General features: G+C 46.1%; 78 protein-coding genes, 1 tRNA gene and 6 pseudogenes (1 of these 85 cut by a window edge). 49 read left to right on the top strand and 36 right to left on the bottom strand.

Annotated elements, in window-relative coordinates; all coding sequences use genetic code 11:
* Positions 1 to 172 precede the first annotated feature (172 nt).
* The 3 genes from GXP69_RS17325 (at position 173) to GXP69_RS17315 (ending at position 3,667) form a co-directional block, all read left to right on the top strand.
* Positions 173 to 1,651: a DUF3987 domain-containing protein gene (locus GXP69_RS17325; protein WP_163916636.1), complete on the top strand. Its 1,479-nt coding sequence runs from the start codon at positions 173 to 175 to the stop codon at positions 1,649 to 1,651.
* A 382-nt stretch (positions 1,652 to 2,033) separates the two neighbouring features.
* On the top strand, positions 2,034 to 2,375 hold the full coding sequence (locus GXP69_RS17320; protein ID WP_163916635.1) for a hypothetical protein: 342 nt from the start codon (positions 2,034 to 2,036) through the stop codon (positions 2,373 to 2,375).
* Positions 2,376 to 2,935: 560 nt separating this feature from the next.
* Positions 2,936 to 3,667, top strand: a complete 732-nt coding sequence (locus GXP69_RS17315) for a hypothetical protein (RefSeq protein WP_163916633.1) — start codon at positions 2,936 to 2,938, stop codon at positions 3,665 to 3,667.
* Between the two features lie 338 nt (positions 3,668 to 4,005).
* Here the strand turns inward: GXP69_RS17315 and GXP69_RS17310 are convergent, their stop codons facing one another.
* Entirely contained in the window at positions 4,006 to 4,233 is a 228-nt protein-coding gene (locus GXP69_RS17310; protein WP_163916631.1) for a helix-turn-helix transcriptional regulator, read from the bottom strand.
* A gap of 101 nt (positions 4,234 to 4,334) precedes the next feature.
* Here GXP69_RS17310 and GXP69_RS17305 point away from each other — a divergent pair, with 101 nt between their 5' ends.
* Complete coding sequence (locus GXP69_RS17305) at positions 4,335 to 5,384, top strand: hypothetical protein (protein ID WP_163916629.1); 1,050 nt, start codon at positions 4,335 to 4,337, stop codon at positions 5,382 to 5,384.
* Positions 5,385 to 5,563: 179 nt separating this feature from the next.
* Here GXP69_RS17305 and GXP69_RS17300 read toward each other — a convergent pair whose 3' ends face one another.
* The 4 genes from GXP69_RS17300 to GXP69_RS17290 are packed head-to-tail and all read right to left on the bottom strand — an operon-like array spanning position 5,564 to position 9,037.
* On the bottom strand, positions 5,564 to 6,025 hold the full coding sequence (locus GXP69_RS17300) for a hypothetical protein (protein ID WP_163916627.1): 462 nt from the start codon (positions 6,023 to 6,025) through the stop codon (positions 5,564 to 5,566).
* Positions 6,026 to 6,055: 30 nt separating this feature from the next.
* On the bottom strand, positions 6,056 to 7,870 hold the full coding sequence (locus GXP69_RS17295; protein ID WP_163916626.1) for a DUF2326 domain-containing protein: 1,815 nt from the start codon (positions 7,868 to 7,870) through the stop codon (positions 6,056 to 6,058).
* Positions 7,842 to 8,099, bottom strand: a complete 258-nt coding sequence (locus GXP69_RS19410; protein ID WP_394367366.1) for an ABC-three component system middle component 8 — start codon at positions 8,097 to 8,099, stop codon at positions 7,842 to 7,844. The genes GXP69_RS17295 and GXP69_RS19410 overlap by 29 nt, the downstream gene beginning before the upstream one ends.
* Positions 8,096 to 9,037 (bottom strand): ABC-three component system protein, encoded by a 942-nt coding sequence (locus GXP69_RS17290; protein WP_163916624.1) that lies wholly within the window; start codon positions 9,035 to 9,037, stop codon positions 8,096 to 8,098. Before GXP69_RS17290 ends, GXP69_RS19410 begins: the two co-directional genes overlap by 4 nt.
* A gap of 543 nt (positions 9,038 to 9,580) precedes the next feature.
* Here GXP69_RS17290 and GXP69_RS17285 point away from each other — a divergent pair.
* From GXP69_RS17285 to GXP69_RS19395, 7 genes and pseudogenes are all read left to right on the top strand, one after another.
* Positions 9,581 to 10,864, top strand: a complete 1,284-nt coding sequence (locus tag GXP69_RS17285) for a site-specific integrase (RefSeq protein WP_235925810.1) — start codon at positions 9,581 to 9,583, stop codon at positions 10,862 to 10,864.
* Positions 10,865 to 11,410: 546 nt separating this feature from the next.
* A complete protein-coding gene (locus tag GXP69_RS17280; RefSeq protein WP_163916620.1) occupies positions 11,411 to 11,914 on the top strand; it encodes a hypothetical protein in 504 nt (167 codons plus the stop codon).
* 18 nt (positions 11,915 to 11,932) lie between these two features.
* Positions 11,933 to 12,091, top strand: a pseudogene (locus tag GXP69_RS19405) (HEPN domain-containing protein); the annotation flags it as partial.
* A 171-nt stretch (positions 12,092 to 12,262) separates the two neighbouring features.
* Complete coding sequence (locus tag GXP69_RS17270) at positions 12,263 to 12,640, top strand: helix-turn-helix transcriptional regulator (protein ID WP_317164608.1); 378 nt, start codon at positions 12,263 to 12,265, stop codon at positions 12,638 to 12,640.
* A 550-nt stretch (positions 12,641 to 13,190) separates the two neighbouring features.
* The gene (locus tag GXP69_RS17265; protein WP_163916617.1) at positions 13,191 to 14,267 is read left to right on the top strand and encodes an AI-2E family transporter; all 1,077 of its coding nucleotides are present in this window, start codon (positions 13,191 to 13,193) and stop codon (positions 14,265 to 14,267) included.
* Between the two features lie 4 nt (positions 14,268 to 14,271).
* Positions 14,272 to 15,278, top strand: a pseudogene (locus GXP69_RS19400) (Na+/H+ antiporter NhaA).
* Positions 15,173 to 15,724, top strand: a pseudogene (locus tag GXP69_RS19395) (Na+/H+ antiporter NhaA). Before GXP69_RS19400 ends, GXP69_RS19395 begins: the two co-directional pseudogenes overlap by 106 nt.
* Before the next feature lie 86 nt (positions 15,725 to 15,810).
* Here GXP69_RS19395 and GXP69_RS17255 read toward each other — a convergent pair.
* Positions 15,811 to 19,683, bottom strand: a complete 3,873-nt coding sequence (locus tag GXP69_RS17255; protein ID WP_163916615.1) for a hypothetical protein — start codon at positions 19,681 to 19,683, stop codon at positions 15,811 to 15,813.
* Between the two features lie 292 nt (positions 19,684 to 19,975).
* On the opposite strand from GXP69_RS17255, the gene GXP69_RS17250 reads away from it, so the two are divergent.
* Positions 19,976 to 20,176: a hypothetical protein gene (locus GXP69_RS17250; RefSeq protein ID WP_163916613.1), complete on the top strand. Its 201-nt coding sequence runs from the start codon at positions 19,976 to 19,978 to the stop codon at positions 20,174 to 20,176.
* Positions 20,177 to 20,186: 10 nt separating this feature from the next.
* Here GXP69_RS17250 and GXP69_RS17245 read toward each other — a convergent pair whose 3' ends face one another.
* Together GXP69_RS17245 and GXP69_RS17240 are read right to left on the bottom strand one after the other, a co-directional pair.
* A complete protein-coding gene (locus GXP69_RS17245; RefSeq protein WP_163916611.1) occupies positions 20,187 to 20,537 on the bottom strand; it encodes a hypothetical protein in 351 nt (116 codons plus the stop codon).
* Positions 20,538 to 20,547: 10 nt separating this feature from the next.
* Positions 20,548 to 20,976, bottom strand: a complete 429-nt coding sequence (locus tag GXP69_RS17240) for a hypothetical protein (protein WP_204282079.1) — start codon at positions 20,974 to 20,976, stop codon at positions 20,548 to 20,550.
* A gap of 328 nt (positions 20,977 to 21,304) precedes the next feature.
* On the opposite strand from GXP69_RS17240, the gene GXP69_RS17235 reads away from it, so the two are divergent.
* From GXP69_RS17235 to GXP69_RS18985, 5 genes are all read left to right on the top strand, one after another.
* The gene (locus GXP69_RS17235) at positions 21,305 to 21,676 is read left to right on the top strand and encodes a hypothetical protein (RefSeq protein ID WP_163916607.1); all 372 of its coding nucleotides are present in this window, start codon (positions 21,305 to 21,307) and stop codon (positions 21,674 to 21,676) included.
* Between the two features lie 18 nt (positions 21,677 to 21,694).
* Positions 21,695 to 21,853 (top strand): hypothetical protein, encoded by a 159-nt coding sequence (locus tag GXP69_RS18995; protein WP_204282078.1) that lies wholly within the window; start codon positions 21,695 to 21,697, stop codon positions 21,851 to 21,853.
* Positions 21,854 to 22,101: 248 nt separating this feature from the next.
* Positions 22,102 to 22,335 carry a hypothetical protein gene (locus GXP69_RS17230; RefSeq protein ID WP_204282077.1) on the top strand — a complete coding sequence of 78 codons (234 nt, stop codon included), beginning with the start codon at positions 22,102 to 22,104 and terminating at the stop codon, positions 22,333 to 22,335.
* 266 nt (positions 22,336 to 22,601) lie between these two features.
* Positions 22,602 to 23,009: a hypothetical protein gene (locus GXP69_RS18990; RefSeq protein WP_204282076.1), complete on the top strand. Its 408-nt coding sequence runs from the start codon at positions 22,602 to 22,604 to the stop codon at positions 23,007 to 23,009.
* 309 nt (positions 23,010 to 23,318) lie between these two features.
* Entirely contained in the window at positions 23,319 to 24,053 is a 735-nt protein-coding gene (locus tag GXP69_RS18985) for a hypothetical protein (protein WP_204282075.1), read from the top strand.
* A gap of 621 nt (positions 24,054 to 24,674) precedes the next feature.
* Here the strand turns inward: GXP69_RS18985 and GXP69_RS17220 are convergent.
* Both GXP69_RS17220 and GXP69_RS19390 read right to left on the bottom strand, forming a co-directional pair.
* Positions 24,675 to 24,899 (bottom strand): hypothetical protein, encoded by a 225-nt coding sequence (locus tag GXP69_RS17220; protein ID WP_163916604.1) that lies wholly within the window; start codon positions 24,897 to 24,899, stop codon positions 24,675 to 24,677.
* 90 nt (positions 24,900 to 24,989) lie between these two features.
* Positions 24,990 to 25,187 (bottom strand): annotated as a pseudogene (locus GXP69_RS19390) (alcohol dehydrogenase catalytic domain-containing protein); the annotation flags it as partial.
* A gap of 434 nt (positions 25,188 to 25,621) precedes the next feature.
* Here GXP69_RS19390 and GXP69_RS17210 point away from each other — a divergent pair.
* Positions 25,622 to 26,383, top strand: a complete 762-nt coding sequence (locus GXP69_RS17210) for an SDR family oxidoreductase (protein WP_163916603.1) — start codon at positions 25,622 to 25,624, stop codon at positions 26,381 to 26,383.
* Positions 26,384 to 26,419: 36 nt separating this feature from the next.
* The gene (locus GXP69_RS17205; RefSeq protein WP_163916601.1) at positions 26,420 to 26,866 is read left to right on the top strand and encodes a lipocalin-like domain-containing protein; all 447 of its coding nucleotides are present in this window, start codon (positions 26,420 to 26,422) and stop codon (positions 26,864 to 26,866) included.
* A gap of 291 nt (positions 26,867 to 27,157) precedes the next feature.
* Here GXP69_RS17205 and GXP69_RS19385 read toward each other — a convergent pair whose 3' ends face one another.
* The 5 genes from GXP69_RS19385 to GXP69_RS17185 form a co-directional block, all read right to left on the bottom strand.
* Complete coding sequence (locus GXP69_RS19385; protein ID WP_394367365.1) at positions 27,158 to 27,430, bottom strand: plasmid mobilization protein; 273 nt, start codon at positions 27,428 to 27,430, stop codon at positions 27,158 to 27,160.
* 106 nt (positions 27,431 to 27,536) lie between these two features.
* Positions 27,537 to 27,872, bottom strand: coding sequence for a toprim domain-containing protein (locus GXP69_RS19380; RefSeq protein WP_163916599.1), 336 nt, complete (start codon positions 27,870 to 27,872; stop codon positions 27,537 to 27,539).
* Positions 27,775 to 28,494 carry a CHC2 zinc finger domain-containing protein gene (locus GXP69_RS17195; RefSeq protein WP_163916598.1) on the bottom strand — a complete coding sequence of 240 codons (720 nt, stop codon included), beginning with the start codon at positions 28,492 to 28,494 and terminating at the stop codon, positions 27,775 to 27,777. Before GXP69_RS17195 ends, GXP69_RS19380 begins: the two co-directional genes overlap by 98 nt.
* Before the next feature lie 87 nt (positions 28,495 to 28,581).
* Positions 28,582 to 28,896 (bottom strand): helix-turn-helix domain-containing protein, encoded by a 315-nt coding sequence (locus GXP69_RS17190; protein ID WP_163916596.1) that lies wholly within the window; start codon positions 28,894 to 28,896, stop codon positions 28,582 to 28,584.
* A 606-nt stretch (positions 28,897 to 29,502) separates the two neighbouring features.
* Positions 29,503 to 29,895, bottom strand: coding sequence for a hypothetical protein (locus GXP69_RS17185; protein WP_163916594.1), 393 nt, complete (start codon positions 29,893 to 29,895; stop codon positions 29,503 to 29,505).
* A gap of 374 nt (positions 29,896 to 30,269) precedes the next feature.
* Here GXP69_RS17185 and GXP69_RS17180 point away from each other — a divergent pair, with 374 nt between their 5' ends.
* Positions 30,270 to 31,835, top strand: a complete 1,566-nt coding sequence (locus GXP69_RS17180; RefSeq protein ID WP_163916588.1) for an RNA-binding domain-containing protein — start codon at positions 30,270 to 30,272, stop codon at positions 31,833 to 31,835.
* A gap of 74 nt (positions 31,836 to 31,909) precedes the next feature.
* On the opposite strand, the pseudogene GXP69_RS17175 reads toward GXP69_RS17180, so the two are convergent.
* The 3 genes and pseudogenes from GXP69_RS17175 to GXP69_RS17165 form a co-directional block, all read right to left on the bottom strand.
* A pseudogene (locus GXP69_RS17175) lies at positions 31,910 to 32,062 on the bottom strand (JAB domain-containing protein); the annotation flags it as partial.
* A 260-nt stretch (positions 32,063 to 32,322) separates the two neighbouring features.
* A tRNA-Arg gene (locus tag GXP69_RS17170) sits at positions 32,323 to 32,396 on the bottom strand.
* A gap of 70 nt (positions 32,397 to 32,466) precedes the next feature.
* Complete coding sequence (locus tag GXP69_RS17165; RefSeq protein WP_163916587.1) at positions 32,467 to 33,186, bottom strand: TVP38/TMEM64 family protein; 720 nt, start codon at positions 33,184 to 33,186, stop codon at positions 32,467 to 32,469.
* A gap of 169 nt (positions 33,187 to 33,355) precedes the next feature.
* Here GXP69_RS17165 and GXP69_RS17160 point away from each other — a divergent pair, with 169 nt between their 5' ends.
* The 3 genes from GXP69_RS17160 to GXP69_RS17150 all read left to right on the top strand — a co-directional run bounded on the left by GXP69_RS17160 (position 33,356) and on the right by GXP69_RS17150 (position 35,959).
* A complete protein-coding gene (locus GXP69_RS17160; RefSeq protein WP_163916585.1) occupies positions 33,356 to 34,495 on the top strand; it encodes a cystathionine gamma-synthase in 1,140 nt (379 codons plus the stop codon).
* Between the two features lie 607 nt (positions 34,496 to 35,102).
* Entirely contained in the window at positions 35,103 to 35,288 is a 186-nt protein-coding gene (locus GXP69_RS17155) for a hypothetical protein (protein ID WP_163916583.1), read from the top strand.
* A gap of 167 nt (positions 35,289 to 35,455) precedes the next feature.
* Positions 35,456 to 35,959 carry a DUF6141 family protein gene (locus tag GXP69_RS17150; RefSeq protein WP_163916582.1) on the top strand — a complete coding sequence of 168 codons (504 nt, stop codon included), beginning with the start codon at positions 35,456 to 35,458 and terminating at the stop codon, positions 35,957 to 35,959.
* A 196-nt stretch (positions 35,960 to 36,155) separates the two neighbouring features.
* On the opposite strand, the gene GXP69_RS17145 is transcribed toward GXP69_RS17150, so the two are convergent.
* Entirely contained in the window at positions 36,156 to 36,878 is a 723-nt protein-coding gene (locus tag GXP69_RS17145) for an OmpA/MotB family protein (RefSeq protein ID WP_163916580.1), read from the bottom strand.
* A gap of 330 nt (positions 36,879 to 37,208) precedes the next feature.
* On the opposite strand from GXP69_RS17145, the gene GXP69_RS17140 reads away from it, so the two are divergent.
* The gene (locus GXP69_RS17140; RefSeq protein ID WP_163916579.1) at positions 37,209 to 38,249 is read left to right on the top strand and encodes an isoaspartyl peptidase/L-asparaginase family protein; all 1,041 of its coding nucleotides are present in this window, start codon (positions 37,209 to 37,211) and stop codon (positions 38,247 to 38,249) included.
* Positions 38,250 to 38,333: 84 nt separating this feature from the next.
* Here the strand turns inward: GXP69_RS17140 and GXP69_RS17135 are convergent, their stop codons facing one another.
* Together GXP69_RS17135 and GXP69_RS17130 are read right to left on the bottom strand one after the other, a co-directional pair.
* On the bottom strand, positions 38,334 to 38,699 hold the full coding sequence (locus tag GXP69_RS17135; RefSeq protein ID WP_163916577.1) for a SpoIIAA family protein: 366 nt from the start codon (positions 38,697 to 38,699) through the stop codon (positions 38,334 to 38,336).
* A gap of 93 nt (positions 38,700 to 38,792) precedes the next feature.
* A complete protein-coding gene (locus tag GXP69_RS17130) occupies positions 38,793 to 39,191 on the bottom strand; it encodes a DUF5329 family protein (protein WP_163916575.1) in 399 nt (132 codons plus the stop codon).
* 165 nt (positions 39,192 to 39,356) lie between these two features.
* Here GXP69_RS17130 and GXP69_RS17125 point away from each other — a divergent pair, with 165 nt between their 5' ends.
* The gene (locus GXP69_RS17125) at positions 39,357 to 41,282 is read left to right on the top strand and encodes a hypothetical protein (RefSeq protein ID WP_163916573.1); all 1,926 of its coding nucleotides are present in this window, start codon (positions 39,357 to 39,359) and stop codon (positions 41,280 to 41,282) included.
* A gap of 37 nt (positions 41,283 to 41,319) precedes the next feature.
* Positions 41,320 to 41,814 (top strand): DUF421 domain-containing protein, encoded by a 495-nt coding sequence (locus GXP69_RS17120; RefSeq protein ID WP_163916571.1) that lies wholly within the window; start codon positions 41,320 to 41,322, stop codon positions 41,812 to 41,814.
* 67 nt (positions 41,815 to 41,881) lie between these two features.
* Here GXP69_RS17120 and trxA read toward each other — a convergent pair whose 3' ends face one another.
* Positions 41,882 to 42,223: a thioredoxin gene (gene trxA / locus GXP69_RS17115; protein WP_394367367.1), complete on the bottom strand. Its 342-nt coding sequence runs from the start codon at positions 42,221 to 42,223 to the stop codon at positions 41,882 to 41,884.
* A 245-nt stretch (positions 42,224 to 42,468) separates the two neighbouring features.
* On the opposite strand from trxA, the gene GXP69_RS17110 reads away from it, so the two are divergent.
* Positions 42,469 to 43,014, top strand: a complete 546-nt coding sequence (locus GXP69_RS17110) for an REP-associated tyrosine transposase (protein WP_163916569.1) — start codon at positions 42,469 to 42,471, stop codon at positions 43,012 to 43,014.
* A 260-nt stretch (positions 43,015 to 43,274) separates the two neighbouring features.
* Here GXP69_RS17110 and dnaE read toward each other — a convergent pair whose 3' ends face one another.
* Complete coding sequence (dnaE, locus tag GXP69_RS17105) at positions 43,275 to 46,898, bottom strand: DNA polymerase III subunit alpha (RefSeq protein WP_163916568.1); 3,624 nt, start codon at positions 46,896 to 46,898, stop codon at positions 43,275 to 43,277.
* Between the two features lie 33 nt (positions 46,899 to 46,931).
* Between dnaE and GXP69_RS17100 the strand changes: the two genes are divergently transcribed.
* The gene (locus GXP69_RS17100) at positions 46,932 to 47,162 is read left to right on the top strand and encodes a hypothetical protein (protein ID WP_163916566.1); all 231 of its coding nucleotides are present in this window, start codon (positions 46,932 to 46,934) and stop codon (positions 47,160 to 47,162) included.
* 98 nt (positions 47,163 to 47,260) lie between these two features.
* Positions 47,261 to 48,589, top strand: a complete 1,329-nt coding sequence (locus GXP69_RS17095; protein ID WP_163916564.1) for an MFS transporter — start codon at positions 47,261 to 47,263, stop codon at positions 48,587 to 48,589.
* Positions 48,590 to 48,999: 410 nt separating this feature from the next.
* Here the strand turns inward: GXP69_RS17095 and GXP69_RS17090 are convergent, their stop codons facing one another.
* From GXP69_RS17090 to GXP69_RS17070, 5 genes are all read right to left on the bottom strand, one after another.
* Entirely contained in the window at positions 49,000 to 51,369 is a 2,370-nt protein-coding gene (locus tag GXP69_RS17090) for a LysM peptidoglycan-binding domain-containing protein (protein ID WP_163916562.1), read from the bottom strand.
* A gap of 274 nt (positions 51,370 to 51,643) precedes the next feature.
* The gene (locus tag GXP69_RS17085; RefSeq protein WP_163916561.1) at positions 51,644 to 52,288 is read right to left on the bottom strand and encodes an O-methyltransferase; all 645 of its coding nucleotides are present in this window, start codon (positions 52,286 to 52,288) and stop codon (positions 51,644 to 51,646) included.
* A gap of 79 nt (positions 52,289 to 52,367) precedes the next feature.
* Positions 52,368 to 53,600 carry a M16 family metallopeptidase gene (locus GXP69_RS17080; RefSeq protein WP_163916559.1) on the bottom strand — a complete coding sequence of 411 codons (1,233 nt, stop codon included), beginning with the start codon at positions 53,598 to 53,600 and terminating at the stop codon, positions 52,368 to 52,370.
* Between the two features lie 968 nt (positions 53,601 to 54,568).
* The gene (locus tag GXP69_RS17075; RefSeq protein ID WP_163916557.1) at positions 54,569 to 56,023 is read right to left on the bottom strand and encodes an OmpA family protein; all 1,455 of its coding nucleotides are present in this window, start codon (positions 56,021 to 56,023) and stop codon (positions 54,569 to 54,571) included.
* A gap of 360 nt (positions 56,024 to 56,383) precedes the next feature.
* The gene (locus GXP69_RS17070; RefSeq protein ID WP_163916555.1) at positions 56,384 to 57,673 is read right to left on the bottom strand and encodes an aminopeptidase P family protein; all 1,290 of its coding nucleotides are present in this window, start codon (positions 57,671 to 57,673) and stop codon (positions 56,384 to 56,386) included.
* Between the two features lie 209 nt (positions 57,674 to 57,882).
* On the opposite strand from GXP69_RS17070, the gene GXP69_RS17065 reads away from it, so the two are divergent.
* From GXP69_RS17065 to rny, 6 genes are all read left to right on the top strand, one after another.
* Positions 57,883 to 59,010, top strand: a complete 1,128-nt coding sequence (locus tag GXP69_RS17065; protein WP_163916553.1) for a glycosyltransferase family 4 protein — start codon at positions 57,883 to 57,885, stop codon at positions 59,008 to 59,010.
* Positions 59,011 to 59,133: 123 nt separating this feature from the next.
* A complete protein-coding gene (locus GXP69_RS17060; RefSeq protein WP_235925808.1) occupies positions 59,134 to 59,928 on the top strand; it encodes a hypothetical protein in 795 nt (264 codons plus the stop codon).
* 629 nt (positions 59,929 to 60,557) lie between these two features.
* Complete coding sequence (gene pheT, locus GXP69_RS17055; protein ID WP_163916551.1) at positions 60,558 to 62,978, top strand: phenylalanine--tRNA ligase subunit beta; 2,421 nt, start codon at positions 60,558 to 60,560, stop codon at positions 62,976 to 62,978.
* 3 nt (positions 62,979 to 62,981) lie between these two features.
* Positions 62,982 to 63,278, top strand: a complete 297-nt coding sequence (locus tag GXP69_RS17050) for a DUF4349 domain-containing protein (RefSeq protein WP_163916549.1) — start codon at positions 62,982 to 62,984, stop codon at positions 63,276 to 63,278.
* Between the two features lie 56 nt (positions 63,279 to 63,334).
* Positions 63,335 to 63,619 carry a cell division protein ZapA gene (locus GXP69_RS17045; protein WP_163916547.1) on the top strand — a complete coding sequence of 95 codons (285 nt, stop codon included), beginning with the start codon at positions 63,335 to 63,337 and terminating at the stop codon, positions 63,617 to 63,619.
* A 99-nt stretch (positions 63,620 to 63,718) separates the two neighbouring features.
* The gene (gene rny / locus GXP69_RS17040; protein ID WP_163916545.1) at positions 63,719 to 65,284 is read left to right on the top strand and encodes a ribonuclease Y; all 1,566 of its coding nucleotides are present in this window, start codon (positions 63,719 to 63,721) and stop codon (positions 65,282 to 65,284) included.
* Between the two features lie 434 nt (positions 65,285 to 65,718).
* Here the strand turns inward: rny and GXP69_RS17035 are convergent, their stop codons facing one another.
* Entirely contained in the window at positions 65,719 to 65,919 is a 201-nt protein-coding gene (locus GXP69_RS17035) for a hypothetical protein (protein ID WP_163916543.1), read from the bottom strand.
* Between the two features lie 230 nt (positions 65,920 to 66,149).
* The gene (locus tag GXP69_RS17030; protein ID WP_163916541.1) at positions 66,150 to 66,623 is read right to left on the bottom strand and encodes a Dps family protein; all 474 of its coding nucleotides are present in this window, start codon (positions 66,621 to 66,623) and stop codon (positions 66,150 to 66,152) included.
* A gap of 146 nt (positions 66,624 to 66,769) precedes the next feature.
* Here GXP69_RS17030 and GXP69_RS17025 point away from each other — a divergent pair, with 146 nt between their 5' ends.
* Positions 66,770 to 67,720: a hydrogen peroxide-inducible genes activator gene (locus GXP69_RS17025; RefSeq protein ID WP_163916539.1), complete on the top strand. Its 951-nt coding sequence runs from the start codon at positions 66,770 to 66,772 to the stop codon at positions 67,718 to 67,720.
* A 489-nt stretch (positions 67,721 to 68,209) separates the two neighbouring features.
* Here GXP69_RS17025 and sucD read toward each other — a convergent pair whose 3' ends face one another.
* Positions 68,210 to 69,100, bottom strand: coding sequence for a succinate--CoA ligase subunit alpha (gene sucD / locus GXP69_RS17020; RefSeq protein WP_163916537.1), 891 nt, complete (start codon positions 69,098 to 69,100; stop codon positions 68,210 to 68,212).
* A gap of 296 nt (positions 69,101 to 69,396) precedes the next feature.
* On the opposite strand from sucD, the pseudogene GXP69_RS17015 reads away from it, so the two are divergent.
* Together GXP69_RS17015 and GXP69_RS17010 are read left to right on the top strand one after the other, a co-directional pair.
* Positions 69,397 to 70,380: pseudogene (locus tag GXP69_RS17015) on the top strand (PLP-dependent cysteine synthase family protein); the annotation flags it as partial.
* Positions 70,381 to 70,701: 321 nt separating this feature from the next.
* The gene (locus GXP69_RS17010) at positions 70,702 to 71,142 is read left to right on the top strand and encodes a response regulator (RefSeq protein ID WP_163916533.1); all 441 of its coding nucleotides are present in this window, start codon (positions 70,702 to 70,704) and stop codon (positions 71,140 to 71,142) included.
* Between the two features lie 55 nt (positions 71,143 to 71,197).
* Here GXP69_RS17010 and GXP69_RS17005 read toward each other — a convergent pair whose 3' ends face one another.
* Together GXP69_RS17005 and ade are read right to left on the bottom strand one after the other, a co-directional pair.
* Positions 71,198 to 72,046: a sulfite exporter TauE/SafE family protein gene (locus GXP69_RS17005; RefSeq protein WP_163916531.1), complete on the bottom strand. Its 849-nt coding sequence runs from the start codon at positions 72,044 to 72,046 to the stop codon at positions 71,198 to 71,200.
* 31 nt (positions 72,047 to 72,077) lie between these two features.
* The gene (ade, locus tag GXP69_RS17000) at positions 72,078 to 73,715 is read right to left on the bottom strand and encodes an adenine deaminase (protein ID WP_163916529.1); all 1,638 of its coding nucleotides are present in this window, start codon (positions 73,713 to 73,715) and stop codon (positions 72,078 to 72,080) included.
* 85 nt (positions 73,716 to 73,800) lie between these two features.
* Here ade and GXP69_RS16995 point away from each other — a divergent pair, with 85 nt between their 5' ends.
* The 11 genes from GXP69_RS16995 to GXP69_RS16945 all read left to right on the top strand — a co-directional run bounded on the left by GXP69_RS16995 (position 73,801) and on the right by GXP69_RS16945 (position 82,028).
* Positions 73,801 to 73,956 carry a hypothetical protein gene (locus GXP69_RS16995; protein WP_163916528.1) on the top strand — a complete coding sequence of 52 codons (156 nt, stop codon included), beginning with the start codon at positions 73,801 to 73,803 and terminating at the stop codon, positions 73,954 to 73,956.
* Positions 73,957 to 73,974: 18 nt separating this feature from the next.
* Positions 73,975 to 74,682, top strand: a complete 708-nt coding sequence (gene cmk, locus GXP69_RS16990) for a (d)CMP kinase (protein WP_163916526.1) — start codon at positions 73,975 to 73,977, stop codon at positions 74,680 to 74,682.
* A gap of 14 nt (positions 74,683 to 74,696) precedes the next feature.
* Positions 74,697 to 75,593 (top strand): 4-hydroxy-3-methylbut-2-enyl diphosphate reductase, encoded by an 897-nt coding sequence (locus GXP69_RS16985; protein ID WP_163916524.1) that lies wholly within the window; start codon positions 74,697 to 74,699, stop codon positions 75,591 to 75,593.
* Between the two features lie 74 nt (positions 75,594 to 75,667).
* The gene (locus GXP69_RS16980) at positions 75,668 to 76,210 is read left to right on the top strand and encodes a DUF502 domain-containing protein (RefSeq protein WP_163916522.1); all 543 of its coding nucleotides are present in this window, start codon (positions 75,668 to 75,670) and stop codon (positions 76,208 to 76,210) included.
* A 212-nt stretch (positions 76,211 to 76,422) separates the two neighbouring features.
* Positions 76,423 to 77,235: an alpha/beta fold hydrolase gene (locus GXP69_RS16975; protein WP_163916521.1), complete on the top strand. Its 813-nt coding sequence runs from the start codon at positions 76,423 to 76,425 to the stop codon at positions 77,233 to 77,235.
* Positions 77,236 to 77,471: 236 nt separating this feature from the next.
* Entirely contained in the window at positions 77,472 to 78,653 is a 1,182-nt protein-coding gene (locus GXP69_RS16970; protein WP_163916519.1) for a PQQ-dependent sugar dehydrogenase, read from the top strand.
* A 109-nt stretch (positions 78,654 to 78,762) separates the two neighbouring features.
* Positions 78,763 to 79,257, top strand: a complete 495-nt coding sequence (locus tag GXP69_RS16965) for an ATP-dependent zinc protease family protein (protein ID WP_163916517.1) — start codon at positions 78,763 to 78,765, stop codon at positions 79,255 to 79,257.
* Positions 79,254 to 80,156, top strand: coding sequence for a 30S ribosomal protein S6--L-glutamate ligase (rimK, locus tag GXP69_RS16960; protein ID WP_163916515.1), 903 nt, complete (start codon positions 79,254 to 79,256; stop codon positions 80,154 to 80,156). Before GXP69_RS16965 ends, rimK begins: the two co-directional genes overlap by 4 nt.
* Position 80,157: 1 nt before the next feature.
* Positions 80,158 to 81,099: a succinylglutamate desuccinylase/aspartoacylase family protein gene (locus GXP69_RS16955; protein ID WP_163916513.1), complete on the top strand. Its 942-nt coding sequence runs from the start codon at positions 80,158 to 80,160 to the stop codon at positions 81,097 to 81,099.
* Positions 81,100 to 81,239: 140 nt separating this feature from the next.
* The gene (locus tag GXP69_RS16950; protein ID WP_163916511.1) at positions 81,240 to 81,449 is read left to right on the top strand and encodes a hypothetical protein; all 210 of its coding nucleotides are present in this window, start codon (positions 81,240 to 81,242) and stop codon (positions 81,447 to 81,449) included.
* 78 nt (positions 81,450 to 81,527) lie between these two features.
* Entirely contained in the window at positions 81,528 to 82,028 is a 501-nt protein-coding gene (locus GXP69_RS16945) for a DUF4112 domain-containing protein (RefSeq protein ID WP_235925806.1), read from the top strand.
* A gap of 1 nt (position 82,029) precedes the next feature.
* On the opposite strand, the gene uvsE is transcribed toward GXP69_RS16945, so the two are convergent.
* The 3 genes from uvsE to GXP69_RS16930 form a co-directional block, all read right to left on the bottom strand.
* Positions 82,030 to 82,923 carry a UV DNA damage repair endonuclease UvsE gene (gene uvsE / locus GXP69_RS16940; protein WP_163916509.1) on the bottom strand — a complete coding sequence of 298 codons (894 nt, stop codon included), beginning with the start codon at positions 82,921 to 82,923 and terminating at the stop codon, positions 82,030 to 82,032.
* Positions 82,924 to 82,974: 51 nt separating this feature from the next.
* A complete protein-coding gene (locus GXP69_RS16935) occupies positions 82,975 to 83,649 on the bottom strand; it encodes a carboxypeptidase-like regulatory domain-containing protein (protein ID WP_235925804.1) in 675 nt (224 codons plus the stop codon).
* A gap of 155 nt (positions 83,650 to 83,804) precedes the next feature.
* A protein-coding gene (locus GXP69_RS16930; protein ID WP_163916505.1) for a hypothetical protein crosses the window boundary here: on the bottom strand, positions 83,805 to 84,225 show its 3' portion. It continues 146 nt past the right edge of the window; the window shows 421 of its 567 coding nt (coding positions 147–567); the start codon falls outside the window, past its right edge; its stop codon occupies positions 83,805 to 83,807.

Genomic DNA, 84,225 nt, shown 5'->3' with positions numbered 1-84,225 from the left:
ATTAACTTTTCGTTATTCTCTTTAAAAGTATAACCACTCAACATCCGGGTTTGAATTCATCACAATCAAGAATGCGTCTAAAGCCCTTAGCTTTGATTTAGATGGAAACATAGGAATTGGCAATAACGATCCTGAGAATGGATTTGAAATAAAGTTTGAGGAGACTAAGTAGATGGAGAGCAATCAGATACAAAAGGAGAGTACAACGAGCTTAGGCTCAGAAATTAGTAAATTAATTAAGAGCAATGTTGTATCACATAATATTGCTAAGCTTGTACAGTCTGCACAGCCTGTTAATCCAAGCTTCTTGTATTTACCAACTCAGGAAGGCAGTAGAAGCTTAGCGGATACACCCACCATTCCGGAAGAAGTATATAATAAACTGCCAGAAATATTAAGGCGTGGCTCTTACATGTTTGATAACTCAAGAGATAAAGATGTATTCCTAACAGGTGCATTAACCATACTGAGTGGTTGCATGAATTCAGTAGATGGATTGTATGATAGCCAGGAAGTGTATGCTAACTTAAACTGCTTTATAATAGCTCCACCTGCTAGCGGGAAAGGCAAACTTGTATATGCAAAAATGCTTGGGGATTCTTATCACGAGAAGCTACTTAATGAAAGTGAAAGGGCACTAAGGCAATACAGCGCATCTTTAAGAGAATCTGAGACTGCTAATCAGGCAACACAGGGGAATGTGCAGGAGAGACCCCCATTTAATATTTTGTTCATACCTGGAAACTCGAGCTCATCTGCAGTAATTAAGCATCTTAAAGAAGGTGATGCAAAGGGCATCTTCTGTGAAACGGAAGCAGACACCTTAAGCAACAGTTTAAAGCAAGACTGGGGCAACTTTTCTGACCTGTTCAGAAAAGCTTTCCACCATGAGAGTGTAAGCTACAGCAGGAAGACAAATAATGAATTTTATGAGATCAGGAAGCCCCGTCTGTCAGTTGCACTATCAGGTACCCCATCTCAGGTAAGGGCGTTTATACCTTCAGCAGAGGATGGGCTTTTCAGCCGTTTTATATTTTATGCGTTCAATGCAGCTCCTGTATGGAGGAGTGTTGCTCCAGTAGAGGGTAGGCAAGACTTAACCAGTCATTTTGCACAATTGTCTGAAAGGGTGCTTGCTATGGTTGAATACTTAGAAGATAGCCCTTCGGCATTTCACTTAACCAATCAACAGTGGAGTACCCTAAATGATACTTTTACGATGTGGTTAAAGGAAGTTCATGGTTACTTCGAAGGTGATGCTTCAAGTATCGTGAAGAGGCTCGGGTTAATTTTGTTCAGAATAGCTATGATAATGACCTGTTTGAGAAAGTATGAGCAGAACAGCAAAGATCTTAACATAACCTGTACGGATGAAGACTTTAATTTAGCATTCGAGTTAGTGAAGGTTTACAAGGAACATGCTTTAACGATGTATGCGAAATTGCCTAAAGCTGTAAACATTCAGGATAAGACGATTGCTGATTTGTACAATGAGCTTCCAGCCAGGTTTAAGCGAGAAGAGGCGATAGAGATAGGTAAAAAAGCCCATTTGAGTGTAAGGGTCATTGATAAGTATTTAAGTATGTTGATGACTACAAACCAGTTAACTAAATCTAAGTATGCACAGTATTTGAAAGTTGAAAAGCAATAAAATACAATAGTGCAAACCTTACAAACTATGCAGAGTAGATGGGCTTCTATCTACTCTGTTTAGTTTGCACACTTTGTATAGCCGTTGTTTAATAAAGGATGCCAATTAACGATGCGAAAGATTTGAGCTAAATAAAATGCGCAGATACTTTCACGTGATTGTGCTAGTGACAATCATTTAAACAAATCAAGATAGTGCTAAAAATAAGGACATCTGAATATATATAGCTTTAATAGTAAGGCATTACTTTTGCTATCCATAAAATTTTTATAAATTTTTTAGAATCACTAAGCTCCAAAGTTTCTCCCTGTAACACTCCCCGCCCTATACCTGAAGGTTGGGATACCCCCACCAGTATTTAACCTAAAACTTTTAAAACAACATGGTAACAGTTACAGACTTTGCAAAAAGAAAATCGGCTGATGGTAAAGAATTTAATGCCTTAGTATTACAGGGAGAAATTGAAATGATTCTTTCTAAACAGTCTGGCAGGTATTATGCTACTGCCAGAACCTGCTCCATCACAAGTACATTAGATGATGTAGTATGTCAGGCCTTAGTAGGTAAACAACTGCCTGGTACTATTGAAAAGATGGAAAGCGAGCCTTATGATTATAAGGTACCTAACAGCGATGAGGTCATTACCTTAAACTACGTCTACTATTACAATCCTAACCCGAGGACAATAGAACAGGAAGTATTTGAGATAAAGGCAGCAGCATAGATAAGGTTAGTAAAGGGTGATTCATACGGTCACCCTTTTATTATAAATTCATTTTTAAACAGATAAATGATAACCAATCTACTTCTAAAACCTGAACCTAATAGTTTCTCTAATAGCTGCCTATTTATTTCCAAGTATCACCTCCAACGAGTTTTCTGTCCCTTTAAAGTAATATGCACCCTAGATATTCGGGGTATTAGGAAAGGAGATGAGTTACAAGTAGACAGGATACTGAGTTGGGATAACGGCACTATACTTTATTCGATTCAGGGTAAACTATACCCCCATCATCATTTTAAATACATTCCACCTTACCAATATGTAATTACCGGCCTTGAATAAAGGCCAAGGAGTTATGCTGAATTTCTTGGCTACGTACTGTGAGACGGTTACTCCTTAAAATCAAACCACTGAAAGAACGTAGCGAATGACTTATAGCTATTAGTCAGAAGGGAGTAAGTTTCTATACTCCCTTTAATACCTGTTAACAGATTAGTCATGAAAGATTTGTTTAATAATCATATTTCACCAAATTAGATCTTATAATAATCAACTCAGGAATGAAAACGGATTTTAATCAAATTTATAAAGAAGTAGCCGACAAGTATTTTAAACTATATGTAGACAGTAGATCTGAAAAAGTTAAAACTGTACTCTTAGATTTACATTCGCAAAGTTTAAGAGGATTAGTAATAATTGGTTCTGCATACATTGAAGAGCTATGTAAAGAATGCTTTCTATTTACTTTATCAAAAGGTGAGAGGAGAAAGAAGTTTGAGAAAGATTTGAGAAGAGAAATGACATTCAGTCTAACAAGTACCTTTTTATGGTCACAAGATTACTTTGCTAATAATGTGTATGAGATCATTTCATGTATTAGGGATGTTAGAAATAAACTTGCCCATAACGCTATAATTGAGCAATCTCATAGTGATTATATAGAAGCAAGGGCTAAGAAAATAATTGATTTAGTTCAAGATAGGTGGATTGCTGCGAACCTCCCTGAAAAAATTAATTTTATACCTTTATTAAAACTTAAATGTTTTGATGATAACAAGCTATATAATGGGAAACTAAAAAATGAAGAAGAGCTAAAGGAAATATTTTTTAAGGCAATATCTGATATAGTTGTCGGTCTGATAATTCTAAGCAAATGGATAATTCCAGAACAAAAATTAATACGATTATCTCTTGAACCAGGGAGTGAACATATAGGGGTTACTTTCTTTGAAGATAGATTTGACCATAATACATTAGGTTATTTTGATGATAAATTTAAACTGAAAGAATAAGCCTCCTTGTAAATTATACATCAAAATATTCAGTATAATGATTAAGCAGTATTAGTTAAGTCATATGGTCTAATACTAGTAAAAGCACTATTGGTATAATTGAAAGTTTACTAGTGCGTTGCAGCCATAACAACGTGGTTTAAGATATAATGCAATCCAAATAGCCTTTAACCAACTTTATAGGTGCTATATCATAACTTTAGCAACAAAAATTATTCTATTAACTTTGTAGATTCGTACAACCACTTTAGCTATTTATTTAGCTTTAAGTAATATAACTTCTTTTTCATTAAAACTTCTTCATTAACAACTCGGTAGTGTGGAAATTTTTAGAGGAGTTAGAAGCCTTCTGAGAAGAACTCTTGCAGCGATACCTGATGTATTTCTAGTACCCTGTATAGGGTCTTTATTGTTGGGTTGGATTTACCAGCTTCTAGTCTCCAGTATTGCATTCTAGCGATACCGTGTTCAAGGGCAAAGTCTTCATAGCTCGAATATCCCTTACTTATTCTGATTTCTTTCAATTTAATACCAATTTGTTCTAGAACTTCTTGCTCTGATTTCATGAGCACAAAGTCTATACAATACCACTTTTATGTTACCACTTATTTGTCTACAACTTATAAGTATATTACTTTTATATTTGTTCTACTCTATAAAATAAAGCATGAAAAATAAAATATTTTATATAACTGTAAGCCTTTTCATTCTATCTTCTTGTGGACTACTAAATAAACCAAAGTTCGAAAATATAGACGATGAACAAACTTTAATGGGGTTTAAGCTAGGAGAATATATCTATCAAGCGAAATATGGGCCATTCAGAGAAGAGAATGATGAGGTTAACAAGTCAGTACCTGGAGAGTTGTGGTATAATGCTGCTTGGCGTGGCGTTTCTTTATCAGTATTGAATGATATACCTTCTGAGCTAAAGGGGTTATCATTAGATAGTAAGGTGTCTGTTTTAGTAGATAGCCAAAAGATTATAGCTATCATGGCAAGTATTCACACAACAGATTTAAACGAGGTTGAGGATGCTTTTAAGGCTTTATATGGAATGCCAACGGATAAGAATGAATACGGATTAGTTTGGAAAGGATTAATAAATACGCTTACAGTTATTAAAAATGATAATGATATTAGTATTAGATTAAAAAATAACTCGAAGGTAGAGGCTGCTAGAGTTTATGATTTAGAACATGATGGCAAGATTGAGGAAATAAGAGGGTTCAGAAACATTATTCTTGGTTCAGATATATCTGAAAATATTAATTTGATCAGGGTTCCGGAAATGGATATTGCTCCCGATTTCACAAATCCTGGTATCTATGAAAGATGTTACATCAAGAGGAATGAAGACCTCCGTATCGGAGATTTACAACTTAAACAAATTTACTATTTCTACTATAAAGACAGATTAAGTAGTATTAAAATAGATTATCACTCAACAGACTTTCACGCCCTCTTAGAACTATTGGAAGCAAAGTATGGTAGAGCTTACTTTGGTCCCAATAAAATGTACACTTGGGAAAATGATCAAGCTTGGCTTAATATAGTAAACCACGCTGAGCTTAACACAAATAATAAAGAAGCAAATATTACATATGTCGGGGAAGATGAAATTCTTTTCCAGTCAAAGGTTGTTGCTCACATTCAGGATAGGGATTCAGACATCTATCTTAAGAAAAGAGATAAAGCTAGATTAAATGATCTATAGAGCTAAACAATGTTTTACTGTCTACCTCGATCACATTTTATATGAATTTCTTTTAGGTTCTTTTTAATGCAACTAGTACCTAGATTTAATTCCGGGGAAAAGATAACAGTTTTGTAAGTTTAAGTCTTATCACTCCAATTTATTAAATAAGTGTTAAGCTAAATTTCAGGGAAATTGGTTTAGACTAGTTCCGGTACAGGAAGTAATTCTAAACTCTGTAAAAGGTCTAGCAGGTGCTTTGCCTTTAATTGATTTGCCAACTTACGATGAGTTGTACTTACCTGATATGTAGAAGTGCGGATGGTATCATAGCCTCTACTCTTAGCTATTCGGTCTACGATTTTAACTGTCTCCCCCCTGGTTCGGGTAGCACAAATTATGATATCGCAATTGTGCTCATCTGCTAGTTCCTTTAGCTTTCTATCTAAGCCTGTACCTGGGTCTCCTTGGCTTACAATTCCCACACGTATACCATCAATCTCAATTACAATCAAGAAGTCAATATCAGAAGGTATATTGATTGTTAATGGTTTCACTGGTATATACCCAGGATAATTAGCAAGTAAGATCCGAGCTAACTCTCGAATAGTTCCTGACTTACCCTTGCCACCGGAATTCCATACAGATAGAATTGTTTTCATCTATTCTTAGTTATCGATATAATCTTCATTTTAGAATTCAAACCCAAATAAGGTTCCTGAAGCATCTTTGTCATTTAGCCTTAGCACAATCTCCTTGTCCGAGAAATGAATCGGCTGTTCTTTATCATCAACTGGAAGATCAGATTTGATAACAGATAAAATATATTGAAGATTGCAACGCTTGGTTAAATCCCGAACCAATTCAAGTAACCTCAGCTTTATACCATTATCCTGTTGTGATAGCACATCATCATGATATACAAACCTAAAATAAGACTCTTGGCTATAAGTGCATAAGATAGCCAGATCAAATGATACACAAAGTATTTTTCTATAAGTATTACCTTCATCCTTAGCTGTATCTTTCCTAATCTTACTAATAGATTGGACCTTTGGCGGTGTAAACTCTATATTATTATTTGAATTAATAGTCCATGATATCCTTACTGCTTCATCCATCACTCTATGATAGAAATTGGTGAAGTTTCTCCTTATATGAGCATATTTTTCATTATTTTCAGTATGTTGAAATACATTCCTGATGTCGTTTATTGTACCTTCTACATCTTTTAAAAGGTTGTCTCTTTCTTTTTCCTTATCTATGATGAGATCAATAGCCTTTAGCTTATTCTTTAAAAGGACAAGATGACTTTCTATTTTAGTTAGCTCCTTCTGATAAGTTTTAAATTTTTTGAATACATCTGTCTCTCTTAGATTTGAAAGCAGATGTTCTTTTTGTTGATTAAAATCTTGAAGGTTAACATTTACAATCTGTAGTTCTTTCTCCTTATTAATTAATGTTTCTAATAATAGTTTATTGCGTTCTATCGTAAGTTGCTCATTAAATCTTTTAAGTGCCTTGTAGTCTTCTGCAAGTTGATTCGGGAAGTATATTTCAGCCTCATTAAATACTTTCTCCACTTTCTTTAGATCAAAAGCGAATTTGTTTGAAATAGATTTTCTTAGTCTATCTATTTCAAAACTTAATGTATAAGCCTGAGTATTTAAATCACTAATATTAGCTTCAACTGTATTTATACCATTCTTAATTAATTCTTTATCTTGTTCGTAAAAATTGAACTGATCAATCTGCTCTTCTACTTCATTATACTTATTCTGGATTAATTGCATCTGAGCTACAATATCATCTCTATTTTCAGGTTCCGCTGAATGTTCTGCTATTAATAAATCAATGTATTTAGTTATTTCTTCTCTTTGCTCATCATTAGCATACTTTCTGTACAACAAATCTCCATCAAAACCGAGAAGATCAAACATAAAGGGTTTCCAATCTATATCTTTCCCAACATATTTTGAGAGCTTATAAACATCTTTATAATCTTCCTGCGACCTAAGACTATAGTTTATCGCTTTCCTGTAGTTATAATTCTTACCATAGAAAAAGTTTAGATCTAATAAATCAGCAAGAATATTTTTTGATTTAGTTAATGCTACATCTTCGTACGTCCAGCTCTGTGGGGGAATATAGCCATCACTACATTTGGAATTCAAAGAGAAAGAAATTTTTGTATGTTTATCTATGCCTCTTCTAATAGTAAGATACTCACCTGAATTCAGTAAAAGTTCTAAATAAAATATATAATCGATGAAGATAGAAATACCTTTTTCATCTTTCTCTTTTAACAAGAAATGCCTTTTTGCATCAATCTGTTTTAGAAGTAAAAAGTCTATAATTTCAGCTAACTTGGTTTTACCGAGGTCATGGGAGTTCTTTCTTTCTTTAGGCTTTGTCTTAACATCAGCATAAATTACATTCAGCCCAGTAAGGTTAAATGTAGTGTTTTTAAATCCTTCTTTATTGCAGTATAGTTTGCTTAATTTCATTGTACTTAAAAGAATCGGTTTCTTGCTGATATGTTATTTTTCCCAATAAGAATAGAAAATTTAAGGCATATGGATAGTTGATTTTTGCTTCATGCCCTAATTTGTTAACAATAGTTTCTAATAAAGCGTCGTATTTAATGATATATTCGGACTTTACTAGTTTAAGAATTAGCGAACTAATGTTAACTACTGAATAATCTAAATTTGTATGTCTATCAGGTCGTATCATTTTTTACCAATTAGGCATTCAAAGTACATGTAGTGCAGAAATGTGGTAACATGCCTCTTTCCCCCTTTAATTTTTGTATCACCATCACAGATAAACTTATAGATGAAAAAGAATACTTCTTCAAAGGCGTCAAAGTTATTTCTTTTTATAGTAATGACTTGACTAAGTTCACTTGCAACATCGAAATACATGTCTTTTATTTCTTCATTATTGGGACTACTCAAGAAGTCTCCAATTGTTTGAAAATCCATTAAAGAACTTGATAGTATTTCATTCTCATAATACTCATTTCCAAGATTATTTTTAATATTTTTTTCCTCTATTTTGATCCTGTCATAGTCGTATTTTACTTGCTTTACCTTCTGTTTAAGTCCTGCACTTAGGCGTGGTAATTGGGTTTTAAAGCTTTCTATTATTTCTTTGATTTCTGTGTCAGAGAAATCAAAAGGTATATAATGTTTATCTAATCCGTACTGTCTAATAATGTCTTTATTGGGGTTAATGAATTGATTATTAATCGTCTCCTTACCTAAAATAGCAGCGTTATTTATTCCTGTCTCACTAATTATCCTTTTGCAAAGTTCTTCACCTTTGATGCCTGTATACTTTCTGTTAGTGAACAGCATATAGTTATCTATATCTCCACTTGCTCTTAATTTCTTTATTTTTTTAATTTCGAGTCCCACTGTGGTCTCAAAATCACTATCAGAACATGAAGCTACAGGACTTAAAGTGTGTTTTGCTTGAACAATAAATTTCCCAGACCAGTTATCTACAGTTGATGGATAATTTTGAGCTTTGCCTGTAAATTTCCCATCTCTCCCGCCATCTTTACCTTCTGCAAATGTTACAACTCCCATTCCGAAAAGCTTTTGGCATATTGTATTTGTAAGTTGCTCAAATGTACCGCTGTCTAGTAACTCTAGCCGATAATCCATGATGATAAATTAGGTTATACTATTGATTGTTTCCTTGATTTAATAGGTAAAGTCCTTTAGTGCCTAAACCACAGTAAAGAGATGCTTAACAGAAACTTTGCTTGCCCTAAAGTCTTTAAGGTTGATAAAGATGAAATTAAATAATCTTTCAAAATGTTCAGTATTAAAGTTAATAAATCTTAATCCTGAAATTTAGTGTAATGATTTTGAGTCCAAAGGAAAGGTGAGTGCAGAAGAAAGAGATAATGTTTTACTTATGTTTTACCTATAAAACAAAAATGCACCTAAGTTATTGATTCCTAGGTGCATTTTAATACTTGTTGTGGTCGCGAAGGGAGTCGAACCCCTAGCCTTCTGATTCGTAGTCATGACAATACCCTTTATTGCTGGTTTTGTATATTAGCAAAAGCTGCGTTTTTAGCAAAATTAGGCAGTTTTTGTATCTCTTTGTTTAGTGATATTACTTGATTTTTTGATGGTTTGTGTGCAAATTGTGTGTACAGAAAATTATTTGCACATATGATACCTGTACTTACTTCCGTCATGCTGGATACCCGAAGGGCTTTGAAAGATGGCTCCTTTCCGGTAAGGTTAAGACTCACGTATCAGAGACAGCGCAAGTACTATAATACCAGCTACTCTCTGAGCGAGGCAGAATTTTCTAAAGTACAAGCAGAAAAACCCAAAGGGAAATACAAAGAGCTTCAAATAGCTTTTCAGGCAATAGAGCAGAAGGCCATCGGTATTATCCGTAATCTGGACGTCTTTACCTTTGAGCTGTTTGAAAAGAAGTATCTAAATGCTGCCGTTAGGAATGACGTCTTTGCAGCCTTTGAGAATCAAGTCAAGAAGCTGGTAGAAGAAGGCAGGGTCGGGACGGCTAGCAGTTATGAGAGCGCCAGTTTCTCCTTATTATCTTTTATTCAAAAGGAGCCATTGACTCGGAACAAAGGCCTGTCTAGAGCTAAAGCAATCGAGAAAAGGGAAATGCTATTGAAAAAGCGGAAGCCCTTGGCCTATGGCGCTATAACTGTTGATTTCCTAATGAGGTACGAGAAATGGATGCTTCAGAACGGAAACTCTATCACCACCATCGGGATCTACCTGCGGGCGCTGCGAGCTATTTACAATAACGCCATAGCGGCTGGGGAAGTGAACACAGAGTTATACCCGTTTGGCAAAAGAAAGTACCAGATACCTTCGGGCCGTAATGTGAAGAAAGCCCTGACACTTGCAGATATTGAGAAGATATTCTCCTATCAGCCTGCTACCGAAAATGAGGGCCGTGCTCGGGACCTGTGGATATTTTCCTACCTATGTAACGGGATAAATGTAAAGGATATAGCCCGCCTGAAGTATAATCAACTGGATCGGGAAAAAATCACCTTTATCAGGGCCAAAACGGAAAGGACAAGCCGCCAGAACATCAAAGCGATCACGGCAATGAGAACCCCAGAAATAGATGAGATAATTAACAAGTGGGGTAATAAGCCAGTCTACAGAGATGCCTACGTGTTTCCTTTGCTTGAGCCAGAGTTGTCAGCAGAAAAGGAACGGGCCAAGATCCAGCATGCTACCAAAACGATAAACAAATACATTAAGCGGGTGGCCGCCGCGGTAGGCATCGAGAAGAACGTGAGCACGTATACGGCTAGGCACTCATTCTCTACGGTGCTCAAGCGCGCAGGAGCGCCGATAGAACTTATATCTGAATCTTTGGGCCACTCTAACCTGAAAACGACCGAAAGCTACCTGGATACCTTTGAGGATAATGTAAAGAAGCAGTACGCAGCTCGGTTAACAGCATTTAATGCGGGTAAAATCTAGCAGACTAGCATCTGAAATTCAAGTACTGTAGAAGGACAAGCTCCAGAACAGCTACTACTCTACTAAAATAGTAATATAAGTATAACTAGGCGTATTACTATCCTTACTGTTTTGGAATAGGTTTCAAAAGAATGGGCAAACCCCTACTATAGCAAATTGAGTGAAATTTCAAACCTTATTACTCTGGATAAGCTGTCCGATGGCGCTACGCAGAGTTTCTGGGCTTCAATGCCGCTTTCGACGCCAAGTTTCAATCCTTATTGTTCTGAGTAAGTTGCTGGAAGCCCAACCTGGCTAGTGCAAGGGCTACCGCTTTAGCTTGTTTCAATCGGAAGAGACTCTTATGAGCTACGCTCACTGATTGACTTTTAGTTTCAATTCTTGTAGTTCTGGATAGTTGTTGGGAGAACTACAACCTGCTGCAGCACTACGAGCAGCTGGAGCGCCTGCTGGAAGTGGCCCATTACTTTACGCTGCTCCTCGATTGCCAGGAGGACATACTGGGAAAGATTACAGAAGAGACGGCTGCAGAGGCTGAGTTAAAAATTGAAGGACATGCAAGCGGCATGGAAGGGGAGTGAGGCACAGGAGGTACCCGGTTCTTCAGCACCGCCAGAGCTTACCGGGGATGTGGCGCAGATCATTTCCTTTCTTGCAGAGACCGTGCAGCCTGAGAAGATCTTCCTGCTCCACCACCCCGCCCTGGACGGTGAAGGAAAGACTGGTTATGTGGACCTGCTGGTGGTGCCATGCAGAAGCCATATCCGCTTCACGAAACACCAGACGATAGTAGAGTTCGCCAACCAGAGGCACCGGCAGGTGACCTGCTCTCTGCACCGCTCGGACGCGGTAAGGGAGGCCCTGGAGCAGGGGCACATCTTTTACTTGCTTGCCTGCAGGTCGGAGAGGCTGGTGTATGACAGCGGCGGCGAGCAGCTCCTGTTTACTCCGAGGGGGCTGTATGAAGAGGTTGTAGCCAAGGCCCGGGAAGTATTCGAGAGCAATCTTCAAAAATCACGGGCCTTCTATACCTGCGCCCTCCAACGCTGAGATAACCGTGATGCCGCTGTTGCGGCTTTCCTGCTGCATCAGGCGGCGGAGTTTGCCTACCGTGCCATCCTGCTCTCCCTAACTAGGAAGGAGGTTCGCACCCATTCCATCAAAGCACTGATTAGGCACAGCCGCCGCTACGCAACTGGACACTGTTTTTCTGCGCAACACGCCTGAAGAAAGGCAGCTGGTGCATCAACTGGAAGAATCATACCTGAAGGTCCGCTATGAGGCAGGTTATTTTATAGAGAATGCCGGACTTGAGCTCCTGTTTGAGCGTGTACTTGTGCTTCAGGATTACGAGTAAACGACTGTTCGAGAGGAAAGTAAGGACATACGCTGAAATAGATTGATCACACGGAAGCAGTAACTACAAATCGCCCGCTACACCTGAGGAATCAGGTACGTCGCATGCGTGCCGCCCTAGGGGTAAAGCAAGCGGCCCTTGCCGGTGAACTGGGCACCACGCAGCAAAACATCTCCCGCATTGAGCAGGAAGAGCACGTGGAAGAACAACTGCTAGAGAAGATCGTCGGTGCCCTCGGGGTGTCAAAAGATGCGATCAAGGGATTTGGTCAAGATAACGCTGCCGTCAAACCTGCAGCATCAATTAACGGGCTGGTAAAAGCTGAAGCTGAATTAGGTGACAATGATTTGGGAGGCCCCTCTGCACTGAACGCGGTTGATCTAATTGGAAAATTAGTGGAGCTTCTCCTCCCTTTTTAGTTGAAAAGGCTGTGGGCACAGTAGAGATCTTCTCACCATCTTTACCTGTTTGCTTCTGACCAACTCCTTCGGAAAGGACATTTTTCCCTTTAACAAGACCCAGGTTATACAAAGCTATCAGTAGCACACGAAACAAACCATAAGAAGCCGTACTTGGCTCCCATTAAGTTACTCACGATATTGATTTAGTTTAAGACAAGCCAGTTAATTGCCTGATTATAAATATTTATTAACAAACATACACGTACAATTATCAATAAAGAGTCGGTAGATCCGCTGTTAGAAACCTCACAGATTGCCGTAGGGAAATGGACTTTGGTTCTGATTTATTGCTGGTGCTGCTGCTATTGGGGAGCAATCTTTTTTCTGCTTATCTGTATATTCTATTTCCTCTAACAGGAAATTTAAGAAGTTCGCACTTTTTTACCCGCAGTTCTCCTTACCACGATCCATCCCCGTACAAAGTGTATTTTATTAGGGTATCAGTTATTTAGTTGACGCTGAGCAATGCCAGTAAGTATAGCATTGAAGTATACCATTGTATGTAACTATGACAAAGTCTGATCCTTTTTACAAGAAAGTAACAACTGTATTGTTTGGGTTGGTCCTTTTCGTATATATCCTATCCACGCTAGCAGATATTTTGATACCGCTGGCTTTTTCAATATTAATTGCCATTCTGCTTAATCCGCTGTGCAATAGGTTTCTGGGTCTAGGGTTGCCAAGGGTGCTATCGATTCTGCTGACGCTTCTGATAACTTTCGTCCTGCTGGGAGGCCTCTTCTATTTCCTATCCTTCCAAATCATTCAATTTGGTGAAATGATGCCTCAATTAAAAGATAGGCTTGTTCAGCTGCTCAGTGATTTACAGCAATATGTGAAGCACACTTTTGGGGTTTCAATCCAAAGGCAGACACAATATTTAAAGGAAGCGGCGACAGGCAATAAAGCTTTGGTTGGCCAAACGATAAGCAGTGCGTTGGGTATATTTGGTCTGCTCTTTTTAATGCCTGTATATGTCTTCCTACTCCTTTTCTATAAAACCTTGATTTTAGATTTTTTCTTTGAGGTATTTGCCAGAAAAGACTCTCAATCAGTAGCTGAAATTATTCAAGAGACGAAGAGTGCTATCCAAAGTTATGTTGTGGGTTTGTTGATAGAGACATCCATTGTAGCCGTTCTAAATGTTACCGCTTTGGTGATTTTGGGTGTTCCCTACGGTATTTTGCTCGGGGTAATCGGTGCTTTTCTGAACATGATCCCATACATTGGCGGAGCAATAGCTGTCTTATTACCGGTGCTGATGGCTATGGTAACCAAAGATGGCTTTACAACGCAACTGGGCATTATAGGTGCTTATGTTTTGATTCAATTCATTGACAACAATATCCTGGTTCCCCGGGTTGTTTCCTCCAAGGTGCAAATCAATGCTTTGGTCTCCATCATAGTAGTCTTGTTAGGGGGAGCGTTATGGGGAGTAGCAGGGATGTTTTTGGCAATTCTCTTTGTTGCATTTTTAAAGATAATCTTTGACCGCATTGATGCGCTAAAACCTTTGGGAAGGCTTTTAGGAGACCAAGCGCCTCTACGTCCTAAACAAGGGATCAAAAAGGTTTTAGGAAAATAAGACGATGAGACAGCCGTGGTTTTTTGGCAGGGGGTTGACAGACAGTTGGCGAGGGCTGCAGGCTTTAGAGGTCACGTATACACAGCAAAATAGCTTCCCGCCAACGGCTCTTAAACGATCTATAAACTTCTTATCCATGAGAAAAGCCTCGGAACCTGAAGCCAAAACCGTCCTTCTACCGAAAGCGCTTCTTGATAAGCTGACAAAGCCATTTGACAATTTCTTGCACACCGGCGCAACAAGTTCCGCTGTTCTTCTTTTGGCCACTATTGTTGCCTTGGTTATATCAAATTCTCCTTGGGCTCATGTTGCTGAACAGTTATGGGAAACCCCGGTAGGCCTTCAGGTAGGCTCATTTAACTTTGCCCGTTCACTACGGGAGTGGATTAACGACAGGTTGATGACGCTGTTTTTCTTCCTTGTGGCATTGGAACTGAAGCGTGAGTTAATCCTCGGGGAAATAAGCAACCCGCGCAAAGCCGCGCTGTCCGTTGCAGCCGCTCTAGGAGGGATGTTGGTGCCTGCCATGCTATACCTGGCACTGCAGTGGGGGCAGCCAGGGGAGCATGGGTGAGGTACGGTCATGGCAACAGACACAGCGTTTGCCATTGGTTGTCTGGCTATCCTCGGTTCGCGTATCCCCAAAAGCCTGCGCATCTTCATGCTATCGCTGGCATTGGCGCCATTCTGGTCGTGGCCATCGGCTATAGTAGTCATACCTCCTGGAGCGCACTGGCCCAGGCAGCCGTTGGGATTGTTCTCTTAAGGGCTATGGCCGCATTAGGCTTCCGTGGTTTTCCGCTCTACATTCTGGTAGGTTGTTTTATCTGGCTTGCTCTGGATTGGTCCGGTATCCATGCCACCATCACAGGCGTTATACTTGGCTTGATGACCCCTGCACGCAGGTGGGTCAGCGATGTGCGCCTGTATGCTATACTTGGTCAGGTTGTCGCGCAGCGGGCGACGAAAAAGGAAGTGGTGCCACCAAACACCGGCAAACCCTGCAGGTAGCCGAGACTGCGGCGCGCGAAGCGTTGTCTCCGGCTGAACGCTTGGTGTATGCCTTACACCCGTGGGTTGGTTTTGTTGTTATGCCGGTCTTCGCCCTTGCCAATGCGGACTTGCATTTGTCATTCAGCGCTATCGACAGCTCTGTTACGATAGCCGTGATAACTGGCTTTATCCTAGGTAAACCAATTGGAATATTGGCATTCAGCTGGTTGGCAGTCCGTTTGCATCTCGCTGTTCGCCCCCCAGACCTCAGCTAGATATTAATGGCCGGTGGCGGAGTGCTAGGCGGAATAGGTTTTACCATGGTACTATTCATTGCAAACCTAGCCTTCAGCGAAAGCTTAGTTGAGGGCGCTAAATCAGGAATTTTTTTGGCCTCCGTATTTGCGGCAGTAGCGGGTCTTGCACTCTTGCGGTGGTGGCCGGCGCAAAAAATACAGCCTTGAGTTTTCCGAAACTGACAAAGCGAATATTGCCTGTGCAGGTAAAGTTCGCTACAGGCTTGAGGAAGCAATAAAATAAGAATATCTGGTTACAGATTTGTAAACCCCGAGACTATCCGGTACACCAGATTCGTCATCAGGCTGTGGGTGATCCCGCTGCGCATGGACTGGCTCAGGTGGTAGGAAACGGAACGCTGGGGATCACGCTTAACCTGAAACGTGCCTTCCCTGAATTTGCCAAGAGTGGACGGGTTGTTGGACTTGATAATAAATGTATTAATCAGCAGACTCTCTGCCTTTAGCAGAAAATCAGGGTTTTCCGGGTGCTGCTTGTTCAGGAGTTGTATTTTCAGGTTGTTGTAAGGAAAACTCACCTGACCGGTAGCCAGGCGATCCGTGGCCTCTACCAGAAAGGAAACCTGGTTTATCCGGCCGCTCGATGCCCGGATAAACAGCATGTTCTCTACCAAAGGGTTAAGGGCTGAAAAATCCATGGGATCCAACGTACCCTCACAAGTGTAGCGGTCTTCCGGGTGATCCATCTGAAACTGAAAGCGGGCATGCAGCGTGCTGACGCCCATAAACTGCGCCGAAGCGTTTATTGTCAGCATGTTATTCAGCCGGATGAACGCTGAATCGTTCGTGACGTTATATAGCTCCATACGAATATCTTCCAGCACAAGTACACCCGGCCTGATAGCGTTTATGGCGATGACAGGGTGTTCCACCAGGCTCTGCTTTTCAACCAGTATAGTATCCAGCCGGATGTAGATCCCGGCCCCGCGTAGGGCTCTTTGCAGCGTCGGAGGCTTTTGTGCCGGGTCAATCCCTAAACGGTTGTCCCGGTATACTTCTACATTTGGGTTTCGGACCAACATTTTAGCTGCTATCAAATCCTGCCGGTCGAACAGCGCCCGCAGGCTGATGCCCTGCATTTCCATCTCAGCTACTGCCAGATCGATGCGGTCCCGGGCGTAAGTAAACAGGGCTGCATATTCTTGTTTACTATACAGCGGCCGCACCCGAAGGCTGTCTACCAGCAGTTTCCTGGCTAACATGGAGGCCCGTATATCATTTACTTCAATAACATACAGGCTGTCTGCAGTATAGTAGGAATACCCTTGCACCAGCAACTCCAAGTCGTCTGCGTCAAATATATCAAGCACCTCTGTCTCCTCCCATGATACCAGCCGTAACTGGTCAATCCCCAGTGCTACATGCTCCAGGGTCTGGCTGATGCGGATGGTATCTTCCAGTATATTAAAGTCAAGTGTGCCATCTGAAACCTGCACGCGCCCTACCCTAAAACCCGTTTGCAGTTCTGTCAGTTGGGCAGCCGCAGTCCGGGCATTTACCGGAATGACGTTATGATCCTGAAGAATTTTTACTTTCGGGCCTGTCAGCAGGAGGCTGTCCATGCGGTACTGTCCGGTTGCATAGGCTTGGATCAGGTTAAAACCGGTTATGCGGGACCTTTTGGCAGAAATATCGATCAGGTTGTGGCTCGCCAGGTCAGGGCTATTCACTTTCAGGCGCTCATTCACTCCCCTGTCGGCACTAACACTGAATGTATGGGCGATGACTTCTTTTGTCCTGCTGGAATAATACAGGCTGTCGAGCCTGATGGTATACAGGCTGTCGGTGGTTTTATAAGTATAGTTTTTGGCCTGCAGGTTCAGCTCCCGCATCGGAAGCGCATCGGCCAGGTTGGCAAAAACAGCGGGAGTAAGTACAAAGCCTGAGACGGTAACGTTGACGTGCTCCAGCCAATGGGTACGCATCACCGGAGCCAGCCTTTCGTTGAATGCAAAGGAGCCGTCTTCCAGTTGAATGCCGTTTGCAGAAATTATATCCACGAGCTCGAAAAGCCCTTTTCTTACCCCATGACGCTCCAACTCTAAGGCAGTCACCTTACGGTCCACAAGAATGGCTACCTTTGGCTGCCGAAGAATCACTTGGTCTATCTCCAGCCGCCTGGTGTACAGCGCCTTTACCAGGTCCACGCCTGTTACCCGCAACTTATTGGCAGACAAATCAAAAAGGGTGCGACTGGCGTTATGAATACGCTTGTGCTGGTCATTGGCACTGTTGCTGGAGAGAACCTCTGCGGTACGTGCGGTAAACTCCAACTGGCGGGTGGAGTAGCGCAGGCCCGTCAGGGCATACGTATAGGTATTGTCGGGCAGCTGAGAGCGATAACTTTGGGCTGTCACAACGACATCCTCCAACGGGAGTTTCTCATCCGGATGGAAGGTATAAGGCAGATCAACATGCAGTCCCGTGGCAGTTAGGTTGGCATGCTCCAATTCCTGCAGGCGCTGCATGCGTCTGGTTTTACTGTGCTTAGTGAGCGAGGCATCTACAATGTCTATCTTTCCTACTTCCAGCCTGTTTACCAACCCTGAAATTTGCCGGTTCACCTCCTGATGATCATCTCTCTCCCCAGTACCAGTCACTTGTTCGTCCTTTCGTACATCAATGATGGGTCTCTCAGCGGTCATGCGATCGATTGCCAGTCGGGATGTGCGCAAAGCTTGCAGCAGGTCCAGGCCCTGAAGGTGCAGGCGTGGCAGGGAGATGTCGTAAAACATACGCAATGCCTTTTTCCGGGCTTTCAGGCGATCGTTCTTGTCCCAGTCTCCGGCCAGGTGCAGGTTATCTACCTGCAGGGTTTTGTCTTGGGAAGAGAGCCGCAAGCTGCCAACCTGTAAGAGGTACGGACTGTTATAAGGTGTGTATGTATAGTTTCTTAGGGCTGCACTTATCTCTGCTGCGAAGGCGTTTGCTTTCGGCGCAAAAAAGGTGGCCGAGTCGAGCTGCAGCGCCTGCAGGTCTATAGTTGCCCTGCCCAGGCGGTGGAGCGTATGCACTATCCTGTTCTTCTGGCGGTAACTGAAGCTGCCGTCGCTAAGGTGCACCTCCTCTGTGCTGATTTCCTTTAAGTATGGGGAGATTTGAGCGTATATACCGGCTAGGGCAGGAGAATCCGAGGAGTCAGCTACGGAGAGGTCCTCCATTACAGTAAGGACGGGGCGCTCTATGAGTAACTTGCTAAGGTGCAAGCGCTTTGTTCGCCAGGCTGCTTCGGCATCCACGCCTGTCAGGTATAGCAAAGGAATCCGGAACTGGTAGAGCAGGTGCAGAGCCCGGTCTTTAGGCATTGCCGCGTTTACTGAGTAATCCGGCTGTACGGCTATCCCTTCTGCTTTCAGAGTCTGCTTTGTGGAGGAGTAGGAAAGCTGCCCGACGTTCATGGCGTACACGCTGTCTGGAGCATAGAAGGCATAGTCCCGGATATTTAGCTCCACTCTGCTTGCACTGAGCATTTCAAAAATACCCTTCTGTTTCTGTAAGTCTAACCGCAGGTCTTGCACCTGTAACGAAAGCCGGGGAGTTTCATGGCGTGGCCTTTTGCGTTGCCCCAGTACCAGGTAACGGTACCTGGCTTGCTGTACGTTCAGCTGCCAGATGCTGATTGCTTTCAGGGAACCGCTCCCCTTACTGCTGTGACTCTCTTCTTTCTCCACCGATTCGTCCAGCAACTGCGTGACCACCGGGCGCTCCGCCACGACGGTGTGCATACCTAAGTGGTTCTTAAAAAGCAGGTCCACCAGGTTAATTCGGGTAACGGTCAGCCCCGGACTTTGGACATCGAGAAGGATTCGGCTGGCCCGCCCCTTCTCCTTTTGCCGTTGGTGCACGGCAGGATCCGGATAGAGATGCAGCCCCCGTAGGGTGATGCTGCGCGTTCGCAGGTGCAGCTGCAAGTCGTGAAAGTTGACCTGGTAAAGCCCTTCGGTGTGCACAGCAACCTGCTTTTTAAGATACCGCTCCACCAGGGGTTCGGCCAAGAGGTATAGCAAGACCAGCACCACCAGTAAAAAACCAGCGAGACTGATTAGCACAATGCCTGCAGTCTTCAGGGCTTTGTGGCCCCACCCGGTTTTAGCTGAATCTGGCATAGCATGTATTGAAAACACTGAAAGGCCAAAAGGAATGTCTGTTTACTGTTTTATTTTACGGACAGTGACAGCTCGGGGTGTTTTGATTGCTGTAGTATTCCGTGACACAAGATCATGTCGCTCTTACTAGTGCTTTGCCATATTAGCTCTTGTCTGGGAAGACAGACAGGCGTGCGCTACTGTAAGTTGGGTGCCCTGCTAAAATAGCCGATGGTCTACACACTACTTCTATGCAGGCTACGTATACTGAACTGCACAAAGTAGCTTATATCACGCAGCAAACCTTTAGAACATGAGAGAGGACAAACTACAAGAACTGGAGCGCAAGGCTTTAGCGGCTGCTCACGAATACTGGGAAGAGTACACGCACCAAAACGGGAGGCAAGACAATATGCTCACATGGGTAAGGAACGACGATACTGAGGAAATGCTCTGCCTCACCAAAGGAGGGTACACCAGCCAGCTTTCAAATTTTATCAACAAACTTGGTTGAGCCATAGCCCCTAAAGGCCTTTTTCAATGACTATCTGGTCAGTTTCCACCAGCACGTACAGTGGGGCCTGACCCGGGAGGGTTGCCTCAATTCGGGTGCCGTAGAGTTGTGCTGGCACGAATACCCTTATTTTTGCTTCCTGGGCGGCGAGCTCTTTTAGCAGTGCCTGTGAATTGGCAGTGTTCTTGTCTGCTTTTTCCTTGTTATCGGCAAAGCGCCTGAGCGAATCGAAATCCACCTGCTCTTCAGCCTCGGCAGATTCTGCTGCCTGAGCTTTCCTGCGAACATCATACGTCTGTTTGATCTTCTCTCTGAGCTCCAGAATCCTGTTCAGGCAATGGTAAAATTGGTCCTGTGTCATCTCATTTAGGTTAAGTAAGGTTATACATCACGGGGTTGTACCTCAGCACCAGGTCTTCGATGGTGATCAGCCGCACGTGCTGCACCAACGCGGTTCTGACCCCACCTACCACAGCCGACTCCACAGAGGCGTCCAGCATCAGGTAATGTTCTTCCACGGTGCCCTGTTCCTCAAACATGACAGTGTAGAACCTGTGCCCTCCTTCCTGGCTGTGCAGCTGAATGGCGCTACCCAAAATCATACCGTCAGCCAATAGCGTCACAGGGGTATCGTTCAGGAAAGTAATCCGGTAGGCGTCGTTTTCAGTTGAGCGCCTGTTTATCTGCAGCAAGTGCTGGTTATCCTCAAAGCCAATCAGTTCGGTTGGGCTGGGCGTTCGCCCCAGTAGCTGGGTAAGGCAGGCTGCATAGTCCCGGTAATTGACAAGGTCATTTTTCATAGTTAAGGTTTTAGCAGCGGGACGAATAAAAGCGGGGCAGCCAATCGGCTGGTCGGTTCTGGCCATCAGGCCGGATAGGGGGTATGAATGTATAACAAGCGCACCAACCGTAATAGTTTGAGTATTAGCAGCTTTAATTTATTTCCAATGGGCTATGCGCCCCTTCTCACCCATGAAAAGAATAAACTAAGCCCTGTAAATGTGCCAAGAGAACGCCTGGAACACCTTTAATGAATATAAGTGCCTTATTGTCAATTAATTCCAGTTGACCTGCTCATCTACCCGTACAACTAAGTAGGATAATAGAATATACCTTTTCCTGACAAATATGACTTATAAGACCATTTTAATTTCGTTGATTACAGGATTCCTAATGCTCGTAACAACACAATCCTTTTCACAGAATACACCTACCAAGGAAAAGCAAAAACAGGATCAGGAAGCAGCAAAGGAGAAAGCCATTGCTGATGAACATCGCTTATCAGATGCTAAAGAGCTAAAGAAAAATACTAAAGCTGATGCCCGGGTGGCAGAAGCGAATGCCAAAGAAGCAAAAAGACTAAACAAAGAAGCGGCCTATGCGGCCAAGCATGCTAAACGCGCCGCCAGAATGGAGGCAAAAGCCCAGCGTACCCGAACGGATGCTGACATGCAGGCAAAGAAGGCAGCAAAAGCAGCCAGAAAATCTAACAACAACTAACCCCTAATTTACCCCACCATGGAAAATAAATATCCAGAGGGATCTATCGTGTACACCAAAGTAAACCCCGGTCTGAAGCTGAAGGTAAGGCGATACGTGAAGCGCATCTACTACTGCACTAACCTGGAGCGTCCTCAAGAAAAAGAACTTGTATACTTTGAGCGTGAGCTTGTGTAAAATGAGGCGTTGGTAGTCGGATGATATGCTGCTACAGAACCGGCCGCATGTAATTCAAAGTGCCGGTAGCCCGCTCCTATAGGTTTACCTTAGACAAGTGGATGTGAAACTGGTCTAAGCGGAAGGCTACGCCGCTCAACATCGGACCTGCCCTCAACACAAACTTACTCTATTTGCGCATCAGCTGAAAAGAATTTATTCACCATTTAAGCACAACCACCATGGCTACACTAAACCGGACCATTGTCTTGAACGCATTGATCAAGCATGAAACTCTCACCATTGACGATTTCGCCAAAGTGGGTAACCTCGGCGCATCCCCGGGCGGCAACCACCTGCAACTTTTGGTAGATGAGCTGGTCCAAAGCGGCCACATTCAGACTCTGGATGGGGTCATCCCCTGTACCTATACCATCACAGATGAAGGAATAAAGGAAGGAGCCCGCCTGGCAAAGGCAGGGCACAGGAACTATCTCTATTAGGAGCGGCTTGGCGTTGGGTAGACCGTCTGCTCTAATACGGCGGCACTGCCTTCCAAGGGGAGCAGCAGCCACCTATAGCATCCTTGAAAACCATTTTACGCTTAATCAAGTAATTAAAAACTAAGCATAAGTAAAGTACAAATGCTAGCTAAAAGTGCGTATGCGCTTGGCCTGCAACCTATGTCCTGATATATGGCAAGATAAAGAATTGGGGTGTGGTTGACCTGGTGAGCAAAGGTCCTGCCGATACCCTGTGGGCCAGGGTCATGCATGCGAACCTGGCGAGCATTATGCCGCAGGTGGTGCCTACTTGGTGTGAGCAGGAAGGCCATGAGGTGGTGCTGGTATGTTACACCGGTCGTGAGGATCTGCGGAAGGAGCTGCCCAAAGGGGTTGACGTGGTCTTTATCTGCTCCTTTACCCAGGCGGCTTTACTGGCCTACGCCCTTAGCCAATACTTTCGCAGCCTGGGCGCGGTGACGGTGTTGGGTGGCCCCCACGCGCGTTGCTATCCGGATGATGCGGTGAAGTACTTTGATTACGTGCTGGGCTTCACCCATAAATCCACCATCGTGGACGTACTCCAGGACTGCAGTCCGCAGCGGCCCGAGGGCAGATACCTTTCGGCAGCCCGCGCACCTGCCAGGGGTAAAGGAGCGGTGGAAGTTTATTGAGCCTACTATAAAGAAGGCACCCTTTCTTCAGGTAGTGCCTATGATCGGGAGCGTCGGCTGCCCCTATACCTGTTCCTTCTGCATAGACGCCACGGTGGACTACCAGCCCATGAACTTTGACGTGGTAAGGGAGGACCTGCGTTTTCTGCTGACAAAGTTCCGCAAGCCCACCGTCGGCTGGCACGACCCTAACTTCGGCGTGCGCTTTGAGGCCAACATGGAGGCCATCGCCTCCGCGGCCCCCCGGGGAGCTTCCGTTTCTTTGCCGAGAGCAGCCTGTCCATCCTGACCGAGGAACACCTGCGGGTAATGCAGCGCAACGGCTTTGATGCCCTGCTGCCCGGCATCGAGTCCTGGTACGAGCTGGGGAACAAGTCCAGAACCTCGCGCAGGGTGGAGGAGGAGAAGGTGGCCCGCATCTCCGAGCACGTGAACATGATGTTCCGCTACGTGCCCTACGTGCAGACTAACTTTGTGCTGGGGCTGGACAGCGACCAGGGCGCCGAGCCCTTCGAGCTGACCAAGCGCTTCGTGGACCTGTCCCCGGCGGCCTTTCCCGGTTACTCCCTGCTGAGCGCCTTTGGGCAGGCGGCCCCGCTTAACCTGGAGTACCAGCGGGCGGGCAGGGTGCTGCCCTTTCACTTTCTCAACAACCACCTAGCCATGAACGTAAGGCCCCGCAACTACGGGTGGGTGGAGTTCTATGACAGGGTGATCGACCTGACGGCCTACACCTTCTCCAGAAAGGCTATTTACAGGCGCTTTATGGCCACACCTAGCTCCTCGGCCAAGTGGATGAACCTGATGCGGGCTGTTTCTTCTGAGGGGTACGGACGCCTGCGGTTTTACCGGCAGGTGCGCAAAAACCTGGTGGAAGACGTGGCATTCAGGAAGTACTTTGAAGGGGAGTCAAAGTTACTGCCTCCCTTTTATAAAAACATCATTCAAAAAGATTTGGGAGAGTGGTGGCAGTGGCTTCCGGAAGGGGCCCTGGAGCATGCCCCTAACGCGTACCTGCAAAAGCATCACCTGCAGCAAACGTAACATACTTTTGAAAACTAGAAGAGCAGTTTAGATGCAAATAAAAAAGCCATCTAGCGATTTTACTCGTAAGTGGCCCATTATCGATCTCCCTCCTGGGCTTGAACCAGCCCCCTGATCAACAGTGAGAGCAAGTGTAATAGTCTCTCAAATACATTGATATACTGGATGAGGGGGAAGATTATTTTGACCCTACCTCGCTAACGATCCTGCTTTGAGAAAGGCATCTCACCCCTGTCAGATACTAATCAGTTACTAACCTGGCATGTTGGTCCCGGGTTAGTCCCTTGTTTGGGAACAATATGATGCACGTTTGGTGCACCAAGGAATGATCTACTTGGTATCAGTAGAAGGTAATAGCGGCACAGTATTATGGCTGATTTGGATTTGCCACTGGTGTGATTGTATCATTAATTGAGGGATTAATGAGATAACTAAAGATACCCTCAGGTCTATTACATTAGAAGTTGAAGGGTTTGGCTGTGGTAATACAGGAGGTGTAATAGTATTCTGTATCATAGAACAAGCTACTGTCATCAGAATCCTGCTAGAAGTTGAAACGCAACTTGATAAACAACCTCTTTAATATAAGGAGCCTTCATGGGGAGAGTAGCAGCTACATTCTTAATCCAGATTTAGATGTGATTTTGTATTCTTTAACTCTTTTTTTAAGCCTAAGATACAGTCAGTGAAAAATTCAAGCCCGTGCTGGCTCTCCTCCTGACTAACAGGCCTGAGGAACTTATAATGGACTACTGAGCGGTTTGCGTTCAGCTCCAATGACAAGTAATTGGCCTCTGCTACCGGCAGCTTCATCGCTTTATTTTGCAATTCGTCTTTGTAAATCATACCTGATTCATTTGTTTAACCGGGTAAATGCCAGCCAACGGTACTTACCTGATTGGTTGGCTTTCATAGTTTGACTGTTATACTGTTTTTCTAGTTTCCTATACTAGTACAAGCAGCTAATGTTTTAGATAGAGATCCAGAAGATAGGATAGAACGATAAAAAAATGACGTACTGGACACAATGCCGGCTCCTTCGTGACCACTTATAGCCGGAAAAGGTGCTCCTCTGCCATTGATGGATTTCGCATCAATATGCCACACCCCTGTCACTATGACCTTAACCAGAACTTCGTCAGCACCGGGTTCCGCTTATCCTACTTCTTCGATTGTTAATAACTCATCTACGTCGTTTAATACAGCTGCCTGGATTTTCATAGTCGCCTACGTGAAATTATTGTTTACTTGCGATTGATTATTTATTAAACACGTTTATTGGTTAAGTGCGTTAATGTAAGGTGTTCAATAGATCCAACTACCAACCTGGAAGATTGGGTTATCCAGAGAAAGCTCCAGGGCCTTGCAAAAGGAAGGAAATTCGCCCTTGTCATTGATCTGCCTTTCTAAACACACGTTAATCGCTGGAGTTTGAAATGAACTTTTTGTGGATATAAAACGCACACGAACAAGCAGGCAGCACTGAAACAGTGAAGCGTATGAATAGAAAGCAAGGCTCCCCTATTATGATGTGACAGGAGGATTTTATTTACCTCAAACCCTGAATCATGAGCCAAAAAGTAATCGTAACTGCAGGCGCCGCAGGTATAGGCCTCGAAATCGTAAAAGCATTTGCAGCAAGCGGCGCAAATGTATTTGTTTGCGATATCGATGAAGCTGCCCTAATGGAGCTCGAGCACAACGTGCCTGGCGTAGTTACCAAAGTATGCGATGTTTCTAAGCGAAGCGACGTGGAAGCGATGGTGGCTTTCGGAGCGCAAGCTTTGGGCGGTTTGGATGTACTTGTCAATAACGCCGGCATTTCTGGTCCTACGTCGCCGGTGGAAGAAATCGACCCCGACGAATGGGAGAAAGTAATGCAGGTGGATATCAATGGAACCTTCTATGTGACCCGGTCGGCCATTCCTTTTCTGAAAAAGTCTTCTGCCGGCGTCATCATCAACATGTCCTCGCTGGCCGGCAGGTTTGGCTATGAAAACCGGAGCCCTTATTCCACCGCCAAGTGGGGTATTGTAGGTTTCACCAAAACTCTCTCCATTGAATTAGGCAGGTATGGCATTCGCGCTAATGCCATTTTACCAGGAGCGGTGGCCGGCTCCCGGATTGAGAGAGTGTTGCAGGGAAGAGCAGATGCCAACGGCACCAGCTTCGAAGAGGAAAAAGACAAGGCCATGGCGATACAGTCTTTGAAAGGATTTATAGACCCCAAAGACATTGCTGCACTGGCCCTGTTTTTAGCCTCCGACAGTGCTAAAATGATATCAGGGCAAATCCTGCCGATTGATGGCGACGCTAAAGCAGCTTCCTGATGTTTATCACTATCTTCTGATTTTAAGGTCAAACGTATGGCAAACACATTAAGAGAGCGGTTGATCGGCGCTTGGATGCTGGTCTCGTATATCGAAAAGCCTGTGGATAGCTCTGACCCGTTCTACCCCATGAGTGAAAAGCCGATGGGCATTATCATGTATACGCCGGATGGGTATATGTCTGCCCAACTGATGCATCCCGACAGAAGGAGCTTCGCTTCGGGAGACTGGTTCGATGGCACGGACGAAGAATACAAGCAGGAAGCCTCCACTTACATTGCCTACTCAGGTCCCTTCCATGTAGATGAGGAAAAGCAGTCGCTGACGCACTCCATGTTCGTTTCATTGTTCCCCAACTGGACGGGGCAAACGCAGCCACGGGTGGTGAAAATAGAGGGCGATTTGTTACACCTCAGCACGGCAACGCCTATTGTTTCTAATGGTAAAGAGGTCAACTCATTTTTGACCTGGAGACGGGGTTAATAATGTAAACTATCAACTTTTTTCAGGACGAGGCAAACTTCATCCCCGTCGGCTGCCGTTTCAGGCTAAACAGAAAGGTGGGACAGCACGTTGGCCCTTTTCTTGGTGAGGGGCTAATCCATGACCACGAATTAGACCTGCAGCTTTACGCGCTCACCCACAACAGGTACGGGCACATATTCAAAGGAAAGAAATCGGGCAAGAGTAAGGAACGGCCGGAGCTAGAGAAAATGATCGCCTAGGCGGCACCTGCCCTGCAGGGACAGCACCCCCTCCTGTGGGTCAGCCGGGCTAGCTGGTTGAGGTTGTTGGCCAGCCCCGAGAGCATACGCAGCGAGGCCGCCTCCTCTGGACGAAGGCGCGCCACGATCCGGCCTTCTTGGCCGCCACCCGAAACCAGGCCGAGAGGCTCAGGCCAGCCTCTCTCGCCTTGTCTGCAATTAGGAGCCGCTCTGTGTCGGTCACCCGCATGACGAGGGTGTGGCTCCGCTTCACCCGCTTGGCGGGGCGGCCGCCCTTTTTTCTCTCATGGCTTTGCTGCCGCTGTGCTGTCTCTGATTCCATGCTCTTGTTGCTTCTCGTTGTGAGAAGAAATCCCTGCTGCGACTACCGGGAGCGCAGGGCCGGCAGAGGTTTTTGTATGACAAAAACACAAACTTGCTCCCCGCTCTTAAAGTTGCTTTCCGGTAGCCCGCTTCCCGTGGACAGGTCCTAGTCGAAGCTGTTTAGCCTTCCCTTGCCTGGCCACCAGCAGCTCGTTCAAGTCCTTGTAGTATTTGTAAAGGGAGGAGTGGTCCCTGCAGTTGAGATTTGATTGGAGCAGCCGCTCGGTCACCTTCCTGCCAGCTGCATCCTGATCCAGGTAGAGGAGTACCCGTCGGTGCCGGCCGAGCAGCTCCAAGCTTCTGTTAACCAGTGCAAGAGAATTGAGGACAAGGAAGCTGGCATTGGTTTTGAGGTGGGGTCGAAGCTCGAGGAGGGAGAGGAAGTCCGTGAATCCCTCCACAAGGCTGACGGTGCCCGAACCGTTGTCCACGAAGGTGATGTCTTTGGGGGGAGGAGGATCCCTTGAACCAGGCGTTACGCAGTTCATAGCCACCCGAGCGGTTTTCAAACCCGTTTGCCTCATAGCGCCTGGTGCCGATGGCAAAGCTTACCTGTCGGCAATAGGGACTTGCTGTGTCGAAGGGGATGCCGCGCTGAAGCAGGTAGCTTGCCAGTGGGCTGTTCTCCTCCAGCGGCTTTGCCGCCAGTACCTGGATACCGGGCGGTGATTCCAGTGTGATCGCTGCGCTTTGCCGGTTGTCCGGCGTCCCAGCTGGCTTGATGGTTAGGGTAGATGTTGCCGCTGAAGAGAGGGAGTGCTCCGTCAGGAGCTGGATGACCTCTCGAATGGAGGCGGAGCGGTGCAGGCGCATGGCCAGGTCGAAGACCTTGCCGCCCTCCCCGCTGCCGTGGTCGTACCAGCAGTTCAGGCGCGTGTTGACCTTGAATGAAGGCGTGCGCTCGGCCATCCGCACCGGGGAGATGTACCACCAGTCACAGCCCCGCTTGTAGGCAGGCTGGATGCCTTGGCTGGCCAGGTAATCGGTGATGGCAATTTCACTGTTGATCTGCTGAATGTTCATCGTTTTTCCCTTCAGAGGCAAGAGTGGAAATGATCGGGGTGGGAAGTGCTTTTTCCTCGTGGCAGGCATTCTTTTTCCTGGTAGGCACTACTTTCTTTTCCTGCCTGCAACAAGCTCGACCGCCTCCTCGCGGATCTCGGAAACAGTCTTCCTGCGGCCCTGGCGGACCCACTCCTCCAGCTCACCTCGGTGAAAGTAGAGGCGCTTGCCCCGCTTGCTGAAGGGCAGCTCCCGGCAGCTGACCTTGGTGTAGAGCGTGGCCACGGAGAGGTGGATGTTGAGGATGGCCTCTTCTGCTTTCTGCTGGGGGCGGTGCTCGAGTAGCAGCCGCTCGATGCGGCCCATCTGCTCGTGCAGCTGGCTGACGGCGCGGGGGAGTTGGTCGAAGGTGAGATGTTCCATGGCAGCATTCTGTTTGGTTTGTGCTGCAATGGTAGGGCATGAGTTAGCAAGGCTGCAAGATGGCCGTCCTGCAGCCTGCCTGTTTCCTAATAGTTAGCTGTAGTTTTTCTGCGTGCGCAGCGCCGGGAAGACGGCATAGGTTCCGTCGGGCTGCCTGCGTACGTCCAGGATGGGGGACTGACAGGGCTTGGCGTTGGAGGAGAATGATGGCGGCCAGGTAGTTCGGGGGGAGGGTCCTCTGCTGCTTGCGGTAGACATAGGCAAAGTGACGGGAGATCCACGCCTCTAGGTCCGATTTGAGGCAGCCCATGATCAGGTTGGCCTCGTAGAGCTGCTTGAAGGCGTTGGCCAGCTGGTTGCCGTTGCCGTGGAAGAGCAGTGGGGAGGCGGGGGATCGGTTCTCCTGCAACAGGGCCAGTAGCTGCTGCTGGTCCTCCGGGGTAAAGTAGCCCTTGAGGATCCCAAAGAGCCTCTCCGTCACCCCGTCCACAAAGCGGGGGAAACCCGTAACGGGCTAGGCAGGGGGGAAGGGCATTCGCTTCCAGCTCCTTTTCTCCCGCAGCTTGACCGACTCGGCCAGGTCATCTATTAGCTCCTCCTGGATCTCTATGCCGACCTCGATGGGTTGCAGGTTGCGCATGACAAACAGTTCGGGCAGGCTGAGCTGGTGGAGGTAGCCGGCAGCTCAGCCTGCCCATAGTCCGGGGCGTGGTTGTGGAAGCTGACCCAAAAGGCCCTGAAGTGGTCCTCTAACTCGGTCATCTGCCCCAAGACCAGCTGCAGTTGCGGGCGGTGGAGGGGAAGAAGATCGAGCGCGGCCAGCTGGGAGAGGAGCCTGAGCTCGCTTTTGAAGACGGCGGCCTCGTCGTAGTGCGTCTCGTGCCGGAGGTCGTAGCTGCGCACTTCCTGGTGGCCGTAAGGACCTGTAACCACTCTCCTTTGAATAGGGTTGAGCTCAAAGGTCTGCAGGCGGGTCAGGAACTTCTTCAAGTGCTTCATGGCCTAAGCTTTTCAGATGGTCAGTCTCCGCATCGTTTAGTCTGTTCTACGACTGTCCCTGTTTTACCAACTGATTCTCGGGAGGCTTGGCCTATCAGGCGAACAGTCGAAGTTCACCCTATAGGTATTAAGAAAGCAAAAGGCTAGCCCCACTGCTTATGAAAGCTAATATAGCCACTTTGAATTAAAGGCGCAAGGTGTTGCCTCCTTGGAATAGGAGTCCGATATTCCTTGGGCCACTGACAGGACCAGTAGATTTGGCTGGCCGATATGGTGTGGTCAAGCTATACTGCTTCATGCGGCCACGTTATGGTGAAGGCCTATTCTTCTTCCTGCCTGTTGCTGATTCCGGCTTACTGTGTTACTTTTACCCTATGCCTCTACACATCAACATAGAAGACCTCCTGCATCAGCGCTCTGTGGAGTCTGACCGGATAGAGTTCAAGGAAGGGTGGAACCCGGACGCCATCTACCGCTCTATCTGCGCCTTTGCCAACGATTTTGAGAACACGGGCGGCGGCTACATTATCGTGGGGATAGTGGAGGAGGAGGGCGTGCCGAAGCGCCCAGTCAAGGGACTTTCAGCGGCGGAGCTTGCGGAGATACAGCGGAAGATGATTGGCTTCAACAACCTTATAAGACCGATCTACATCCCCAAGGTCTTCATCGAAGAGGTGGACGGGCGCCAACTGTTGGTTATCTGGGTTCCCGGCGGCTCTAACCGGCCCTACGAGGTGCCCGAGCAGATAACGGCCAGCCAGAAAAGGTACTTTTACTACGTCCGCCGCTATGCCAACTCTGTCAAGGCAGACCAGGAGACCCAGCAGGAGCTGATCAGCTTGGCTAACCAGGTTCCCTTTGATGACCGCCCCAACACGCAGGCGAGCCTGGAGGACGTGTCTATGGTGCTGGTGCAGGACCACCTGCGAAGGGTGGGGAGCAGGCTGATGGAGTGGATGGAGCAGCACACCAAGACGGAGGTGCTCGAGCAAATGCTGCTCGTGGAGGGCCCCGCAGAGCACCGCTTCCCGCGCAATGTGGCCTTGATGATGTTCAACGAGCATCCCGAAAGATTCTTTCCCGCCACCTGGGTTGACGTGGTGTATTTCCCGGAGGGGGAGGGGCATCCGGAGTTTACAGAATTTCCCAGAATAACCGGTCCCGTGCCCGCCATGATTCGCAAAGCGCTGGATCTGCTTCAGACCAACTTTCTAAGGGAGAAGGTAATCAAGCAGCAGGGCAAGGCGGAGGCAGTTCGCTTATGGAACTACCCTTATGCGGCCTTGGAGGAGGCCGTTGCCAATGCCCTGTATCACCGCGACTATCTGGTTCGGGAACAGGTAGAGATCCGGGTGACACCTGAATCCATCGTGATTCTCAACTATGGAGGGCCGGACCGCTCTATCCGCCAGGAGGATCTTAGGAGTGGGCGGATCAGGCCCCGACGCTACCGGAACCGCCGGCTGGGCGATTTCCTGAAGGAGTTGGACCTGACGGAAGGCAGGGCCACTGGTATTCCTACGATCAAGAGGGTATTGGAAAGCAACGGGTCCCCCGCTCCTATTTTTAGAACAGATGATGACCGAACCTTCTTTGAGGTGGAGATCTTCTGCCACCCTGCATTTTTAGAGGCCAGCTTAGTCGAGAGTGACCAAGCTAACGACCAGGTTAACGACCAGGCTGAAGAGGAACTTGCGAAGAGGCTGGAGCCAGAGCATATGAAGGTCCTTAAATATGCACTGAAGCCAGCTAAACGGAAAGACATTCTAGAGGGCGTATTAGGCTTGGCAAATCATACTGACAACGCACGACGGTATATTGACCCTTTATTAGCCGAGGGTTTATTAGATCGCACTATTAAGGATCGGCCTAGCAGCCCTTTACAGCGTTATGTAATAACAGAGAAGGGACGAAAGTTGCTGAAGCATCAGCAAGAGTAGTAGTTTTGCTTAATATAAAGTAACGTTGGGGTATGCTACCCTTTTTGAACTTTGGACAATGAGCAACAAAAGGGCTATAAAAACCCTTCGTCTGCCATAGAGTAGTAAGTCTCGCTGGTGACGATGATGTAGTCCGAGACGGCGATGTCGAGCGGTTCCTCGCCTAGTTTCAATTTCTTTGCCAGCCGTAGGTCAGCTGTGCTAACCTTACTGTTGCCGGAAGGGTTGTTATAGCAAAGATGATGGAGATGGTGAAGGCATTAAATTTTATAGGGCTTAAGAGGGACGAAGACAAATTAGCTGGAAAGGAAGTGGCTAAGTAAATAAGCTATTGCGGAATAGCTTAATTTTTTTATCTGATGAAACAACGGAAGGCTGGGAGAAATAAACTCAAAAGAGAGGAGTCAGATTAGAAATCTGTGTGCAAAATGTGTGTACATAAAAAAAGCCACTCAACGATTTTACTCGTAAGTGGCTGATTTTCAAGTGGTCGCGAAGGGAGTCGAACCCCTAACCTTCTGATTCGTAGTCAGATGCTCTATCCAGTTGAGCTACGTGACCATTTTTCCGTTTTGGTGATGCAAAGTAACGGCGTTTTTTATTAGGATGCAAGCCCCAAACACACATTTTTTTAATTTTTAGCGCTGGCTTTCTTCAAAGCTTTCTTCAAAGCACGATCAAATACAATGTACAAACCACCTATCGAAATGATTATCAGGCCGATCATGAGCAATTGTCCGATGATGCCGCTGTCAGGGTTCTGTAACAAAGAAATAATATCGCGGGCTTGTGTACCTATCCAGTAAAAGAAAAGTGTACGCGGAAGCATACCAACTATACTAGCTACAAAAAAACGGGTACGGTTCACCTGCAGCAGCGACAATACAAAATTCATTAAGGCGAAAGGTAGCACGGGCGAAATACGCGTCAGAAAAATAAGGCTCCAGCTTTGGTTGCGTAGTTCCTGCATCAGGTTTCGGGCATTCTCGAAACGGTTCAGAAAGCTCATCATTTTGCCATGATCGATAAGGCGGGCCAAACTATAGCCTACCAGCGCTGCAATGCCATATGCTACCACCACTCCCGGAAAAGCAACCCAACCTAAAAAGAACCCACTTACCAGTGCCACAAAAGTTGTAGGAGTAAGGGCCAGCGCCATCGTAAAAGAAATTGCTGCAAAGTATAAAAGCAGTTCCCAAAATGTCAGGTTACTCAGCAGGTCCTGGTACTGGTACAAGTAAACAGCTAAAGTAGAGCTTACCGTCACAGGCACTATCACCAACAACACCATCGACACAAACGTAGAGGCATTTTCACGTACAAGGTTTCGGAGCAGCGGTATCAGCTTCATTAGCTTACGGGTTTAGTAATGTTAATCACAGACGAAAGACAAAGGAGAAAAGATTTTGCCGTACTACAAAGTTTACTTTTGCTAAACAACTATAGCCGGGCGCTGTTTTACCTATCCTACTCAGTTTTTATTAACTTGCGGAGTATCGTTTATAATTAAACTATAGCACATGAAATTCGGAACAAAAGCCATACATGCTGGTGTAGAACCAGACCCAACCACAGGCGCCATCATGACGCCAATTTACCAGACATCAACTTACGTGCAGCGCTCACCAGGCGACCACAAAGGCTATGAGTACTCGCGTACGCACAACCCAACCCGTACTCAATTGCAGAATGCCCTGGCCGCCCTTGAGAATGGCAAACATGGTTTGTGCTTCGCGTCAGGTATGGCCGCAATTGATGCCGTAATAAAGTTACTATCGCCAGGCGATGAAGTAATCTCTACAAACGACCTGTATGGTGGGAGTTACCGCATTTTTACCAAGATTTTCCAGAACTATGGCATCAAGTTTCATTTTACCAACATGGCCGACCTGAGCAAGGTAGAAGCGCTGGTAAACGAGAACACCAAAATGATCTGGGTAGAAACGCCGACTAACCCGCTACTGAACATTATTGATATTAAAGGCTGCGCTGCAATTGCAAAGAAGCATAACCTGATTCTGGTTGCCGATAACACTTTTGCCACGCCTTATCTGCAAACGCCATTAGATTTAGGCGCTGACATCGTAATGCACTCACTGACCAAATACATGGGTGGTCACTCGGATGTGGTAATGGGCGCGCTTATAGTTAAAGACGATGAGCTGCACGAAAGACTGGCGTTTATACAGAATGCTTGCGGGGGAACACCGGGCCCACAGGATTGCTTCCTGCTGCTGCGTGGCTTAAAAACGCTGCACTTGCGCATGGAGCGGCATTGCCAGAACGGCCGCAAAATTGCGGAGTATCTGCGTAATCACCCGAAAGTTGAGAAGGTTTTCTGGCCAGGTTTTGAAGACCACAACAACCACAGCGTAGCCAAAGAACAGATGAACGACTTTGGTGGGATGATTTCGTTTGTGCTGAAAGGTGATAAAGTTGAAGATGCAACAAGAGTGCTGGAGCGATTTAAATTCTTTGCCTTAGCAGAATCTTTAGGCGGTGTTGAATCGCTTTGCGGTCACCCTGCTACCATGACGCACGCCAGCATCCCACGCGAAGAGCGTATGAAAGCTGGCCTGAGCGACTCGCTGATCAGACTAAGTGTAGGTGTTGAAGATGCCGAAGACTTGATTGCTGATTTAGAGCAGGCGATTGGATAAGATTTGAAAGGCGTTTTTTGACGAAGGGCAAAAGACTTGTTTATAGTTTAAGGAGCCGTCAACTAGTATAGTTGACGGCTTTTTGTTTAATCAGTAATTAAAAGCGTTTTCTAATTTTTGGGATTAGGGTTTTGCTATAGTTGGTAGTATAGTTTTATAATTTCGGTTAATCCAACCACCCCTAACCCCTCCTTGTCAAGGGCGAGGAGTTTTACACCCTTTGCTATAGTTCGGGTTATAGTTCTATAGTTACCAATTAACCCACCCCAGCCCCTCCCAAGAGGGGAATTCTGCTTTTACCTTTCAACAGTTATAGTTCTATAGTTACAGTCCACGAACAGGCAGGCGCAGCCTGACACAAGAAACTACTACCACGGAAAAGCGATAAACTATAGCTAACCATTAAACTATAGCTATAGCTATCGAGGGATTTCAGTCTTTGGGTTGAGCGCCTTTGACTTGTTGCGGTGCCGCAGGCAACACGAGCGCAGCGAGGGTAGCAAGAAGGCAGCAGCGCGATGCCCGAAGACGGGGCCTCGCGGCCGTGAGCGCACCAAAGCATCTATAATACTGTAGGCCAGTAAAGCTCCCAGGATCGACAGTAGCTATGAAAGATACTGCTTGTGGCAATCCAGCAACTATAGTCAACTATAAAACTATAGCTACTTATAGAACTATAGCCAAAGCTATTAGTATAGTTATCCTTTCAGGCCAGTTGAGTCAGGAGACGCAACACCATCGCAAGTCACGAGCGAGGACGCTCGTGCCAGCAACAGGTAACTGTGAGACATAAAAGATGTCTCGACTACGCTCGACATGACAAGGAAGAAGAACTATAGAACTATCCTGTACTCTAACAGAATCAAATTATTAAACCGGATAAACATTAGTAACCACTGGAACTATCAGCCGGGAATGCTTACCTTTCTATAACGCACTAATTTAGCTAACTTCTAAACAATGGAAATTATATTCCGGGAAAGGCAACGGTTCAAACAGATATGGCTGTGGGTGGTTATATTTGGCGTATCGGGTATATTCTGGGCGGGCTTTGTATACCAGGTTATATTGGGTGGGCAGTTTGGCAACAGACCAGTGCCAGATGTGATGCTGACTATAATGACAGGATTAGTAGGAGTGGGGCTGCCGCTGTTCTTTTACAGAATGTCGCTGGTTACGGAAGTGGTACCCGGTGAACTGCGTGCACGTTTCTGGCCTTTCCTTATAAAGCCTGTTACTATAGTGCTGCACGAACTGCGTAACTATGAAAAAGTAACCTACAACCCGATTAGGGAATATGGTGGCTGGGGCATCAGGGGCAGCATGAAGGGAAATGCCTATAATGTATATGGTAATGAAGGCGTTAAACTATATTTTTATAACCAGAAACCTCTTCTCATCGGCTCACAGAAAGCAGACGACCTCTTTAATGCCATAACTTTAGCTAAACAGCAGAAAGGTTGATCGCTTTGATCGAGAGAGATAATGCTAAGAGAAAGGAAGCCAAAGTTTTCCATCCGACAATTATAGCAGATGCATAAAACGCTTCGTAACTGCCAAACCTTTGTAATTGTACCACATAAAAAAGGCTGCCAACTATAAAGCTGGCAGCCTTTTTATCTTTGTAGTTTAACTAAATCTAGCTTTTAGCAGCTGATTACTACATTTTAGCCTGAGCATCTACGCCCAATACTTTATATACTTCAGTCAGGTCTGGGATCAGAACGATCTCAGTACGACGGTTTTTAGCTTTAGCTGCAGCAGTACGTCCTGTGTCAGCTGGCTGGTAGTAAGCACGGCCTGCAGGAGTTACTCTGTCTGGAGATAAGCCTTTCTGAGTCAGCATACGAGTAATCTCAGTTGCACGCAGTACGCTCAGATCCCAGTTGTCAGCAATTTTCTTAGTACCTGGCAGAACTTCTACGTCATCAGTGTGGCCTTCAACCATAACACCAACTTCGTTGTTTTGCTTCAGTACGTTAACCAGCTGGTCAAGCGCCTTCTGGCCGCCTGGGTTTACTTTAGTGCTACCAGTGTTAAATAAAAGCTTGTCAGACATAGAAACGTATACTTTACCGTTTCTTACTTCCACGCTTAGGTCACCTTGGTTAAAGCCCTGCAGTGCTGCGTTAACATCATTCTTAAGGTTGTTCAGCGCTTTCTGCTGCTCATTCATTCTGCGCTCTAAATCAGCCAGAGATTGCTCACGCTCCTTAAGAGAAGCAGTAAGTTCATCTACTTTTTGCTTAGATGCAGCCTGCTCAGCCTCAAGGGCTTCTTTGCTAGCTTTCAGGTCTTCGTATTTCTTAGAAGATACACATGACGCCAGCAGGGTAGTGCAAAGCAGAACAGAAAATGACGCTTTTACAAAGGTTAATTTCATGTTTTTAATTTGTTGTTAGTTTTAAATGTGTAATTGTATGTAATGCAATTATAAGCACAAAGATGTAAAAAAAACCAATCTAAAGCTAGGCTAAATTAGCAATTTACTATGTTTCGTGCTCCATAAACGGAAAGCTTTATATAATATTGTAGAAATTGAATATTTTTAGCTAACTGGCTGTTAATGAATTATAAAAGTATGATGTTTTTTACATGGCTCAGTGCTGAACGTAAGCACACAATCCGGTTATAGTTGTAAGGTTCTGCGACCAGATTACTGGTTTACATAAAAAAAGAATAAATTAGCACCTGTTCCTTTCACATCGCAATCATGAAAAAGCAACTCTACTTTCTGTGCCTGTTCCTGCTGATGGCAGTTGTAAGCGTGGCACAAACCAAGCCCGACTATTCTAAAATTACGCTGGTAATACATGGCGGTGCAGGCACTATAACCAAGGCCAACATGACCCCAGAAAAAGAAAAGGCCTATAAAGAAGCGCTGAACCAGGCACTTCAGACAGGCTATGCCATTCTGGAGAAAGGTGGCACCAGCCTCGATGCCGTAGAAGCGGCTGTTCGTGTAATGGAAGATTCGCCGCTTTTTAATGCAGGAAAAGGCGCAGTGTTTACCAACGAAGGCAAAAACGAACTTGACGCTGCCATTATGGATGGCAAAACAGGCAAAGCAGGTGCAGTAGCAAGCTTAACTATAGTTCGTAACCCGATTAGTGCGGCACGGGCTGTAATGGAAAAATCAGAACACGTGATGCTGATAGGACCAGGGGCAGAGAAGTTTGCCAAAGAAAAAGGGCTTGAGATCGTAAACCCATCCTACTTCCATACCGAGACCCGTTTTCAGCAACTACAGAAGTTAAGAGAAAAAGAAGGCGAAAAGACCAGGCTAGACCACGACAGCACCGGCACCAGTAGCAACGAAAACATTTTTGTGGAAGGAGAGAAGTTTGGTACCGTTGGCGCAGTTGCCCTGGATGCTTACGGAAACGTTGCAGCAGCCACATCAACTGGCGGCATGACCAACAAACGCTATGGCCGTGTAGGCGACGTGCCTATTATAGGAGCTGGTACTTACGCCGATAACAATACCTGTGCTGTATCTGCCACAGGCCACGGCGAGTATTTTATCCGTTCGGTGGTTGCCCACGACATAGCTGCCCTTATGGAATACAAAGGCTATAGTTTAAAGAAAGCAGCTCATGAAGTAGTGATGAAGAAACTAGTAAAGCTCGGTGGCGAAGGTGGTGTAATAGCCATAGATAAGAACGGAAATATTGCCATGCCATTTAACTCGGCTGGTATGTACCGTGGTTATATTAAAAAGGGTAAATCCGAAGTTGCCATCTATAAAGACTGATAACTATAGTTTACTTTAACCAGAAAGCGGCTGATACTTATAGGTAGTATCAGCCGCTTTCTGCTTCTATAGTTGATGCGGAATTCAGGCTTCCGGGGATTGTACCCAATCTATGGCTTGCTGCCGCTGCTCCAGTGTAAAATGCTTTACTTTAGCCGTTGTAAAAGGCGAAGCTGCAATGGTAAGCCAGTCCAGCCATTTCTGCTCACCCACTAAAGCTGCTTTTTTAAAATCGGCGGCATGTTTAAAATCAAATTTCAGGTCCTGCCACAAGGCCTTAAAACTGATGTCTTCCAGCTCCTGCAGTTCCGCATAAACACTGATCTTTCCATACTGCCTAATCTTTTCCTCGAGCACCGGCAACATTACCTCATAATCGTTTATATCCACATGGCCCGAGATCCGGAGTGCCACCAGGTCACCTTTCGATTCTTCTAAAAGTTGTAGCATGGGTGTTTAAGTTATCAGGCTTAGGTACGCAGCCCAAACACATTCCGTTTATGGTTGCTGACCAGCACCTGGCCTGCAACTATAGTTTATCAATTACTCAAGGCTTTTAAGCCTTTCGTGCAGCAGCTCGGCTGTTGGTGCCTCCCTGCCATCGGCAAACCTAATCTTATATGTTTCTCCGCTGGCCGACGATTTGGTGGCCAGGTGTTTTATAAATTCTTCTGCAGATTTTATCCTTTTACCGTGCTTCTCCCATTTCGCCTGCAGGTGGTCGGCAGCTTCCTGGCAGGAGTGTTCGCTGCCATTTCTGATAAATGTAGCGCCTTGCATGCTGCGAATTTCCTCTATCAGTTGCGTAATTTTGTCAGTTTCGGAGAGCGTTTTGGTAGTTGTAGCTACAACTGTTGTGGTGCCATTGCCGTGCTGTGCAAACGCAGGTTGTATTGCTGCAAGGCAAATTATAACAAATGCAATTTGTGCTATCGGTTTCATACTATTTTATAGTTTGTTTCTCAGTTTGGAACTGTGAAGCTTAAAAATTTATTAGCAACTTTAAAGCACTATACCACAGGCTGCAGCGTTTTGCTGGCAATGTTATGTGCCGTAAGTTTACAAAGGAGTATACGCAGAACCTTGCAGTCCGACAAGTACTGATACATGAGAAAGATTATACTATTCTTATTTTTTCTGCTGGTTAGCCAGCAAATTTTAGCACAAAAGAACATTGAGACCCGACTCGGCTATAGTTACACCGATGATTTTGTGTTCTCTGACGAATGGCAATACCTGAGTACAGACATCTATCTGTTTAATGGTAATAAGTTTAACCGCGTACTCAACGAGCTGGAGCGTGGCGTAAAAAAGCCTAAGAAGCGTTACAGTAACCAGCTGGAGTACCTGTTTATTACAGCGCAGCTCAAGAACATGAAGCTCTTCGGAAACGACGAGATTGTGTATCCGCTTTATAACTTCTATGTAAATCAGGATAACAAGAGCTATAAAACACAGGTAAGCGATAACCTGGAAGTAGTGCGTATCATCGACAAAATGCCGCTCTCGTCGGCACAGAATAACGTAGACGCAACTATAAATGCCAAAGCTGTAACCAACGACGAAGGCGACCAGGTGTTTAATCTGGTGGCAAACCAGCTGGTAAATCTCTCTAAGCTCACAACGCCTACAAATGCTGTGCTGTCGCTGGTAGGGGAGTTTGGCAACCTGCTCAGCACCCGCACCCGCAAGCGCGAATACCGCTTCAGCTCAACTATAAGGCTATACGAAGGTCAGAATTTTGATACGCGCCTGCACTCTGTAAAAGTGTATGTGTTTGTGCCAAACGATGTAAAAACGGTAACTATAAAATCCGTTCGCCTGGCCGATTATCTCTCTAAAAACCCGAATAAGCTGGAGCGTCGCATGTTGGAGGAGATGACCAACTACAAGGATTATCCTTACATGGTGGTTGTAAACTATAAATCGCTGTACAAAATGGATGTGCTGACCGGCGATGAAGTTACCCTTGACCTGATAGAAAGACGCAAGCAGAAAATACAGACTGCCTATGAACAGAAACTGGTAAACGATGAGACTTACCGTCAGGAAAAGCTGTTTGTAGAGTATTTGCGTGTGTTTGCTGAAATGAAGCAGCACCTGAACATATACAGGCTGAACTACCGCAACAATAGCCCTGAAATAAACGCCAAGAACCTGTTTGCCATTATTCAGGAATACAAACGCCTGAGAACCACGCTGGATGCCCGTGAGAAGGAAATGGTGAGCAACAGTACATACAACAATATTTTTAAACCGGAATACGTAGCCATACTTGCCAACGCTGATCTGTACCTGGATGCCGACCACAACCTGAAAAACGGCAAAATGCTGGTAAATACGCTACGCGAGCTGGAAAACAACCTCTCGGCCTACAACACGCCAGAAAAGCGCGAAGCGGCACTAGCTAAACTATATGCTGTAGAATTGCCACGCCCAGACCTGTTGTCGGCATCGGTAGAGGGCGAGGCTATAGTTAGATTGCGTAACAAGCTGGAAGACATGCAGTATAGTGCGGTGTTTGAGAAAGAAGTGAAGAAACTGGAAGATACACCAGCCTCAGATGAGAGCCTGCTGATGCGCAATGCCCTGCAGGACAAGGCCAATGCCAGCAACTGTATGAGCTGCCGCGACAAAGTACGCGATGCGGTTACAGCCTTTAACAAGCGCTACGAAAGTTACCGACTGCGCGAAGCAGTACACGAAATGACCAGGCTGCGCCAGCAGGCAGAGCAACAGGTGTTTACTTACCTGCGCTGGCAGTTGTGTTTTAACAATAACCTGCAGGCTATAGTTGTAGCTAGTTCTGATTCCGGCATGAATACATATTATGCCCGCATCAGCGAGAAAAGTGAAGCTTTTGATGCCACTGTAAAAGCCTTAGATGCCCATACCAAGCAGGCAACCGAGATTGTGCAGCTACAAAAGGTGCTCGACTATACTAAAAAATTACAGCGCCTGCTACAGGACGCGGAGCAGAACTATAACACGCTCTGCCTTATAGATAAAAAGCTATGTGAGTGCCCCAGTTAAATAACTTTATAGGTGTGCGCTGCGTTGGCAGAAGCACATGGAATTTGATTTTAATTATTTATTTGGGATAGGAGAAGATACCCTGACCTGGTGGCAGATGTCGTTACGGGCCATAGGTGTGTTTATGGCTGCCTTGCTTATCGTCAGGGTGGGCAATCCGCGTGTATTCGGTAAAAACACAGCTTTCGATATTATACTGGGTATAGTTTTTGGTTCTATCCTCAGCAGGGCTATAACCGGTAACTCGCCATTCTGGCCTACGCTGGCAGCGGCACTGGTATTGGTAATACTGCATCGCGGGCTGGCAACTATAGCGTATCATACATCCGGCAGGTTTGGTGATTTTCTTAAGGGCAGGCCCGTGGAACTCATAAAAAACGGAAAGCTCCTGCACGATGCCCTGCAAAAATACAGCGTAACTGAAAACGACTTGCAAGAGGCTGTGCGCATAAAAGGCAGCACTGACATATCAACTATAGAAACAGCTTACCTGGAGCGCAACGGTAACATCAGTATTATCTATAAAAAGTAGATGTAAAAACAAAACCCCCTTTTGCTATAGTTGCAAAAGGGGGTTTTTAGTTTGTATAGTTCGAAGCTTACGCCATTTGCGCATCCAGCTTCTGAGCCAGTACATTTTTAGGCACAGCGCCCACTTGCTTATCTACTACTTCACCGTTTTTGAAAACCAGTAGCGTAGGAATGCTGCGGATACCGAATTTAGCAGATGTCTGTGGGTTTGCATCCACGTCTACTTTACCGATAACGGCTTTGCCTTCGTAATCGCCTGCCAGTTCTTCTACGATCGGGCCTACCATGCGGCATGGTCCGCACCACTCTGCCCAAAAGTCTACCAGCACCGGCTTATCTGAATTGATTATTTCATTAAAGTTCGCGTCTGTGATTTCTATTGCTTTGTTAGCCATAACTTTAGCGTTTATGTTGGTTAAATTCTGTGTTATAAATATAGTAACAAATATAGCTTCGGCAAATATAAGCCCAAACTATAGCTACCTGACAAGGTGGCTGGTTTATCTATAGTAGTACGGTCGAATTGCCCGAAAGTATAAATTGTAAACTATAACAAGTGATGTGGGTGATTTGTTTTTAGGAGAGATTTGCGATGCCTATGTGGCAGCAACTAAAGTTTGAAAACCGTAGCCTGCTGCCTGATGTATAAGGCGGCATGGGTATACGAAACAGAATAGCTGGTGATGGCATGTATTTCCTGACAATGACAGTTGTAGATTGGGTTGATGTTTTTACGCGCCCTATATACAGACACATTATAGTTGATGCACTTAAATTCTGCCAGCAGAAGAAAGGGCTGAAACTATATGCCTGGTGCCTGATGAGCAACCACCTGCACCTGATAGCGGTTGCAGACGAAGGAAAAGCACTATCAGATATACTTCGGGACTTTAAAGGTTTTACCAGCAGGCAACTTGTGGACGCTATACAAAAAGAGCCCGAAAGCCGCAGGCACTGGATGTTACACCGCTTTGAGTTTAGCGCGAAGTTAAACCCTAAAGTGCGGCACTATAAACTATGGCAGGATGGCAACGAAGCAAAAGAATTATACTCTAATGAATTCATCGATCAAAAGCTAAACTATATTCATCAGAACCCTGTGCGCGCGGAAATTGTAGCTGAGCCGGAACATTACCTGTATAGTTCTGCTTCAAATTATGCAGGCTTGGGCGGATTGATTGAGGTGGAGTTATTGGAGTAATTAGCAAGATAATGCTGTTTCGGACATCTGTGTCCGAAACCCATCTGCTGCGGACTTCCACGTCCGCGTTATTCGTGTATAACGGGGACACGGATGTCCCCGGCAGAGTTCATCCGGACACAGATGTCCGGATGAGCAACCTCAGTGTTTAAACAACTATAAACAAAAAAAGTGCGCCACTCAAAGCAACGCACCTTCTATAGTTTGATAGCATAAGCAGATTCATTTTCAAATCTCCTCATCTCCAGATTTTCAAATTACTATATCAACTTGCACTCACCCAATCCCAGTTCTTTTATCGACTCCAGGAACACTTTCGGGTCGATTCGATACTTGCGCGAGTAAGTTGGCAGCGCCAGGCGTTCTTCCGGTACCATTAATGTCAGTTCCAGGCGTTTCTGGCCCGGGCTGGCAACTATAGCTTCTTCTAAGGCATCGGCAATATTGGGTGTAAAGAGCTGCAGGTTGATGTTTACCTGTACGCCTTGCGCCATTTTATCCATCACATCGCCCAGCAACTGAATGTTGATCGGCTTAAGCTCCCACTGGTCTTCAGTTTTATAGCGCAACTGCACTTTACCCCGGATAAATAGGTACAGGCCACCTTTCAGGTAAGGGGAGAACTTTACATAATCTTCCCCAAACAGCGCCATCTGCATGCTGGTGTCGTAATCTTCTATGGTAAACAGGGCAAACGGATTACCGTTACGGCCTGTGCGGATCACTACTTCCGTCACCATACCAGCTACGTTAATATCGCGGGTCTTGTACTCTTCAATCTTATCTAAGCCGCAAGTGCAGTAAGAGTCAATCTCCAGCTTAAACTGGTCGAGCGGGTGGCCTGAGATGTAGAAACCTACCACATCTTTCTCACGACGCAGCATTTCAGCCTGAGACCAGGGAGTTACTTCCGGTATTTTGGGTAACGGCGATGCTACTGCGGCACTTCCCCCGAACAACGACTGCTGTGCTGCCTGTTGCTCGGCCTGGTAGTTGTTACCGTAACGTACGGCTTTTTCCAGTAAGCTGATGTTCTCGCCTTCTGGTACTTCTAAAAGCTGTGCTCTGTGGTACAAGCCAAACGAATCGAAAGCGCCGGCCATGGCCATACTTTCAAAAGTCTTTTTGTTTACCGCACGCAGGTTCACGCGCTTCGAGAAATCGAAGATGTCCTGGTAATGGCCGTTCTGCTCGCGCTCGGTAATAATGGCCTCTACGGCAGCTTCGCCGGTTCCTTTTATGGCACCTAAACCAAAGCGAATGTGGCCCTGCTCGTTCACGTTAAATTTCAGCAACGATTCGTTCACGTCCGGGCCAAGAACCGGAACACCTTGCTTGCGGGCTTCTTCAATAAAGAACGTCACCTTTTTGATGTCGTTCATGTTGTTGGTAAGCACCGCCGCCATGTATTCGGCAGGGTAGTGGGCCTTTAGGTAGCCAGTTTGGTAAGCAACAACAGAGTAAGCAGCTGAGTGGGAGCGGTTAAAGCCGTACTGGGCGAACTTCTCCATTACGTCGAACACTTCCGAAGCCTTTTTAGCAGGAATCTTATGCAACTCACCGGCTCCTTTAATGAACTTCTCGCGCTCCTCGGCCATCTTTTTCATGTCCTTCTTACCCATGGCGCGGCGCAGCAGGTCAGCACCACCCAGCGAGTAACCGGCCAGGATCTGGGCCGTCTGCATGATCTGCTCCTGGTACACCATGATACCGTAAGAGTAGTTCAGGATCGGCTCCAGCAGCTCGTGCGGGTATTCTACTTCTTCGCGGCCATGCTTCCGGTTAATGAAGTTCGGGATGAACTGCATCGGGCCCGGACGGTAAAGGGCGTTCATGGCGATCAAGTCTTCTATGTTGGTCGGCTGCAGGTCTTTTAAGTACATGCGCATGCCTTCCGACTCAAACTGGAACGTGCCTATCGTATCGCCTCGCTGGTAAAGGGCATAGGTTTTCTCGTCATCCAGCGGAATATTATCAATGTCGATCTCCACACCATGGTTTTTCTTGATGAGCTCCATGGCATCTTTGATGATAGTCAGCGTCTTCAGACCCAGAAAGTCCATTTTCAACATACCAGCGCTCTCTACTACCTTGCCATCAAACTGGGTGATCAGCAGGTCGGAGTCTTTGGATGTCGAAACCGGGATATAGTCTGTCAAGTCGTCTGGGGCGATGATGACACCAGCCGCGTGGATACCGGTGTTACGCACCGAGCCTTCCAGCTTTTCAGCCAGTTTCAGTACGGCAGCGCGGGCATCATTACCTTCACGGATGGCGGCCAGTTCCAGGTTCTCGATAAAGGCTTTTGCCAGCGTGGTACCCGGTGCATCCGGTACCATTTTGGCCAGTTCGTTGGCTTCGGCAAGTGGTAAGCTGGTAGAACGCGCTACATCTTTTATAGATGACTTGGCAGCCATCGTACCAAAGGTGATGATCTGGGCTACCTGGTTTTTACCGTATTTATCTACCACATAATCGATCACGCGCTGGCGGTTCACGTCGTCGAAGTCAATATCAATATCGGGCATGGATACACGCTCCGGATTCAGGAATCGCTCGAACAGCAAACTATACTTGATCGGGTCGATGTTGGTGATACCCACGCAATATGCTACCGCAGAACCAGCCGCAGAACCACGGCCCGGCCCCACAAACACACCCATATCGCGGCCACGGTTTATAAAGTCCTGAACGATAAGGAAATAACCGGCAAAACCCATTGTCTGGATAATGCGCAGCTCGTAGTCTAATCGTTCTTCAACTTCCGGCGTGATCTCGGAATAACGTTTGGCGGCCCCTTCATAGGTCAGGTGGCGCAGGTATTCGTCGGCATTGGCAAACTGTGGCGGCAGCGGGAAGTTAGGTAGCAGGATGTCGCGCTTCAGAACTGGCGGCGTTATCTTGTCTACAATCTCGTTGGTATTATCTACAGCTTCCGGCACATCCTTAAACAGCTCGTTCATTTCGGCTTGCGACTTAAAATAGAACTGGTCGTTCGGGAAACCGAAACGGGTTCTTGGGCCGGCTTCTTCAATGCGCTGCAGCATCTGGCGGATACCAGCCTGGTTGCCATACTTATTGCGCACGTTATCCACCGTATCATAGATCACCTTCTGGTCATCCGACAAAAATCTATAGTAACGCGTCTGGAAATCACCAACCGGGGTACCCTGGTCTTCGCCGGTATTTACGCACAGCAGAATGTCGTGTGCATTCCAGTCGTCCTGCTCCACGTAGTGCGAGTCGTTGGTGCAGATAACTTTTACGTTGTACTTTTTGGCCCACTTCAGGAGCACCTGGTTTATGTCTTCCTGGCTTTTGCCGGTGCCGTCGATGTTCTGCAAGCCGTGGCGCTGTATCTCAATGTAGTAGTCTTCGCCAAACAGGTCGAGCCACCACTTAAATATCTCTTCTGCTTCTTCTTCGGTCTTCCATAGTATCGCCTGGGGCACTTCAGCACCAATACAGCAGCTGGTGGCAATAAGGCCTTTGTGGTATTTCACCAACAGCTCCTTGTCAATGCGCGGCCATTTACTGTATACCCCTTCTATGTAAGAAAGCGAGCACAGCTTCGACAGGTTTTTGTAGCCTTCTTGGTCTTTGGCTAGCAGCAACTGGTGGTGGCGCACATCTTTCTGCTCTTTGCTAAACGATTTTTGGTGACGGTCCAGGGTCAGGTAAAACTCACAGCCAACTATAGGCTTTACATTGTACTTGTTGGCTTCGGCCACAAAGTTAAAAGCACCGAACATGTTACCGTGGTCGGTCATGGCTACGGCTGGCATACCATCGGCCTGCGCCTTTTTCATGAGCGCGCCAATGCTGGCCTGGCCATCAAGCAGCGAATACTGGGTGTGGGTATGTAAATGCGAAAAAACAGGCATTCGGAGAGAATTATGAATTACGAATGATGAATTATGAATGAAACCCGCATAACGCAAACTATAGTTTCAGTTCATTCATGGGATGTTAAAATTACAGAAAAACGGGCGCTTACCCAAACTATAAAGCCCCTTTGGCTACAACAAAAAAGAGCTCAAAATAGTCTCGGGTTTTATACTATAGTTTTGATGATTGCTTATAGTTTCTGTCACGCAGCTATAGTTGCCCGAAGCTATAGTTTGCCTTATTTCCGAACCATAGAATAGCCATCAGCTAAACATACCACCGTTTTAAATCTTATAACTATAGTTGCGCTGTTGTGCGTAAGGAGTAAGTCATAGAAGAATCAGGTATAAAGAGAAGAATGGAATCTACAGCAAAACCGGAGAAGATTGGCGGGATGTTCAGGGCCTTGCGTTACCGCAACTACAGGCTGTTTTTTACAGGACAGGGCATCTCGCTGATCGGTACCTGGATGCAACAGATCGCGCTGAGCTGGCTGGTGTACCGCCTTACCGACTCTGTTTTCCTGCTGGGAGCTGTTACGTTCTCGAGCCAGATTCCATCGTTTTTACTCGGGCCATTTGCCGGTGTATTTGCCGACCGGTTTAACAGGCAGAAGATTCTGCTTATAACGCAAGGGCTTTCTATGGTACAGGCATCTACGTTGGCTTTTTTAGTGCTCACCGAAACGATAGAAGTCTGGCATATTCTGTCGTTGAGCGCGCTGCTCGGAACTATAAACGCTTTTGATATGGCTACGCGCCAGTCTTTTGTGGTAGAGATGGTAGACCAGCGTGAGGACCTGAGCAATGCCATTGCCCTGAACTCTTCGATGTTTAACATGGCGCGGTTGGTGGGGCCATCTATAGCCGGTGTTTTGATTGCGGCTGTGGGAGAGGGTATGTGTATCCTGATAAACGCATTGAGCTACATTGCTGTTATCTCGTCGTTGTTGCTGATGCGCCTGAAGCCATTTGTACCGGTAAAGACCGAAAGCAAAGTGTTTCAGTCCTTGAAAGAAGGCTTTGCCTATGCTTTCAGTTTTCCACCTATCCGCACGCTTATTTTAGTGGTTGGGCTTATCAGTTTGTTCGGGATGCCTTTTAGTGTTTTTCTGCCCGTGTTTGCCCGCGATATTCTGCATGGTGGTGCTAATACACTTGGTTTCCTGATGGGGGCATCGGGGGTAGGGGCGCTTAGCGGGGCGCTTTTCCTGGCACAACGTAAATCTGTTCTTGGCTTGGGCAAGGTTATCATTTTCACGATGTCCATCTTTGGCTTAGCCCTGATCGCTTTCTCGTTTTCTAAAATACTGATCTTATCGCTGCTGCTGATGCTCTTTACCGGTTTCGGAATGATCGTGACCATGGCATCGTGCAATACGCTGCTGCAGACGCTGGTGGACGACGACAAGCGCGGCCGGGTAATGAGCATGTATTCCACGGCTTTTATGGGGATGGCGCCTATCGGGAGTATGCTGGCGAGCTCGGTGGCTGAAAGTATTGGGGTAACTTATACCCTGGCAGCGTGTGGCTTTCTATGTGCGATTTGCGTAGTGCCGCTAGCTCTAAGTCTGCCCCGCCTGCGTAAAATGGTGCACCCTATCTATCAACGCTTAGGCATTCTCCCGGAAATAGCGACTGGTTTGCAGGCAGCTTCTAACTTAACTGCCCCACCTCAGAAAAGATAGCTTATAGTTGTAAGCTGATTCAAATAACGATTAACCCACCCCTACCCCCTCCGAGGAGGGGATTTGTTTCTTCTGATTTAAGTGAGACTATGGCGCGAGCGTCCTCGCTCGTGTCGAACTATAGTTGGGCCTCCGGCCCAGTAGGACTACAAATCCGACTTTATTTGTAAGTCACGGATCACAGATCCGCGCCAGAAGAAGATAAAATGAAATAGCTCTGCTCCTTAGAGAGGTATATTAGGGTATTCCCCTCCTCGGAGGGGGTAGGGGTGGGTTAGTAGCCCCAAGCACATTTCAATAGTCGCACCTAGGGCTAGTTTATAGTTGCAGGCATAAATTAAAAGAGCCAGCAGTTATAGCTGGCTCTTCCACCTCTCATGAAATTCTGAGATTATTTAAATCTAAAAATCTTAGTTCTTTTTCTTGATCAGGAGTTTTTCGCCTGGCTTCACGTTAAAGTCATCTTTCTTGTTCCACTCCATGATGTCTTTTATTGTTACACCATACTGGCGCGAGATCTTATACATGCTTTCGCCGGCTACAACCGTGTGGTAAGTGTCTTCGGTTATAGTTTGTACCGGAGCAGATTCTGTGGCCGGAGCAACTTCTGATTTAACTGGCGCACCGGCTGGTGGCGTAACTACCCATAGTTCCTGGCCAATAGAAAGTACACCTTCCGCCAGGTTATTCCACTGCTTCAACTCATCCAGCGTTACATTATACTTCTTAGATATCTGGTAAAGCGTTTCGCCGGCAGCAACCGTGTGCTTACCGCCAACTGGTTTCATTTCCTGTACTTCTTCTACCTCTTCCTCAGCAGGCTCAGTTGGTTGACTTGGTGTAAGGGGCTCAGCAATTATCAGTTCCTGGCCTAGTTTCAATGGACCTTCGCCAAGCTTATTCCAGCTGGTAAGGTCAGCAACTGTTACGTTGTACATCTTAGAGATGCCGTATAATGTCTCGCCCTGCTTGACAACGTGTTTAGCCGTTTTGGTTACAGGTACTACTTCTTTAACAGGTTCTGTAGCCTTTACTGGTTCAGCTGTTTTTGCATGCGTAGTAGTTGTTACTGGTTTCGCTGGTTCTGCTTTTACCGGCTCTTGTTTAGCCGGCATAGCTTTAGCAGGTTCTTGTGTTGGTGTTGTAGTGGTAGCTGGTGTAGTTTTAGCTGGATCCTGTTTCGGCGTAGTCGCTGCTGGCTTTGTGGCAGCAGGTGTTCTGCTGCCAGGGTACATGGCTTCTCGCGTAACAGGCTGCACTGGCTTTTCTTCTACTGGTGGCGCAATCTCTTCTATAGTTACTTTTTCATCTTCTTCTGTAACTATAGTTTCTTCTTTTATAGTTTCCTGTACTGTAGCTGGCTCTGTCTGCTTTTTGTTTTTCTTGAAGCTGTTGAAGAAGCGTGTAATCACGTTCTCTTTTTTGCCGTTGTCCGTTTGTCTGGCAGTTGTTGTCGTTTTTGCTACCGGCTTCACTTCGCTGGCAGCCATTTCCTGCTTGGCAGCTACCTGTTTGTTCAGTTCGCGTACCTCTACCGGTTTATTCAGCGGTCTGCGGTTTTTCAGCCATAACACACGACCAGGCACTGGTACTTCATTGCGCTTCATACGGTTTTTAAACACCAGGTGCTTTAACTGTATACCATAGTGCTGAGAGATCATCTGCATGGTTTCGCCGGGCTGCACCACGTGGAACTCAGCAGCAGTGGCGCTGGTACCTTTTCTCTCGGTATAGTATGCTACGCCGGCCTCAATCTTGTCGAAACTGCGCAGGTCGTTATACTTTAAGAATTTGCGGGTTGAGATTCCGGCTTGTAATGCCAGTTTATCTTTATTGTCGCCCTGGCGTGCTACTAATGCATTCAGGCCGTTACGAGTAACCATGGCCGCTGCTGCGCTGCTGGCCTTTTGCTTGCTGCTGGCAACCGGTAGGTTTGTTGTATTTTCGTTTGATGCCAGAATTACACGCTCTGCACCACGCAAAGGCAGCATTACATAGTAATCCTTGTCTGATGGAATGGTGCTACCCAATAGCCATTTGTTGTATTTTTCTAGTTCTGCAAAATCTGTTTTGTTATCCAGTGCTATCTCGGCAAGGCTTTGGCCAGGTGTGGCACGCAGCGGCTGAAGCGCAATAGCTGGCTTGGCATTTCTGCCAACATGGTTTTCGTAAGCAATTTTATGGGCCAGGAAAGTAAGCAGGTACTCGTGCGTTTTCTCAGTTACGGTCATTTTCTTGACACCGATGTCGGATGTTTTAGTAGCTGCTTTTGCACCACTATAACCCAGGTAGTAAGATAAAATGGAGTTGAACCAGTTGTTATAGTAGTTGTTGCTGCGCTTAAAGTACCTGGCAGCGCCACGGCTGGCTTCCAGAATATGCTTGCGCTCATCTACCACATTATCTACACGCAGGTTAAAATCTGACGCGGCTTCGCGTTTAAACTGCCAGTAACCAACCGCATTAGATGTAGAAACAGCATCGCCTATCAGGCCGCTTTCCTGAAGCGACAGGAATTTAAGGTCAGCAGGCACGCCCTCTTCTTTAAATATCTGATCGATCAGTGGGAAATAAGCATCTGCCAATTCAACCTTCGCCTGGAAATAGGTCGGGTTTTTATGCAGGGCATCCACTTTTTTCTGGATCACTTGCTGGGCACCATCCGAAATGGTAAGGTGTATATCCGCGAAATACACATTCTGGGGAACCACTACGGTCTGCTGCGCCCACGCAAACAAGGGCAGAAACAATAAAATAAAGAGGGTAGAGAGCTGTCTCATAAAAAGGTAATATTATACTTTGGCTTATGGTATTCTGGCTATAGTTGCTGTTGAGGCAACCGGAAGTAATGGGCTAATTTATAGTTTGTTCTATATAGGAAGACCCAATTGCAAAAATAAAGCAAAAAGGTCCGTATTCTAAAACCCTTTGCCAAGTTTTTAATATAAAATAATTGCTGAATATAATTTTGAAGGCAGAGTTGTAGAAACTATAAGTGGTCCGGAAAATTTCCATATTCCAGACCACTTATAGTTTGATGCTATAGTTCTATTCTTACTTCTTCCGGGCAACCAGCAACCCGTCACGCACAGGCAGCATGATGTTTTCAACCCGCTCGTCGTCGTGCACTTTTTTATTAAAGGCCAGCAGGGCTGCTGTGTCTTCGTCTAGTTTCTTTCTGTATTTCTCCAAAACTTTGCCACTCCACAGTACATTGTCGGCAATTATGTAGCCGCCCGGGCGCACTTTATCGATCACAAGGTCGTAGTAGGCAGCGTTGTTAATTTTATCGGCATCTATAAAAACCAGGTCGAAGGTGGCGTTTATAGTTGGGATGATGTCAAGCGCGTTGCCAATATAATATTTTATAGTTTCGGATAAGCCGGCTTCAGCAAAATAACCACGCACGCGGTCTTCCAGCTCTTCATTTATATCAATTGTATGTAGGGTGCCACCTGCCTGCAGGCCTTCGGCAAGGCAAAGGGCCGAATAGCCGGTATAGGTGCCGATTTCCAGAATTTGATTCGGTTGGATCATCTGCGAGAACATAGCCAGTAAGCGCCCCTGCAAATGGCCCGAAAGCATGCGTGGCTTCATCACGCTCAGGTGTGTCTGGCGGTTTACCTTGCGCAGCAGTTCACTTTCCGGCGAAGTATGGTCCTCGGCATATTGCTGCAATTCTTCGTCAATGAATTCCATCTTTTTTAAATTGTTAAATTGTTGATTGCTAAATTGCTATTGTGGTTTTTAACAATTTAATCATTTAGCAATACAGCCATTAATTAGGCACATAGTTCAGGAAGCTGAGTTGATCTTCGCGCAGCACGTCATTGGCAATTTCTATCAGGTGTCCCGAATCTATACTCTTTATCTTATCGAAAATCTCGTTCAGTGGCTCTACTTTGTTCTGATCCAGTATGCTTTTACCCAGCATCATCATCAGGCCCATGTTGCTTTCTTCGGCCATGGCCAACTGACCCATTAGTTGCTCTTTGGCGGTGTGCAGCTGCAGCGAGCCAAGCGGCTTTTCGCGCAGCTTTTTCATCTCTTTTAGTACAAGCGATGTAGTGCGTTTCAGTTGTTTTTTCTCCGTGCCGAAGTAAATTGAGAATAGACCTGTATCAATATAGGTGGCGTAGTTGGCATCGATGGTATACACCAACCCATGCTTTTCGCGCACAGCCAGGTTAAGGCGTGAGTTCATGCCAGGGCCGCCTAAAATGTTTACCAGCATAAAAAACGGGATGCGGCGGTCATCGGCTAGAGCATAGGCCGGGCAGCCAATCACGCAATGTGCCTGCGAAATAGGCTTTTCTATAGTAATAGATTGTGGCTGGTACTCCAGGAATGGCACCCGCTCGCGGCTCCTGGTTATAGTTGGGATATCTGCCAGGTACTTATAAGCCAGTTTCAATACCTTCTCGAAAGGCCAGTTGCTCACAGAGCAGAATGCCATGGTATCGGTACTCAGGTTGCGGTCTATAAAATTCAGGAAGTCCTGTTTTTCAAATCCTGAAACACTTTCTCGGGTGCCCAATATGTTATTCCCCAGCGGATGGTTCCCGAAGACTACGTTGTCGAATTCATCAACTATAGCTTCTTCAGGTGTATCAAGATACATCGCCATCTCCTCCAGAATTACGCCGCGCTCTTTTTCAATTTCTTTTTCCGGGAAAACGGATCGAAAGGTAATATCTGTAAGGAGTTCGAAAGACCGTTCGAAATGTTTGTCCAGCACCGAACTATAGAAACAGATCTTTTCTTTGGTAGTGTAGGCATTCAATTCGCCCCCAACCGACTCCAGGCTGTTTATAATATGGAAGGACTTGCGCTTGGCAGTACCTTTAAAAGCCATGTGCTCCCAGAAGTGCGCCAGGCCCAGTTCGTGGAGAACTTCATCGCGGCTACCAATATCCATAATAAAGCCGCTGTGGGCTATTTTGGTGTGGTTCACCTGCTTATGGATAATGCGGATGCCGTTTGGTAATGTATGTAAATGGTAATCAAGCATTCAGTTCTGAATTAGCCTGCAAAGGTACGGGAAAGAGTGTTAGTTTAAAATTACAATCTGTTATTTCAGCGCCTTATTACTAATCCGGATTTTACTTCTTTATAAGGATTTGGTTTTATGCTCAAGCTATAGTTCTCGTTTGTCATGTCAAGCGTTAGTCGAGACATCTTATATGTTCTATAGTTTACTTTATTGTCATTTCGAACACAGTGAGAAATCTATCTCAAACTATAGTTGAAGCTACACTTCTATAGCTAACTGTAGTTACCACTTGTTACAAGCAGTTTATACTATAGTTACCTTTTATCCTGGGAGCTTTACTCACCTATCGTTTTATAGTTGGCTTTGGTGCGCTCACGGCCGCGGGGCCCCGTCTTGGGTAGGGGCCCTCGATAAGGGCATCGCGCGGTGTACATTTCTTTTGCTCCTATTGTCGCAATGCCTGACGGCACCGGAACCTCTCGAGGCGCTCAACCCAAAGACTGTGATCTTTCGATAGCTAAGCCATAGTTTAGTTGAGCAGCTATAGTGCTGTCGCCTTTGCATGGTAGTAGTTCCTTAGGGCAGGCGCTGCCTGCCTGGTTTTGGTCTGTAGCTATAGCACGATAGTCCAACTATAGAATGAACAGAAATTCCCCTCTTGGGAGGGGTAGGGATGGGTTAATTGCCAACTATAGAACTATAAGGCAAACTATAGCAATAGCTCAAAGTCCCCCTTTGAAGGGGGTAGGGGGATGACAAACAGCAATTATGGAACTATAATTCTAACTATAGCGAAGGCAAAAAGCTTCCCTCCTTGGTTAAGGAGGGGGTTAGGGGTGGTTGGACCTTCGCAAACTATAGAACTACAGCCTCGGCTATTGCCAAAGCTCTAATCCCGGAAATTAGAATCCCAACCACACACTACTACAAAAAAAGCGCCCCGGCAAATGCCAGGGCGCTTTTGAATTGACGCTAATCTATTCTATTTAATCCATATTCAGCTTCATGTCCGGAGTGTTTAGCTCGAAACCAACTCGTCTGTTTTTAGCTCTCGCGCTTTCTGTTCTGCGTTTAGACAGTCGCTCGTTTACTTTAACAAGTGGTTGTGTTTCACCATAGCCACGCGTTACCAGTCTGTCAGGGTTTTGTACACCACGCTCGATCAGGTAATCTTTTACAGCCTGTGCTCTACGCTCAGACAGTGCCTGGTTGTATTCCGCAGAACCAATGTGGTCAGCGTGACCTTTGATCAGCAGTACATGGTCAGGGTATTTCTCAAGCGCTACTACAATGCTATCCAGTAGTTGCTTGTAACCTTCCTGCACACGGGCACGGTCAAACTCGAAGCGTACTTTCTCTTCCATCAGCTTCAGTGTAGCAGCATCCAGTTCAGGGCAACCACCTTTATCAGCCGGACCGGCAGAGTTAGGGCATAGGTCTTCGTTATCCGGAACACCGTCACCGTCAGCGTCTGTTGGGCAACCATCTGGGCCAGTCTGTACGCCAGCCGGAGTGTCAGGGCATTTATCGTCGCGGTCAGCTACACCATCACCATCTGAGTCAGGGCAACCTTGCGTAGCGGCAGTACCAGCTTCATCTGGGCACTGGTCGTCTTTGTCAGCAACGCCATCGCCATCACGGTCAGGGCAACCCTGCAGGTTAGCTACGCCAGCCTCGGTAGGGCACTGATCCTGGTAATCCGGAACACCGTCACCGTCAGTATCAATAGGGCAACCGTTCTTATCTACCTGTACGCCGGTTGGAGTGTCAGGACACTTGTCGCGTCTGTCTGGCACACCGTCGCCGTCAGTGTCTGTGGCTTTGCCAAGGTTAAAACCAAGGCCAAAGTTGTGCTGTAAGAAGCGGTCGTTATCGCCACCTTTCTGTCCATCAAAGCCATCGTTGCCTGTAAACAGGTAACCGGTTTGTACGAAAGCGCTTACCACATCAGAGAAGCGCAGGCGAATACCGGCACCACCCATAAGGGCACTTGTTGTAAAGTTGTCGTCAAAAGCTGTTCCGTTTACAGAACCGTCAGCTGAAGCAAATGCAAGACCACCCGCTACTGTCAGGTATGGTCCGATAAAAGCATCCTCTTTCAGGATTTTACCATACATTTTAAGACGCAGGCCAAGCATAGCAGTACCAATGTTCGCATCCATACTGCTTGCTCCGTTCACGGCATCAGCGCCGCCATAAGTGAGGTGTAAGCCAGCATCAAAAGATGGGCTCAGGTAACGGTTAAGCGAGATTCCCCCGCCCCACTCCATATCTTTCTCAAAGAACTGGTTTCCAAGCTCCCCTTTATATTGAAGAGCACTACCATATATCTGGAGGTTTGTCCGTCTATCAGCATTTTGTGCAAACAAGGCTGTATTCGCTGAAAGCAGAAATACAAGCACAAATGCTATTGCACTAAATTTTGTTAATCGTGTTCGCATAGTTTTATTGAGTATATGTTGATATGTCAATACGTACATATTTCGATCAGGTTTATACGTACGCTAATAATAAATTGTACAACAAGCATAATTGGAGTACTGCCGAAACAGTTTTTGAAAAGTGTAAAATCTTGTCATAAGCAAAGTCTTTAATTCTTCTCCGCCATCTGGGCAGCGGCAACGTGGGGTGTCTTCTGGTTCAGAAAATTGTATCTTATATTTCAACTGATACTACACTACAAGGTTTTACAGGTGCCTATAAATTTATGTTACATACAGTACAGGGTGGTAAGAGCACAAAAAAAGACTGCCGGCACAAAACCGGCAGTCTTATAAAATTGGTCAACTTGCTATAGTTACCTATTTCTTCATCAGGCGCTCTATGTCGTCGGCTTCTAGCGGAATGTCCTTCATCAGGTCTACCGGGCCGTTTTTGGTTACCAGAATATCGTTCTCCAGGCGCACGCCAATGCCCTCGTCCCAGATATAAATACCCGGTTCGCAGGTAAATACCATGCCCTCTTCAAACGGACGATATTTATTGCCCACATCATGCACATCCAGCCCTAAGAAGTGTGAAGTGCCATGCATAAAGTACTTTTTGTAAAGCGGTGCAGCTGGGTCCTGGTTGCGCACATCGTTTTCGTTCAGTAAGCCCAGGCGGATAAGCTCGTTCTCCATCAGGGTGCCTACAAAAGCGTGATACTGATCCAGTGTGTTGCCTGGCACCAGCATTTGTGTTGCTCCTTTCATAACGCGCAGTACAGCTTCATAAACATCGCGCTGGCGCGGGGTGAATTTACCGTTAACCGGCACCGTACGGCTCAGGTCCGATGCATAGTTGGCATACTCTGCACCAAAGTCCATCAGCAGCATATCGCCGTCTTTACATTCCTGGTTATTATCTACATAATGCAAAATGCAGGCATTAGACCCCGACGCTATGATAGAGCCATAAGCCGGCCCGCGCGAACGGTTGCGGATAAACTCGTGCCATAGTTCAGCTTCTATCTCGTATTCCATTACGCCCGGCTTAATAAAGTTCAGCAGTCTGCGGAAACCAAGCTCGGTAATGTGGCAGGCCTTGCGGATTAGGGAGATTTCTAGGTCTGATTTGATAGCGCGCAGGTAGTGCATGATCGGCGTGCTGCGCTCCAGTTTGTGCAGCGGATAGCGCTCTTTCACCCATTTAATGAAGCGTGCATCGCGGGTTTCTACTTCCACTACGGCGCGCAGGTGCTCGTTGCTGTTCAGGTACACATGCTCAGCTTCGGCCATCAGCGTGTTCAGTACCGACTTGAATTCGTGTGTCCAGAGTATGGTTTTAATGCCCGACACTTCCTGTGCCTGCTGCTTTGTTAGTTTATAGCCTTCCCAGGTCAGGATGTGGTCGTTGGTTTCGCGCACAAACAGCACTTCTTTCATGCGCTGGTCCTTTGCATCCGGGAATAAAATCAGAATGCTTTCTTCCTGGTCCACGCCCGACAGGTAAAACAGGTCGTTGTTCTGGCGGAATGCCATAGAGCCATCGGCGTTTGTTGGCATTACATCGTTGGAATGGAAGATAGCGATAGAGGATGGTTTCAGCTCTTTTGTGAAGTTGCGGCGGTTGTGCACAAACAACTCATTGCTGATAGGCAGGTATCTCATGTATTTTCTTTCGGTTAACAGAAGGTTAAATTAAACACTTCTCTTTAAACATAACTTAAAACTACTATTTATCTCTAAATTTAGGAATTGATTTGATCAAATTATCCGGTTACTACCTTGCTGAGGCCTTTTGCTGAACTATAGCAAGTCCTGCCTTTAATGCCTGATCAAAACGAAGAATACACTTTATAATTATTACAAGGCCTCTCATGAAGATAGGATTTGATGCCAAACGTGCTTTTACCAATACTTCCGGCTTGGGCAACTATAGCCGATTCACGATCACTTCGCTTGTAGAGTTGTTTCCGCAGAACGCGTACTTCCTGTACACACCAAAGCGGCACGAACTTTTCCGGGATCTGTATACTCCTTATAATAATGTCAGGGTGGTGGAGCCGCAGGGCATCTGGAGAAAGCTTTCATCTTTATGGCGTGTCTTTCAATTGGCATCAGAAGTAAAGCACCAGCAGCTTGATATTTTTCATGGCCTTAGTAATGAGCTTCCGGCAAACATAAGCAAGCATGTTCCGAGGGCGGTGGTAACTATACACGACCTTATTTATTTAAGGTATCCGGAGCTGTTTAAACCTGCCGACCGCCTGATCTATGACAAAAAGTTCAGGAGTGCCTGCAAGCAGGCGCATCGTATTGTAGCGATCAGTGATCAGACAAAGAACGATTTAGTTGCGTTTTTTGGTACAGACCCGGCCAAAATTGAAGTGATTTACCAGGATTGTGACCCGGTTTTCCACCACCCATGCGATGCTGAAACCCTAAAGAGGATAAAGCATAACTATGGGCTTCCGGACAACTACCTTTTATGTGTAGGCACACTAGAGCCGCGTAAAAATCAGCTGAACCTGTTAAAGGCCTGGCACGAGTCTGGTGCTGATCTGGAATTAGTATTTATAGGGAAGAAAACAAAATATGCTGATGGCCTGAGAGCATATATAGCACACCATAAGCTGGAGGCGAGAGTACACTTTATGCCTTATATACCCTTCCAGGAGTTACCTGCTTTTTACCAGATGGCTACCGTTTTTGCTTACCCTTCTATATTTGAGGGGTTTGGTATTCCGATTGTGGAAGCGTTGAATAGCGGTGTGCCGGTTATTACATCCAAAGGCTCCTGTTTCAGCGAAGCCGGCGGAGACGCGGCCATCTACATCGATCCGGATAATGTGCAGGAACTAGCTGCTGCAATAGCCAGGGTAGGGCAAAGCGAAACGTTGCGGCAGCAAATGATACAGCAGGGATATGCGCATACACTGAAATTCCGGCCTGAGCACACCATCACGCAACTCTACACGTTATACCAGCAACTTTTAAAAAATTAACCGCTCAGGAGGTAGCGCTTCTGCAAATTTACTTCAGCGCTGCTTCGGGGTAACGATTTGAACTATAGTATTTTATTTAATCCAACCTTTTAATTTGAGGCTCCTCAGGTGCCTGCCCGTAAAATGAGTAACCGTATTATTGAGCTTTTTATGCTGAATGCCGGAAAGCGTAGTGCCCTGTATGTAACTATAGTTTTAAGTTTTCCTGTCCTGCTTTCTGGTTGTGTGTCGGCCTACATGCCTAACGTACCCAATGTACCCATGTTTACACAAAAAGGCGAGGTGAGCGCCGGAGGCCACGTTTCGCTGAAGGGAAATATTACTTTTAACACCGCCTATGCCGTGTCAGACCATTTTGCCGTGGTGCTGAACGGCTCTATGCTGAACAGCGAGCGCCGCAAACGCGATTTCAGACATAATTTACTTGAAGCTGGTGGTGGCTACTTTACCACTTTTGGTCCGGATAACAACCGTATCCTTGAAATTTATGCCGGATATGGCGGAGGCTCCAGCGACCGCACCGAGAAAGAGGAACATAAGGAAACCGGCGAAATGACCTATAACCGCCACGAAGCGAAGTTTAGCAAATATTTTACGCAGGTAAATTTCACGTCTAAAAAGAAGCGGTCGCTGAGCCTTTTTAGCCGCGAGTTTCCGCTGAACTATGGTACTGCGCTTCGCGCCAGCTACGTAAACATGCACGACTATAAGCTGAATAGTTTGCCCGCTGCCGAAGAAGATAATATTTTCCTGGAGCCCATTTTCTACACACGCCTCACCCTTAATCCATCGGTACAGTTGCAGTATACTACCGGCACTACCATCGGCCTCAAAAACCGCGAAACCCTTACCGCCGCCTACTCTGTGTTTGCACTTGGGTTTGTAATTAATGTAGGCGGAAGAGATCTGAAGAAGTAATGTGTGTCTGAATCAGAATTTACAGGATTAAAACTTTTGCTATAGTTGGCAGCTATAGTTTTATAATTAGCATTTTTAACCCACCCCTACCCCCTCCCGAGAGGGGACTTTCTGTTTTTGCTTTAGTTCAGACTATCGTGCTATAGTTACAGAGCAGGCAGGCGCAGCCTGCCCCACGAAACTACGACCACGGAAAGGCGATGCAACTATAGTTCATCAAACTATAAACTATAGCCTAAGCTATCGAATGATCTCAGTCTTTGGGTTGAGCGCCTTGTAGATTTCTGGTGCCGCCAGGCATTGCGAGGGACGAGCAAAAGAAAGGTACACCGCGCGATGGACGAAGACGGGGCCCCGCGGCCGTGAGCGCATCAAATCAACTATAAAACAATAGGTCAGTTGAGCTCCCAGGATAAAAGGTCACTATGGTACGAACTGCTTATGGCAAATGGCAGCTATAGTTAGCTAAAGGACATAGAGATGTCTCGGCTTCGCTCGACATGGCTAAATATAAACTATAAACCTCCACAATTTTACACCACTTGCAGCAGGAAACAGAATAATGCTTAATTTTGAAGTTAACTGGCTCAAACGATAGAGCTAAACTATAAAAGATTAAAAATTACGACATGCTGATCTCACTCGACTGGTTAAAACAGCTGATACATATAGATAAGAACGCGGGAGAAGTTGGTGCTTTGCTAACGGGCGCTGGCCTGGAAGTAGAAGGAATTCACAAACTGGAAGCTGTTAAAGGCGGCCTGGAAGGCATTGTGATAGGCGAAGTACTGACCTGCGAACGCCACCCGGATGCAGACAAACTAAGCCTGACTACCGTGGATATCGGTGCCGGAGAGCCGAGCCAGATTGTGTGTGGTGCGCCAAACGTAGCTGCTGGCCAGAAAGTGGTGGTAGCAACCGTAAACAGCACACTTTACCCAACTGGTGGTGAACCGTTCAAGATTAAGAAGTCTAAAATACGTGGCGCTGTTTCGGAGGGAATGATTTGTGCCGAAGATGAGATTGGTATTGGTACGTCGCATGCCGGCATTATGGTGCTGGACACCGACTTGCCAAACGGAACACCTGCTGCGGAATACTTTGGATTGAACCCGGATGAAGTTTTTGAGATTGGTTTAACGCCAAACCGTGCTGATGCAGCATCGCATTTCGGTGTTGCCCGCGACCTGCAGGCACTGCTGAAAACTCCTGCTACATTGCCGGATGTTTCTGCTTTTAAAGTAGAGAATACCAACCGAACTATAGCTGTTGAAGTTGAGAACCTGGAAGCTTGTCCGCGCTATGCTGGTGTAACTATAACCGGCGTAAAAGTTGGCCCGTCGCCGGAGTGGCTGCAGAAAAAACTGCGCGCTATCGACCTGTCGCCGATTAATAATATAGTTGACATTACAAACTATGTGCTGCACGAACTGGGCCAGCCGCTTCATGCTTTTGATGCAAACCAGATTAAAGGCGATAAGATCATCGTTAAAACTATAGCAGAAGGTACTCCTTTTGTAACGCTGGACGATGTAGAACGCAAAATGAAGGCTAACGACCTGATGATCTGCAACACTGAAGAGCCAATGGCAATTGCCGGTGTGTTCGGAGGTAAGAAATCAGGAGTTTCGGAAGAGACCACAACTATATTTATCGAGAGTGCTTACTTCTCGCCGGATTATGTGCGTCGCACAGGTATGGTACATGGTCTGAAAACAGATGCATCTTTCCGTTTCGAACGTGGTACTGATCCAAACATGGTCATCACTGCCCTGAAGCGTGCTGCTCTGCTGATGCAGGAAATTGCTGGTGGCCTTATCTCTTCTGAAATAGTGGATGTTTATCCAAACCCTATCCAGAATACGGAACTGAGCCTGAGCATTGAGCGCACGCACCAGTTAATCGGGCAGTACATCGGTTCGGAGCGTATTAAAACTATACTTACGGATCTGGGCATTGAAGTAAAAGGTGAATCTGAAACGCACCTGGAGCTGTCTGTACCACCATTTAAAGTGGATGTGAAGCGCGAAGCTGATGTAGTTGAAGAAATCCTGCGCATCTATGGCTTTAACAACATCGAGGTGAGCGAGCAAATGGGCACTTCGTACATGGCCAGCTTCTCTAAACCTTACCCGGAAGATGTGACCGATGGCATCATGGATTACATCGCTGACCAGGGCTTCCATGAGATCATCACCAACTCTATAACCAACTCCAACTACTATAAGCCAGCCGGCGATGCTGAAGTGGCAGGCTTGGTGAAGGTTTTAAACTATAACTCCGAAGACTTGGACGTGCTGCGTAAGAGCATGGTGTTTTCGGGGCTGGAAGTGCTGCGCCGCAACATTAACCGCCGCCAGCGCGACCTGAAATTATTTGAACTGGGCAAAACTTACCAGCGACTGGAAGACGGTACCACCAAAGAGAGCCGCCGTTTGGCACTGTACATGGCCGGTAACTTGACTGCCGAAAGCTGGAGACAGCCGGGTGCTAAAATGGCTTTCCATGACCTGGCCGCTGTAGTGCAGAACATACTGCGCAAACTGAACGCTTCGGATTACGAAACACAGCCGCTGCAGCCAAACCCATACATGAAACAAGGTGTGGCTTATGTAAAAAATGGAACTATAGTTGCCGAGATAGGGCCGGTTGATGCGGGTGTAGCGAAGTTTATGGAAGTGAAGGAACAGGTTTGGTACGCTGAACTGAACTGGGATTACCTGCTGAAAAAATACAAAGCTAACCTTGCTGGCGAAGAACTGCCGAAATTCCCGGAAGTGCGCCGCGACCTATCCCTTGTATTGGATAAGAATGTTACCTTTGACCAGGTGAAGCATATTGCCTTCAGAACAGAGCGCAAGCTGCTGCAGGATGTGAACGTGTTTGACGTGTACGAAGGCGATAAGATAGAACAGGGCAAAAAAGCGTATGCCATTAGCTTTACGTTGCTCGATAAACAGCAAACCCTTACCGATAAAGTAATTGACTCCACCATGACACGTTTGATGCAGCAGTTTGAAAAACAGTTAGGAGCCTTTATCCGCAAATAAGCCATGGCAAAGGAAGCGCAATTACAACAGTTAAAGCAAATTGAAGATAAATTACGGAAACTGCTAAGCCGCTATGCCGATGTGCAGCAGCAGCTTAGCAATGCCCGCGACGAAATTAAACTCCTGGAAACACAGCTGGACGAGAAAGATCAGCAAATAAAAAATTTTCAAAATCAGGAGAATATTGTTAAAATTGTAGACACGATAGCAGGAAATCCTGCAAATTCGACTGAGTTAAAGCTGAAGTTAAACGAATATATCAGAGAAATCGATAAGTGCATTGCTTACCTGCGCGACTAGTAACCACATGAGTTACAGTGCAGAAAAGGTGAGCAGGAACTATAAAAACGCAACGGATGAGTGAATTATCGATAAAGATTCGCATCGCAGAACGCGAGTATCCGATGCGGGTAAAGGAAGAAGAAGAAGAAAGACTCCGGATAGTGGGCAAGGTGTTGAATGAGCGCCTGAAGTACTTTAAGGATCAATTCGGAATCCAGGATAAGCAGGACCTTCTGGCAATGGTTGCTTTTGAAACCATGGTGGAAAAAATGAAACTGGAAGAAGACAAAAACAATCATCTTTCTAAGGTAGGCCAGCAGCTGAATGTGCTGGATGACCTGCTTTCGTCGGTAAAATAATCTTACTGACTACCTTTACTTCGTAGCTAAAACAGCTTTAAACCCGTCTTATTGCAGGCACTGCTCATGTGTTTTTAACAAACTTAAAAACATGTTAACATGCCCGATATTCTATCCATTTTAATCACAGCTATTGTAGCGCTCGGTGTGGGCGTTTACATTGGGCGCGTGCTGCTGCAAAAAGTATACAAGCAGCAGGAAAATGCCGCCCGCCAGAAAGCAAAAGCAATTATCCGCGAAGCCGAGATAAACGCTGAAGCTATCAAGAAGGACCGCATGCTGGAGGCTAAGGAGAAATTCCTGAAGCTGAAATCTGAGTTTGAAGAAGAATCAAACAAGAAGAAAAACATTATCATCCAGAACGAGAACAAGGTAAAGCAGCGCGAGCAGCATGTTACCAAGCAGATGGAAGATAACAAGCGCCGCGAGAACGAGCTGAACAAGGAAAAAGAAGCTTTAAACCTGCAGCTGGATCACTTGCACAAGCGCAAAGAAGAAGTAGAAAACCAGCATAAAGAAGTTGTAGCCCAACTCGAGAAAATTGCCGGTTTAACTGCAGCCGAAGCCCGCGAGCAACTGGTAGATGCCCTGAAAAACGAGGCTACTACACAGGCATCATCGCACATCAAGGACATTATTGCGCAGGCGAAACTTACCGCTACCAAAGAGGCTAAGAAGATCGTTATCGAAACCATTCAGCGTACAGCTGCTGAGCATGCCATCGAGAACTGCGTTTCGGTATTCAACATCGAGAGCGACGATATCAAAGGTAAGATTATTGGTCGTGAAGGCCGTAACATACGTGCCCTTGAAGCTGCTACCGGCGTTGAAATTATAGTTGATGATACCCCGGAAGCCATCATTATCTCTGGTTTCGATCCGGTTCGCCGTGAAATTGCGCGTCTGTCGCTGCACCGTTTGGTTGCCGACGGTCGTATTCACCCGGCCCGTATTGAAGAGGTTGTTTCCAAAACACGTAAGAACATTGAAGAGGAAATCGTAGAGATCGGTGAGCGTACTGCCATTGACCTTGGTATCCACGGCCTGCACCCAGAGTTGATCAAGATGGTGGGTCGTATGCGTTTCCGTTCTTCTTATGGCCAGAACCTGCTGCAACACTCGCGTGAGGTTGCCAACCTTTGCGCTACCATGGCTGCCGAGCTTGGCCTGAATGTGAAGCATGCTAAACGTGCCGGTTTATTACACGATATCGGTAAAGTAACGCCAGACGAGCCGGAACTGCCACACGCCATCATCGGTATGGAGCTTGCCAAGAAGTACAAAGAGCATCCGGATGTGTGCAACGCCATTGGTGCCCACCACGACGAAATTGAAATGACTGCGATGATCTCTCCACTGGTGCAGGCTTGCGATGCTATTTCAGGTTCTAGGCCGGGTGCCCGTCGCGAGATCATGGAGTCGTATATCAAGCGTCTGAAAGAACTGGAAGAAGCTGCTATCTCTTTTGAAGGTGTAAACCAGTGCTACGCCATTCAGGCCGGCCGTGAGCTGCGCGTAATGGTAGATGCCGATAATGTAACAGACGAAAAAGCTGCACAGCTTTCATTTGATATCTCGCAGAAGATCGAGAAGGAAATGCAATACCCGGGTCAGATCAAGATCACGGTTATCCGCGAAATGAGAGCGATCAGCTACGCGAAATAATTAGGATATACTTTTAGCCAAAGTAGGCCGCTTGTTGTACTGAGCTACAGCAGGCGGCTTTTTCTTTTTATAGTTTCTATTTAGTTATCGTTCTTGTGAGAGCTATAGTTTCTACTCCTGTCATTTCGAGTATGGTGAGAAATCTATCTGAGCTTATAGTTATTTCTTTGTCTTGTCGAGTAGTTATTTCTTTGTCATCCTGAGCGAAGCCGAAGGATCTTATGTGTTCTGTAGTTAACTATAGTCACTACTTGACACAAGCAACTCATTCTATAGCCACCACATATCCTGGGAGCTCTATTAGCCTATAGTGGTCATATCTAGCTTTGGTGCGCTCACGGCCGCGGGGCCCCGTCTTCGTCCATCGCGCTGCTGCCTTCTTGCTCTCCTCGTTCCTTGGATTGCCTGGCGGCACCGCAACAAGTCAAAGGCGCTCAACCCCAGGACTGTGATCTTTCGATAGCTATAGTTCTTATTGTTTTAATAACTATAGTTTCATCGCCTTTCCGTGGTAGTAGTTCCTTGGGGCAGGCTGCGCCTGCCTGCTCGTGATTTGTAACTATAGCACGATAGCTTAAACTATAGCTATAGCCGTTATTCCCCTCTTGGGAGGGGTAGGGTGGGTTAATTGCCAACTATAGAACTATAGCTCCAAGTTACAACAAAAGCTCTAAGCCAGTTCATACACTCCAAACAGCACAAAACGCCTGCAGAAACTACAGGCGCTTTCATCTATGTTTAAGCTGTATTAATTTAAAAGGGAGCTTTACGGATGAGCCATAACAGGTGCAGTTGCAGCGCTGAGTAACTTGCACCGCTTCTGCCACTATTTCACTCACACTTTAGCCTTATGTATTTATGATGATTAGCTCAGGAAAGCTTTCAACATCCAGAGCGTTTTCTCAATCTCATTGATGTCTTCGCTTAGTAGCGCTATTGTACCCTCATCGCCGGTTTCTGAGGCCAGGCTCAGAATTTCGCGCTCCAGGTTAAGGATAACCGTCAGGTTTTGGTGTGTGGCCTCTACTGTTTCCTTGTCATTGCTCAGGTTAGCAGCTTCTTTAATTGTAGCCACACGGGTGTATTCCGAGAACGTGTGCAACGGCTGTTGTCCAACCGTTAAAATACGCTCGGCTATAGTATCTATCTGTGTTAATGCTTTGTTATAAAGCTCCTCGAACTTAGCGTGCAGCTGAAAGAAGTTCACACCTTTGATGTTCCAATGAAAACCACGCAGGTTCTGGTAGTACAGGTGGTAGTTTGCGAGCAGTTCGTTCAGTCTGTCTGCCATTTGTCTTGAGTCTTCTTTCTGCAGTCCGATGTTGGTTAGCTTATTCATAGTTTTTGGTTTTTGATGATTGTCTCTCTTATTACGCTACAAAGATCCTGAAATATTGATCATCAATCAAATCAATACTTTTTATGCTTTGATAGATAAATTCTATAGTGTAAATTTATAGTTGAGAACAATATCAGAAGTATAGAATGACGCTAATACAACTGGAATATTTGGTGGCTGTAGATACGTACCGCCACTTTGCTACAGCTGCTGAAAACTGCTTCGTAACGCAGCCAACCCTGAGCATGCAGCTACAAAAACTTGAAGAGGAACTAGGTGTGCAGCTTTTCGACAGGAGTCGTGTGCCGGTTAGGCCAACCGAGATAGGGAAGGAGATTATTGCGCAGGCGCGTGTGGTGCTGGCAGAGTCTAAAAAGATACAGGAACTGGTACAGAACCAGAAAAAGGAACTGAGTGGCGAGTTGCGCATAGGGGTTATACCCACGCTGGCGCCTTACCTGATGCCATTATTTATAACAAGCTTCCTTGAGAAATATCCGCAGGTGCGTGTAGTAGTGCAGGAATTGCTGACAAACGAGATTGTGAGTAAGCTTAACCACGAATTGCTGGATGTAGGTTTGCTGGTTACGCCGCTCGAAAATAAAACTATAAAGGAGCTGCCGCTATTTTATGAGGCTTTTATGGTGTATGTAAATCCGCAGCACTCGTTGGCAAAACAGAAAGAAATAGACCCAACCGAGTTGCTTCCTGATGATTTGTGGGTTCTGAACGAAGGACATTGCTTCCGGAGTCAGGTGCTTAACATTTGTAACCGTGGAGGCAGCATGGGTGGTTCTGAAGGAGCTAATTTAGACTATAGAAGCGGTTCCCTGGAAACACTGAAACGAATTGTAGAAACCCAGCATGGCCTTACGTTACTGCCCGAGCTATCGGTGCTCGAGATGCCGGAAGAAAAGAAGCGGTTGATAAGACCATTCAGCGAGCCACAACCACTGCGCGAAGTAAGCCTGGTAGTGCACAAAAGTTTCCTGAAGAAAAAGCTGATTGAAGCGCTGCAAAAAGAAATTGTTGATTCGCTGCCTGCAACTATAAGAAACCGTAAGAAACAGCATGTAGTGGAAGTGGGCGAAGTTTAGAAAGTTAAAAAGTTAGAAAGTTTAGGAGTTAAAGAGTCTATGACTATAAAACTATAGCTACAACTATAGCAGTAGCAGAAAGTCCCCCTTTGAAGGGGGAGGGGGATGACTAACAGCAACTATTGAACTATAGTCAACGCCCTTGATAAACCTGTCCCTTTCGGGTCAGTTGAGTTACAAACCCGCACGAGTATAAAAAATTATAGCAACTATAGAACTATAGCACGATAGCACAACTATAGCCGAAATTCCCCTCCTCGGAGGGGTAGGGGTGGGTTTTACGCCAGCAACTATAGACGTGACCTTTACACTCTCTAATATTATCCTATCCTTTCAGGATGATAAAATAGTAAAAGCAACTATAGGACTATATATCTAAAGCCTTTTCCACCAATCCATCAAATCCCCATTAATCTGTGATTCAGACAAAACAACAAAGGCTGCCCTGTTCAGAGCAGCCTTTGTTTATAACTATAGCGTTGAATCAGACTAGGCAGTGATACCTGCTTGCTGAAGTGCTGCAACCATTGCTTCACCAATTTCAGCAGGAGACTCTACTACATGAATGCCGTTCTCACGCATAATCTTCATTTTAGCAGCAGCTGTATCATCAGCACCGCCAACTATAGCACCTGCGTGGCCCATACGGCGACCTGCCGGAGCAGTCTGGCCAGCAATGAAACCAACTACCGGCTTCTTGTTACCAGTTTCGCTGATATATTTCGCAGCCATTGCTTCGTAGTTACCACCAATCTCACCGATCATCACGATGGCATCTGTTTCAGGGTCTTCCATCAATAACTGAACTGCATCTTTTGTAGGTGTACCGATAATTGGGTCACCACCGATACCGATAGCAGTAGAGATACCTAAGCCAGCTTTCACGATCTGGTCAGCAGCTTCGTAAGTAAGCGTACCTGATTTGGAAACGATACCGATACGACCTGGCTTGAACACGAAACCTGGCATGATACCAACCTTTGCCTCACCTGGCGTAATTACACCCGGGCAGTTAGGTCCGATAAGCGTTACATTTTTAGACTTGATGTAGTTTTTAGCAGCCACCATGTCTTTTACAGGAATACCTTCTGTGATACACACGATCACTTTAATACCAGCATCAGCGGCTTCCATAATGGCATCAGCAGCAAAAGCCGGTGGCACGAAAATGATAGATACATCAGCACCAGTTCTTTTTACAGCTTCTTCCACTGTGTTGAATACAGGCAGGTCTAAATGGTTGTTGCCACCTTTGCCCGGAGTTACACCACCCACAACGTTGGTGCCGTACTCGATCATCTGAGATGCGTGGAAAGAACCTTCAGAGCCAGTAAAGCCCTGTACGATCACTTTCGAATCTTTATTTACTAAAACACTCATGTGTATCTTATTTAGTTATGTATAACCGTCTAATAATAAGGATGTGCAAAAATAGGCTTTTTTATGGCGCGTACAAAAAATAGTTATACCTAATATAGTAGCCTGTTGTTTGCTGTCAGCTATGATTTACACTGCCAGCCACTTTTACTAAAATAACCTGAAACGATAGCTGCCGGAACGCTATGCGCTGTTTTAGCTGTTACATAGGCAGGGCACGCCAAACAGGGGCTGGCCGGCACTACCAAAACTATAATTTAATTTACTTACCTTTGCACCCGAATTCAATAATACCTCACATGAAGTATCTGAACCACATAACCGAGGCAATCGGTAACACGCCGCTGGTGAAGCTTAATAAAGTTACAGGAGATGTAAAAGCTACCATTCTGGCAAAAGTTGAGTACCTGAACCCGGGTAACTCTGTAAAAGACCGCATGGCAATCAGGATGATTGAAGATGCTGAAAAAGCAGGCATTCTGAAACCTGGCGGAACTATAATTGAAGGAACATCCGGTAACACGGGCATGGGCCTTGCACTGGCAGCTATTGCCAAAGGCTATAAATGTATCTTTACCCTGGCCGATAAGCAGAGCAAGGAGAAGATGGATATCCTGAAAGCAGTTGGAGCTGAAGTAGTAGTTTGCCCTACAAATGTGGCTCCTGAGCACCCGGATTCCTATTACTCGGTAGCGAAACGCCTTAACCAGGAAATCCCGAACTCGTTTTACCCGAACCAGTACGATAACCTCTCTAACTGGAAAGCCCACTACGAAAGCACTGGTCCTGAAATCTGGGAGCAGAGCGGCGGCAAGGTAACACACTTTATTACGGGTGTGGGTACCGGCGGTACGGTTTCTGGTATCTCCAAATACTTGAAAGAAAAGAACCCGGCGCTGCAAACTATAGGTATCGATACCTATGGCTCGGTATTTAAGAAGTATAAGGAAACAGGCATTTTCGACGAGAATGAGATCTATTCTTATGCTACAGAAGGCATCGGCGAAGACATTCTGCCAAAGAACGTAGACTTCGACCTGATCGATCAGTTTATAAAAGTAACAGACAAAGATGGCGCTGTTATGACCCGCAGACTTGCAAAAGAAGAAGGCCTTTTTGTTGGTTGGTCGAGCGGTACGGCTGTTTATGGTGCGCTGGAGTATGCCCGCGAAAATAGCCTGACCGAAAACGATGTAGTAGTAGTATTGTTACCAGACCATGGTACACGTTATTTGGGCAAAATCTACAACGATGAGTGGATGCGTGCTCAGGGTTATATCGACTAACTATAACATATAGAAACAATAAGAAAGGCCCGGCAGTAGGTTCGGGCTTTTTTTATCTCTATATTAGAATCCCGGTATAGCTTTTGCACATTACGCTATAGTTTGCATTTATACTTAACCCTGCAGTTGCTTACATTCTGATCAGATTTGTACATTAGTCCGTTGTACTAAAATACTGCCGTAATCTGCCAGAAATGTAGTAAAAAGGACTTGCCTGTATAATTAGTGTAGGTTTAGGGGGAATTTTAATTAACTATTAAATACCTTTGCAGTAAATCTGATTACTATCGTATAGGATTTGAGTGACAAAGTCTTAAGATGAAGAAACTTTCCGGAATATTACTTATTGATGATGATGAGACAACTAATTTTCTGAACCAGCGCCTGCTGGACAGAATGCAGTTGACTGATCATGTGCATACATTTGTAAACGGTAAACAGGCATTTGATTATCTGTACAATGTAAGCAACAATAACTACGACCCCGGTAGCCGCGATTACTTTAAGCCGGAACTTATCTTTCTGGACATAAATATGCCTGTAATGGATGGGTTTGAACTGCTGGATTTGTACGAACGCCTGAACCCTGACTTCCGAAAAGGCATAACCATGGTAGTGCTTACTACATCAACTCACCCCCAGGATACAGATACTGTAACAAAGTACTCCGCCGAATATATCACTAAGCCGCTTACTGCTGATAAATTAAACAAACTGCTTAGCAAGCACCTTTCTGGTAAAGCAGCCGGAGAAATATAAAGTCTTTTTTGAGTAACTATAATTGAGCCTCTGCAAATCCAGGGGCTTTGGTGTTTTAGAAGGAGAAGCTGATATCGTTTGATTTAAGAATCAGGTTGAGTAGTACACCAAAGCCAGCCAGAAATAATCCGATCCCGATCATGGTTTCCATGTTGTTGAGCTTACCGCAGCGTTGCTTATAAATGTTGCCACCCAGTGCGCCCAGTGCAAAAGCTGCCATTAAAGGTAAACTACGGCTCCAGAGCACATTCCCCAGCAAATAGTGACTTATGAAACCTGTAAAGCTGGTAATCACCAGTATAAACAGGGAAGTAGACGTTGCAATCTGGACCGGTATCCGGAAGAGCTTGATCATCATAGGGGTCTGCACAAAGCCGCCACCAATCCCGAAAAGCCCTGCCATTATTCCCGAGCCAAAGCCCAGCGTTGTTACAACACCACCGTTTAGTCTGTAAGCCAGTTGTTTAGCCTTGTTTTTCCGGATGAAAGTGGTAGGCACACGTCGCAGGCGGTACATCATTCCGCCATGTGGGTCGTATTGCTTTTGCTTTTTGGGCCTGATCATAGACACGCCAACTATAATAACAAAAATGGCAAATATGAGCTGCAACTTAAATACCGGCAGAAAAGCTACTAAAAAAGCACCCAGCACCGTGCCGGCAATAGCAGGCAGTTGAATTAAAGTCCCTACAAGGTAATCTATTGTTTTGTCGCGCAGGTTGAAGATAGAAGCGATAAAGGAAGCTGGAACCAGCGCTGCCATAGTTGACCCGATGGCTATTTCGATGTTATACCCGAAGAAGATAATGAGGATAGGCACCATAAAAACGCCACCTCCGAACCCAATGACGGTACCGAAACCACTCACCAGCATCCCAATAAAGAAAATGAGTAACTCCTCCATGTATAACCGGGCCTATAGCCACGGACTTTTGTTATGCTTCTGTTACAGGTACGAACGAAAACGTATCGCCGTTAAATAAACCTTTGTCGCTGAGCTTGAGTGATGGAATAACCAGCAGGGCCATAAAGGAAAGTGTCATGAACGGCGATGCCAGGTTACTGCCCATTTCCTTGCTCATTCTGTCTATGGTTGAGTAGGCTTCCGCCACTTTGTAGCCATCTTCCGCCGACATAATGCCGGCCACTGGCAAGGGCAACAACTGCTCTTTTTCACCATCAACCGCCGAAACGCCGCCTTTTGCACCGATGATCAGGTTCACCGCACGGGTTATACTTTCATCATCCACACCCACCGCTATAATGTTATGCGAATCGTGCCCAACCGACGAAGCAATAGCTCCGGATTTTAGACCGATATTCTTGATAAAAGCCACAGCCGGCGCTGCTTCTTCATACCGGTTTACTACCGTTATCTTCAGCACATCATTGGCTACATCCGAAACTATAACCCCGTTCTCGATCTTAGGTGTAACAATACCTTCTTTAGTGATCAGTTGCCCGTCGAAAGCTTCGATCACACGTATCCTGTGCGCATTTGCAGCCGGCACCTGGAACTGGTCTATAGTTTTAGAGCTGGTGTTGAAGTTGTTTATAGTTTCACTCTCAGTGAAAGCGATATTTGACTTACCATTCTCAGCTACTTTTTCGCCGTTAATGTAAGTGGCCAGTACGTTAAAGTTATCGAGGTCGTCTACAACTATAAAATCGGCAGGGTCATTTTCTCTTAGTAAGCCAACCTTCATGTTGTAGTGCTCCACCGGATTTACACAAGCCGCCTGCAGCACATGAAACAGATCGTTGCCTTTTGCCAGTGCGCGTTTTACCAGCAGGTTGATGTGGCCTTCAACTAAGTTATCCGGATGTTTGTCGTCGGAGCAGAACATGATGTTGTTGTAATGCTCCGGCAAAAGCGGAATAAGCGCTTCAAAGTTCTTGGCGGCGCTGCCTTCGCGTATCAGTATCTTCATGCCTACAGCCAGTTTGTCCAGCGCTTCTTCGGCGGTAAAGCATTCGTGGTCTGTCGTGATGCCGGCAGAGGCGTATAGTTTGGCTTGTTCGCCCATTAAGCCTGGTGCGTGTCCGTCAACTGCTTTGCCATACTTCTTGGCCAGCTCAATCTTCTCCATCACTACTGGGTCGCGGTGCAGTACGCCGGGCCAGTTCATCATTTCGGCTAAGTACACGATCTCGTCACGCTTAAACAATTCTTCTATGTCAGCAGCCGTTATCTCTGCACCGGCCGTCTCAAAAGGAGTGGCAGGCACGCACGACGGTGCTCCGAAGTAGAACTTGAAAGGAGTCTTTTTGCCATTCTCGATCATGTACTCCACACCTTTCACACCAAGCACATTGCCTATCTCGTGCGGGTCTGAAATGGTAGCTATATTTCCGTGCACTACGGCCAGGCGTGCAAATTCACTGGGTACCAGCATCGAGCTTTCTACGTGCACGTGAGCATCTACAAAACCGGGTAAAATATAATTTGTAGCCGTGGTGGCTTCACGAACTATTTTAGAAATGCGGCCGTTTGCAACTTGAACTGTACCTTCAAATATCGCTTTGTTGTGTATGTCTATAATGCGACCGGAAACGGTATAGGCTGCCTGCATGGTATCTGGTATTAGTTTATTAAATTGCCTGTAAATGGGGCTCGAACCCGTAAATTACTTTATATTTGCATTAAAGTCAGTCGTTTTGAGAAAGATAATTTCATACATGGTAATAGCATGCGTTTTGGCTTCCGGCTCGCTGGCCGGGTGCAGCCAGAAGACCGCACAGCAGAAAAAAACGGCTAAATACCAGAAAATGAGCAAGCGCGGCAAAGCACCTTGCCCTTGCGATTCCAATTAAATTTTACGCTCTCCCTTTATGAAAAAAATCGTGATCGCTTTAGATGGCCATTCCTCGTGCGGTAAAAGTACTACGGCCAAACAGGTAGCTGCCGAGCTAGGCTATGCCTACATCGATACCGGCGCTATGTACCGGGCGGTTACGCTGTATTTCCTGGATCACCATGTGTCGCTTACCAACCCGAAGGAGATAAAGGATGCGTTAAACAACATCGACATCACGTTCCATTATAATCCTAAAACGCTGCGCAACGAAACGTATCTGAACGGCCTGAACGTGGAAGATGAGATACGCAAAATGTATATCTCTAACCAGGTAAGCGAAGTAAGTGTGGTAGCTGAAGTACGCCGTGCCATGGTGGCGCAGCAACAGAAAATGGGCAAGCGCCGTGGGGTGGTAATGGACGGCCGTGATATTGGTACCGCCGTGTTCCCGGATGCGGAAGTGAAGATCTTTATGACTGCCGACGTGGATACCAGAGCCAGGCGCCGCCAGCAGGAACTGTTAGCTAAAAAGCAGCTGGTGAACCTGGATGATATAAAGGAAAACCTGCAGAAGCGTGATCATATTGACTCTACACGTGCCGAAAGCCCATTACGCCGTGCCGATGATGCTGATTTGCTGGATACGTCGCATATGACGATAGACGAGCAGGTGGAATTTGTGATGCATAAGGTGGCATCGAAGTTGCTTGAACAAAAGTATGCTGTAGAGCAGCAGAGCTAAAAAAATTATAGGTTATGAACATCACCATAGATAAAAATTCAGGTTACTGCTTCGGCGTAGAGTTTGCCATACAAATGGCAGAAGACGAGATGGAGCATGTAGAAGAACTATACTGCCTCGGTGATATAGTACACAACAGCATGGAAGTGCAGCGCCTTTACAAAAAGGGCCTGCGCGTAATTGACCGTGAAGAACTGCGTAACCTGCGCGATTGCAAAGTGCTGATTCGCGCACACGGTGAGCCACCTGAAACATACCAGATTGCACTGGAGAATAACTTAGAGTTGATTGATGCCAGCTGCCCGGTGGTGCTAAAACTACAGAACCGTGTAAAGCATGCTTTTGATTCTATTAAAGAAGATAACGGCCAGATTGTGATCTATGGTCAGGTAGGACACGCCGAAGTAATTGGCCTGGCGGGGCAAACCCGCGACGAAGCCATTATAGTTACCACGGAAGAAGACCTGGAAAAGATCGACTTTACGCGCCCGGTTACACTTTTCAGTCAGACAACTAAGAGCACCAAAGGCTTTTACCATATTAAAGCCCTGATAGAAGAGCGTATTGCGCAGGCAAACCAAGACAGCACACAACCGGAATTTGACGCCAACGACAGCATTTGTCGCCAGGTATCGAACCGCGAGCCGCAACTCGCCAAGTTCTCTACAGAGCATGATGTGCTGGTGTTTGTAAGCGGTAAAAAAAGCTCGAACGGTAAGGCTTTGTACAGCGTATGTAAGCAGCACAACCCAAACAGCTACTTCATCGAGAACGAGACTGAGCTGGATCCTGAGTGGTTTTCTGATGCTGGTAGCGTGGGTATTTGTGGCGCAACTTCAACGCCAATGTGGCTGATGCAGCAGGTTGCAGACCATATTGCAAAACTGAATCAGCCTGTCGGGCAAGTATAGCAACTATAATATATTAGCTTTTTTGCTACATTTAGGCTTTGCTTCGGCAAGGCCTTTTTTGTGAACTATAAAACATGAAACGTTTACTCGGTTATTTCCTTAACGGACTACTGATCATAGCTCCTTTTACCATCACCGTCTGGATAGTGGTGGCCATTATAGACTGGCTGAACGATATGTTCGACCTGGGCATTCCGGGGTTGGGTATCCTTCTGATGGTGATTCTGCTGACGCTGGTTGGGTTTCTCGGTTCATCTTTTTTGGTAAAGCCGTTTATCATCCTTACTGAGCGTATTTTTCATAAAGTGCCCTTGGTTGGCATTGTGTATTCCAGTATCCGCGACCTGTTTGATGCCTTTGTGGGAGATAACCAGAAGTTTAATAAGCCGGTGATGGTAAAAATGAGCGAAGACTCTGATAACCACAAGCTGGGTTTTGTAACGCAGGATGTGCTGGAAACTATAGGTGTAGACGATAAAGTGGCTGTATACTTTCCGCACTCCTATAACTTTTCGGGAGAGCTTTTCCTGGTGCCCCGCCGCAATGTAACTTACCTGAACGTGCCAAGTTCCGACGTGATGAAATTTGTCGTGTCAGGAGGCGTGTCGCGCTTATAGTTTGTCTGAATCAGGAATTACAGGATTTATGGATGAACAGGATTTTAAAACCGTAACTATAGGTTTTAGTTAATCTCATTAATCCCCGCTCAGACGATCAGAAAATCCCCGCATTAATCTATAGTTCTGACAACTAAATTGTATGCATGACGAATAAACTATAGTTTAGTATTACCATTCAAAATTCTTAATTCATCATTCATAATTAAAACTTGTATCTGATCAGGGATAAATCGAAACTGCATTACCGCAAGATCGGGAGTGGGAGCAAAGTGCTGCTGGCTTTCCATGGGTATGGGCAGAGCAGTTCCTATTATTTGCCGATGGAGCAGGCCCTTGGCCACGACTATACCATTTATGCATTCGACCTGTTCTTTCATGGGGGCAGCCGCCTGCACAAAGACGATATGCCACTTAGCAAAGGATTCCTGAAACAGATAATCGAACACTTTTTAGACAAGTACAAGATTGAGCGCTTTTCGGTGATGGGTTTTAGCATGGGTGGTAAATTTGCCCTGACCTTAGTTGAGCAGATGCCCGAGCGCATAGAAGAACTCTATCTGATTGCCCCGGACGGCATTAAAACAAGTTTTTGGTACAACATTGCCACCTACCCCGGCTGGATGCAGCAACTATTTAAGCGCACCGTTATTAAGCCAAAGGCCTTCTTTAAGTTTCTGCAGGTGCTTAACAAGTACAACCTGGCACACAAAAGCCTTATCCGGTTTGCGCATTATCAGATGGATAGCACGGCCAAACGCCTGCGCGTGTACCGCTCCTGGATCGGTTTCCGTGATCTTAATTTCGACATCCGGCAGATCGTGCGCTTACTAAACGAGCACACAATTCCGGTTACAATGTTCCTGGGTGAGTACGACGAGATTATATCCCCAAAGCGTGTAAAAGTATTTATGGGTGCTTTAGATAAAGGCGAACTGGTAATACTCAAAACCGGCCACTCAAACCTGCTGCACGATGTAGCCGAACTGCTGCATAAGAAACGAACCAGTGATTCAAGGGATTAACCAGCGGGATACTGATTCAATAATTCTGTTTCAATCAGAGTTACTAAACTATAGTTTAGGCTGGCTAACTATAGTTTATAGAAAATCCATCCAGTCTCTTCATCTGCTTTAATCCCGGTTCAGACGAACTGATAAGTCTCCTTAATTATCAGTTCTGCCAACTATACCTGCACTGGAAAGTATACTTATTCAAACTATAGTTTTATACTTGCAACTTCTCTCTAAACTTAAACACTATGAAATACTTCAACACCCTCTATGCTTTCAGCTTTGCTGCATTGCTTTTCTGCACCGCCTGTAACTCTGGTGCCGAAACCAAAGACGAAAATGAACAGGCAGAGTCTACTGCTACTAATGACAACCCAAGCGAGCCTGTAGATGAGAGCCTGGCGAAGATAAAACTACCTGATGGCTTCAAGATCGAGTATTATGCAAAGGATGTAGAAAATGCCCGCTCTATGGCCCTGAGCCCTTCAGGTGTATTGTTTGTAGGCACGCGCAGCAACGACAAGGTGTTTGCTATAGTTGACAAAGACAAAGATGGAAAAGCCGACGAGACAATAACGATAGCTACTGGCTTAAAATCTCCGAATGGCGTTGCACTGAAAGATGGCGACCTGTATGTAGCCGAGATCAGCCGCATCATCAAGTTTCCGGCGATAGAGCAGAACATGCGCAACAACCCGAAGTACGAAGTAGTGTATGATAAATACCCAAGCGACGAGCACCACGGTTGGAAATACATCGCCTTTGGCCCTGATGGTAAATTATACGTTCCGGTTGGTGCGCCTTGCAACGTGTGTAAAGAAGAAAACCCGGTATACGCAACTATAACCCGCCTGAATGCTGATGGCACCGGCATGGAGATTTTTGCAGAAGGCGTACGCAACTCGGTTGGCTTTACCTGGCATCCGAACACAAAAGAGCTATGGTTTACAGACAATGGCCGCGACATGTTGGGTGATAATATGCCACCCGATGAGCTGAATCGTGCTCCTAAAAAAGGACTACACTTCGGCTTTCCGTACTGCCACGCCGGCGAAATTGCTGACCCTGAATTCGGCAAAGACCGCAAATGCGATGAGTTTGTAAAACCGGTGCAAAAGTTGGGACCACACGTGGCCTCGCTTGGGCTTAAATTTTATACCGGCAACATGTTCCCGGAGCAGTATAAGAACCAAATCATTATAGCCGAGCACGGCTCCTGGAACCGTTCAGAACCGCTGGGTTACCGCCTGATGAAAGTTGAACTGGATGGTCGTGGTAATGCCGTGAGCTATGAGCCTTTTGCTGAAGGTTGGCTGCAGGGAAGAGAAGCCTGGGGCCGCCCGGTAGACGTAATCGTGATGCCTGACGGTGCGCTGTTGGTATCAGATGACTATAATAACGCGATCTACCGCATCTCTTATAATAAGTAATTAAGAATTATAAATTATGAATTATGAATGAGAAGAATAAGTACATTATATGAGATTGCACTTCTGTTAATTCATAATTCTGCATTCATAATTCATAATTAAAGATTTAATGAAAGAGGAAAAGAGACTTACTCCCAAGCCAGACAAGAAGGTAATTGGCCGCCGTGAAATGGTGGCTTTGCCGGAGCTGGATATAGAAGAGATAGAAGCTAAAATTGATACCGGTGCTTACACGTCGGCTATCCATTGCTCTGATATACACGAAGAAACCGGAGCTGATGGCAGAAAGCTGATTTGTGTAGATCTGCTGGATCCGTCACATCCGCAGTACAACCACAAAAAGCTACGCTTTGCCGAGTACGACCTGCGTGAAATAAAAAGTTCTTTTGGCGAAGTGCAGGAACGTTACGTTATCCGTACAACCATCAAGCTATTTGATGAAGTAATAGAAGCCGAATTTTCGCTCTCCGACCGCAGCGACATGAAATACCCCGTACTTATCGGGCGCAAGCTTTTAAAAAGCAGGTTTATAGTTGATGTTTCCCGTAAAAACGTCGCGCAGAAGTATAAAATCAAACAACAGCAGAAAAATACCAATTTATGAAAATAGCCATTCTGTCCCGCAATCCGAGGTTGTACTCTACCCGCCGGTTGGTAGAGGCCATTGAGCAGCGTGGGCACGAGGCCTTAGTGCTCGATCACCTACGCTGCGACCTGATCATAGAACAGGGCGATCCGCACATTCTTTACAAAGGAGAGCGACTGACGGGGATCGATGCCATTATACCGCGTATTGGGGCGTCGGTTACCTTTTACGGTACAGCCGTAGTGCGCCAGTTCGAGATGATGAAAGTAAAAAGTGCTATAGATTCCCAGGCTATAGTTCGCTCCAGGGATAAGTTACGCTCGTTGCAGATTCTGGGGCGTGCAGGGCTTGGTTTGCCTAAAACAGCCTTTACAAACTACTCCAAAGAAACTTCAGGCCTTGTAAAAGAGGTTGGTGGTGCGCCGTTGGTAATAAAGCTGCTGGAAGGTACGCAAGGCTTAGGTGTGGTTTTAGCTGAAACCCGCAAAGCAGCCGAATCGGTAATAGAGGCTTTTCATAACCTGAAGGCGCGCATTATAGTGCAGGAATTTATATCAGAAGCCGGCGGTGCCGATATCCGTGCGTTTGTGGTGAACGGTGAAGTAGTAGGTGCTATGAAGCGTCAGGGAAAAGAAGGTGAATTCCGTTCAAACCTGCACCGTGGCGGTAAAGCTACGCTGATTCGCCTATCGCGCCAGGAAAAAGCTGCCGCCCTGTTGGCTGCCAAATCACTGGGCCTGGGCATTGCCGGTGTGGATATGCTGCAATCTAAACGCGGTCCGCTGATCCTGGAAGTAAACTCATCGCCGGGACTGGAAGGAATTGAGCGCGCTACGCAAAAAGATATTGCCGGAAAAATAATAGAGTACGTGGAAGGTCTTGCTAAAAAGAAGCCTAAGAAGAAAGTAAACGAGTAGCATGCCCGAAACTATAGTTATCAACGGTCGCAGCATAGACCGTGGTGAAAAAGTACTGACCAAACTGGTGATCAGCAAACTGCCCAGCGGTACGGTTATCGAAATTCCGGTTTATGTTTTCCGCTCGGTGCACGATGGGCCGGTAGTATTGCTGATGGCCGGCATGCACGGCGACGAAGTGAATGGCACGGAGATCATACGAAGGATGCTTTCCAAAAAGATGCTTTACCCACTTAAAGGTACTATAATAGCTGTGCCTGTACTCAACATCTATGGCTTCCTGAACTTCTCGCGTGAAGTGCCCGATGGCAAGGATGTAAACCGGAGCTTTCCGGGGAACCGCGAAGGCTCCTTGGCCAGTCGTGTGGCATATCGCTTTATGAAGGAAGTAATGCCGTACGTAGACTATGGTCTTGATTTCCATACAGGGGGAAGGAGCCGTTCCAACTACCCGCAAATACGCTGCGTGCTCAGCAACCACAAAAACGAAGAGCTGGCAAAAGCCTTTGGTGCTCCTTTTATCCTGAATGCCCCTTACCGGCAAGGCTCGCTACGAAAAGAGGCAGGCAAACTTGGCAAATCGATATTGGTATACGAAACCGGCGAAAGCCTGCGCTTTGACGAGAAAGGCATAAAGATGGGCATGGAGGGTACCTGCCGCATATTGCACCATCTGGGCATGACCGCCAATTGCCCTGAAGCAGCCGAATCTACCGTCGTTTGTATGAAAGATATCTGGCTGCGTGCAAAAAATGCCGGGTTATGGCGCACTTTCATTCAGGCCGGCGAATATGTTAAAAAGGGACAGTATATTGGCAGCATAACAGACCCATATGGCGAAATGGAAGTGCGTTTAAATGCACCTGCCACAGGCTATGTAATCGGATTAAACAATATGCCAGTTGTGAACCAGGGCGATGCCCTGCTGCATATTGCATTTTGATTTCAGAATCATAAAACTATAGTTTAAATATTGGTTGATTTTTATTTATAGTTGAATTAAACCAATAGCATCAGAACAAGTATAAGTAGTCCTATAGTTGGAGATTGCCGGGATAGGCAAATCCATAAAAGAGCTAACCTATGAGACTACTTAAACACATTCTGTTTTTTTCCTTTATTGTCTCCTTAACAGCTGCCTGTAACCCACTGCAGGGCCGAAAAGCGATTTTGGTTGATGATGATGGCCGCAGCATGCGCTATGAGCGTAACCGTGCCGAGAGCCGGAATAAAAAGTGGGACGCACGTAAGAAGAAGAATTTTAAGCAAAACCGGTATAAGGCGCAAAAATAACCAGGGTGGTGTTGCACGGCATATTAGCTTTATAGTCTAAGCTCTATACTTTGCGGGCTCGCTTGCGTATAAGCGCGTATGATGGAAACGCACAACACACGCTACACCCGCACGCCACAGTCCGAAAAAATGAAATGGGTAAACCATGTTGCAAAGCTCATGGATAACCAGTTTAGAATGCCGGGCACCAACTTTCGTTTTGGGCTGGATCCTATACTTGGTTTTCTGCCCGTAGCCGGCGATCTGGCTTCATTTGGGGTATCGGCTATGCTGGTGATGACGATGGCACGCCATGGTGCAAGCGGCAAAGTGGTGGCGCTTATGCTCGTAAATATTGTGCTGGATACGCTTATTGGGAGTATACCGGTACTGGGCAATATCTTCGACTTTTTCTTTAAAGCCAACCAGCGAAACGTACGTCTGCTTACCCGCCATTACGAGGAGGGCAAATATCAGGGCAGTGGCAAAGGCGTCATTATTGGTGTTCTGGTAGCTATTGTAGTGCTGTTCATACTGCTGATTTGGGTGCTCTGGCAATTGGCAGAGTGGATCTATACACAGCTAGCAGCTATCCTCTAAACTATAAGCGACCTAGTTCTGAAGCAACAGCCACGGCTTTTAGTGCGCTGGCCTCTTTATCTTTAATTTCCAGCATAATATCCATATCCAGGCCTTCGGTTTCTACCAGAAAATCGTGAAAGAGGGACTCGGATATACTTTGCACATGCTTGCCTCTTCTTTCGGCAGGTGCCTGTGCACTATAATCCATCATCAGAATACCATCGCGCTCAGGGTGCCAGGTGCTGGCTGCAATTTCCACTGCTTCGCGCATAGGTTCGCCGTTGTTTACGCACTCGTGGTGCAGGTTATCAAAAATGATGGGCATACCAGTTAATTCGTGCAGGCGCAGGCAGTCCAGCAAACTATAGGTGCGGTCGTCGTTCTCTACGCAAAGGCGGGCTTTTACAGCATCAGGCAGCTGCGTATGGTATACTTCTGCAAACCGGGCTATAGCTGAACCTTTATCTCCGTAAGCGCCTCCACCATGTATCTGTAGTTTGGCCGTAGTATCAAGTTCCATCAGGTCCAGCACGCTGCCCTGGTATGCCAGCTCAGCAATGCTGTTTTTTACTGTTTGCGGGTTAGGCGAGTTAAGCACCACAAACTGGTCGGGGTGCATAGAGATGCGCAGCTGGTGTTGTTTTATATAGTTGCCAAGCTCTCGGAACTGGGGTTTAAAGTGTTGCTGCCAGTTATATTGGTTTATTTCGTGCGAGGCAAAAGGCACCAGGTCGGAGGTAAGCCGGAAGAAAAGCAGCCCATTTGCTACGTTATATTCCAGGATGCGCTGCAAACAGGCCAGGTTCTGGCTAACTGTCTCAATTAAGCGTTGCTCGGAGTAAGATGCCAGCCGGAAGGTACGGGATGAAGAACAGTCCAGTGTCTGGTTAATGCAGGGGTACCCAATTTTCATGATGCTATAGTTTGCTTACACTACGTTACGCACCATAACCAATTTTGGCTGCTAAGGTTTTTCTTCCTCGTACCCGGTATTGTCTTTAAAAAAACGGTTATAGTTCTCCTGGTTCGCTTTGTATTGCTCTAACAGCTGCAAGAACTGTAATTCCTGTAGCTTTCGCAGTTCCTTTCCCTCTCTCGAGAAAAGATCATATAACAAACTGATTGGAGACATTACAGTAGGCGGTGGGGGAGGTGGCGGTGTAAGTTCAGGTACCGGAATGTAGCCGGGTCTTTTTACATAGTTTGGTTCAGCCCGGTTCATGTTGCGCAGGGCACGCTGTATCATTTCCTGAGACGGGCGGTTGGTAACTTCCACTTCCTGTAGCATTACACTGTCTTCCTGCAGCACAATCGTAACGCGTAATTCTGATACCGGAAGGCGCTGGGGCAGGTACAACAGCGGTTTATATCCTACTGCCCGTATCAGCAAAGTATCTTCCTGCGCTACATCTATCAGAAACTTTCCTTCGGCATCAGATACCACCGCTTTGGTGGTGCCATACCGGATAATACCAGCTCCCGGAATAGGTGTTTTTTTATCAGGCTGCAGCACGGTACCACTAATCCGGACGGAACGTTGGGCAGATACCGTTGCATTGCTTAACAGTAGCAGTAGTAGGGTAAAGCCGAGAAGGTAGAGATACCGGTGGTACATGTAACTGATTGGATGCAGTAGCAAATTTAAATGCCTGCAAGTAATACGCCAAAGATGGTTAAAAAGTATGCCAGCTACAAGATTAATAATAACTATACCGCTTAGGTATGCCATGTAAAAACAAAACGACCTGTAAGTAATTGCCCCACAGGTCGTTTTAAAGTGATTATGATATGCGTTTAATTGTCGTTTTCGAGAGTAAGCCGCTCTTTCTTCTTATCAGTCTGGTTTGTTTTGTTCTTAGTAGTGTTATTCTTGTTGGTACCGCTGCCTAACTTATCTTTCTGTGTTACACTGGTACCTTGGCCATCAGCAGTGGTACTGGACGGAACCATGGTGGTGTTATTCTGGTTATTATTACTGTTGTTGCCAAGGGTGGTGCTGGTTCTGTTTTTATTGACCATGCTGGTGTCCTGTGCAAGGCCAGCCAGGCGGGCAGTGGCATTAAAGTGATAATATTCTACCGGGTTATTATCATTATAGTAACTTCTTACCAACTCCTCAGCTGTTAGTGTCTGGTTAGCAGGAACTGCCTGGGCTCCAGAGTTATTCATGTTGCTGCCTGTTAAGGTAGATGCAGTAGAGGTAGCTTCTGTACCT

The organism is Pontibacter burrus, assembly GCF_010686685.1.
In the GTDB taxonomy this organism is placed as follows: Bacteria; Bacteroidota; Bacteroidia; order Cytophagales; family Hymenobacteraceae; genus Pontibacter; species Pontibacter burrus.
Note: the sequence above shows the minus strand (reverse complement) of the source record. Positions and strands in the feature narration are given on the sequence as shown.

Coding starts and splice junctions, on each gene's coding strand:
- GXP69_RS17235 (WP_163916607.1), top strand. CDS start 21,305: ATGACTTATAAGACCATTTTAATTTCGTTGATTACAGGATTCCTAATG.
- GXP69_RS17145 (WP_163916580.1), bottom strand. CDS start 36,878: ATGAAATTAACCTTTGTAAAAGCGTCATTTTCTGTTCTGCTTTGCACT.
- GXP69_RS17210 (WP_163916603.1), top strand. CDS start 25,622: ATGAGCCAAAAAGTAATCGTAACTGCAGGCGCCGCAGGTATAGGCCTC.
- GXP69_RS17315 (WP_163916633.1), top strand. CDS start 2,936: ATGAAAACGGATTTTAATCAAATTTATAAAGAAGTAGCCGACAAGTAT.
- GXP69_RS18995 (WP_204282078.1), top strand. CDS start 21,695: ATGGAAAATAAATATCCAGAGGGATCTATCGTGTACACCAAAGTAAAC.
- GXP69_RS17250 (WP_163916613.1), top strand. CDS start 19,976: ATGAGAGAGGACAAACTACAAGAACTGGAGCGCAAGGCTTTAGCGGCT.
- GXP69_RS17185 (WP_163916594.1), bottom strand. CDS start 29,895: ATGAAGCACTTGAAGAAGTTCCTGACCCGCCTGCAGACCTTTGAGCTC.
- GXP69_RS17085 (WP_163916561.1), bottom strand. CDS start 52,288: ATGGAATTCATTGACGAAGAATTGCAGCAATATGCCGAGGACCATACT.
- GXP69_RS18985 (WP_204282075.1), top strand. CDS start 23,319: ATGCAGCGCAACGGCTTTGATGCCCTGCTGCCCGGCATCGAGTCCTGG.
- GXP69_RS17100 (WP_163916566.1), top strand. CDS start 46,932: ATGAATGAAACCCGCATAACGCAAACTATAGTTTCAGTTCATTCATGG.
- GXP69_RS17070 (WP_163916555.1), bottom strand. CDS start 57,673: ATGAGATACCTGCCTATCAGCAATGAGTTGTTTGTGCACAACCGCCGC.
- GXP69_RS17160 (WP_163916585.1), top strand. CDS start 33,356: ATGAAATTCGGAACAAAAGCCATACATGCTGGTGTAGAACCAGACCCA.
- GXP69_RS17030 (WP_163916541.1), bottom strand. CDS start 66,623: ATGAATAAGCTAACCAACATCGGACTGCAGAAAGAAGACTCAAGACAA.
- dnaE (WP_163916568.1), bottom strand. CDS start 46,898: ATGCCTGTTTTTTCGCATTTACATACCCACACCCAGTATTCGCTGCTT.
- GXP69_RS16970 (WP_163916519.1), top strand. CDS start 77,472: ATGAAATACTTCAACACCCTCTATGCTTTCAGCTTTGCTGCATTGCTT.
- GXP69_RS17195 (WP_163916598.1), bottom strand. CDS start 28,494: ATGAACATTCAGCAGATCAACAGTGAAATTGCCATCACCGATTACCTG.
- cmk (WP_163916526.1), top strand. CDS start 73,975: ATGAAAAAAATCGTGATCGCTTTAGATGGCCATTCCTCGTGCGGTAAA.
- GXP69_RS17295 (WP_163916626.1), bottom strand. CDS start 7,870: ATGAAATTAAGCAAACTATACTGCAATAAAGAAGGATTTAAAAACACT.
- GXP69_RS17120 (WP_163916571.1), top strand. CDS start 41,320: ATGGAATTTGATTTTAATTATTTATTTGGGATAGGAGAAGATACCCTG.
- GXP69_RS17240 (WP_204282079.1), bottom strand. CDS start 20,976: ATGAAAAATGACCTTGTCAATTACCGGGACTATGCAGCCTGCCTTACC.
- GXP69_RS16965 (WP_163916517.1), top strand. CDS start 78,763: ATGAAAGAGGAAAAGAGACTTACTCCCAAGCCAGACAAGAAGGTAATT.
- GXP69_RS16945 (WP_235925806.1), top strand. CDS start 81,528: ATGATGGAAACGCACAACACACGCTACACCCGCACGCCACAGTCCGAA.
- GXP69_RS17075 (WP_163916557.1), bottom strand. CDS start 56,023: ATGCGAACACGATTAACAAAATTTAGTGCAATAGCATTTGTGCTTGTA.
- GXP69_RS17325 (WP_163916636.1), top strand. CDS start 173: ATGGAGAGCAATCAGATACAAAAGGAGAGTACAACGAGCTTAGGCTCA.
- GXP69_RS16980 (WP_163916522.1), top strand. CDS start 75,668: ATGAAACGTTTACTCGGTTATTTCCTTAACGGACTACTGATCATAGCT.
- GXP69_RS19410 (WP_394367366.1), bottom strand. CDS start 8,099: ATGATACGACCTGATAGACATACAAATTTAGATTATTCAGTAGTTAAC.
- GXP69_RS17190 (WP_163916596.1), bottom strand. CDS start 28,896: ATGGAACATCTCACCTTCGACCAACTCCCCCGCGCCGTCAGCCAGCTG.
- GXP69_RS17310 (WP_163916631.1), bottom strand. CDS start 4,233: ATGAAATCAGAGCAAGAAGTTCTAGAACAAATTGGTATTAAATTGAAA.
- GXP69_RS17065 (WP_163916553.1), top strand. CDS start 57,883: ATGAAGATAGGATTTGATGCCAAACGTGCTTTTACCAATACTTCCGGC.
- GXP69_RS17165 (WP_163916587.1), bottom strand. CDS start 33,186: ATGAAGCTGATACCGCTGCTCCGAAACCTTGTACGTGAAAATGCCTCT.
- GXP69_RS17155 (WP_163916583.1), top strand. CDS start 35,103: ATGAAAGATACTGCTTGTGGCAATCCAGCAACTATAGTCAACTATAAA.
- GXP69_RS16985 (WP_163916524.1), top strand. CDS start 74,697: ATGAACATCACCATAGATAAAAATTCAGGTTACTGCTTCGGCGTAGAG.
- GXP69_RS16955 (WP_163916513.1), top strand. CDS start 80,158: ATGCCCGAAACTATAGTTATCAACGGTCGCAGCATAGACCGTGGTGAA.
- GXP69_RS17045 (WP_163916547.1), top strand. CDS start 63,335: ATGAGTGAATTATCGATAAAGATTCGCATCGCAGAACGCGAGTATCCG.
- sucD (WP_163916537.1), bottom strand. CDS start 69,100: ATGAGTGTTTTAGTAAATAAAGATTCGAAAGTGATCGTACAGGGCTTT.
- GXP69_RS17255 (WP_163916615.1), bottom strand. CDS start 19,683: ATGCCAGATTCAGCTAAAACCGGGTGGGGCCACAAAGCCCTGAAGACT.
- GXP69_RS17025 (WP_163916539.1), top strand. CDS start 66,770: ATGACGCTAATACAACTGGAATATTTGGTGGCTGTAGATACGTACCGC.
- GXP69_RS17205 (WP_163916601.1), top strand. CDS start 26,420: ATGGCAAACACATTAAGAGAGCGGTTGATCGGCGCTTGGATGCTGGTC.
- GXP69_RS18990 (WP_204282076.1), top strand. CDS start 22,602: ATGCATGCGAACCTGGCGAGCATTATGCCGCAGGTGGTGCCTACTTGG.
- rny (WP_163916545.1), top strand. CDS start 63,719: ATGCCCGATATTCTATCCATTTTAATCACAGCTATTGTAGCGCTCGGT.
- GXP69_RS17140 (WP_163916579.1), top strand. CDS start 37,209: ATGAAAAAGCAACTCTACTTTCTGTGCCTGTTCCTGCTGATGGCAGTT.
- GXP69_RS17110 (WP_163916569.1), top strand. CDS start 42,469: ATGGGTATACGAAACAGAATAGCTGGTGATGGCATGTATTTCCTGACA.
- GXP69_RS17290 (WP_163916624.1), bottom strand. CDS start 9,037: ATGGATTATCGGCTAGAGTTACTAGACAGCGGTACATTTGAGCAACTT.
- GXP69_RS17090 (WP_163916562.1), bottom strand. CDS start 51,369: ATGAGACAGCTCTCTACCCTCTTTATTTTATTGTTTCTGCCCTTGTTT.
- GXP69_RS17305 (WP_163916629.1), top strand. CDS start 4,335: ATGAAAAATAAAATATTTTATATAACTGTAAGCCTTTTCATTCTATCT.
- GXP69_RS17095 (WP_163916564.1), top strand. CDS start 47,261: ATGGAATCTACAGCAAAACCGGAGAAGATTGGCGGGATGTTCAGGGCC.
- GXP69_RS19385 (WP_394367365.1), bottom strand. CDS start 27,430: ATGGAATCAGAGACAGCACAGCGGCAGCAAAGCCATGAGAGAAAAAAG.
- GXP69_RS17125 (WP_163916573.1), top strand. CDS start 39,357: ATGAGAAAGATTATACTATTCTTATTTTTTCTGCTGGTTAGCCAGCAA.
- GXP69_RS17080 (WP_163916559.1), bottom strand. CDS start 53,600: ATGCTTGATTACCATTTACATACATTACCAAACGGCATCCGCATTATC.
- GXP69_RS17265 (WP_163916617.1), top strand. CDS start 13,191: ATGACAAAGTCTGATCCTTTTTACAAGAAAGTAACAACTGTATTGTTT.
- GXP69_RS17010 (WP_163916533.1), top strand. CDS start 70,702: ATGAAGAAACTTTCCGGAATATTACTTATTGATGATGATGAGACAACT.
- GXP69_RS17285 (WP_235925810.1), top strand. CDS start 9,581: ATGCTGGATACCCGAAGGGCTTTGAAAGATGGCTCCTTTCCGGTAAGG.
- GXP69_RS16950 (WP_163916511.1), top strand. CDS start 81,240: ATGAGACTACTTAAACACATTCTGTTTTTTTCCTTTATTGTCTCCTTA.
- GXP69_RS17060 (WP_235925808.1), top strand. CDS start 59,134: ATGAGTAACCGTATTATTGAGCTTTTTATGCTGAATGCCGGAAAGCGT.
- GXP69_RS17005 (WP_163916531.1), bottom strand. CDS start 72,046: ATGGAGGAGTTACTCATTTTCTTTATTGGGATGCTGGTGAGTGGTTTC.
- rimK (WP_163916515.1), top strand. CDS start 79,254: ATGAAAATAGCCATTCTGTCCCGCAATCCGAGGTTGTACTCTACCCGC.
- GXP69_RS17050 (WP_163916549.1), top strand. CDS start 62,982: ATGGCAAAGGAAGCGCAATTACAACAGTTAAAGCAAATTGAAGATAAA.
- pheT (WP_163916551.1), top strand. CDS start 60,558: ATGCTGATCTCACTCGACTGGTTAAAACAGCTGATACATATAGATAAG.
- GXP69_RS17130 (WP_163916575.1), bottom strand. CDS start 39,191: ATGAAACCGATAGCACAAATTGCATTTGTTATAATTTGCCTTGCAGCA.
- ade (WP_163916529.1), bottom strand. CDS start 73,715: ATGCAGGCAGCCTATACCGTTTCCGGTCGCATTATAGACATACACAAC.
- GXP69_RS17180 (WP_163916588.1), top strand. CDS start 30,270: ATGCCTCTACACATCAACATAGAAGACCTCCTGCATCAGCGCTCTGTG.
- uvsE (WP_163916509.1), bottom strand. CDS start 82,923: ATGAAAATTGGGTACCCCTGCATTAACCAGACACTGGACTGTTCTTCA.
- GXP69_RS17245 (WP_163916611.1), bottom strand. CDS start 20,537: ATGACACAGGACCAATTTTACCATTGCCTGAACAGGATTCTGGAGCTC.
- GXP69_RS17150 (WP_163916582.1), top strand. CDS start 35,456: ATGGAAATTATATTCCGGGAAAGGCAACGGTTCAAACAGATATGGCTG.
- GXP69_RS17300 (WP_163916627.1), bottom strand. CDS start 6,025: ATGAAAACAATTCTATCTGTATGGAATTCCGGTGGCAAGGGTAAGTCA.
- GXP69_RS17220 (WP_163916604.1), bottom strand. CDS start 24,899: ATGATTTACAAAGACGAATTGCAAAATAAAGCGATGAAGCTGCCGGTA.
- GXP69_RS17135 (WP_163916577.1), bottom strand. CDS start 38,699: ATGCTACAACTTTTAGAAGAATCGAAAGGTGACCTGGTGGCACTCCGG.
- GXP69_RS17320 (WP_163916635.1), top strand. CDS start 2,034: ATGGTAACAGTTACAGACTTTGCAAAAAGAAAATCGGCTGATGGTAAA.